Raw genomic sequence first — 92,352 nt, 5'->3', positions numbered from 1 at the left:
ATTTCAATTTCCTCCTCAAAATTGCGCGCTTTAGCTTAATTTTGGGGCGTTTTCTTTTGCATTTTCATGACATTCACTCAATTCCGGTGCTTTACTCGTGAAACTCGCTGCTTGTGCGGTTTTCTTTAAAAGTTGCTGGTTCCAAAAATAACTAGTGAGAATTCAAAATTGATACATCTTTCATTTTTTGCCGTGGAGAGCTTTTTCTTGGACAGGAATGAAGCAAGCGCGATCAGACGTGGTGGGAAAAAGGGGAATAAAAAAAAGGCGGAGAAGAATTATTCTCCGCCTTTGAAAAAAATCAATAATCGGATTCAGCCGTTAAGCCCTTTACGATGGAGACACCCGCACTCGCACCAATTCTTGTTGCACCAGCTTCAATCACTTTCTGGGCGTCACTCGTGTTGCGGACACCACCTGAAGCTTTGACACCGATATCGGGACCGACCGTTTTTCTCATAAGCGTGATATCTTCAACAGTAGCACCGCCGGTCGAAAAACCAGTTGATGTTTTAACATAATCCGTTCCCGCTTTTACTGCCAGTTCACAAGCACGGACTTTTTCTTCCTCAGTCAATAGAGAGGTTTCAATGATTACTTTCGATAGAGCCTTACCAGTGGATGCAGCTATCACAGCACGGATATCCCGCTCTACCAACTCATCATCCTTGTCCTTCAATGCGCCGATATTGATCACCATATCGACTTCGTGAGCACCATTGCTGATGGCATCTTTCGTTTCAAAAGCTTTAGTTTCCGGTGTGGTTGCACCTAGAGGGAACCCGATAACCGTACAAACTTTCACTTCTGAACCTTCCAAAAGTTCGCTTGCATACTTAACCCATGTCGGGTTTACGCATACGGAAGCAAAGTTATACTCTCTCGCTTCTTCGCATAATACCTTAATTTGCTCTTTGGTTGCATCTGCTTTTAATAACGTGTGGTCAATTAAACCTGCTACATTTTGTGACATTAATAATCCTCCTCAAAAACAATCTATAACTAGTTGTACGTACCTCTAATCATACCATAATTTATCCACTTTGACGATATATATAGTCTTTACCCGAACGTTCCAAGAAAACACATCAAACAGAGAATAAAAAAAAGACAGCGTAAAATCGCCGTCTTAAATATTTGATGCTTGTTGCAATGGTAAATCCTTTACGATCGTCACGAACTGTCCTTCACTAAATGGATAGCCAGACTTTGTAATTTTCACTTTTACGATTTCACCGACCATTTCATCTGAAGCCGGGAAAACGATTTTCATATAATTATCGGAGTAGCCTTCATAAAGGCCATTTTCCAACTTCGTTTCAGGAATGACTTCCAGAACTTCACCCTCGAATCGGGAGGCATACTCTTTTGCCAGCTGATCCGACAAAGCGATAAGCCGGTGGACACGTTCATTTTTAACATCTTCATCCACTTGATCCTCCATACGGGCAGCCGGAGTCCCTGTCCGTTTTGAATAAGGGAAAACATGAAGTTCGGAGAATTTATATTTTTCTATAAAGTTATATGTCTCCATGAATTCTTCTTCGGTTTCACCTGGGAAACCTACGATGACATCAGAGGTAACAGCAAGACCCGGAAGTGCAATTTTCAACTTTTCGATTCGATCACCGAAGAAATCCATCGTATATTTACGTCTCATCCGTTTTAGTACTGTATCGGAACCCGATTGGATTGGTATATGCAAATGACGTACGACTTTTTTCGAATTCGTCAGCACTTCAATGATCTCATCTGTAATTTGGCTGGCTTCAATGGATGAAATACGGATACGCTTCAGCCCATCGATTTTTTCCAAGTCCCGCAGCAGCATCGCCAAATTATAGTCCTTCAAATCGTCTCCGTACCCGCCAGTATGGATTCCGGTCAGGACTAACTCCTTATAGCCTGCCTCGACAAGCTGCTCAGCTTGGTGAACGACTTCCTTCGGATCGCGGGAACGCATCAAGCCACGAGCCCAAGGTATGATGCAGAAAGTGCAGAAATTATTGCAACCTTCCTGAATCTTTAGCGAAGCGCGTGTACGGTCTGTAAAAGCAGGTACATCCAACTCTTCATAGACACGGTTTTTCATGATATTTCCTACAGCATTGATTGGTTCACGTTCCACCTTGAATTGCTCGATATAATCAAGCAGTTTAACCCTGTCCTGTGTTCCTACAACAATATCCACACCTGGTATGGCCATGATTTCAGCTGGCGATGTCTGAGCGTAACATCCCGTTACCGCTATGACGGCATTCGGATTTTTACGAATGGCACGACGGATGACCTGACGGCTTTTCTTATCGCCAGTGTTTGTCACCGTGCATGTGTTGATGACATATACATCTGATGTATTTTCAAACTCAACACGATCATATCCCCCAGTTTTAAATAATTGCCAAATAGCCTCTGTTTCATAATGATTCACTTTACAGCCTAATGTATGGAAAGCGACCGTTGCCATTTTTCATCACCTCAAAAGTTCTACATGATAAGAAACAGCGGAAAGTGCATATAAAGGTGCTGTTTCAGTTCTTAATATTCTTGGTCCAAGACCGCAAGCTACAAAACCGGCATCAGACAGTTTTTCAATTTCCTTATCTGCTAAACCACCTTCAGGACCAAAGACAAATAAGATCGATTGCCCTCCGGTGATATCCTTCAGGACCGAAGCGAGTACAGAAGTTTCCCCCCGCTTTGCCTCTTCTTCAAAAGCGATTAATTTATGATCGAAACCGGAAGCATACCCAGCTAGCTGATCTGCCGTCATCGGCTCCTTGATGGCAGGGATAACCGTACGGTGAGATTGCTCGGCCGCCTCTTTTGAAATCTTCTGGAGCCTCTCCAATTTCTTACCTACCTTTTTGTGGTCCCATTTTACCACCGAACGAGCAGCAATAAAAGGGATAAACTCAACCGCACCCAGTTCCGTACCCTTTTGTACGATATATTCCAATTTATCCCCTTTAGGCAGACCGCTCGCTATCACAACCCTCACAGGAAGTTCCTTTTCTTCATTCTTCCATTCGATAACAGTCCCTATAACAACATCATCAGTTATTTCGGAAATTTCCGTGACAGCAGTCATACCATTAGCTTTCACCGTGATTATCCGCTCTCCCGGTCCCATTCTCATCACCCTGGAGATATGGTGAAAATCATCACCTGATATCGTCACCGTGTTTCCATTGATGTCTTCTTCGTTAAGAAAATACCGTTGCACACTGCCACCTACTTCATCTAGTCTAAAATACATACAGCGGCTAACAGTCAGGTTTCCCGAATGCAAGCCATGCAAGGATTCAAGCTAAAAAAAGGTACTCTGACTATCAAAATACCCGATAATCAGAGTAACTTTTTCAATTAATCATTTCTTTTCGCTATTATTGCTACCCAATCTTCCATCAAGATCGTTTCCTCAATGGTGAATCCAGATCCTATAATCGCATCCTTCACATCTTGTTTCTTTGGTTGAATGATCCCAGAAGCGATGAAATATCCGCCAGGTTTAACCACTTTCGCTACATCATCCGTAAATCGCATGATCACTTCGGCAAGAATATTAGCCACGACGACATCCGCTTGTTCATTCACACCATCCAGCAAGTTGCCTTGTGAAACGGACACTTTATTCTGAACGTTATTAAGTTCCACATTTTGAATAGCTGACTGTACAGCCACTTCATCCAAATCAAGGGACTGGATTCGTTCTGCATCCAATAACGCAGCAGCAATGCTTAGAACCCCAGAACCCGTTCCTACATCAACAACTAAATCCCCTGGACGAACTGTACGCTCCAGCGCTTGGATGCACATGACCGTTGTCGGATGTGTCCCTGTTCCGAAGGCCATGCCGGGATCAAGTTCAATGATCAATTCGTCACTGCTGACAGGAGTATAATCTTCCCATGTCGGTACGATGGTAAACCGTTCGGAAATCTTGACGGGATTATAATATTTTTTCCAAGCCGTCGCCCATTCTTCTTCATTCACTTCACTAATTGAAACAATATTCTTCCCAAGGTCTATATCAAATTGAAGGAGATTATTAATTGACTCCTTTATAGCATCAACAGTTTCACCAAGGAAGCTGTTAACTGGCAAATAAGCCTTAATCAATACACCTTCATCCGGATAATCATCTGGGTTTAAGTGGTAGATTTCGCCAAAAACATTTTCGCGTTCCTTGACTAATTCTAGAGGATCCTCAATGACAACACCGCTGGCACCTGCCTCATGAAGAATATTCGAAACAGGTTCAACCGCTTCATTCGTTGTTTGGATTGCAAATTCAGACCACTTCATAATCTACCAACTCCCAATTTGTTCTTTTACTTTAATTCACCTATCTTTAAAAGCACGCTTCACTTTTGAGAAAAAACCATCATGATGTTCATCAATACCTTGACCGCTGATATCGCTGAACTCACGAAGCAGGTCTTTTTGTTTTTCCGTTAATTTTTTAGGTGTGACCACTAATACGACCACATGTTGATCTCCTTGCCCATATCCTCTGACATTAGGAACACCTTTGCCTTTTAAACGGAAGCGCGTGCTCGTTTGTGTACCGGCAGGGATCTTCAGCTTCACTTTTCCATGAAGGGTCGGAACTTCTATTTCATCCCCTAGTGCGGCCTGAGCAAAAGTGACAGGCATTTCACAATAGATATCATCGCCATCCCGCTCAAAGAATTCATGACTGCGCACATGGAAGACTACATACAGATCTCCGGCCGGTCCGCCATTGATTCCTGGCTCGCCTTGTCCGGTTACACGCAATTGCTGGCCATCATCAATTCCTGCTGGCACCTTAACTTGGATCTTTTTACGTTTTTGGACTTTTCCGTCCCCGCCGCATGTTGAACATTTATTAGGAATGATTTTTCCTGTTCCTTGACAATGATGACATGCTCTCCGGTTCACAATCCTTCCGAACGCTGTATTTTGTTCTACATTCAATTGACCGGTCCCATGACAATGTGAACAGTTTTCCACTTTTGTACCTGGTTTTGCACCTGATCCTTTGCATGTATCACAATTCTCTTCACGCGGAATTTCAATTTCAGTCTCTTTTCCAAATGCAGCCTCTTCAAAAGAAAGCGTCATCGTATACTGTAAATCCGCCCCTTGACGTGGTGCATTCGGATCTCTCCTGCGTCCGCCGCCCCCAAAGAAACTGCTGAAAATATCTTCAAAACCGCCGAAACCACCAAAGTCCTGACCGCCAAAGCCCTGATTTGGATCTGTATGTCCGAATTGGTCATAATGGGCCTTTTTCTGTTCGTCGCTCAATACTTCGTAAGCTTCCTTGATTTCTTTAAATTTATCCGCAGCATCGTCCGCTTTATTAATATCAGGGTGATATTGTTTGGAGAGCTTACGATACGCTTTTTTGATTTCATCCTTCGAAGCACTCTTCGAAAGGCCTAACACCTCATAATAATCGCGTTTACTCATATCTAAAATCCACTCCCGATTCGATTCACATAAAGGTAATATTATCACTGAACGAAGATAATAATCAACTAGAAAAGTACAAACGGCTTTAACACTTTTTTGTAAATTGTAATGCCAGTCCCAATTTGCACACATTTCTCTCTAAATTTCCATGATTCCCCACCAGCGATTGTAAGAACAAAAGAAAATCAGATGCCAACACTTCCTGGCAATGATTCCATCCACTGTAAAAAAAGCCAAAGTCAAGATAACCTGACTTTGACTTTTCTACAATGGCAGGCAGAAATCAACTGCCCAATATATATCAGTGTCCCGATTGGGTCACTTTTTATTTTTTCTCTTCTTCGTTAACTTCCGTGTACTCTGCATCAACTACATTATCGTCCTGAGCAGATTCGCCAGCACCGGCTTCGCCAGCTTGCTGAGCTTTTGCCGCTTCTTCATAAAGCTTCATTGTCAAAGCTTGAACGATTTCATTAAGCGCATCTTTTTTCACGCGGATTTCTTCAAGCTCATTTTTCTCGATTGCAGCTTTCAGTTCGTCCTTCGCTTCATTCGCTTTAGTTACTTCCGCTTCGTCAACTTTACCTTCTAGATCTTTAAGCGTTTTTTCCGTTTGGAAAACTAATTGATCAGCTTCGTTACGAAGTTCGACTTCTTCTTTACGTTGTTTATCGCTATCGGCATTTTCTTCCGCCTCACGTACCATGCGGTCGATTTCTTCATCAGAAAGGCCTGAAGATGATTTGATGGTGATCGCTTGTTCTTTGTTTGTGCCAAGATCTTTCGCACGAACGTTCACGATACCATTTTTATCGATATCGAATGTCACTTCAACTTGTGGAATTCCACGCGGTGCCGGTGGAATGTCACTCAATTGGAAACGACCAAGAGTTTTGTTATCCGCTGACATTGGACGTTCACCTTGCAGAACATGGATATCAACTGCCGTTTGATTATCAGCCGCTGTCGAGAATACTTGTGATTTACTTGTCGGAATCGTAGTATTACGGTCAATCAGTTTCGTGAATACTCCGCCCATCGTTTCAATTCCAAGTGAAAGTGGAGTTACATCCAGAAGGACTACGTCTTTAACATCCCCTGTCAATACGCCACCTTGAATTGCAGCACCCATGGCCACTACTTCATCAGGGTTAACACCTTTGCTTGGTTCTTGACCGATTTCCTTTTTGATCGCTTCAACAACCGCAGGAATACGTGTAGATCCGCCAACAAGGATTACTTTGTCGATTTCAGATGCTGAAAGGCCAGCATCTTTCAATGCTTGACGAGTTGGTCCCATAGTGCGTTCCACAAGACCTGAAGAAAGCTCATCGAATTTAGCTCTAGTCATCGTTACGTCCAAGTGAAGCGGGCCAGCATCTCCAGCTGTGATGAATGGTAAAGAAATTTGAGTTGAAGTTACGCCGGAAAGATCTTTTTTCGCTTTTTCAGCTGCATCTTTCAAACGTTGAACCGCCATTTTGTCTTTTGAAAGGTCGATTCCGTTTTCTTTCTTGAATGCTTCTACTAGGTAATCGATGATGACTTGGTCGAAATCATCTCCACCTAGACGGTTGTCACCGGCTGTCGACTTAACTTCGAAAACGCCATCCCCAAGTTCCATGATCGATACGTCAAATGTACCGCCGCCAAGGTCGAATACAAGGATCGTTTGATCTTCTTCCGTTTTATCCAAACCGTATGCAAGTGCTGCAGCTGTAGGTTCGTTGATGATACGTTCCACTTCAAGTCCAGCAATTTGACCGGCATCCTTAGTCGCTTGACGTTCTGCATCATTGAAATAAGCAGGTACAGTGATAACAGCTTTTGTAACTTTTTCGCCAAGATACTCTTCAGCGTATGATTTTAAGTATTGAAGGATGATTGCAGACACTTCCTGAGGTGAGTATTCTTTTCCTTCAATTACTTCTTTATGGTCGGTACCCATATGGCGTTTAATGGAAATGATCGTGTTAGGGTTAGTAATCGCTTGGCGTTTTGCCACTTCCCCCACTTGTCTTTCTCCATTTTTGAATGCCACTACGGATGGTGTTGTACGGTTTCCTTCTGGATTCGGGATTACTTTTGGTTCCCCGCCTTCAAGTACAGATACACAAGAGTTTGTTGTACCTAAGTCAATACCAATAATCTTGCTCATAGTTTCACTACCTCCCAATTATTATATGTAAAAATCTTATTCGTTCACTTTTACCATTGCAGGTCGAATAACACGGTCTTTAAGAAGGTATCCTTTTTGGAATTCCTCGACGACGATGTTAGAACCGAAGTTTTCATCTTGAACTTGCATGACCGCTTGATGCAAACGCGGATCGAACTCTTCACCAACCGAACTGATCGGTTCGATGCCTTCTTTAGTCAATGCATCAGTAATCGCTTTGTAGACCATTTCCATGCCAGATAGCAGGGATTTCGTCTGTTCATTTTCCGCTTCGATTTTTGTAGCTCTTTCAAAATTATCAAGAGCCTCCACTAAATCAACGGCAATACTTTGAACTCTATATTTTTGAGCCGCCTCCATATCAAGCTTGGCACGGCGTCTTGAATTATCAAAATCGGCCTGCAGACGAAGATAACGGTTATCCATTTCTTCGATTTTTGCCTGAAGCTCAGCAATCTTTTCATGAGCCAATTGAAGTTCATCTTTTTCAACTGGAGTTTCCTCCTGGTTTTGTTCAGCTGGAATTTCATCTTCAGCGAAAACTGCATCTGCAGCGCTTTCCTCGATTGTTTCATTTTCCAATGTTTGTTCTTCGTTTTTATTTTCTGTCACAATCTCACCTCCCTAAAAGGGTTATACAATTTATGCTAAAGTAATACGTCAGGCTGCGGAGTATGACCTCCGCCACCTTAACAATATTACCTTTGCTCCTATTTTTGATACAGTTTTGTCATCAGGGCCGTTAAATCTTTCGAGAAAAACGAAAGCAAACTGATCACTCTCGAATATTCCATTCTCGTTGGACCCAATATGGCTAATGTGCCCACTTGCTCCTGCCCGATTGAGTAGGTTGCCGTAATCAAACTGCAGTCATCGAGCACTGTGTTTTGATTTTCACGGCCAATCTTGACGTGGATGCCCGATGGATTTTGGGTAATGAGTTCATAAAATCCCTGTTCCTGCTCAATCATTGATAAAAGCGTGCTTACTTTAGCAATATCATGGAACTCCGGCTGCCTCAGCATATTCGTTTTCCCGCCGAAAAATATCTTTTCGGGTTTTGTGTCCGTCAGGGTATCCGCCAGGACCGAGACCATCGATCCATAGTTATGGATGTGACGGCTCAAAAGAACAGCCACTTCCTTATAAATCTTATCCTTTAGATCAACCAGCGGAACATCGACCAAACGGGAATTTAATATGTTCACCATCTTTTCAATTTCGTTTATATCCAAAGAAGGCGGTAAGGAAATCATTCGATTTTCCACATGACCTGTATCAGTGATAATGATGGCTATTGCCGTTTCGGGGCTCAGAGGAATGATCTGGATTTTTTTCAGCTTATGCTCATTCACTTTTGGCCCCAGTACAATCGCCGTATAATTCGTCAGTTCCGAAAGTATTTTCGCTGACTTTTGAACGATCTTTTCCAATTCATAAATTCGCTCTACAAAAACGGATTTTAATATCTTCATTTCATTCTTTTTCGGAGCTTGAGGAGAAAGTAAATGATCCACATAATATCTATACCCTTTTTCAGAAGGAATCCTACCGGAAGAAGTATGGGTTTTTTCTAAAAATCCCATTTCTTCAAGATCAGACATTTCGTTTCGAATTGTGGCAGAGCTGAACGTAATTTCATCTTTCTTCGACAAGCTTCGTGACCCAACTGGCTGTGCAGAATGGATAAAATCCTCGATTATCACTTGTAGAATCAATAATTGACGATCAGTTAGCATGTATGATCACCTCTGTTAGCACTCTGTCTCTCCGAGTGCTAATATACTAATAAATTATCAAATGAAGCTTATGATGTCAACAATGAAAACCCCTAATTCATCGTTAAAATAACATAGATTTACTTCACTCGGAATCAATAACGCCTAAAAATGATTGGAACACTTCATTTCCAAGCAATTTTCCCCGTTCGGTCAAGCGCACGAACCCGCCTTCTATCTTAAGCAGACCCTTTGCCGATTCTTCTTCGAGCGGTTTCCTGAAAATCTCCGTCATTTCAACAAAAAATTTATTCTTGAAGATTTCCAATGAAACTCCTTCCGTTTTTCGGAGACCCAAAAACATCTCCTCTTCCATCCGTTCATGAAGCGGTACTGGGTGCTCCTCCAAAACAGGCAGCTGGTTCGCCATCAATGGTGCGATATATTTCTTCACCGGACCATGATTGGCCACTCTTGTTCCTCCAGTATAGCCATGTGCACCGGCACCAATCCCATAATACTCCGCATTATCCCAATATGTCAGATTGTGCCGGCTTTCAAACCCTTCACGAGCAAAATTACTGATTTCATATTGATGCAGGCCATGCTTCTCCATCTCTTCCATCAGCCTCTCATACATCGAAGCCTCGAGCTCCTGCGGCGGCAGGTTTAATTTACCCCTTCGCATCTGATTATAAAAAACCGTCTTCGGTTCAACGATCAATGAGTAGCTCGAATAATGCGGCAATTGAAGGGCAATCGCTTTATCCAGCGTATCATTGAAATCTTCCATCGTTTGGCCCGGCAATCCATAAATCAGATCGATGCTGATATTCGTAAAGCCAACCTCTTGAGCCAGATGAATCGTTTCATATACTTCTAGAGCCCGGTGGGTCCGGCCAATTCGTTTTAATAATTCATCATTGAAGCTTTGCACACCAAAGCTAAGTCTATTGACACCTGAATGATAAAGTATCTCGAGTTTTTCTCTCGAAAGATCCCCTGGATTGGCTTCAAATGTATATTCAGCCTTTTTGGGGTCAAATGGCAGGGTTTCATTGATTGCTTCACATAAGAATGCAAGCTGCTTTTCATCTAGAGAGGTCGGTGTCCCTCCACCGACAAAAACAGTATCCAATCCTGCAGTCGGGTATTTGGAAAGCTGCATCACCATTTCCCTTTTCATCATCTGTAAATAATCGTCGACCGGCTGTCCCTGCAAAAACACTTTATTAAAATCACAATAGTGACAAATATGTTCACAAAATGGTATATGGAGGTAGGCGCTTTTAATCATTGTGTTCACAACCTTTTAATCGAATGAGTCGATAGAAAAAGAGGCTAGATCTCCTCTACCCTCTTTTTTCTATCTATCGTTTATTTTATTTATTTTTTTGGTGTCGTATCATCCATTTTCAAAACAGCCATGAAAGCTTCTTGCGGCACTTCAACGGAACCTACCTGTTTCATCCGCTTTTTACCTTCTTTCTGTTTTTCGAGCAACTTACGTTTACGGGAAATATCGCCGCCGTAACATTTAGCCAATACGTTTTTGCGCATTGCACTAATCGAAGAACGGGCCACGATTTTTTGCCCGATTGCCGCTTGGATCGGCACTTCAAATTGTTGTCTTGGAATCAATTTCTTCAATTTTTCAACAATGACTTTACCGCGTTCATAGGCAAAATCCTTATGAACGATGAAACTTAAAGCATCGACAGTTTCAGCATTCAGTAAGATATCCATCTTCACAAGCTTGGACGGTTTGTAGCCAATCAACTCATAATCGAATGAAGCATAACCTCTTGTATTGGATTTCAATTGATCGAAGAAATCATACACGATTTCCGATAAAGGTATTTCATAATGAATGCTCACACGGGTCTCATCGATATATTCCATATCAATGAAGTTGCCGCGTTTATTTTGACAGATTTCCATGATCGTTCCGACGAACTCCGTCGGTGCCATCATCGTCGCTTTGACGTATGGCTCCTCGACCCGTTCAATCTTTTGAGCATCTGGCATATTAGACGGGTTATCTACTTTCAGGACCGTTCCGTCTGTTTGGATCACATCATAAATAACACTCGGCGCAGTTGTGATCAGATCAATTTTGAATTCACGTTCAATCCGTTCCTGGATAATTTCCATATGAAGGAGTCCAAGGAATCCGCAACGGAAACCGAAGCCCAATGCTTGCGATGATTCCGCTTCGAACTGCAGCGCTGAATCGTTCAATTCCAATTTCTCTAACGCATCCCGTAAATCATTGAATTTCGATGCGTCAATTGGGTAAAGACCGCAATATACCATCGGATTCATCTTCCGGTAGCCCGGCAATGGTTCTGTCGCACTATTCACGGCACTGGTAATCGTATCACCAACAGTCGTATCACCAACGTTTTTAATGGCTGCCGTAAGGAAACCTACATCACCGACGTTCAGTTCATCCAACAGCTGGGTCTTTGGATTGAAGACACCCAATTCGGTTACATCAAATTCCTTGCCCGTGGACATCATTTTGATTTTGTCGCCCACTTTAATGGAACCTTCAACAACACGGATATAAGCAACCACACCGCGGTACGCATCAAACAGTGAATCGAAAATAAGCGCCTTGAACGGGGCATCGGGATCTCCCTGTGGAGCTGGGACCAATTCAACGACCTGCTCCAAAATCTCCTCGATTCCGATTCCCGCTTTAGCTGAAGCCAAAACTGCATCGGAAGCATCCAACCCGATTACTTCCTCGATTTCTCCACGTACCCGTTCCGGATCGGCACTCGGCAAATCAATTTTATTGATGACCGGAATGATTTCCAGATTGTTGTCCAAAGCTAAATACACGTTTGCAAGCGTTTGGGCCTCAATCCCCTGTGCCGCATCGACAACAAGGACAGCCCCTTCACAAGCTGCAAGGCTTCGTGACACTTCATACGTAAAATCGACATGTCCCGGTGTATCAATAAGATGGAAAATATATTCTTCGCCATCTTTCGCATTATATTTCAATTGAATCGCATTCAATTTAATCGTAATTCCACGCTCACGCTCTAAATCCATGGAATCCAACAGTTGACTCTTCATTTCACGCTGAGTCATGGCGTTCGTTTTTTCAATGATACGATCCGCCAATGTAGATTTACCATGATCAATATGAGCGATGATGGAAAAGTTACGAATCTTTGATTGTCTTTTTAATTTTTCTTCTCTATTCATGACGTTCACTCCCACTAGTCGACACAATACACTATTTTTTATTATATCAATAGAAAATGCAAGATTCAACAGAATAGTTACAAAAGAAGCATCATTACAGGGCAAAGCATAAAAAAAGGCTGCATTCCGGATTCGGATGCAGCCTTTGGATAGGGCACACTCAACTTATTCCACACCTAAATCATATCGATAAGTGCTTGGAAGGCCCCTGATATGGTATCTCCAAGTGCTTTGCCGATCGAAGAGAAAAAGTTGAATGCTTTCATTTCTTCAAGCTTTTCTTTTTTCGTCTCCAAATCATGACTTGTTACTTTTTGTCCAAGGATATCCGCTTCCATCTCCCCTTTGTCCGATTGGTTAATGATGAATGCACTATTCAAAGAGGGATCCTCATACCCCTTCATTTTTTTCATCCCATCGTTCGCTTGCTGCATCCCAATAAGGACACCTAAAAATAATACGAGTACAATCCCTGTACATTTCAACCAAAATCGAACCATGATAGAGAACTCCTTTCAATTACTTCGCTTCCGATTCCCCAGTCGTTTTATCCACTGCTTTGGCATCCCAATAAAATTCGCTGAAAGCATCGCTGAAGGCATCAACGGTTAAGTACATTTCCTCGAATGTATTATCAACACCGCCAATTTCAATGAGCATGGCATTGCCTGACAAATCCTGATTATATATACCATTATGGCTAGTTCCGCCCTGTTTCATAAGCCCGCGTGAAATCCCTGGGTATTTTTTCTCCAAAGCTATATGAAGCTTATTGGCAAGTGCGGCATTTTTTTCATAGTTCGGATTATTGCCCCCGATCACGAAGGCGATTTTGGCATACTCTTTACCTTTGATCGTAATTGTCGTATCTTTTTTCCGCTTTGCATCGCGATGGATATCAATCAGATATTCCAAATCTTTGTTAGTGGCCAATGCCGTCTGGACTGACTTTCGGGATTCTTGATAGGATTTGGTATAATTCAATCCTTTATTATTGAGATTTCCCATGATATCCGTTTTATCGAGCGAGGAACCAATCCCCTTCTCAGCCAGATCTTCAACCATCCTTTTCCCGAGCTTCGTAATATTGATTTTAGAATGGTAGGCCAGATCCGGATTGGTCACGCCTTTTAAATAAGGAAGGTACGATTCCCGGTTATGGCTATGATAAATCTCGACCACTTTCCGGCCATTGGTCGTTTGATTCGGCTGATTGGCCACTCCTTTTTCCGGTTCTTCAATCTCATCCAGGTTTTGCAGGGATGCATCCCTTTCTTCATTCAGGACGTCTACTGGCGGTGAGGATTCATACGGCATATTCGTATAATTCGTCCCCTCCCCAGCCACGAGGATTTCATTATCAAAAATCGAGAAGCCAGGAAGTTCCCGGCCAAGTAAACTTCGCGGGTCCTCAAATGAAATGTTAGTCGAGACTTTTATCAATTGATTCGTGATCACCGATTCCTGCTTACCTTCTGGCAGGGCATTAAAAAAATAATGATTTTCATTTGCCAGCATCGCGAACAGCATTTTTCCTGAAAATTGGTTCGCAACGGTATGTACGGAATTCGACGATATCCGATATTCCGGTCTTAGGGAAGTCATGACCCCGCTGACTGAAAAAACAAAAAGAAGCAAGGCGAGAATACCTAGAAAAGTTTTTATTATTGTTGATCCGTGAATAGCTGTTATGATTCCTGGCGAATTTCTTCTTTTCATTCTTCCACCCTCTCTATAGCTTGTCTATTAATACCTATGACTTTGCTAGAAAGGGTAGAACACCATTTTTGGGCACTTAAAATGATTTAACGGGTATAGTAACCGGTATTTTCTTGATTTATTGAATGATGCAGCGCTGCATTTAACCCATTGGCTATCAAATTGGCCATATCCTCAATGAAAACATCCACTTCCTTCGGTGTAACCATTAAATTTTGGCCAAGCGGTGACAGCACCTCATATATCAATTTCCGTTTCTCTTCATCAGGGAGGACACCTATCATCCCCAAGAAGGTTTGGCGTTCCTTTTCGCCTGGCATATCCTCTTCGGTCAGCTTTGTACGTTTTCCAAAACTGAATCCAGCGGGTGCCAATGAACGTGATGGTCTGTCCCCTTCATTCAATTCCTTGCCAAAATGCTTCAATATATAATCAATCGTATCACTGGCAATTGATACGGCATCTACTACGGTTGGTATTCCAATAGCTATAACAGGAACTCCCAGTGTTTCCTGACTCAATTCTTTTCGTTTATTTCCCACACCAGAACCTGGATGGATGCCTGTATCCGTAATTTGAATCGTTGAATTCACACGGTCGATCGAACGGGCAGCCAAGGCATCAACGACGATCAGGAAATCAGGGTTACTTTTTTCGATGACCCCTTTTATGATGTCACTCGTCTCGATTCCCGTAATCCCCATCACACCAGGGGAAATCGCACTGACCGGGCGATAGCCTTCCTTGACGGACTCCGGCTGCAATTCGAACAAATGCCTCGTGACTACAAGATTCTCAACGACAGCAGGCCCTAGAGCATCGGGAGTAACATTCCAATTACCAAGTCCGACAACTAAACAACTGCTTTCTTTGGTGATTTTATTCCGTTGCAAGAAGTAAGCCAGTTCGTTGGCAAACACCTTTTCCACCCGCTGCTGGGTATCCGTATCCTGCTGGCGGATCCCCTGGACTTCGATGGTCAAGTAGCTGCCCTTTTTTTTACCGATTTCTTTTTCCCCCTCAGCCGTGACCTCGACTAAGGATACCTTCAGATCATCCACTTCTTTTTCCTTAATAATGACCCCTTCGATTCGGGATACATCCACTTCCTCAACAACACCTTTATGTTCAAGGGCAATTTCCTTTGCTTCAATCGCCAAATCTGTTCGAATTCCGTATTCACTAAGGTCCAAATTATTTTCCATAACGGCCTCCTGATGTTTGAATTGATATCTAATCTAGTAATTTCCATAGTCTCTCTTAAACATTCTGTCGTTTTTGCTTTTTTATTATTCATTTTTTTGGTACAATGAACCATGACGAGATGAATTTATTCCTGAAATTATAATTCCTTTTCGATTCTCAATCTGAAGTATTGCATATTTATGAGCAGTCTGATAGAATATCACTTGTGCTATTTGATATGGATTTGAAAAGTCGAGTTCATATAATCTCGATTTCTTTGTAGGAGGTGAACGGAATGCCAAACATTAAATCTGCTATTAAACGTGTAAAAATTAACGACAAAAAACGCGTTCATAACATTACTGTTAGATCAACTATGCGTACTACAGTGAAAAATGCTGAAGTTGCATTAGCTGGTGAAAACGTTGAAGCTGCTAAAGAAGCTCTATTAACAGCTGCTGTGAAATTAGACAAAGCTGCATCTAAAGGATTAATCCATAAAAATGCGGCAGCCCGTAAAAAATCTCGTTTAGCGAAAAGACTTAACGCTCTTAACGCATAATGACAAAAAATTAAACGATCCAATTGGATCGTTTTTTTTGTGCGTGTTTTTTTGTTCAAAAAAGGTGACAGGGTTTCTGCCACCTTTTTTATCATCTAATTTTCAAGAGCAGCAATTCAAGTGTTATCGCCTTATCTGCCTGTCCAGTCTTCATTTTATAATCCGCCTCCGCTAAGTCGTTCATGATGCTCAACAGCTCGCGTTCCTGGAATTTTCCCGTCTTTTCAAGTGCCAGCTTTACCCTGTAAGGGTGCACCTTCAGTTGTCCGGCAATTTTTTGCTGGCTATAGCCTTGACGTGAAAGCTCTTTCACCTGATACATTAACCTGACCTGTCCCGCCATAACACTCAATATCTTGATCGGCTCTTCATTCTGCCTGAGAAGATCGTGTAAAATCGTCATGGCACTCTCCATCTTCCGCTGCAAAACATGGTCAACAAGCGTGAAGATATTCTGCTCAAGGGATTTAGCGACCAGCTTTTCCACTACCTCGACCGTAATGTGTTTATCAGCTTCAGCATAAAGCACCATTTTATCCAATTCATTTGTCAGCATCATCAGATTCGTTCCTGCAAGTTCAAGTAAAAGCTCTGTAGCTTGTTCATCTATTTGGACGGAAGAGGCTGCGACCCGCTCCTTCACCCACCCCTTTAATTCATGGTCACCAAGCTTCTTTGCCTCAACGAGAACCGCCTTACGCTTCAGTTCCTTGGTGATTTTTTTCCGTTCATCCAGTTTCTCATAAGGTGCGGTCAACACGACAATAGAATAAGGAACGGGATCAGCCAAATAGGCTTCAAGCCTTTTCACATTATGTTCAACTCTTGACTTCGTTTTTTCAGCTGTCAGAAAAAATGGGTTTTGCATGAAAACAAGACGCCTTTCCCCGATAAACGGGAGGGTTTCAACATCTTCAAGCGCTGTTTCAACAGGCGTCTCTTCCAAATCAAATTGAGAAAAGTTAAAATCCATCTCATCTTCGTGAAGGACATTCTCGATCAATAGCTGCTTCGTTTCATTAATTAGATAGGCCTCCGTTCCATATAACATGTATACTGGCGCGAATTGCCCTTTTTTTATACTTTTCCATACGTCTAATACCAATAGAATCCGCCTCTTTTTTATGTATTCTTCTCTAATGGTATAGGTGGATGGACCATTTGACAAGCTATAAAGGGAACTAGCCCTCTAAAGGGCTAATTCCGGATCTATATGAACACTTTCAAGAAAGGCCCGGGTAATCTCCCTTGAAAGCGGGTAAAGTATTCATGTAGAATTCAAAAATCGAGCTTTGCTTTTTCGCTTGCTTTGTTTGTACTTTTATTTTGACCTCAAAATCCCAAACTATTTGTGACAACTCTTGTCAGTAAAGGAAATGAAGAAGTGTAGCCTGTAGATTTTTTTTTGGTAATGTTTTATACTATTAGCAGAAATAGGAGGGGTAAACAATGAACGAATTCGAAAAGAATGTCCAATCAAAAACAGATGACGTCGCTGATTCCGCTATGGGATTCATCGGTTCTTTTGTATTTTTCGCCGCCATGTTCACCATAGCTGTCGTCATTAAAGCTGTCGGATCCTGATTTCATTTACTACATGCACTTATTTTTCCTGAAGGAGGCTGCCGTTGCAGTCTCTTTCTTATTGATTTTCTACATACTATGGAAGAGTCTTCCGAAAGGTTCCTTTACTTTTATAATACTTGTAAATAATAGCTCCATCCTCATCCGTCCTGAACACTTTAATGCCATTTCCCTCCAGATTTCCAATTACGTCTCCACGAGGGTGACCGTAGCGATTATCCTTTCCAACTGAAATAAGCGCAGCTTTCGACTGTAGCTGTTCAAGGAAGGGCGTGGAAGAAGATGTTTTACTGCCATGGTGACCAACCTTCAAGATATCCGCCTGCAGCTGCGGAAATGTGCTTAACAGTTCCCTTTCCCCCTCTTCTCCCATATCTCCAGTCAATAGCCATGACAATCCCCCAAGCTTTGCTAATAGAACTATCGAGGAATCATTCTTATCCTCTTTTTTTTCATATGGACTTAGCACGGAAAACGCAGCTTCGCCCACTGCCCAATGATCCCCCCTCTTCGTAACCGTCATTTTAATCTTTTTATCTCTTGCAATGGCCACAAAATCCAAATCCCGATAATGCTCTTCACTCCAGCCTCCAATAACAATCTCCCTCACCTTGAAATTTTCAATTAATTCCTTTGCACTTCCCATATGATCTGAATCTGCATGAGTTAAAATCAGTTTGTCCAAGTGCTGGATTCCCTTACTTTTCAATAATGGAATAATGATATCATCCGCCGTATTGAATTTCTTTCTCCTTTTTGCCCATGTTTCGATTGGAAATGTAATTTGCCCTCCCGTATCAATCAGATAATTACCGCGATTGAACGGCAGGATAATTAAAATGGAGTCACCTTGTCCAACATCGATTATCTGTACTTCACCAAAAGGTGAGAACCTTTGTAAATTATATTGAAAAAGCAAAAGAACAATCATGATTCCGCACCAGATTTTACATTTTTCAAAAGATTCATCCCAAGTCAGGTATAACCCTAAAAGGGAAATAACAAGTAATGTCATCATGATGAAAGGCGGTTTTCCAAACGTAATGGATGCAAGGGGCAAATCCGATACCGCATCCGCGGCTTTATTAGAGAGTATGAAAGTGAAGTTCAAAATTGATATGAGGGGTTGCCCCAGGGAAGGTAGCAATAAATGAATGAAGAGGGTAATCAGTGAAAATGGCAGCAAGATGATGGAATAAAGAGGAATATACAATACGTTCAAGAACACGCCAAGAAAAGATACTTCAAAAAAGTGAAAAAGTAAAATGGGAAGGGCAGCCAATTGGGATATGGAACTGATGATAAATAGCTGCATCGTTTTTTGCGGGTATTGTAAGAAAATGCTTGAGGACATGATAATGGAGAAAGTGACTGCGAATGAAAGCTGAAAGCCTATATCATAGAGCATATTAGGCTTAAAAATCAACAGTGCCATGTAAACCGATGCAATTGTGGCACCCGCCGAGATTCGCTTTTTGAACAGCAGGAGTAAAAAGAAAAGCATAGCCATTAAACACGATCTAACCACTGATGGGCTAGCACCTGAAAGTATCATGTAAATTGGAAGGAAAATCAGAATGGCTACCATCATATTTTCCCTTGTAATTCCAACCCTGATGCCAAGATAAAATAACATTCCCGTTAAAAAACTTACATGAAGACCGGAAATCGCCAGTAAATGAACCAGACCCAACCGCTGATAATTAGTAAGGTCGACTTCATCTATATCTGTCTGGTCGCCGAATATGAGAGCTTGGACAAAACCGCTCGATTCTTCCGGAAAGTGTTCACTAATATACGTAATTCCCTTCATTCGCAAATTACGAATCGAAACGACAATCGAGTTTCCAACCTCTTGGCATTCTCGAAATGAAATGGAATCTGCTTTAAATATCCAATGGGTGCCTTGGCGCAAAAGATAACGCTGGTAATCGAAACTGTTTTCATTCCTGTTTTTGTCGGGAACTTGCAAATTCCCTTTGGCCGGACATGATAAACCGATTCGCAGAAGCTGGCTAAGCTTTGCTTTTTCTTGTTCGGTGGTGATGTTATAACGAAGCATTAGCCGCTCGCCTTTCTCACTGCCAACGAATCCTTTTAATGAATTTCCATCAATATTCGGTGGATCGGTAAATGTGATGATGAATCGACTTTCCGTTCCATGATATACAGAGTTGTTCCGTTGATCGGAGAAAGAGGCAGCCCCTAAGAAAATCCCCATGATCACTAAATGAAGGCTAAGGGCCTTTACGCTCAACCCGACTGATAAATAAAGGAAACAGAGAAAAATAAGGATAATGATCAGCTGCCCTACATGTAAAAATGAATGGGCCGAAACCCCAAATGTGGCCGAAACGGCTAATAAGATAAGGTGTCTAGCCATGCCTGCCCCCCCGTCCTATTTAATTGTCAAATATCTGTTTGGCCTGCTTTTCCAGCTCCAATACAGCTTCTTTTCCCAGACCTGTTCGTTCAAGTTGAGCTAGCAACGAGAACACAAAGTCCTTTTTCTCTTTTCCATTAACATCTATGGCCCCTTTCGCTTCGACCTTTTCTGTCTTGACACCAGCCTGTTTAAATAACTCCAGGGCATATGGATGGTTTTTGTAATCCTCCGCATAATAAACAGCTTTGATTCCAGCTTGGATGAGTGATTTACAGCACTGAAGACATGGAAAATGCGTCACATATATTTCTGCCCCATCAGCTGGCACTCCAAATTTCGCACATTGTAAAAGTGCATTCATTTCAGCATGTATCGTTCTGACACAATGATTATCAATTACATAACAGCCATCATCAATACAGTGCGTCCCTCCTGCAATGGACCCATTATATCCTCCCGCAATGATCCGGTTATCCCGGACGATCGTCGCTCCTACAGCGAGGCGTGTACATGTGCTTCTTAAAGCTAATAAATGGCTTTGCGCCATGAAATATTGATCCCAACTAATCCTGTTCATGTTGTAACCCCTTACTCCCTAGAATGATTTTCTTCAATTTTACCCTCTTCCTGTCCATTTGTGTAGCAAATTCAATCATTCATTGCACCGAAATGGAATCCTGTAACTTTTCAAACGTTTTATCGCCGATTCCCGATACCTTCTTCAATTCATCTACCTGCTTGAATTTCCCCACTTTTTCCCTGTATTCCAGGATCGCAATCGCTTTGGATGGTCCAATTCCCGTCAGTGTTTCCAAATCTTCCTGCGTAGCTGTATTCAAGTTCACCTGTCTCCCTGACGGCCCCTTAGCGGCGGCATTACCAGGCGGACCGACTTGTATATCCTCCAAGATTCCCTTGTCTTCTTCACCTATTTCCGGTACATAGATGACCATTTGGTCTTCAACGATTTGGGCAAAGTTCACTTTATCCTTATCGGCCTTGTCCGTAAAACTGCCCGCATCTGTGATCAAATCGATTACCCGGTCACCTGCCTGGGCCGTAAATAAGCCTGGGGCCTGCACCGCTCCTTTAACATCCACTTTAATGATTACTGGTTCGGCAGGCGTTTCATTTTCACTTTGTTCGATTTTATCTTCATTTGCCGTAACAGCAAATATATCTTCCGTATCAACCGGACCTTTCCCTTGTTGCAAAAAAAAGTAAATTCCTGCTGCCCCAGATACCAACGCAACGGTAATCATCGCCATTTTCTTTTTTAAAATTTTTTCCATTCATTTTCCTCCTTGCTAGTTTTCGCACAATACATTGTCATAGGACAGATTAAAAATACATAGGGTTTCTAGGAGAATCAATCGCTTAAGTGAGAGGAGTTGATCGGCATTGAAGAAAATCGGTGTAATTGGAACCGGCAATATGGGGACCATTTTAATCGAGGCGTGGCTGGAGGCAAAAATATTGAATCCGGCTGATCTAATCATTACAAATCGAACAATTTCCAAAGCATTGACGCTGAAAGAAAAACACCCTGGTATCAGGGTTGCGGAGAGCGCTGCCGAAATCGTCCAGCAAGCGGACTTTATTTTTATCTGTGTAAAACCATTACAAATAGATAGCCTGTTGCAGGGAATCAAACATCATATAAAAAGGGATCAGCTGGTTATTTCCATCACAAGTCCTGTTTCAGTCTCCCAGCTTGAATCGGCAGTGAATGCCCCCTGTGCCCGTTTTATACCGAGCATAACGAACCGTGTGGGTTCAGGAGTATCGTTACTGAGTTTCAGCGAGAGCTGCAGTAAGGAGAAAATGTCAGCTTTATTTGATTTGGCCTCCGCCATATCGGCACCGGTCATTATTGAAAATGATATTACACGGGTAGCTTCCGATATCGTCAGCTGCGGTCCTGCCTTCTTCAGCTATTTAGCACAAGCTTTTATTGACGCGGCTTGCCAAACGACGAAGATAGATAAGGAAACCGCTACAACTTTGACTGAAAACATGCTGGTTGGCTTAGGGGAACTGCTTGGTAAAGGAGTTTATACATTGCCGACCTTGCAGGAAAAGGTTTGTGTAAAGGGTGGAATAACGGGTGAGGGGATCAAGGTTTTAGAAGCTGAAACCGGGGAAATGTTCCATCATCTTTTTCAAGCGACACATGAAAAGTTTGCAGAGGATCTTCACGAAGTTGAAAAGCAGTTCGGCCATCCTTATTAATATTCGTAACATATATCTCATTTCCTTCTAAAAATAAAAAAAAGAAGAGGTCAGACCTTCACTCGTACAGGGATGTACGAACGGGGATCTTGACCTCTTCTTTCATTTACTGGCTACAAACAAGATTCTTTCGGTTTCCGTTACAAGCGGTGCTTCTTCAAGATCCGCCAGTATTTCAGAAACCGTAAAACCTGCTTCCTTCAACCACTTTTTGTATTGTTCAACCGGATAGGTCCGTTGATAATGCAACTCATCAAAACGGTCGTACAGACCACTTTCATCGTCCCTCACGAAAAAACTTAAATCATGTTCCACACTGTAAGGTTCTTCCCCCGGGAAACAGTCCCATATATAGGATACTTCCTCATCATTGACAGCAAACGTATTATCATGAAAGATTTTTTCCATTTTATAAATCGAATGGATATCGAACAAGAATAATCCGCCATCCTTTAAATGCTCATGAACCCTGCTGAACGTTTTTACTATGTCCGCCTCGTCGCGAAGGTAGTTCAGCGAATCACAAAAAATCGTGACACAGTCAAATTGACCAAGTCCCTCGAGTTCTGCCATATTCTGTTGGAAAAGTGGAATCGATAATCCAAGCCTCACCGCTTTTTCATTGGCAACAAGAAGCATTTCATCAGATAAATCCACGCCGGTGACTTCAAATCCGTGTTGTGCCAATTCAACGGTCATTTCCCCGGTTCCACAAGCTAAATCCAGGACTTTCCTTCCACCAATTCCGTACTGTTCCAGCTTCGCCGTAAGGATCAACAGCCATTTTTCATAGGGTGCATCCTTCATCAATTCATCGTATACATAGGCAAAGCGTTCATAAGTCATGGAGTCAGTTCACTCTCTAGATCTTCAAAAGGTGCATCTCCCCATAAACGTTCAAGGTTATAATAGTTTCTTTCATCCTTATGGAAAATGTGGGCCACTACATCGCCAAGATCCACAAGCACCCATTTCGCTTCGTCAAAACCTTCAAGACGTTTTACATTGATTCCTGATTCATCAGCTTTGCTCTTCATTTCACGAGCTATTGCTTGTACTTGTTTTTCAGAATTACCGTGGCAGATCAAAAAGTAATCCGCTACAAGGGAAATACCTTGCATATTCAATGCTACGATATCCTCCGCTCTTTTATCATCTGCCGCTTTTGCTGCAATTACAAGAAGTTCACGTTCAGTCATTACATCTTCTCCTTCAAATTCATGATCAAATCATTATATGTCTTAAATGTGTCAGGGTAAATTGCCTGATTTCTTTTCATTAAAAAAACAACTGTATTCCTTAAAGCCTGAATGACAGCATGATCCAAATTTCGCTTTGCTGTCAGCCTGACTTCGTCGACTCCAGGGAAAGAACGTCCCGGCTCAATATAGTCAGCAAGGTATATGACCTTATCCAAAAGGCTCATGCCAACCCTGCCAGACGTGTGATAGGCAATCGCATCCAATATTTCTACGTCAGTGATACCCGCTTCCTTTTTCACGAGAAAAGCCCCGACTGGAGCATGCCACAGCTCCATATCATAATCAAGTAACTCCGGCGCCATTTTTTCAGCGATTATTATTTGCTTCATTTCCTCTTTTGGACGAAATTTTGCATAATCATGAAAAATTGCTGCCAATTCTGCCTTTTTGACGTCGGCACCATACAGTTCAGCAAGTTCAATCGCTGATCCGACCACGCCCAAGGTATGAATGTACCGGCGCTCGGTAATTTGTTCTTTGACCAGCGCCAATGCTTTCTCACGATTCATATAAACCATTCCCTTTAATATACTTCACCACTGGATCTGCTATTAAATATTTCACGGTTTTCCCCGTTCTTAGCTTCCTCCGTATCATGGAAGAGGAAATGAACATCTGAGGGACTTTCACCATCGTGATTGGGTATACGGTCTTTTCATTATAACCGGGGCGCTTCACCCCAACGAAATTGACCATGTCCACCAGCTCGTCAATACGGTGCCAATTCGGTAAATACTCAATCATATCTGCGCCAATTATGAAATAGAACTCATTGGTTGGCTCAAGTTCTTTCAGCAATTTTATCGTATCATACGTATAAGATGTGCCTTTTCTTTCTATTTCAATACCTTCAATATAAAAAGATGGGTTTCCGGCTATCGCGTTTTCCAACATAGCCAGCCTGTCCATATCGGTTACTTCCTCCGATTTTTCTTTATGGGGAGGAACATGATTTGGCATGAATCTAATTTCATCTAGCTCAAGGGCATCCAACACTTCATTCGCTATTATTAAATGCCCAATATGTGGAGGATTGAATGTACCGCCAAGAATTCCAATTTTTTTCATAGATAGGTTCCTTAAGGTAATTTAAGTTGTTTGTTTTCTCTTGATTCTTTATACAGCACAATTGTGTTGCCGATAATCTGAACCAATTCCGCTCTTGCACCTTTTGATAAAGAACGTCCCACATCATTGCGGTCCTCTTCACAGTTTTGCAGGATGCTGACCTTTATTAATTCACGTACTTCAAGCGCCTCACCAATTTGCTTGATGAGATTATCATTGACCCCGCCTTTACCAACTTGAAAAATTGGATTGAGGTGATGGGCCTTTGATCGTAAAAATCTTTTCTGTTTTCCTGTTAACATGTGTTACCTCCTAGTTTGTTCAAGACAATCTCTGTCATTCTTGCTGTATCCGGCATAACGCCTGTCCATATCTCAAATGCAAGCGCAGCCTGGTTGATGAACATCCCCAGACCATTTTGCGTTTCCGCCCCTTTTTCCCGCGCTTCAAGCAGCAGCTTGGTTTGCAGAGGGTTATAGATGATATCACAGACGATTGCACCGGTTTTAAGCTGGTCGACCTTCAACGGTGAATGGTCCAATTCCGGACTCATTCCAGAAGAAGTCGTTTGGATGATTAAATCATATTGTGATAAGCTTTCTTCCGCTTCGATAATCGAGAGTGCCTTCGATACTTTATCATATGGGCAATCAGAAACAAGCTGGGCCGCTCTTTCCTTTGTCCGGTTTGCAATATCAACTTGTTTTACCCCTTCTTTAACAAGAGTAAAATAAATCGCACGCGCAGCACCGCCCGCTCCGATCACTAACGTTTTTTTAGCCTTAATGTCACCTGATATTTCATCGCATAAAGATTTGAAAAATCCTTTTCCGTCTGTATTATACCCTATAAACCGACCATTTTTGTTAACAACCGTATTTACAGCCCCGATTGCCAGGGCCAGTTCATCCACTTCATCAAGGAAAGGGATGATTGACGTCTTATGAGGAATCGTGATGTTAAACCCTTCTATACCAAGGGCTTTCATGCCTTTCACGGCATCGTTCAAACCTTCTTTCGTCACATGAAAATGATGATAAACCGCTTCTATATTTTCTTTTTCAAATGCATCATTATGAATGTCCGGGGACATCGAATGTGCAATTGGATCTCCCATTACCCCATATATCTTTTTCATAGACTAGACGACCCCTATATTAGATTAATGATTTACGAACGATCACATTGACACCCTTAGGGACATGTGCAACGATTTTCGCTCCTGGCTCATTGACCGTAACCCAGCCAAGTCCAGAAAACACAATATCCATTTTACCATCTTTCAAGGAAAATTCATGTGGAATCAGCTTCGGAAACTCCTCGATTTGTTCAGGGCGTGGGGGCGTCAATAATTCCCCGGCATGGTTTTTATACAATTCATCGGCATTTTCCAATTTCGTACGGTGGATATTCAATTCATTCGAAAGGTAGCAAGTGAGTGAACGCCTTCCGCCTGAGACATAGTCCAACCGGGCCAATCCACCGAAAAATAGTGTCTGCCCTTCATTCAGTTGGTACACTCTCGGCTTGATTTCCTTCTTCGGCATAATCACCTTGAAGTCCCGTTTGTCCACATAATGAGCCATTTGATGATGATTAATGATACCTGGTGTATCGATCAAAGCCTGTCCATCATCCAAAGGAATTTCGATCATATCCAGGGTTGTGCCTGGGAAGTGGGATGTCGTGATGATATCACCTTCACCACTCACTTCTTTTATAAGACGGTTGATGAACGTCGATTTACCTACATTCGTACAGCCCACGACATAGACATCCTTACCTTTGCGATACCGCTCAATCGCATCAGCCGCTTCAAGGATGTGTTTTCCCTTTTCCGCACTGACAAGCAGGACATCAATCGGGTTAAGCCCCAATTCCTTGGACGATTGCTTCATCCAATTGATCAACTTGTTCGGTTTTACTGATTTAGGCAATAAGTCGACCTTATTACCGATCAAAAGAACATCATTTCTTCCGACAAATCGATGCAGGCCCGGAAGCCAGCTTCCATTGAAATCAAAAATATCGACGATTTTGACGATTAAAGAATCGGTTTCGCCTACTTTATTCAAGATTTTCAAGAAGTCATCGTCAGTTAAGGACACATCCTGAACTTCGTTATAATGTTTCAATTTAAAGCAGCGCTGACAGACGATGCTCTCTTTTTCCAGGGCTGATTTAGGGGCATAGCCCAACTCCTTCGGATCTTCCGTCTGGACCTTCACACCACAGCCGATGCACACTAATTCTTGATGATTGTTCAATTGTGATCCTCCCATTCTATCATTCCTTTTCGTTTAAAAAACGCCATGATCTTTCTTTCAAAATAACGATTGATCTTCGTTCTGAATTCATCGGTCTGCGCAACAGGGACCACTAAGATCGTATGGAACCCGCCTCTGTTCCCTCCCAATACATCCGTCAATAATTGATCGCCGATTACCACCGTTTCTTCTAACTTCAATCCCATCGTCTTACGGGCTTTATGGAAGGCTCTTGCCATCGGTTTTCTGGCCTGGAAGATAAACGGAATGTGAAGCGGATCGGAAAAAGACCGAACCCGTTTTTCATTATTATTGGACACAATCGTCACTAAAATCCCATGATCCCGCATATTGTCGAACCATTTGATTAAATCGGGGGTGGCTGTTGGCCTGTCCCATTCAACGAGAGTATTATCCAAATCGGTGATAACTCCCTTTATCCCTCTTTTTTTCAATTCTTGAGGATCTATATTAAAAATGCTTTTAACATGTTCACTCGGCAAAAATAATTTAAGCATATTGCACCTCTATATTTTCATTAAAATTTACCGTCTCCATCATATCGAATTTTCGGCTCACTTTCAAAAAAAATTAGGAAAGAAGGTCTGACGGTAAAAAAACATCATAATGTATGTTTTCTGATATGGAAAGGCATTTTTTATTAAAGAATGGGAAATTAGCAGGTAAACCAGACCCAAAGAACTAATTATTCCTAAAAGATTTCGACAAAAATTTCATTTATCCAACCTGTGGATAACTTTACTAACATTATCCATACTGATGTGCATCATTTCGTTCACCTTGTAAACAACTTAACCACAGGTTATCCACTTTTAACTGTGGATAACAGAACGATTGTTCTCCAAGTTTATTTCTGATACAGTAGGGGTACATCAAGGAAGACTTATCAATATATGCAAGTAAACACCAAATTATTCCTCGCAATCCCTACTGGAGGTGAGCAGCCGTATATGGCGTTCTGATGCAAAAACTATCTGATGACCTGTTGCTGGAATCCTATTTTAAAGCGCAGAATTTAAAGTTAAGTACCGATTTCATCCGCCTCATAGAAACGGAAATTCATCGAAGATCCTTAACACATAAAATCCGATCAATATTCTAATATGAAATACATAGGCTGACATCAAATGTCAGCCTTCTTATTTTTCATTTGAAGTTAGACGGGTCTCATGAATCCGATTGTTTCACCGACACGGACATCAGCGGGGATGGTTATGTTTCCTTCAAGTTCAAAACTGCCTTTTTCAAAAAGAAGGACCACTGTCGACCCAAAGCTGAAATAAGAAAATTCCTGTCCTTTTTCCAATTCATCCGATTCATCAGTAATGACGATCGAATTTATGAACATGGCTCCGACTTTCACCATTGCCAGACTTCCCGCTTCATTTTTAAGTTCAGTTATTGTACGATAATTTTTTGCCAAAGGCTCTTTTCCATATTTCATTCCCCATTTATTAACGGGGTACGATTTCCTTCCAAGAGTCCAGCGTTTGACCACGGAGCCCTTGATTGGTGCATGGATCCTGTGGTAATGACTCGGGCTTAAGTATAACACGAGATATTTGCCGCCTAAGTACTTTTCCAAAAAAAGCTCATCCCCGAGCATCTCCTCCATTGAATACACCTTTCCCTTAACGACGATCTTTTTATCAGCGCGTATCTCCCCTGAATCCTCGAGTACACCGTCGACGGGAGAAGCCACTGCAGAAGGAGCTGCCGTAATAGGCCTGGCGTCCGCCTTTAACCGCCTTGTAAATAGCTCATGAAGATTCGTATACCCTTTTAAATCCTTACCAAATTCTTGTTGATTAAGGTTGAAAGTTTTTACATATAGTAAAATCAAGGGCCTGCTCCAACGAGATTGGCTAAAATGCTTTAATAAACCTGATGAATACCGACCATTCGTCAGTTCAATAAGAATGCGATACAAAGACTGATACAAATAAAACCACTCCAAATTGTAAAATTATTCAAAAATCACTTGCATAAATTGTGTTAAATAAAATATTATTATATAATAAATACTTATGTTTATTATATTTTGTTTTATTTTGTTTCATTTGAAAGGAGTGAAAAGATGTTTTTATTACACGCCCTAGATCAAACCATTAAAAAAGTGAAAGCACAAACAGCAAATATACTTACTTTAATTAATTTATCCCTTGGTGGATTTGCGATAATTGCCGTGATGCATGGCCAATTGAATTTAAGCCTGCTTTTAATCTTCTTGGCTGCCCTTGCAGATCGCTTTGACGGTATGGTTGCACGAAAGTTTAACATTGAATCGGAATTGGGTAAGCAACTTGATTCCATGTGTGACATCATTTCTTTTGGCGTCGCACCAGCCCTATTATTATACCAAGGAATATTAATAGAATTCGGGGCACCTGGCACACTATTCACGGTTTTCTATATTGGCTGTGGTGCATTTCGCCTCGCCCGCTTCAATATAAGTGAAAGCAATGGATATTTTACAGGAGTTCCCATTACGGTTGCAGGCTGTATCGCTACCTTAAGTTTTCTCGCTATCCCGTATTTTCATCCGGTCTTTTTCTTATCCCTCATGATTATATTATCATTACTCATGGTCAGTCCATTTAAACTAAAGAAAGTTTAAATAAGAAAGCGGATGTCCTTAACTCGGACATCCGCTTTTTTTGTTCATATTCACCCTAAACTAATTTTATGCCTTTCGGACAAGCGGATCGGTCAAACGCATGAATTCTTCTACATCCTTCATACAGGCATTAACTGCTTCTTCCCAAAAATCCCGGGTCGTCAAATCGACGCCTAAATGTTTGTCCGCCAAATCCTCGACCTTCATCGAACCAGTATCCTTTAATAGGGCGATATATTTTTCTTCGAATCCTGCCGGCTCTTTCAGGGCATTCGCGTAAATGCCTAAAGAGAATAAGTAGCCGAATGTATACGGAAAATTATAAAATGGTACACCTGTAATATAGAAATGAAGCTTTGAAGCCCAGAACGTTGGATTATAATCACTTAACGCATCACCATAAGCTTCTTTTTGTGCATCAACCATCAGTTCATTCAATCGTTCGGCACTGACATATCCTTGTTTCCTCTCATCATAAAATCTTGTCTCGAATAAGAAACGGGCATGGACATTCATCAATAATGTTACGGAACGCTGAATTTTATCTTCTAAAAGAACCAGCTTTTCTTCCTCACTGGCCGCTTCCTTCACAGCTGCATCCGCTACGACCATTTCAGCAAAAGTAGAGGCAGTTTCAGCCACGTTCATTGCATATGACCGGTTCAATGGATGGATTTCCCTCATCGCATAAGAATGGAACGCATGCCCCAATTCATGGGCCAATGTCGATACATTTGAAGGGGTACCCGAGTACGTCATGAAAATTCTTGACTGCTTATTTAATGGAAAGCCCGTGCAAAAACCGCCTGGCCTCTTACCTGGTCTGTCCTCCGCTTCAATCCAGCTGTCCTCAAAAGCTTTTTGGGCGAAATGTGCTAATTGAGAGCCGAATTTAGAGAATTGCTGAACGATGAAGTCTGCACCTTCTTGATAATCCATTACTTTGGATTCTGCTGTAACAGCGAGCGGTGCATCCAAATCCGCCCAACTTAATTTATCCAAATCAAGTAACTCTGCCTTCCTTTGCAAAAATCGCACAAGCGGCTCCTTATGATCGGCAATTACATTCCACATGCTTTCGAGGGTTTCCTTTTTCATCCTCCCTATTTCCAGAGGCTCCTTCAAAATATCATCCCAGCCCCTTTTATCATTCACACTGAGACGAAATCCTGCTAAGTGGTTCAAAGTCCGGGCAAAAAGGTCACTTTTCCCCCCCCAAGCTTGTTCCCAAGCAGTAAATAATTCTTTCCGGGCCTTTCCATCAGGATCCGAAAATTTATTCGCCGCTTGGCCTACAGAAAGATTTTCACCCTTATGAGGGATAGTCATTGAACCAACGATCGTATCATACATTTGGCTCCAGCCTTCGAAACCGTCCATGGACAATTGAGTGATTAATGATTCTTCCTTAACTGAAAGCTTTTCCTTTGCCCGTTCCCGACGTTCGTTCAATACGAATTTCAATTCATTCAAAGGTTCTTTTTCAAGGATTTTTTTAAAAAACGCATCATCAAGCTGTATCAACTTTTCATCCAGCTTGCTTAACACCATTTTTAGTGAAGCGACTATCTTCATTTGTTTGATCCGCAGCTGACCTGCCTTTTTATCCTGCGCATTTTGAGCTTCCAGGCATCCGATGAAAGCACCTGCCTGAGACGATTTCATATTTGTATTTTTTAAAAAATCAAATGCCTGGATTAAACTTCCACCATCGTTTCCTTCTGGATTGATTTTGCTAACAAGCCGGTCCAATTCCCCTACCTCTTCGTTAATTTCATTTAAGAAAAGCAGGAACTCCTTAGAGGAGCTTCCCCCTTTAAAAAAGATATCCAAATCCCACGTCAAAGAATATCCCATACTGCATTGCCCCCTTTTTATCAATAATCCTATTATAGAGCTTCATTCAATATTTTTCTAATTTAAAAGAATTTTCAGTATACTTCAGAACATTTTTGTTTATCCCGCAATAAAAGCATGATATGATGAATATATTCTTCGGAAAGGGGTGGTTGATTATATGAAATTCTTTATCCACTTGTCTGCTATCGTCCTAATTCTATGGACACTGCCGATACAGTTCCATCATCACGGACAGCAGCTAACCCTTGAAGAGCACATTGATGTTCATCACTGGGAAAAGGCCGACAAGAAACTGCCTTTCGTCCCTTTCCTTAGTTCCTGGCAGTCCATTATCATTATTATCATTTTTGAATTTTCCATTTTAAGTTTCCTTTATTTTCATTCAAATCTTCGCCGACGATATCTCAGTCCAGTTTTTTTTCAGGCGAATTACGTTGCCACACACTCTGACATTTTATAAAAAAAATAAAATCGAGGAGTGATTAATATGTGGTTCAGACTTATTATGATAGGGGTATTTTCTTTAACCGCTTCACGTATGTTCCTTTTTCAGGGGATCGAGATTTATCATGCATTTGCAGATATGATCAGAAATAAATATTAAAAAAATAGAGTGCGGGGGAATTCCCCCGCACTCTTTTGAATTTTAGCATTCCTATCCTTTTGCTTTCTTTTCCTTCTCTTTTTCTGCCCTGTAAAATTCGTGAAACATCTTCATCAAGGCACGCTTTTCGATCCTTGATACATAACTGCGGGAAATGCCAAGCTCTTTAGCGATTTCACGCTGGGTTTTTTCCTTTTTTAAATCCAGTCCGAACCTGCCGACAATGACTTCCTTTTCCCGTTCATCCAAAATATCAATATACTTTTTCACTTTTTCAATTTCCATATTAAGCTGAATCGTATCGATGACATCTTCCGATTCCGATTTCAGTACATCGATTAAACTGATTTCATTTCCTTCTTTATCCTGACCGATTGGATCATGCAGGGAAATATCTTTTTTCGTTTTCTTAGTCGCTCGTAAATGCATCAAGATCTCATTCTCAATGCATCGCGCCGCATATGTGGCCAGCTTCGTACCCTTCCCATCCGAATAACTCTCAATGGCCTTTATCAAACCAATTGTTCCTATTGAAATCAAATCCTCTGTATCTTCGCCCGTATTCTCGAATTTCTTGACGATATGGGCAACAAGCCTGAGATTATGCTCGATCAGGATGTTACGGGCATCACCATCTCCCTCACTCATAAGCTTTAGATATTTCTTTTCATCCTGAGATGACAAGGGCTGGGGAAAAGCGTTGTTTTTCACATAGGAAACTAATAAGTAAAATTCTTTGATAATATAGCCGACAGCTGTAAGTATTCCGGGCATTGGTTTCATCCCCCGTTTCTTTGCTTCCCTATTCATACCTATGCAACTGTGGGCTTGTACGTGTCTGTCCCACTGAAAGAAATCATGAAAGTATTAAATGTTCAAACCAGAATGGATGAATTCCCAAACGGACGAATACAAACGTACATATAATGAAAGTGAATTTTTAAGGAAAGGAGGGGTTTTAGGATGGGATATAACTTTGGACCATACGGGTGCAGCTATGGTTATCCGCCTCCTGCACCTTGTTGTGAAGGATCCGGTTACTTGTTTAGTTATGGCCTGTTTATTGTCCTCTTGATTTTATTGCTCATTTTCGGGTTTTGGTGGTTCCCGGGATGTGGGTTTGGTTATGGCGGACCAGGTCCGTGCTGCTGATGCAAACAAAGAAAAAAACTCGGCCAGAGTGCCGAGTTTCCCCTTTTACATATTCATTTCAGCGGATGATAGGCTCAACGGAAACATTTACGGATATCTCAGTTCCGATGACCTCAGTGTTAATTAGCGTCATCTACATTGAGAACATGATGGATCACTCCTCACCGCGATTCATCATGTTTCCAACATCCTTTTCCGCTGTTTAGGTGAACATTTTTTTATACAAACCATGTCTATACTGTGAAACGTCGGCAAAACCGTTAGCCGGTATCCTTCTCCTGCCAATAGCAACGCTTCTCTCCTTTTACATATACCAATTTATCCAAATTACCCTCCCACCTTTCTTAAAAATCATTTATGGAATACCAACCTCATATCTCTTTAGAAAAAAGGACGATGCTTCAGCGCTTTATCTAGATGTTCTTCTCGGATCTTGTGGATTCTCTCCTGTTGCAAACATTCCTCGGCAGTCATTTTTTTCAATTTAATCGTGATGGTGAAGAAAAGCATATTCAGTGTCATAATATCACCTCCTTTAAGGGAGCGGCCCAACAAAAAGGCATAAAAAGGCCGCAGAAAGTTACGTCCTCCTGCGGGATTTTTTGAATATAAAAAGGCCGCAGGATAAAACACTTCTCCCTGCGGCCGCTATGTCTGAATGATTAATAAAGCCAAATTGCTTTAGAAATATTCCGCTTGGCACAGGTCGAATGGTATGTGATTGTTATTTGAAACGGACCGGCTGATCTGATTTGTGACGATTCCATATAAATACAATTTCATTTTCCTCGACCTCCCTTTGGAATATTTTATATTACCTGGTAAGTATATCCACAAATTCGATATTTGTAAACGGCTTTTGCCCATTTTTTTGAAATCTCTTTCTTTCTTCCTATTTCCACTTAGCCATTATCACTTAAATGAGGCAATGGGTAGGATATATCTGCCCATATAACGGGCAATAAGATAAACAAAAAAACCTGATTCTTGAAAGAATCAGGTTTTTTTCTATTGTTGTAAAGAGTCCTGGTCATCCATTTCCGCCAGGGTCTTTTTATATTTTTTGGATAATCGGAAAAATACTATGGATATGCCAAGGAACATGATTGTCGCTCCCATATAGACATATGTGTCAATCATTGCTTTGTCGCCAGTGGGAAGGATGGTTCCTAAATAGAAGAACGAGCCGACACATAGCAAGGTGATCGCAAATTGTTTAAAATCGACCATTTTCGAACGCAGCATTGCAGCCGTTTGTTTTTTTCGGTTTTTCATGCCATTCCACCTTCTTTCAAGCTAATAAGATATCGATATCTCATTTTACCATATTCATTCCAAATGACAGGGTGTAAATAATGGCAGCAAGCTATGAAGCGGTCCCTCTTCCGATTTATCCTTTTAGCGCTTGTTCCAAGTCTTCCAATAAGTCTTCAACGTCTTCCAGACCAACTGAAATACGAATCAACCCATCTGTTATTCCTAGCTCTGCACGGCGCTCTGCCGGAATCGAGGCATGCGTCATCAAGGCCGGAATCGAAATTAAGCTTTCCACTGCCCCTAGACTTTCAGCAAGTGTGAAGAATTTCACTTTACTCAAAACCGATTCGGCTTTTTCGGCACTGCCGACATCGAATGAAACCATACCGCCGAAGCCACGCGATTGTTTTTTTGCAATATCATGGTTTGGATGGTTTTCAAGACCTGGGTAATAGATTTTCGAAACGCCTTCATGCCCGGATAGGAAACGGACGATACGAGATGTATTTTTTTCATGTTCTTCCATTCGAATTCCCAGCGTTTTAATTCCACGCATTAGCAACCATGAATCTTGGGGCCCTAGCACGCCCCCTGTAGAGTTCTGGATGAAATGAAGGTCATTGCCAAGTTTTTCATCATTCACCACGACAAGGCCCGCTACAACATCGCTGTGTCCCCCCAGGTACTTCGTAGCGCTATGAAGCACGATATCGGCTCCAAGTGTAAGTGGATTTTGCCAATATGGCGTACTGAAGGTATTATCCACAATGGTGAGGATGCCGTTTTCTTTAGCTATTTTTGATACCGCCTCTAGATCAGTGATCTTCAATAATGGGTTCGTCGGGGTTTCAATGAAAAGTGCCTTCGTATTATCCCTGATCTCTTTTTCGATCGAGTGTATGTCACTCGTATTGATGAACGTAGCTTCCACCCCGAAGCGGTTAAGAACTTTCGTGATGACCCGGAAGGACCCTCCATAAACGTCATCTGTCATCAATACATGATCACCTTGACTGAACAGCATCATGACCGCCGTCATCGCTGCCATTCCTGACCCGAAGGCGAATCCTCTTTCTCCTTCTTCGAGGTCCTTGATCAATTCCTCGAGGGCATGGCGGGTTGGGTTGCCCGTACGGGAATATTCATATCCCCGATGATTCCCCGGACCATCCTGCTTATAGGTGCTCACTTGATAAATCGGCACCGAAACCGCGCCTGTTTTTTCATCACCAAAAATGCCGCCATGGATCAATTGTGTTTTTTTTCTCATTTTATATACCTCCCTGATAAATTTTTTTGCTTAAGTATCGTTCACTGGAATCCGGAAATACGACGACGATATTCGTCCCCCGGTCAGCCTTGGCCGCTTCTTTCATGGCCGCTGCAAATGCCGCGCCGGAAGAACTGCCGACAAGCAAGCCTTCTTTCATCGCCAATTCCTTCACCATATGGAAAGCGTCACGATCACTTATCGTATGAATCTGATCAAAATACGTCTCATCCATATAAGCAGGTAAAAATTCCATCCCTATCCCCTCGGTTTTATGGGGTCCTGCTTTGCCTCCGTTTAAAATCGATCCTTCTGGTTCGACTATGACCGTTTTGACAGAAGCTTCATTCTTTTCTTTTAAATATCGCGATGTTCCCATGAATGTCCCTCCCGTTCCTGCTCCGGCAACAAACACATCTACATCGCCATCCATCTGTTCCCATATTTCAGGTCCCAGCGTTTTATAATAGGCATCAGGATTGGATGGGTTGGCAAACTGTTGAGGACAATAAGATCCTGGAATTTCAGCCAGCAGTTCCTTAGCCTTCGCAATCGCTCCTGTCATTCCTTCCTCTGTCGGGGTCTGGATCACTTTGGCCCCAAGGGCACGCATCAATTCCTGTTTCTCGGCACTGAATTTCTCCGGAACACAAAATATCACGTCCACTCCACTGTTTATTGCCGCCAACGCCAAGCCAATCCCAGTATTTCCGGCAGTCGGTTCAATGATTGTCCCACCCTTTTTCACCTTCCCTGTCTGTAACGCTTGGGCTAAAAGTTCTTGACCAAGCCGGTCCTTCACACTGCCTCCCGGATTAAAGTATTCCAGTTTGGCAAAGATACGGACTTCATCTGGAAGCGGGAAATGGGTTATTTCCATCATCGGCGTTTCCCCGATCAACTCATGAATGTTTTTAAAGACTTTCATATTCGGACATCCTTTCAAAGTTATCCTACCAATTTAATAAGAATTATGCAATAAAGAATAATCAGCGGAAAGACTTCCGCTGATCACTAATCATTCATTTCATTTTTTCAACCATTTTCAAAATCAGTGCCGCTGAATGTAGAGCCGCCGTTTCCAGGAATTTATCAAAGGAAATATTGGACTCCTTACCTGCGATATCCGAAAGGGAACGAATGATGACAAATGGTGTTTTGAATTGGAAGGCTACCTGTGCAATGGCTGCCGCTTCCATTTCCACCGCGTATAAATCGGAAAATTTCCCTCTGACGAATTCAACCCTGTCAGGATCATTCATGAAAGAATCCCCCGTCACGATCAGCCCTTTCGCCACTTGCATATTCTCTATTTCTTTAGCTGCTTCTTCTGCGATTGCAAGAAGTTTTTCATCAGGGATGAAAGCTGCAGGCAGCTGAGGGACTTGACCGTACTCATATCCAAAAATCGTCACGTCCACATCATGATGGCGAACTTCCGAGGATATGACCACATCCCCGACATTCAGTGCTGTATGATAACCGCCGGCAGAGCCAGTATTGATGACCGCATCCGGTTTGAATTTTTCTAAAAGGATCGTAGTGGACATTGCCGCATTCACTTTACCTATTCCCGATTTAAGCAAAATGACCTCGATACCATTCAGTGTGCCTGTATTGAACTCGGAACCGGCAATGGTCACCTGCTCCAAACCTTCCAATTTATCACGTAAAATTGTAACTTCTTCTTCCATTGCTCCGATTATGGCTACTTTCATTAGTAAAAACCTCTTCCTATAATTTTTCCGCCTCCATAATCCAGACAAATTGATTGCAGCGCTCGAAGTTCACTTTATATCCATTTGCTTCAAGTGCTTTTTCCAAAAAAGGAATCGTCGTATAATATTCCGTTTGCAAATCGTTCGCCAAATTATGAAAGCCCGCCTGCCTTGCATCAGAAATCGCTTGTTCATGCGCTTCCCTGGATTGATACATCGTATCCGCAAACACTATTTTACCACCAGTATTCAGTAACTTTCCATAGCTGGCTATCGCTTTTTCTTTTTCTTCATCGGTTAAATGATGAAACGCGTACGTACTCACGATCGAATCAACCTGTTCCGGCTTCGGAAAATCGATAAAATCGCCATCTACAATTTCTGTTTTCCCTTGCAACTTGCTTACCGCTATTTCCCTCATGGCAGGTGATGGCTCGATTCCCGATACCTTCAGGCCTTTCTTCAAAAGCCTTTCCGTCAAATTCCCGGTACCTACGCCAAACTCAAGCACATGGCCATGAACCCGATTGGTGACGCTGTCCAATATCCTATCATAATGTTTAAAAACCTCTTGATACTCAATATCGTGTCCACCAACCGTATCATCATACGATTTCGACCATTCCTCGAATAATTCTATAAATTCTCTGCCCATTTTATATACCACCCTGATAAATTTTTTTCTAAAGTATCGTTCACTGGAATCCGGGAATATCACAACGATATTCGCCCCCACTTGAAGCCTTGGCTGCCTCCTTCATGGCCGCTGCAAATGCCGCGCCAAAAGAATTGCCGACAAACAGGCCTTCTTTAATCGTCAATTCACGATCGCTTATCGAATGGATCTTATCAAAATTCGTTTCATCCATATAGATAGGTAAAAATGCCATCCATATCCCCTTGGTTTCCTCCCGGATTAAAGTATTCCAGTTAGCCAAAGATACGGACTTCATTCAGTAACCGGAAATGCGTGATTTCAAATCACCGTCTTCTCCCCAATCAACTCATGGATGTTAGGAAGGACTGTCATATCAGGACACCTTTCTAAGTTATCCTACCAGTTTAATGAGGTTTATGCAATATAGAATAATCGGCGGAAAGGCTTCCGCTGTTCAATAGATTCCTTGTACCTACGCAGGCCTTGTAGCACGTGACCATAAGCCTAATTGGTGAACTTTCCAATAGCCTATCAAAATGTTTAATAACGTCTTGATACTCAATATCGTGTCCACCACCGTATCATCATACGATTTCGACCATTCTTCAAATAAATCTATAAATTTCTCTGCCCCTATGATTAGATAATAAAACCTATCAGCATAATATGAAATAAACACAAAAACAGTTCTTGTTTTTTAGGCAAATCCATTCATTCAGTTCAGATTGGTGTTAAACTAACAGTATCTAAATGTTGGAGGGGAACAGTCATGAGTTTTCAACTAGACTTAAACTTATTCGAAGATAAAATAGAATTTTTCGAGGCAGAAAGCATTAAAAACCTCGAGGAAAAAATTCAATCACAAATTGAAATCAATAAAGCGATCATGCTTCAGGTTCAATCCGTATCACACCAAATGTATGTAAGCGAGGAAGGCAGACGTTTTTACAGTGCAGTCGTACACTTTAAAGCAAAAAAGTGACCACAATGAAAAACCCCCGAAAAGTGGAATTCCTTTCGGGGGTTTTTCGTTAATATTTTTTTATCCATTACCTTTTATCGTTTGTTTTCAGCTCTTCGACTTTTACAGGCTTCCAACCTGATCCGTCCACCCATTCGATATGGACCCGGAAGGTTTTTGGACTGTTCCCCTCAGAAACGGTACCGATCGCCGTATTAGGCGAACCGCCGTTTTGAAGCCACCAAAGTCTCATGCTTCCTTCATCGATTCCGGCTCCAAGAGCAATGGCCTTACTCATTTCATTCCAATCGACTGAGCCTTTTTGGAAGCTTGTAGTGTGTTCCCCGGTTTGCTCAGTTCCAACTGGTTTCCAGCCCTCACTCGTATATGTAGCCGCGACGTTGCCATCTCCGCTGCCTTCCACTTCCACAAGTTTGGCATCCCCTGCTTTTTCTGGGTCTGTTCCATCTTCAGACTTCTCTTCGGTATCTTCCTCCGTTGCTTTGCCATCTTCTTCTGTTGCTTTACTATCTTCTTCTGCCACTTCCTTCCCTGAATCGGTTTCTTCCTCTTTCCCAGCAGGTTTGTCCACTACTTTCCCCTGTTTATCGGCGATTTGCTTTTGTTCAGTCGTGGCTTTTTTTGATTCAGTGCCACCATCACTTAAGAAAATGGTGACAGCAACAATGACGATTAAAATGGAAACGATGGTGATTGCAATATTATATATTTTATTTACTTTTCTTTTTTGATCTCTCTGATTAAAACGTGAGCCCAAGGTCCATTCCTCCCTTACCATTTCTTACTGCCTCATTTTAACATGATTTAGCTAGAGATAGAAGGGAAGGGTTTCCTACACTTTTCGTCAATTCTCGCTATTGTCCTGGTCCTTGGAGTACAAGACTTTTACAATATCTGAAAAAAGAGGCGTCATGCTGGAACTGTTTTCCTTCGTTTCAAAACTTACGGTAACTAGAGCATATTTGGGATTTTTATATGGAAAGTAGCCTGCAAACCATTTATTGAGCTCCCCTTTTTCAATATTCGTCTGAGCTGTACCAGACTTGCCAGCTACCTCCACAGGCAAATCTCTCAAGGAAGCACCCGTCCCTTTTTCTTCCGTTACGACCTTTCTCAGAAGGTGCTGCATTTTCATCGTTGTATATGGGGAAAGTGTCTCACCGCCAATACTTTGATCGGGGAAATCGACTACGGTCGTACTATTGTTAAATTCGACCCTAGAAACGGCTTTGACCTGTTCCTTCTTGCCACCGCGGGCAATCGTTGCCATCATATTCGCTATAGCGAGCGGTGTCGTCTGGACATCCTGCTGGCCAATTGCTGTTTTGGCAATCATTTTGGGGTCCTTTTTTAAGCCGTCATCATGCCAGACCTTCCCGGTTTGTTCATGATGCAACTGGGTAACTTTCGTGTGATAAACATCCCCTTGCCAGCCCGTTTCGCCAATCAACCCTAGCATTTTTGCGTATTTATCCAAAAAGTCAGGATTCTTCTTAGAAATTTCCTGTGACAATTCGGCAAACGTCCTGTTACAGCTTTGGGCAAAGCTATTTTCAAAATTAAGCATGCCCAGTTCCCTCTGTTTATCCGTTTTCCCGTCAATCGTTAAATTACAATTAAATGTCCTGGTAGGACTAGCCGCTTCATAATCGATGGCCGCTGCTGCCGTGACCGTTTTAAAGACGGAACCTGGCGTTTTTTGAGTCAGCATCATATTGACGGCCCCTTCGCCATTCGGATCTTTTATATTAAGCGCAGGGCGTGATACCATTGCAACGATTTCACTTTTTTCGATATCGATCAGCACGAGACCGCCTTTTTTTATCCCGCGTTCATCGACGAGCTTCTCCGCTTTTTCCTGAATCTCTTTATCAATGGTCGTTACGACCTTGACTGGGTAGAGGGGATTCGCTGGTTCCACATATTTAACATCGACACCGAACATTGGGCCTCCGCTGGCATCCACGTGAAAAACGAGCTTCGATTCCCCAGCGGAAAGCAAGAACTCATCAAAGGTCCTTTGCAGTCCCGTATTGCCGATTTTCGTTTCAGGAGATAAATTCATGTCGGGATAACGTTTTTTCTTTTCCGCATCTGATATATTCGTCGTGCCGATCAATTGCGCTGCAGGGGTTTGATCGTGATATAATTTCTCGTTCACGGCAAAGACCCCGGGAATCTTCAATTGATTGATTGCCTTCGATTGGCTGGGCGTCAACTCTATCGGTTCATCTCCGCCAAATACAAATGGTTCATCCGCTTGTTCAATTGCCCGTTTCAACTCCGTTTCCGATCTGCCTATTATCGAGGCAATTTCATCTATAGGCCATGTCATTTTTTTCAAAAATGGAAATAGGACGAGCGTCGGGATCTCTTCATGTGCAAGTGGTTCCCCATTTCTGTCATAAAACTTTCCACGCCCATCATCAATCTTTAATATCTGTGAACGCTGATTCACACTTGCTTCTATTAGGTTCACATCATGCTTTGAAAAAGATTCTGTCGATACAAGTTGGATGTAGGCGAGCCTTCCTATGAGCATCAGCATGAAAGTGGTCAATAAAATAGCCAGCAACCTCATTCGTTTCTTTTTCATAAAATACACCTCGTAACCATTGTTGACGAGGTGCGAATTTTTAAACAATTATGAACAAATTTATCAATTCATTTTTCCGATAAAAAAGAGGATGCCCCTATGGACACCCTCTTAAGCCGTATTTAGCTGATGGAAACAATCTTGACGCTCATTTCGCCGCCAGGTGTCATGATCGATACCTTGTCGCCGACCCTTTTCCCTATTAGGCTTTTCGCGATTGGAGAATCATTGGAAATTTTCCCTTCGAATGGGTCCGCTTCAACACTCCCTACGATGGAGTATGTTTCTTCGTCACCATTTGGAAGTTCTACGAATGTTACCGACTTCCCAAGTGAAACTGTATCTGTATTCGAATCATTGCCTTCAATGATTTTAGCATTACGGATCATGTTTTCGATTGTAGTAATTCGTCCTTCAACGAATGCCTGCTCTTCTTTTGCGGAATCGTACTCCGAGTTCTCGGAAAGATCCCCAAAACTGCGGGCGATTTTAATTCTCTCCACCACTTCTTTACGTTTAACCGTTTTTAATTGTTCCAGTTCCTGTTCAAGCTTTAACTTTCCTTCTTTAGTCATTGGATACTCTTTTTCAATTGCCAAAACCCTTCACTCCTTCTAATTCTTTACAGCAAGCATTCGCTGTGACAAGTTTATGTACTATAAGTGCTTAACCCTAATACTCGAGTCAAAATATATAATTGCGCGAATAAAAAAGTACGCGCATTGGTACTAAGAAACATCCGTTCCTTAGTATATAAACCGACTGCGGTGAGCAGCCGGTTCGTTCTGTATCAAGAATAGAGTATTGCGTTTTCCAACATTTGTCCAGTCTTTCCCAATAAATAAATGGGATTATTTTAAAAAACGGAGGAAAATGGCACATATCATTATTTATGCTATGTTATTACAAAAAAGACTTTTGTTCAAGGATTGTTTGAATTTTTGTCACCATAAGGTCAAACGTTATATGGGATAAGGGGTAGTATTCCATCTAAATCAAGATGCAATACATCAAAGTTTCATGAACACCAATTACCTCTTCTTTTCAGACGATTATAGATATGAATTGATAATCGGTGGGCAATAGGTGGGCAGACCATTCCCCCAAATACAAAAGAGCACAGCGTGCATAAGTGATGGTTTGCCATGATTTATTATGGTGAACGTTGCTTTTTTGTTTCCAAGCAAGAGACATTATATTAATGAAGAAACGGATCGATGTAATATCCAATGAAGAATCAAATAAAAACCTATCACCTTTCACAGAAAGAGAGGTAATGAATAAAGCAGTACGTGCTTACTTATAGAGACACTATACGTGCGTCTTAAGCGTGCGGACGTACAGGATAGACTAATTGGCTTCGCCGGAGGTTTTAACACTCCACAGCTGCAAGCAAATCGGTGTGAGCTACATGTGTAAAAATACGATTGCTTTTAACCTGGGAGTTTCATATAAAACAGGCACTCGTTTAATGAAAAAACTTGAAGACCTTGGCATGATCCGAAAAGTACCAAAGAAGAGAAAAAGGATATGATGCTGACAGCCAATGCCATCATTATTCAACCTTTGAAAGATGAAATGTCCCGCAAGACCCCTGTGAAAGTGTCCAGCCTTAAAACAAAATATTAAAAAAATAAACGTAAAGCCATTGCTCAATTCTCTCATGTGGATAATTCTCGAGAAAATTCTTTATTACACAGCCCATTGGGTTCTAGATGTATTTATAGAACCTGTAAGTTCCTTCTGCGGAAAAGCTGAAACCATACAGGAATTCTGGAAGATTATTAAACAGTGTAATAAGGTATTGATTATCCTGCCTACAAAATAGCATTCACATGTATACAGGGAATAGGCATCGGCAACAAAGCGCTCATAGAAATTGCGATGAAGGTGAAAAGCGGGGTTAACCATGCATGAACCTTAATGGAATTGTGAATAAACTGATGGACAAGTTCGCATTTTGATGTGGATTTCATGGGCCATGAATATAATCACCTTTTTTATACCACCTAATTCACTTTAACCGGCGGGCGTATGTTGTGCTGACAAAAAAGAGAGAAAATCGATTTTCTAACAGGTCTAATTATTTACCAACATTACTTTTATATTGAACCATTTTATTTACTTTCACATACATTATTTAAGTAATAAGCCCAAAGTCTTTCGGTTAATCAAGGGGGATTCTAATGAGAAAAAGTTTCAAGCAATACGGTCAAACTCTCCATCTCGTTGGAGGGAATTTAGTATATGTATCTAATATGATTTATCCTATTTATTCGAATGGAATCATTTCTGATCATAATCAATATTGTTTAGATATAAAAAATGCGATAAGTGTAAGTCAAAGCAGTTTACAATCTCTTGAGACCATTTCCCCTCCATATATCTTAGTAACGGAACATGAATTATTAATCAAAACATTCAATGATATATTAGATTGTCTAAATAGTTTAATATCCAGGGTAGAAAATGTTGTACCCACAGAATTAAAAGAAAATGATATTAAAGAGGAAATTTCCAAATTTTTAGTGATTCAGGACTCATTAACTGACATTACAATGTGTTTAATTGAAAAAATAAATTTACAACCAAGAGGGTGAGAAGCTTTGGACCAAAGACCTGAGGAAAATAATATATTGTATTCCTTACCTGCTCATGCTGGGGATAAGATTAGTTTTTTTGGTTCGATGATTGTAAACATAGGAAACATTCTCACTATTTTGGGAATTGCATTAGAAGCCCAAGAAGTTGAACAAGTTGAACAAATTGAAGAAGTTGAAAAGGGATTAACTAACAACTCAAAAAATACAACATCAGAAGCAGAATCTGAGTCTAATGCTGGATTTATATTAGCATTGGTCGGAGCTATAATCGTTACCATTGGAGATTTGGTTGCATCAGGAGGTGTTGCACTTGAAATTGAACAATCCGCTTTAGTAGAGAAACAAGCAGAAAAAGAAGCAAAGGAACAAAGTAGAAAAATAAGAAAAATGGAAAAACAAATCAATTCATTACAGCAGGATATGGAGTCTTTAATTTCTATTACAGAATCACTAAAAAGAGAAGTGATTTTCTTACAAAACTACGTTTATCCCAATTTTCATCAACAGTAAATCTTGCCTGTATAATCATATTTAAGTCTAAGTTGGAGGCAATAATATAACGACATTTCGCAAATTGAATAGGGAGGTTGTTTACACTAGGAGGCACTGCTTTATTGGTTCATTTATTGCATCGGGAGTAGCCTTTCAATCATATAATAAACTTATAAAATGAGTTGATACCTGTTTTTAATGAATAATTTCCCAATTACTATTCATTTATTCTCCTTTCAAAAAGAAATTTACCTTTCAATCCTTAAACACGAATTAAGAAAAACTCCCCTCCGGTCTTGTACTATCCTCGAATAATGGACACGTAAAAAAAGTCCCCTTATTATTCGGGTTTTTTCTATATCCTTATAAGAAAGCCTTTATAAACAAAATCCAGAAGTAAGTAAATTTAATTAATGTAAATGAAGATATTCGAAGGGACCCTCGTCGATTAATCCACAATATAAGCATAAAAGTGATCAAGCAAAGAGTAGGAAATGTTCAGTTGAAAAATTAAATAGTGGAGGCAAAATTACCAAGAGAGAAATACATTGAAACTGGAGAAGGAAATAAAGGGTATTGGGCAAAGAAGAGCTTAATTTGAAAATCAACAAAAAGAATTAACTTTATTTCTTGTATTGGTCTTTTCTGGATTAAGGATTGGTGAGGCTGTTGGTTAAAGTGGGATGATATTGATTTTGAAAGTGCGATTCTTAATGTTACTAAGACATTATTTCAAAAAAACGACTTAAGAAATGAGTATATATCAGCTCTAAAACGTAAGATGCCTATTCCGCCGCTAGTAATTAAACAATTGAAATCGTGGCATCATAGTCAAAATCAAATTAGGATGAAAAGTGGAAATGTTTATAAGGATTTTAATTTTATCTTTTCCGATAAACCGGACAAACCTGACCCAGCTCGAATTTCGGGTATCAACTAAATACTATTTAAAAAAGCAGGAGTTCCCAAAATCACTCCACACGGCCTCAGGCACACTCATACGGCCTTATTATTAGAAAACGAAGAAAACAGTTCCAGGAATACAATTAAGGGTCGGACACGAATCTATAAAGGCTACATTAAACGTATACGCTCATATAAGTAAAGAGATAAATAAACAAATAAAATTAATTATGCAAGTTAATGATTTTGCAGCCCACATCCTTTACTTGGTGGGCAAAGAGTGGGCTGCTATTCAATTTTCAGGTAATATTTTTGTTAAAACGTTGTTACAGCAATGATGTTTCAAGTATGTCCCTTATTTTTGTCACCATAAGGTCAATCGCCACATGGTTTTGACCGCCTTCTGGAATGATGATATCGGCATAACGCTTCGTCGGTTCTATGAATTGATTATGCATCGGGCGAACGACACTGATGTATTGATCGATGACGGAATCTATGGAACGGCCGCGTTCTTTAATATCACGGGTCATCCGACGGAGTATCCGCAAGTCTGCGTCAGTATCAACATACAGTTTCATATCCATCAGATCCCGGAGGCGCTCATCCTCCAGCACAAGAATCCCTTCAAGGATGATGACATCCTGGGGCTCAACTGTGATGACTTCTTCTGAACGTGTATGGATCGAATAATCATAAACTGGTTTTTCTATCGTTTCATAGCGCAGCAATGCGTTAATGTGATCGATTAACAAATCATTATCAAATGCCAGAGGGTGATCATAATTCGTTTTCAACCGTTCTTCAAAAGGCAAATGACTTTGATCTTTATAGTAATAATCTTGTTCGATCATCAAGATCGAATGTCCTTGAAAGAATTCAAAAATGGAACGGGTAACACTTGTTTTACCTGATCCTGACCCTCCGGTAACTCCGATGACCACTGGTTTTTTCCTTGTCATGTCAATTCTCCTTCCGCATCATATTGTTCACATATACTCGATTATCTACTTGAATGCGGACAATTTGAAGCGGATGGCGAGCTGCCTCCAGCTCCTTACCTGACTCATCCCAGATCGTACCGATTTTTTGAGTGAAGTTTTCGATTTCCGGTCCAAAAAACTCCACTTCATCTCCAGGCTTGAAGAAGTTACGTTGCTGCATGGTGGCGATTTGAGTTTCCTCGTTATATTCAAGCACCAATCCCGCGAAGTCGAAGCGAGTCTTTACGGTATGATTCCCGAACATTTGCTGTTTATACCCAGGAATTTCCCCTTCCATGAACGAAGATGCCGTCTCACGGTTCGCACACTTATCAAGCTCCTCGAGCCATTCTTTTTTAATCTTGAAATTGTCCGGATCGGCACAATACGCATCAATCACTTTACGATAGACACTGACAACTGTAGCAATATAATGAATGGACTTCATTCTTCCTTCGACTTTCAAGCTATCAATGCCAATTTCAATCATGCCTGGCAAGGATTCAATAAGCTTCAGGTCTTTTGGACTCATTGCGAATGGAGCATCTTCTTTATCGAATAGAGCCTTTTCCCCATCTTGATCCAACTCATATAAATCGTAATCCCAACGGCATGACTGACAGCAGCCGCCACGGTTCGAATCACGCGCCGTCATATGGTTCGAAAGGGTGCAGCGTCCAGAATAGGCAATGCACATGGCCCCGTGAACGAAAGCCTCGATTTCGATATCGACCTTCTCCTTCATTTCACGGATTTCATCAGCACTCGTCTCACGTGCCAAAACAACCCGCTCCAGGCCTTCCTCTTTCCAGTACTGAACAGCCTTCCAGTTCGACAGCGATTGCTGTGTGCTTAAATGGATTTCTACGTTAGGAGCGACCCGTTTACAAGTTTCGATAATTAATGGATCGGCGACGATGATTCCATGAACACCAGCCTCCTGAAGACCTTCCAGGTATTCATCAAGACCATCGATATTTTCATTATGTGCGAAGATATTTGTTGTTACATATACTTTAGCACCATACTTTTTAGCGAATTCGACGCCTTCCTTCATTTCCTCAAACGTGAAGTTGCCTGCATTGGAACGAAGACCATATTCCTGCCCGCCAATGAATACGGCATCCGCGCCGTAATGGACGGCGATTTTTAATTTTTCCAGGTTGCCAGCCGGAGCCAGCAATTCCGGTTTTTTTACAATGACTCTCTTTCCATCAACGATCTTGGAAATTTTATCAGCAATAGCATTCAAGGCTATTCCTCCTCTTTCTCTTACCCTTTTCTTTAATAAACCGATTCTTTAAAGAAGAATCCTGTATCCAACTCACGACTATCCGGCTGAACCGCTTTGACCTTTTCAAATAGTTCCGATTTCATATCATCATAACGGTCAGGGTCATCTGCACATACGTCAATCGCTTCCCGATATAACTTTGTCATCTCGATGATATATTCCGGTGTTTGTAATAACCCTTCGATTTTCAAGGAATCAATTTCCGCTTCAATCAATTCCTGAAGTTCATCAATCATGCACATATCATTCGGACTCATGATATGTGTACCATTTTCATCTTCATAAATCGGGTATTTATTTTCACGTTCCTTATCATGCAAGAACATATTTCTATGTTCCTTCCGATTTTCCACTTCCAATGCCTTGCCTTGATATTCAAAGTAATTCCCCAGAAGCGTACGCTTGGATTGGAACATACACGTCATGCCGTGCACTTGCACTTCAATCTCCACTTCGGCATTTTCTTTCATTTCCACTATCTCGTCCAGGCTTATTTCACGGGCAGCCACGGCACGGACAGCACCGCGTTTTCCCCAATAATTACATGTGTACCAGTTCGTTACCGTCATCTCTGTATTCCAGTGCAGGGGCATATCAGGTGCCGCTGCACGGACAGCCATTAAGATTGCCGGATCACCGAATATGATCCGGTCAGCACCAGTCTCTTTAAGGAATGTGACATACTCTTCAAGCTCGTCCACTTTTTCATTATGGAATATGGCGTTCATTGACACGTACACTTTCTTGCCAGCGGCATGTGCAAGCTCAATCGCCTTCTTGACATCCTCACGTTTGAACTCCCCTGCCAGCCTAAGGGCATAACGTTGTTCGCCAATGACGAAGGCGTCTGCTCCTGCATCGATGAGTTCTGTTATATGACTGACACTTGTTGGAGTCACGAGTAATTCAGGTTTTTTCATTTTTGTCACCTCTATGTTTACTTATGGCCACACCATCACCAATCGGCAATATTACGGTATCGAAATGAGGATGGTCATGTAACCAGATGTTAAAGTCTCTGATTTTTTTGATGAGAGCTCGCTTTCGTCTCGTCATTTCCATTTCTTCAATATTTTCGGCAACCAATCCTTTAAATAAAACATTATCCGTAATGATAATGCCAGCATCTGCAAGCATTGGTTCAAATAGTTCAAAGAATCGCTTGTACTGCCCTTTAGCTGCATCAACGAAGATGATATCAAACGGACCATGTTCCATGACTTTCGGTCCCGCTTCAAGGGCATCACCTTCAATGAGGGTAATCCTTTTGGACAGTCCAGCCTTCTCGAAGTTAGTTCTTGCCTGCTCAATACGGGCTTCATTTCGTTCAAGTGTAACGATTTGAGCCTCCGGAAGGGTCTCAGCCATCCTTATGGCCGAATAGCCAATGGCCGAACCTACCTCCAGAATCGCCTTAGGCTGATGAAGCCTTAAAATCTGAAGCAGCACCTCAATACCTTCCGGCTCCATGATCGGCACACTATTTTCAATTGCAAAGTCTTCCAACTCCTTAATCAAACCCGTACGCTCCGGAATTAAGGAATGAAGATATTGTTCTATTTTTCCGTTCAAAACGTTTCCTCCAATTATAAGAAAAACGAAAGCGCTTGGTCAGTACATGAAGAAATTGATCGGTCAAAAAAGATTTCATCTTCAAATGCCTACAATTTTTCACAAGGAGCTGAAACAAGTATGCTTGACGATCTACATTTCCTTATCTTTCAAAATAAAACCCGGCCTTCGCCGAGTTACGTCACCGATAAAAATCGGATCTAAAATTCACTTGTACTATTCTATCATAAAAACAAGGGGAAAGTAATATCTCTCCCCCCTCAGTCGCTTTGCCATTTTTTTATTTATTTATTGGAAATATGCTCTGCCTTTTTGTTATTATGGTCATCCAAAGTTTTGGAGTAAAGGACTTCCCCTTCAGGTGTTGCCAAAAAGTATAGGAAATCCGTTTTCTGAGGTTTCAAAACCGCATCAATCGAGGTCTTTCCGGCATTGGCAATCGGTCCTGGCGGCAGCCCCTTGTTCTTATACGTATTATACGGGGACTTCACCTCAAGGTCTTTGTAGTACACCTTACTCTTATGTGAACCTTTTGCATACAGAACGGTCGGATCCGTTTGAAGCGGCATACCTTCCTTCATCCGATTATAAAAGACGGAAGCTATCTTTCCGCGATCAACTTTTGCCGTGGCTTCTTCTTCGACAAGCGAAGCGAAAGTCAGCATCTGGTGTACGGAATAACCGCTTTTGTCCATCTGGGGCTCGTATGCCTGCAATGTCTCTTCCGTTTTCTTCAGCATCTCGGTGACTATGGATTCCAATGTCGGCTTTTTCTCATAAAAGTCATATGTAGCTGGGAAAAGGTACCCTTCAAGCGGATATAAAACCTTTTTATTTTCAATTTCCGACGTCAAGAGCTCCGGAAATTTCTTTTCCATGGACTTAACGAATTTCTTATCATTCAATTCCTTAAACACCTTTTTCGGATCTTCATCCGTCTTCACTGCAATGATATCGGCAATCTGGATAAGCTGCTTTCCTTCAGGAATCGTTATCTTCAATACAGCCTCTTTCATGAGTTTCCCGGTTTTGATGCTTGTGACAATATCTTCAATTGGCATGGAAGGTGACAATTTATACTCACCTGCCTGAAAACCGGATTCATTCCGAAATTTAATATAATATTTGAATACGCGTGCGTCCTTGATTATTCCTTGCTCTTCAAGCAGTGTTGAAATTTCGTTCACGGAAGATCCGATTGGGATTTTCACTTTTTTGATGGTGTCATCATCAGGATCGACTGGTTTCATGGCTGAGTTGATATATAAAAAGCCCACAAGACCAACTATCCCAATTAATAAAATAAGCGAAGCTATCGTAATCATGATGATTTTACGTACCAGCTTGGCTTCTCCTTGCCGTTCTAACAATTTCATTCGGATATGTTCCTTTTTAGATAGATTTTTATCTTTTTCATCCATTTTCATTCCCCCTGCAAACTCACACCAACTACAGAATGGTTTCTAGGTGATGCTTTCTTTAATTAAACTTTGCTTCGAACATTATACTAAAATCAACAAATAATTACATGGTTTTTGCAAAACTACATTCATTTCTACTCTATTTATGGCAAAAATGCACTAGTTTTGTCAATATACAGATGTAATTCACCAGGAAAATAGTGACATCTTTTCTCTTTAGCTTAAAAAACGCCCCCAATTTTCCCCCCTGCATGTGTAAGGAATTTTCAGGCAATGACTGGAATACGCATGAAGGAATGCTATTATTAATTATAAGCTGAAGAAAGGTGTGAAGGAGTTGGATAATTCTTATTTTGTAGGGTGGGGGACATTGGCACTCATAAACGCCGGACTTGCTCAAGGTAAAAATAGAACGGCGTTGAATTGGTTCTTGCTATCAGTATTTTTGGGTCCGCTCGCTACTTTTATTCTTTTATTCGTAGAGAAAAGATAAATTGCTGGTACATAAATGAAAAAAACCGACCTGATCGAGGTCGGTTTTTTCTAATCTTATTCTTCTTCAGCTTCTTCTTGGTCAAGGAATGTATTTAACATTTCTTCGACCAGATCCCATTCTTCTTCGGTTTCGATCGGTGTAAGTTCACCATCTTTATTATCTTCGCTTGGTACGAATGATGAAGCGTGGATTTCAATTTCTTCCTCTTCATCTTCTGCAGACATCGGATAATAAAGTACATAAGATTTGTTGAATTTATCTGAGTCGAATGTGAAAAGGATTTCGCAAAGCTGCTCGTTTCCGTTTTCATCTACTACTGTAATGTTGTTTTCGCCGTGTTCCATTTGTATTCCACCTCATATTGAATTTGTTTGTCTGTCCAAGAAACCTTGCAGAATCATGACAGCTGCCATTTTATCAATGACTTTCTTGCGTTTGCTTCGGCTCACGTCCGCCTCAAGAAGGACACGTTCAGCCGCCATAGTTGTCAACCGTTCATCCCAGAGAAACACAGGCAGCTTGAATTTTTTTTCTAATCGTTTGGCGAAATCTTGACTGATCTCGCCTCGCGGTCCAACGGTTCCATTCATATTTTTAGGTAAACCTAGGACAATTTTAGAAATTTCATGCTCTTTTATTATTTCATTGAGACGTTTAAAGCCGAAGTCATTACCAGCTTCGTTAATTTTGATCGTTTCCAATCCTTGTGCAGTCCACCCCATCGCGTCACTCACGGCAACGCCGATGGTTTTTGAACCTAAATCAAGTCCCATTGTGCGCATTAGTATTCCTCTCGATGGTTCTTAAGATACGACTTAACCAATTCTTCGATGATTTCATCGCGTTCAAGCTTACGAATAATGTTTCGAGCATCCATATGGCGCGGGATATAGGCCGGGTCACCAGATAATAGATAACCGACAATCTGGTTGATCGGGTTATAACCTTTTTCCTGAAGTGCAACATACACTTGAGACAATACTTCTTGTACATCTCTTTCGAATGGTTCTTCGGGAAAATTAAATTTCATCGTTTTATCAAAGGAACTCATTAACATGCACCTCTCCTCAGCGTCCAGAATCCACTAATATCTACATTGTACAACACTTTCCATTGATTATGAAATCGATAAGACCCATTCTTCAACAAAATTAAGTGCTGCATCCAATTTTTCTGGGTCTTTTCCGCCGGCTTGGGCCATATCTGGACGTCCGCCACCGCCTCCGCCGCAACGGGAAGCAACTTCTTTGATCAATTTACCTGCATGGAAACCGCGATCGATATAATCCTTCGTAACTCCGGCAATCAAATTGACTTTATCACCTTGAGCCGATCCTAATACGATAATGACAGAATCGAGCTTTTGTTTCAAATCATCCGCCATGGCACGAAGATTATTCATGTCGGTAGCTTGAACCTTTGCCACCAATACTTGAACCCCATTTATGTCTTTTACGTTAGAAACAAGGCTTCCTGCTTCAATATTACTTAATTTTGCAGTCAGGCTTTCATTCTCACGATGAAGATCCTTCACTTCAGCCAAGACCGTTTCAATTCTTGACGGTACATCTTTCAAGTTCGTTTTCAATTTAGCAGCCGCGTCTTTCAAGACACCAATTTGATCAGTCATCAATTTGTATGCTCCTGCACCCGTTACCGCTTCTATCCGGCGAGTTCCCGCACCGATGCCGCTTTCTGAAACGATTTTGAACAAGCCGATTACCGCGGTATTCGGGACGTGAACGCCACCGCAAAGTTCAAGACTATAATCGCCTATTTGCACGACACGGACAATCTTGCCGTATTTTTCGCCGAACAGGGCCATTGCGCCCATCGCTTTGGCTTCTTCAATGTTTTTATAATCAGTGTTCACTTGAAGGCTTTGCCAAATCTTTTCATTTACAATCGTTTCGATCCGCTCAATCTCTTCCGCCGTTATCTGGCCAAAATGAGAGAAATCGAAGCGAAGGCGCTCAGCTTGTACGAGTGAACCTGCCTGATTGACATGTGTACCTAGCACATCTTTCAACGCCTGATGCAGAAGATGTGTCACTGTATGATTTTTCGTGATATGGATGCGATTTTCATGATTTACCGAAGCAACGATATCGGAACCTGACATTAAAGTGCCGGCAGCCACAGTTACACGGTGCAGATTTTGGCCATTTGGAGCTTTTTGAACATCATGGACATCCAACTTAACGGATTCATTAGCCACCGTTCCTTTATCAGCTATTTGACCCCCGCTTTCCGCGTAGAAAGGAGTCTTGTTCAATATTACCTGAACTTCCTCACCTTCTTGTGCGTCCGTTACAAGCTCGCCATTTTTAATGATGGCAGAAACTTTGGCTTCGACCGCAATTTGATCATAGCCGACAAACTCACTTTCAACTTTAATATCTCCTAATACCCCGCCTTGGATTTGCATGGAATCAACATCTTGACGCGCTGAACGGGCACGTTCGCGCTGTGCATCCATTTCTTTTTCAAATCCAGCTTGATCGACCGTCATGCCTTCTTCTTCTGCATATTCCTCCGTTAACTCGATCGGGAAACCATATGTGTCATATAAACGGAATGCATCACTGCCCGGAATGGTCGTACCGCCTTTTTCCTTTTCCTTTTTTATGACTTCAGAAAGGATGGACAGTCCATCATTTAGAGTTTCATGGAAGCGTTCCTCTTCATTCTTGATAACTTTTGCAATGAACTCTTTATTCTTGAGGACTTCAGGGTAGAAGTCTTTCATGATTTCGCCAACGACCGTCACAAGCTCGAACATGAATGGACGATTGATGTTGATTTGCTTAGCATAACGAACCGCTCTTCGAAGCAAACGGCGTAATACATAACCGCGCCCTTCGTTGGATGGAAGAGCCCCGTCACCTACCGCAAAGGCTACCGTACGAATATGGTCGGCAATGACTTTGAATGCAACATCTTTTTCTGCATCGACACCATATTTCACATCGGAGATTTCTTCGACTGCCCGGATGATTGGCATGAATAAATCCGTATCATAGTTCGTCGCCACATCTTGAACGACGGAAGCCATACGTTCAAGTCCCATGCCCGTATCGATATTTTTCTTTGGAAGAGGTGTGTAAGAGCCGTCAGGATTATGGTTGAATTGAGAAAACACAAGATTCCAGACTTCTAGATGACGTTCATTTTCCCCGCCTGGATATAGTTCCGGGTCATTCGGATCATCGCCGTATGCTGGTCCGCGGTCATAGAAAATCTCTGTATTCGGGCCACTTGGACCCTCACCGATATCCCAGAAGTTTTCTTCCAGACGAATGATTCTTTCAGCAGGAACACCGATTTTTTTATTCCAGAGTTCGAATGCTTCATCATCTTCTGGATGGATTGTCACAGCCAATTTCTCTTTGTCGAACCCAATCCATTTTTCATCCGTCAAAAACTCCCATGCCCATGTGATGGCTTCTTCTTTGAAGTATTCACCAATGGAAAAGTTACCGAGCATTTCGAAAAACGTATGATGACGTGCAGTTTTCCCCACGTTTTCAATATCGTTTGTACGGATTGCCTTCTGTGCATTTGTAATCCTTGGATTTTCAGGAATCACCCGTCCATCAAAATATTTCTTTAAAGTAGCGACACCTGAATTTATCCAAAGCAGTGATGGATCTTCATGAGGAACCAATGACGCACTTGGTTCGATGTTATGGCCTTTTTCACTAAAAAAATCTAAATACATTTGGCGGATTTGAGCACCAGTTAAATACTTCATATATATATCCTCCTTTTAAAATTATGTAATTTTGAGCACACAAAAAACTCCCATCCCAAAAACAGGGACGAGAGTTGACTCGCGGTACCACCCTGATTATGGACGCAGGGAAATCCCATGTCCATCACCTTCATAAAAGCCTTAACGCGGCATGACGGCAGGTATTAGCTGCTCTCAGGACTAGCTTTCTGCTGCTCTTCACCTTGCAGTCCCTTTCAGCCTAGGGGACCCCTCTCTTTTAGATGGACTTCAGCATACTTCATCCTTCAACGAATTATCTTATGTAATGGATTATATTCACAAGACTTTTATTTGTCAACAAGGGACGGCTTCTTTCTAAAGTGAACGCGGGCGTGCAGAACAAAAACTTTCAACACTGCCAAAATGGGAATCGAAAGGACCATGCCCGCGATCCCGCCTATTTCACCACCGGCCAATAATGCAAGCATGATGAACAGCGGATGCATATGGAGGCTTTTACCGACTATTAGCGGCGACAGGATATTCCCCTCAAGGAATTGAAGTGCAAGCACGATGACCGCAATGATCAATACCATTTTCACTGACATTGTCGCGGCGATAATCACTGCAGGAATGGCCCCGATTATGGGACCGAAATAGGGAATGACATTCGTTATTCCGATTATCGCCCCCAAAAGCAGCGGATATTGCATTCCGACTATCCAGAAAAGCAGCGAGGAAATTAAACCGATCACGGCACAGACGATGATTTGACCGCGGATATAGCCTCCAAGTGACGCATCCACATCACGAACGAATGCCCGTCCCTGCTTTCGCCATTTTTTCGGTGTCATATACCATGCCATTTTTTTTAATGCCGTGAAATCTTTCAGGATATAAAAAGCAATGAATGGAATCAACGCAATCAGTAAGATGAAATCAATCATCTTCATTGCATACTCCATTGCCTTTTCGGGCATACGCTTCAGCCAGGCTTCAAAAAGGATGACACCTTCTTCGAATCTTTCATGAATTCCGAACGGCCAGGCCGCCGTTTGATGATTAAGCTTATCTATCCGGCTCCTGTACTGTTCAACCAGTTCCGGTACGCTTTCCGACAGCTCTCGAACCTGACTGACCATTACAGGAATGCCTTTATAAACAGCAAAACCAGCCCCTCCGAAAAACAGCAAATAGATGATCGTAATCGAAAGCCAGCGACGCATCCCTTTCTCATTTAAATATTCCACTACCGGGTGCAGCAAATAACTGATGAACGCACCAACCAAAAAAGGCAGCAGTACCGTCACACAAACAGTAACGACAGGTCCCCACATGGGCTTAAGTTTCATAAAAATATAGATAACGAAAAATAAGAGCAATAAAAAACCCAGGCGATAAAACCACTTTAGACGAATACTCACAATTAAACACCTCCCGCTCATTTATTCTTCGAAAGGCGGAAGGTTTTCATACATAAAAAAGAGTGCCCTCATTATCAGGACACCCATTCCGATTATAATAATGATTTTAATCTTTTGCGTATTTTCTTCATATTCCGTTTGATCATCTTCGAGTTCATCAAGTCCGAACCCATATTCATTAGATTATTGCGTGAACGTCTAGCCATTGCAAACACCTCTTCCGTTAATTACATACTGAAGCGGCGGTCATTTTCATCAAACAAGTCGTCCAAAGAGCTTAAACTTCCATCTTCCTCGACTTGGTGCGTATTAATGATCCCTTCGGATAAGGTCATTTCAATAAAGCAATTCCAACAATAATATTGGTTAACGCCAATCTTCCCAACATCTTTACTGCGGCAATTCGGACATTTCATTTCCAAAATGGACACCTCACTGTTCATAAACTGAAACAATGATGGTATCCTTCCCAAATGCAGGCGGCTGTTTTGATTCTATCACTGTCGACTCCGAGAAAAACCCATCCGTTGTTTCATACGCTATAATCGTGCCCATTTTTTCCCTGAAATATACATCCTGCAGTAAACCAAGCTCCTCACCCATTTCTGAAAAAAGCATGCGTCCCAATAATTCGTCCTTCGTTAAGCATATGGAATCCGCAGGCACTTTCCCTAGGGCTGAATCCTGATGGACGATGAAGATCCCATCTGGACCGAAAGAAGATATTTCGTTTAGTTTTAAATGAAAAGCTCTTTTGAACAATGCCTGTTGATGAATGACCAAGCCTGTTACCTGACCCGATTCAGATATCGATAAATCGTGGACCGTGCCGATTCTTTCTCCTTTGGTTGTAAAAACCGGCATCCCTTTCAATAAAGAAAACGTCCGCAAGGTCATCCCGCCTTTCCGAACATTTTTATTATCTCTTTTATCATGAAAATAGATGTGCTGAAAGGTTTTCCATTGTTGCTCGACCTTACCGATATCCAGTGAGCGGGCATAAAAAAAGACCGGTTTCCCGGTCAGATCCACCTTACCATCCTCTGCTGGAACCTCCGCCGCCGGAACTTCCGCCGCCGCCGTCCCGTGGACCGCTGCCGCCTCCACGGCCACGGCCACCGCCACCTCCGCGACTGATGAACATCAAGAGGATATTGAGTAATATTTGAAGGAAAAACCCTTTAAAGAACTTGGCATCGATGATGAATACGATGATGACAACGATGATAATGAGAAAAATTTGTAAACCTGATGGCCGAAAAGTTTCTGACTCGGGCTGAACGGATAAATCTTGATGAAACGAGTCACCTAAGTTATATTCTTCCTTGACATCATTATATACAGCCTTATAGGTTTCAGTCAGGGCAAGGTCGGGTTTACCCGCCTTTAGCTCGGGGATAGCCACATTGTCCAAAATCTGTCCAGATCTTATGTCGGTAATGGCACCTTCCAAACCGTACCCCACTTCAATACGGATTTTCCGTTCATCCTTGGCCAAGACGATGAGGACTCCATTGTTCAGTTTTGCATCACCAAGCTTGAATGACCTAAATGCCTGGACCGAGTACTCCTCAATATCAGATCCTTCCAACGAATCAACCGTCAAAACGGAAATTTGTGCTTTTGTGGCATCATCCAACCGTTTCCCAAGCTCGATGAGTTCGGATTTTTCCTGATCATCCAGGACTCCGGCAAAGTCCTGGACATATATATCCCCAACTGGTTCAGGAATTTTAGGTTGTGCTGCGACTACGTTTGCTAAACTGAACGTGAGAATGAAAAATAGCGCAAACACAGCGAGTCTTTTCATTATTTATCGCTCCCGAAATCAACCTTTGGCGTTTCTTTTTCTTGATCGGTCACTTCAAAATATGGTTTGGTATCGAACCCGAACGCGCCTGCCATCATATTCTTTGGAAAACGTTTAATCGTCTTATTATAGTTGGTAACTTCATCATTATAGTCTTTCCGTGCTACCGTCAAGCGATTTTCCGTCCCCTCCAAGCTATCCATGAGACCCTTGAAGTTTTCATTGGCCTTTAGATCCGGATAGTTCTCGACAACCACCAAAAGACGGCTTAAAGCCCCACTCAATTCTTGGTTCGCATCAATAGCATCTTTAGTCGAATTGGCACCTGCCAACTTCGAGCGTGCATCACTCACCGCTTTAATGGCTTCCGTTTCATGCGAAGCATAACCCTTCACCGTTTCGACAAGATTCGGAATCAAATCCGCTCTGCGTTTTAATTGGTTATCCACCTGTGACCACTTATTGTCTACGTCTTCATTGGCGCTTACAAGACCGTTGTAAGAAGATGCCCCATAAATGACAAGTAAAACGACAACGACTATTCCTATTATCCAACCTTTTTTCATCCAAATACCCCCTGCTCTTTCACATTCATATAAGTTATATTCTATATTAGTTCCACCAAAACTATGAATTTCAAACAAAATTTATCAAAATGAAGAACCAAACATTGATCATCAGCTACATAAAATCATAAGGTGTGACATCCTCCATCCCGATCATCGGGTCAGCATTCGTGAAGATTTCAAGATAACTTGCCTCACGCTCTTGCACCTCTCCCTTTTCCACCGGCATATCTTCTTCACTCAAAATCTCCCGCAGCTTTCCACGCAAAGTCGTTTTCCGGCGCATCTCATCATTACGCTCGATCCCTAGACGGAATGCATCTTCTTCACCGCAAAGGATCAAGAAATTTTTACTGCGGGTAATCGCCGTATACAATAAATTACGGCGGAGCATCCGATAATAACTTCTCACTACAGGTAAAATGACAATGGGGAACTCGCTTCCCTGCGACTTATGGATGGAGCAGCAATACGCATGTGTAATCTGGTTCAAGTCCTGTTTCGTGTATGTCACTTCGATTCCCTCGAACGATATGATTACTTTATCGACATGATCGGTATTTTCCTTAGCGAACAATATGGACACGATTTCACCCATATCGCCGTTAAAGACACCCTCCTCTGGCTGGTTCACCAGTTGAAGCACCTTATCTCCCGTTCTGTATATCACGTCTCCGAATTTAATTTCCCGCCGCTTTTCATCCGCATTGCTATTGAACACTTCCTGAAGCATTTTATTCAGTGCATCAATCCCGGCAGGGCCTCTATACATGGGAGCCAGCACCTGTATATCCCTGGCCGTGAAACCCTTCGTCCTCGCATTCGCAACCACTTTCTCGATTACTTGAGCGATTTGCCCTGTCTGGCAGCGAATGAACGATCGATCTTCTTGCTGCTTCGTCACATCATCCGGAAGCTTTCCTTTTTTGATACCATGGGCTAATTCAATGATCGATGAGCCATCAGCTTGACGATAAATATGTTCCAGACTGACAGTAGGCACACAATTCGATGCAAGCAAATCCTTTAAAACCTGCCCAGGGCCAACCGATGGCAGTTGATCTTCATCACCTACCAATATCACTTGGACATTTTCCGGCAAAGCCTTAAACAGTTGATTGGCCAGCCATGTATCCACCATGGAAACCTCATCGATGATCACGATCCGGCCATCCAACTGATTATCCTCATCATGGGAAAAGCCTTCACTCCCGTTCCACCCCAGCAAACGGTGGATCGTAACAGCGGGGAGTCCAGTCGATTCGGCCATTCGTTTCGCTGCACGGCCAGTAGGAGCCGCAAGAACGAATGGAAATGGATCGCTTCCCTCTTTTTTATAATCATTAATGTCCATGGATACACCATGCAGCTCTGCATATAGCTCAACAATCCCTTTGATTACCGTCGTCTTACCAGTACCAGGTCCCCCCGTCAAGATCAACATGGGCGACTGCAGGGCTGTTTGTATCGCCTCTTTTTGAGCTGAGGCATAAGAAACATTTAGACGCTCTTCCAGCTTCCCAAGGGCCAGTAAAAATTCCGATTCCGGGAACTGGTCTTCATACTCGGTTTGTGCGAGTATCCGCTTGATGTTCGTAACAATTCCCTTTTCAGAATAGTAAAGTGAAGGCGGATAAATTCGTTGATCCTCGACAACGATTTTTCCCTCTTCCGTCAATTCGATTATTTCCGAGGAAATGTTCGTGAACTCTATGCGATCCCGTTTATTTTCCTCAAGCAATCGCTTGACCGCTTCCAATAGCTGCTCGGCTTCTATGTAGATATTTCCATCCTGAAGGCATTGTGATTCAAGTGTATACAAGCACGCAGCCTTGATTCGGTCGGGATGGCTGCCGGAAATGCCAAGCTGATGCCCAAGCTCATCCGCCCGTCCAAAACCGATCCCTTCAATATCCTCTACGAGCTTATATGGATTTCCCTGAACCATCGTGATCGTATCCTGTTTATACAATTGATAAATCTTCATCGACAGCTGCGGACCGAAGCCATATTGATTCAGGGCGATCATTACCTGCTCCAGACCTTGATGCTCGACTAATGTATCATAGAGGCCCTTTGCCTTTTCCCCGGATAGCTTCGGGATATCATCAAGTAACGAAGGCTGAGCCAGAATTTTGGAAATTGCCTTTTCCCCTAGTGTATCAACAATGCTCTCGGCTGTTTTTTTCCCAATGCCTTTGAACAGGTCACCGGATAAATAACTGACGATGCCTTCCTTTGATTGGGGCAAATCCTTGCGAAAATGCTCTACATGAAATTGAAGGCCAAAACGCGGATGTTCCTTCATCGCCCCATAAAAAATATAGATCTCATCCTCATGCATCCTTGGAAAGTAACCTGTCACGACAGCTTCCTTCTCTTCATAATTCAGATTCGTTTCATGCACACGAATTCTTACAACCGAGTACATATTTTCTTCATTATGAAAGATCGTCACTAAATGACTTCCTTTCATGAACATTTTCTCTTCTGAAAACAAATCCAATGAATCTTGCTGGCTCAACGCTTCTCCCCACCTTTCCATGCATATGCAGACTATTTACTCAGCATTCATTTCTTCCATCAGTTTCTTACCGTGTGCAGCAAGCATATGGTCAGGCTGTGCTTCCAAAGCTTTATCAAAATAAGCCATCGCCGCCTGCGCATCCTCACGATACCCGGCAAACGCAACACCTAAATTATAATAAGCATCGGCATGGCCTGGATCCTGTTCCACGACTAAATTCAGTTGATTGATCAATTCATCATATAATTCCGCATTGGCAAGACATAGCGCATATTGGAATCTCGCATCAACGTCATCAGGGCTCAGCTCCACCGTTCTCTGTAAATAAGGCATCGCCAATTTGGGTTGATCTAACGCCATCAATGTCAATCCAAGCATAAAGTAAGCATCGCTGTTCTCCAGTCCCAAACGAATAGCCTTTTCAAACATATCCTTCGCTTCGATTAATTTAGTATCGGTTTCATAGTATAAGTTTCCTAATGAATAGTAAGCCGCCGCTGCATTTTCATCCAGCTCAATCGCCTTTTTGTAAAACTTGACCGCTTTATCCGTTTCACCCACGGCAGTCAGTACATTCCCAAAGTTTATGTAGGCAACAGGCTCATTTGGGTTTTCCTCGATCGCCTCATTAAAAACTTTCGCCGCTTCTTCGTATTTTCCTTGCTGCATAAACTCAATTCCTTGTTGATTCTTATCCATGATCATTTCACACTCCATTTTTCATATTAAAAAGTATAGCATAAGCCATCGGTCGAATTCAGACAGCACACCCTTAATCCAAAAGAAGTCCCCAACCGCAAACACAGCTGGGGACATGCTTATTTTACCCTACGTAAGTCAGTTTTTCACCTTTTTTAAATACTTCATCAATCGTACCGCCACCCAGGCACACTTCTCCATCATAGAATACGACTGCCTGTCCAGGTGTGATTGCGCGGACTGGCTCGTCAAAGATGACTTCGACATCACCATTTTCCAGAACCTTCACCTTAACACCGCTATCCTCTTGACGGTACCTGAACTTTGCCGTACATGTAAATTCACCAGCAGGTATATGTTCCGCTACCCAGCTGACATTCACTGCACGAAGGGAATTGGAATACAGCACATCATTATCAAAGCCTTGACACACATATAACAGATTGCGCTTCAAGTCTTTTCCCGCAACAAACCAAGGTTCGCCGCTGCCGCCAATCCCTAGACCGTGACGCTGACCAATCGTGTAATACATCAATCCGTCATGCTTGCCCATGACCTTTCCATCCATCGTGACCATATCACCGGGCTGTGCTGGTAGGTAATTGCTTAAAAACTCTTTGAAATTGCGTTCACCGATAAAACAGATGCCTGTTGAATCTTTTTTCGTTGCCGTAGCAAGACCCGCTTCTTTCGCAATCTCACGGACTTCCTTCTTATCAATGTGCCCAAGCGGAAACATGACTTTTTCCAATTGTTCTTGAGTAAGCTGGTTCAAGAAGTAGGTTTGATCCTTATTATTATCAATACCGCGAAGCATCTTGTATTCGCCATCCCGGTATTCAACCTGTGCGTAATGGCCTGTAGCCACATAATCAGCACCAAGGCTTACCGCATGTTCTAAAAATGCCTTGAATTTGATTTCCTTATTGCACATTACATCCGGATTCGGGGTGCGGCCCGCTTTATACTCATCCAAGAAATAAGTGAATACTTTATCCCAATATTGCTTTTCGAAATTGACCGCATAATAAGGGATGCCGATTTGATTACAAACGGCAATTACATCATTGTAATCCTCCGTTGCCGTACAGACTCCGTTTTCATCTGTATCATCCCAGTTCTTCATGAATATCCCGACCACATCATAGCCTTGATTCTTCAATAGCAGGGCTGACACAGAAGAATCCACGCCTCCTGACATACCCACGACGACGCGTGTATCTTGTGGTGCTTTATTCATTCTGTCACCTCATTTATTTAAAGAAGGAATTATCTTCCAACTAATCTTTTAACGATTTTCACGGTGGTTTCAGCAGCATGCCTGACTTCCTCTTCCGTGTTGTTCAAACCGAAGCTGAAACGAATCGAATTCTTCGTCCGCTCCGAATCTTTCCCGAACATCGCCACAAGCACATGCGACGGATCGATTGACCCTGCTGTACAAGCGGATCCGCTCGATACCGCAACACCTGCCAAGTCCATATTAACGAGCATCGATTCCACATTCGTACCCGGGAAACTAATATTCAGCACATGTGGCAGCGACTGTTCCATTGATCCGTTAATTTCATATTGTACATCCGCCCCATCAAGGACGGCAAGCAATACGTCTTTATATTGCTTGTATTGCTCCGTTTTCTTTTCCATCATGCTCTGTGCAATTAAAACAGCTTCTGAAAAACCGGCAATGGCCGGCACACTCTCCGTACCCGCTCGGCGTTTGCGTTCTTGTTCCCCGCCATATAAATGCGGATTCAGCTTCAAGCCTTCACGTATATATAGAAAGCCGATTCCTTTGGGACCGTTGATTTTATGCGCTGTTACACTCAGCAAATCCACACCCAATTCACGAACATCGATAGAGATCAAACCATATGCCTGAACGGCGTCCGTGTGGAAAATGGCTTGATGACCTTTGAGCAATTGTCCAATTTCAGCAATCGGCTGGATCGTTCCGACCTCATTATTGCCGAACATGACCGAAACCAAAATCGTATCGTCCCGCAATGCCGCCTTTAAATCGGCAATGGAAATAAGCCCCGCTTCATTCACAGGTAAATATGTGATTTCAAAGCCAGACTTCTCAAGGAATTGGCATGTATGCAAAACCGCATGATGCTCGATCTCCGTCGTTATGATGTGCTTTCCTTTTTCTTCATAAGCATTCGCAACACCAATGATCGCCGTATTATCCGCCTCGGTTCCGCCGCTCGTGAAAATGATTTCATTCCGCCCGGCACCGATGCTTTTTGCAATACTCGAACGCGCCTCATCTAAAACATGGCGAGCCTCCCGCCCGAAAGCATGAATGCTCGACGGATTACCAAAGTCATGGCTCATGACTGTCATCATTCTATCGATCACATTCGGATGCATCGGTGAAGTCGCAGCATGATCTAAATATATTCTGTCCACTTTATTGTCGCCTCCATTAAAAAACGCAAGCGCCCACATAATAGGCGCATTGCTGATCACTTAAATATAGTACATATAAGAGTTGATTTCACCCGTATCCTTATAGTTCGCCAAATCCATAAGCGTCGTATTATCCAATACATCCTTCACAGCATCGCGGATCCGGATCCAAAGCTGGCGCTTCACCGGCTCTTCATCCTCAATGCCTTCAACAGGGGTAATCGGCCCTTCCAATACGCGAATGACATCACCCGAAGTAATCTCCTGAGGATCTTTAGACAAGACATACCCGCCATACGCACCACGGACACTCTTCACCAACCCTGCATTACGTAGCGGCGCAATCAACTGCTCCAAATAATGCTCCGACAGATTATGCGTCTGGGCAATCGATTTCAAACTTTTCGGGCCTTCTCCATAGTGTTTAGCAAGCTCGATCATAATCGTTAAACCATAACGGCCTTTAGTAGATATCTTCATACATATACACCTCAAATTATTTATCCGTTTCTAAATTCTTTTGAAATTATAGCATATTCCCGCCAGAAATGCATTCAACCTCCCTTCATTTGTCAAATTATCCTAATTGGAGAGGTAGGGAATATATTGTTAAAAGACGGATTATCCAGTGCCAAGGACGAATTATTATCTATCAAGGACGAATTATCTACGCCAAGGACGAATTATCCCGCATTTTGGACGAATTAACTTCTTTGTAAGACAACGTACATTTTTCAAATGAAAGTTCTGTTCTTTGACACATTTACTTTTACTAAAAGAACAGGAAACCTATCATTAATAGAGAATATTTCTATTATTAAGGAGTGGTTACTATGATGATAAAAGAATGTGAGATACCTTTAAAAGTACATATGATAGAAGCTCTAATGAGACGCTTACCACCTGATCATGCTAAGCAACCGATATTAAACTAAAGACATCAAAAAAATCAAAGCTGGATATAGTGGGGAATATAGAGTCTTATCCTCTCTAAATGCCCTTCCTGAAAAAGAGTATCTATTTTTTCATGACCTCCGTCTAATTGGATCACCCTTCCCCTTCCAAATCGACATCCTCATTGTCACTTCTTATTTTTTATTAAGGCTGTTTTCACATACTTTGTTGCTATTTACCAGGTAGTGAGTTGTGGTTGATTTCCCCTCCAGATGCTCGCTTTCCGCGGGGCGGGCGGTGAGCCTCCTCGGCGTAAACGCCTGTGGGGTCTCACCTGTCCCGCTGCTCCCGCAGGAGTCTCGCACTTCCGCTCCAATCAACCTTAAATAGTTTCGTTTTAAAAACAACAATCTTTACGAAAAGAGCCTTTATTAATTATTGAAGTGAAAAACATGGCTGGTGAAATCTATTACGACAACACATTCAATCAACATATCCGCACAAATCCAGATGGAAAAACAGAAGCTTTTGATGATCCAATTCTGCAAGTGAACCGGCAGCGCCAACAGCTAGTTGAATGGTTGAAATTTTAAAAAATCATCAATCTCCCAGTAGAAATATTAGTCGTCAGCGCCAATTCATCAACGATAATACGAGCTGAGAACAGAGATATTCATAGAAAAGTGATACGTAAAGATAGTATTCTTATAAAAATTGCAGAATTCAAAGAAAAATTTGAAAAAGAATATCTACTATATTGCTCGACGAACATACACCATATATCCCAAATATTTTGGAAAGTTATGGAATACCCCTTACCACCCTTCAAACTGGAGTATACTGCCATATGGAGAGAAGATTAAGAAAGTGGATTTGCCGTACATGTTTGCATTCTTCCCATGATGCCCGCATCTCCGCTCTTCAGGATTATGTATTCCTCGTTAAACCTACCATTACCAAAGCGAATTCCGGCAATTCCTCCAACTCAAATCTCCATCAAGTGCAAAAAAGTTATTAACTTCATTAAAATTACATCATTCCGGCAACACCAAAGGAAGAGTTTCTTTTTACGTTCGATTATTGAGGAAAGGACGAATTAATTGGTGTGAAGGACGAATTATTTCCCTGTAGGACGAATTAGCTGCCTGAAGGGCGCATTAAATACTAATTCAACTGCATTCACAGCATAATCAGCGCATTTTCCCCATAAGTTGTGATACCTTTATATTAAAAGGAGAGGTGCGCAATGAATATTAAACCGCTTGCTTTCCGGATGCGGCCTCGATCGATTGATGAGATCATCGGGCAGGAGCATCTGGTCGGTGAAGGGAAAATTATCGCAAGGATGGTGAAGGCCAAGCAGCTTTCTTCCATGATTCTGTATGGTCCGCCGGGAATTGGCAAGACATCGATTGCAAGTGCGATTGCCGGAAGCACGAAGTTTGCTTTCCGGACGCTGAATGCGGTGACCAATAATAAAAAGGATATGGAAATCGTGGCAGCCGAGGCTAAGATGTCCGGTAAAGTGATTCTGCTGCTTGATGAGGTACATCGACTCGATAAGGCAAAACAGGATTTTCTATTGCCATACCTTGAAAACGGGATGATTACCTTGATCGGTGCAACGACCAGCAATCCCTATCATGCAATCAATCCGGCTATCCGAAGCCGGTGCCAGATTTTCGAGCTCAAATCCTTGGAAACCAATGATATAACTACAGCTCTGGAACGGGCACTTCATGATGAAGAACGGGGGCTTGGTGCGTATGAAACGGATGTCAGCCTTGATGCCCTTACCCATTTCGCGACTGCTTCAAACGGAGATGTCCGCAGTGCCCTTAACGCTCTTGAGCTCGCCGTCATTTCCACTGAACCCTATGAGTCCGGAACGATTCATATAGATCTGCAAATTGCCGAAGAATGCATGCAGAAAAAAAGCTTCTCACATGATAAGGATGGAGATGCCCATTATGATGTTCTGTCGGCTTTCCAAAAATCAATTCGCGGAAGTGATGTGAATGCAGCCCTTCATTATTTGGGGCGCTTGGTCGAAGCCGGCGATCTTGTCAGCATTGCCCGCCGCATGGTGGTCATTGCCTACGAAGATATAGGTCTTGCCAATCCTCAGGCTGGTCCCAGGGCCCTCGCTGCAGTCGAAGCCGCTGAACGGCTCGGTTTTCCTGAAGCCCGGATTCCACTTGCCAACTCAGTGGTCGAGTTATGCCTATCACCCAAATCAAACACGGCCATTGTCGCAATTGATGCAGCGCTTTCCGACATTCGCAGCGGCCATAGCGGAGATGTACCGGACCATCTTAAGGATGCCCATTACAAAGGAGCCACAGATCTCGGACGCGGCATCGGTTACCTTTATCCGCATGACTACGAGAATGGCTGGGTGAAGCAGCAATACTTACCGGATAAACTGCGCAGCAAAAAATATTACAAACCGAAAAAGAGCGGGAAATTTGAACAAGCCCTGGCATCGGTCTATGAAAATATCGAGAAAAAGAAATAACTCCGGATCGCTTTAGACCGGAGTTTTTTTATTGTGGGAAATGAAAGCTTTTGACATGTCTCATATTGACAATGACCGCCTCCCCATGTGCATTCACCATCTCAATGATGCCATCTTTCACCGTACTGACCTTACCAATATTCTTCGGATGCATCCCTAAGTCGAGCACCACCAGTTTATTGGTCAGCTTTTTCATCTGTTCCTCCAATGTCCTGGCCCAGCTTAAAGATGAGACCTGTGCCAGTTGCTCTGTTTTATTCAAACCGTAAGGGCCTTTTTCATCATTTGTAACCGAAAGCCACTTCAAATGATCCATCGAGATGAACATCGTTTTAAATACGGGCGAATAAAAGACGAAATAGTTATTCATGATTCCCACGATATAGCCATGAACCGAGTGTTTTTTCGTGAGCAGGATTTCAACGAACCTCCCCTTCGCATTCATCAACAATTTTCGGAACGATGTCTCTTCGATCTCCGGCTCTCCTCCCGACCCAAACTCCTCTTCGATCATTGGAAAGGAAAAATTCTTAATGTGCCTGAATGGAATGTAACGGTACACTTTTCCAGTATACAAGACGATGATGTCCGAGCTTTCTTCAATTAAAATCCCCGCTTCATGTATATTCCCTGCAAGCTCAAGTTCCATATACTGACCTATATGTTTTGATAACAAGCGTTGCTTCCTCCTTTCTATTGAAATCAATCAAACCAAACAGTATGCTTTGTTCCAACTTGAAACCAGGTTACCTGTCATAATGGTTGCTTGGCCATTTTTTTGTCAGTTCCAAATAGCATTTGAACTGATAAAATCGTCATTAAAAAAGTTTATAGAATGAAACATCTTCCATCATGGGCAAAAGCGGCATGTCCACTTTCCATAAGAAGGCACAACAACTCCATATTGGTTGCTGTACCTGTTTGGTATTTCTTTTACCGTGGGTTTTGAGATGTTGCTTTGATTAAGTTCTCAATCCATATTTGCTTGAACGTATTTTCTCGAGGACCCCGAAGTCTCCCTAAACCTCCATTTGATGAACTGCTTGAAGAGCTTTCATATGATGAACTGCTTTCAATGAATGAACTGCTGCTTTCAACAGAAGAACTGCTGCTTTCGACTGATGAACCTTTTCTTCTGTCTGATGAACCTCTTCTTCTGTATGATGAACCTTTTCTTTTGTCTGATGAACTGCTGCTTTCATCTGATGAACTGCTCCTTTCGTCTGATGAACTGCTGCTTTCATCTGATGAACTGCTGCTTTCGTCTGATGAACTGCTGCTTTCGTCTGATGAACTGCTGCTTTCGTCTGATGAACTGCTGCTTTCGTCTGATGAACCACTTGAACTGCTTCCTTTTGACGAACCTCCAGCTGAAGAGCCTCCATTTGCAGAGTTTTCACCTTCTGCTTCTTCTTCGCAATTTTCATTTACCTGCACAGTTATAACTACGAATTGGACATGATCCGTTGTCACATAAAATAATTCTTCATGATGAACAACGATAAGGTGGCTGTCAGTAACTTCCATCAGGATGCCCTCAACTTTATTAGGTCCTCCAGCACTGATGGATACCCAATTGTGGACTAACCGCGATAGTAAGCCGTTAATTGTTTCTGTACCGTCACCAAATTGAGGCAATAACTCATTGTCCGCCAGCTCCAGCACTGTTACACTTTTAATATGGGAAATCGGGTATAGAACAAGCCCGTCTTTCTCAGTGGATATAACTAAAAACTCCTCTTTTACATCTACAACCCGGCCAACTTTGGATGCCGGACCGCCGCCATTCACTTGAATGCTGCTAGTTTGAAGTGATTCCAGCACACCTAAAAAATTTGCTGGATATACTGTTTCTTCTTCGTTGATCGAACTTAAATCAAGTTGAGTTTTTTTCGCATTCCCAACAACAATTTTCAAATGCTCGATGGCGAAATATACGAGTTGATTTTGTTCTGTTTGAATCACGATATAATCGCTCTGCACTGTTAAAAGCTTGCCTTCTCTAGAATCAGGCCCGCCTTTAAACACCCTCACAAATTTCCCTGTTAAAGCTTCAAGGTACGGTAAACCAACAGTCTCTTCCATTTTTCCTTTAGCCTCCAATAGTTATTTATACTTTAGTGATATCCGTACTGCATATATATGCGCCTTCTTTCTAATACGGACTCTGCTAATCACCCATTTTGTAGTAAATCGTCGTACGCCTAGAAAAATGTTATGAAAAAAACTCTTTCCATTCTATTCAACTTATTAAAAAAGGGCCTTCCTTTTTAATAAAAAAACTCCGGAATTTCCCCGGAGTTACTTCATCATTTACCTTATTGAACGAAATGGCCTTTCTTCCAAGTTACTTAATGGACAATTCCGTCATTTCCCCTATACTACCGCTTTAGCCAAACGCTTCCTTTGACACTGGATGGCAAATTCATCTCGATCAGCAGAATTGAAAAGGATCCTTGGAAGCAGCCAATAGAACTTTATCCTACCTCCATTTGCAACACAGACTTGCACTCCATCAAAACCTGAAAGTCTATCAGGAAAAAAAGAATACTCCAAATGGAAATTTGGAGCATGACATTACCTATGTTTTTCCTTTAGCCACCCGATTACCGATTTCCCACCGTTTTCGCGGAGATCCTCAGCTTCTTCCTTTCCAATGGCCTTACCATCCTTGATCACGATCACCTCATCAAGGATTTTCTCGATTTCCTCGATTTCATGAGTGGCCATGATAACCATTTGCCTTTCAAAATCGATATAAGACAGCAAGCTCCGTACTATCGACTCCCTAACCATAACGTCCAACCCTGAGAATGGTTCATCCAATAGCACGACCGGTGCCTCCCGAGACAGGGCCAGCACTAATTTAAGCCGTCCCCGATTACCTTTCGACATCGTACGGACCTTCTTCAGGACATCCAATTTCATGAATGCCAGCATTTCAATTGCCTTTTCCAGGTTAAAATCAGCAAATTGCGATGCATGAAAATCAATATACTGACCTGCGGTAAAATTGGAATAGAAAAAATCAAGCTCTGACAGATAAGAAACAACAGAAGCCGTACTCCTTCTTACCGGCACCCTATCGACCGTCACCTCTCCATGATCCGGTTTCGCGAGACCGGCAATCAGTTTGAGCAATGTTGACTTACCGCTGCCATTGGCCCCCAACACCCCATATATCTTCCCCACTTCAAACGTGAGTGAAACACCATCAAGGGCAGTAATGCTTCCATACTTTTTCGTAACATCATGCAGCTCAACCGTCATTTTGCATCCCCCTGCTTCTTCAGAAATTGCTGTACCGCTGTCAGCATTTCTTCTCTCGACAAGCCGATTTCTTTCATATTTTCAACGAATGTCTCGATAACTTCCGTTTGAATCCGGGTACGCAATGATGCAATCAGCACCGGATCATTTTTAACGAATGTACCCTGCCCCCTTCTCGTCTCCACAATTCCATCCCTCTCAATCTCGGTATAAGTACGCTGGATCGTATTCGGATTGACACCCATCTCGACTGCCATTTCGCGGACCGATGGCAGCTTATCCCCACTCTTTACCTCACCCCGTACAATTGAATAACAAATTCGATCGGCAACCTGTAAATAAATCGGTTTTGAAGCATGAAAATCCTCTGACATCCTTTACACCTCAATCTTTCGGTCCAAGAGCCAACATGAAGCGAGGAACAATATCACTAATGCGATAACATCCAACCCGCTTGTCAAAAGCGAAATATTCCCTCTACCTTCTAGATAAAACTCCAACTTGGCTTGAGACAAGCTAAACGACGAACCGTTAAAAGCAGGTACAGCCCATAGATCATCCAGTTTCTTATATATCTCGGTATTTCCAACCCAATTTTTCACCAAAACCATTCCTATAAACAGAAGGGACACAATCAGCCAACGAATATTTTTAATAAGCTGAATCCTTGCGAGTGCATGATACACTACCCATAAAAACATCATTAGCACGGCAATGACAATACTGACCGCCGTCATAACCCCGCCTATCTGTAACAAGCCTACTAATCCCGAAAAACTTTCCACCTGAAAGTCTGGCTGAAAATAACCGGTCGGAACCCTAAAAGCCACAAATACTAAACAGCAGGCAAATAAAATTGAAACCACCTGAAACAGCACACTTGACAATAATTTACTTCCAAGCAGCATCGCCGCAGACTGGGGATTATGAATCCACAACTGCGTCTTCCCCTCATAATTCAAACATCCAAAAATCAAAGAGAACATAATAAATGGTTGTAAGAACATGATTATCCATGTGCACATATAAAAAAGACCTGCAACTTCCAAATACCTGGATGCCAATAAAGCAATAAACACTAAGCCAACCTGTGCAACCAATAGCCAGAGAAGTGTGGATTTCCCGATCAGCCACTCCTTTATCATTAAACCTTTAAACGAATTCAACTTCCCAACCCCTTCATTATTGTTCTAGTTACATAGTACACAGTTACACCGATATATGTCAAAAGTATTATAAAATAACAAAATATACTATTCTTTTATAGTGAATTTAAATATAATAGATGAAGTGGTTACTATAAGAGGAAGGAAGTAAGATATGAGACATGAAAAAAAGACGAAAAAGAAACGGACATGGCTGAAGGTAGTCGGTATAATTGTCCTACTTTTCATATTAGCAGGGGGAGCGTTTGCCTACTCCGTATGGAATGCTCTAACTAAAACCGTTGACTCAATGCATACACCCATAGACCGTAACACGGATAAACGTACAAAAGACCTGGCACTATCGAATTAGGAGCCCTTCTCGATGCTCATGCTCGGTGTCGATGAACGTGATGGCGACAAAGGCCGTTCAGATACAATGATCGTCTTGACGGTCAATCCACAAAAGAAGTCAGTCAAAATGCTAAGCATTCCGCGTGATACACGGACCGAGATCGTCGGTCATGGTACACAGGATAAAATCAACCATGCGTTTGCTTTCGGCGGCGCAAAGATGTCCATGGATACTGTTGAGAACTTCCTCGATATCCCGATCGACTATTATATGAAGATCAATATGGTAGGATTTAAGGATATCGTTGACGCAGTCGGCGGAGTGACTGTTCAAAACGATTTGGACTTCACCTCCGATGGCATTCATTTTGCGAAAGGTTCGCATACTCTTAATGGGAAAGAAGCCTTAGCCTATTCACGAATGAGGCATGATGATCCTAATGGTGATTTTGGCCGTCAGTCCAGGCAACGTTCCATCATCGAGGCTGTCATCAGGGAGGGTGCGAGTGTTTCCTCTCTGACGAAATACAATGATGTCTTCGACGCACTAGGCAATAATATCCAGACGAATTTGACGTTTGATGACATGATGGACATCCAAAAGAACTACAGGGACGCTAGCAAAAGCATTACCCAATCATCCATAAATGGCAAAGGAACGAAAATCGACGGAATCTACTACTATATTGTGTCGGATGAGGAAAAAGAAAAGGTTCAATCCGAATTAAAAGAACAATTATCCATCAAATAAGAAAAAATGAAAAAGCTGTCCGGGCCTGCATCCCGACAGCTTTTTCATTTTCACCGTCCAATAATCTGACAAAAAACGAACACCAATTGTAGAGATTTGTTGGAATTTTTGTTGTTTATTAGGCATGAAAAAACGGTATAATCTAGTATGAGCTGATACTTACATTTCCCCTTGCCCCTTTCATCACTTGACACTATTATTCTTTGGACCCGGAATTCCATCAACCATCATTCATCAACCATAATAAATAATCCTAAACAAAAGGAGTGGATTTAATTGAAAATCAAAGCAGGCAGCTGGGCTATGCTAAGCACACAGGACAAAATGTTTATTCTGAAAGCCATCAGTGATCGCTCAAGAATGAAATATGTTTCATGATAAGTAGACCTATTGGATCATTATACGAGAGCATCGCCTCTCCCTTTTCACTAAAACGAACTTGTGCCTGAAAAAGGAGAGGAATCTATTCAAACTGATAATTCCATAACAAACGCCATTCGCCTTTTTCTTTAACGACATAGCAATCCTGTTCCAATGTAAACACCCCAAAACGAGAATTGAAGACCTGTGTAACTGGAATTTTAAAGGCCGTTTTATGCACCCTTCCATCCTTATCCAGACTCCAGTTCTTCACTTTCTTAACACGGCCTACATCATACTGAAAGGTCTCCACATCCATATGCTGTAAAAACACATGGGAGCGGTTTTGCACATAATCTGCCCGATTCGGAAACCGCAGCTTCATTTCAGAACTTAACAAATCCCAGGACTTCCCGAACTCCGCTTCGCTTTCATACTCATAAAAATCTTCCACCACGCTTTTTGAGCCGCTCGGCCAAAGAAAAATGATCCAAGCCCCTGCAGCCAATGCCAGGAGAATAATCGCCAATGCTCCCAGTGGAACCTTATTCTGTCTCCTCACTCATCAATCACCCTCACAGGTTATCATTCATTTATATATATAGGGGAAAACGATAAAAAAGAAGCATGTTATTAGACAAAGCCGTTCTCTTTTGAGGTACCGCATGCTAGTTTAATAAATAATTGTTGTATTCCCTTTATGCAGTCGCAATCCCTCTAACTTCGGCATGTTAATAAAACAAGCTGTAATGAGTGGTTTAGGCTTTTCCGTATTGCCTTACATCACGGTAAAAAACGAGATTGAAAAGGGATCCTTAAATATTATTGAACATAATGAAAGATTTGAGCCGATTTACTCACATCTACTCGTCAAGCCGAAAAAATGGCAATCCCCAGCGGTTGAAAAATTTATTGAGTTAACATTGGAATCTGTATAGCCATCGACTTATGGAATTAAAAGATTTCCATCCTAAAAAACACTAAAAGCAGTGCGATTTCACTTGCGAAATCCACTGCTTTTACTTGTTTTCATTCAATTTTTCCTGTGCGGACACTCCAAAAGAAAGCATATTGTTAGTAGTTTATGTGAAAGGATCTCTCAGATTCTAGGACTTCTCCATCGATAAAAGAAAAGAAAAAAGAAAATTCCCAGCAAACCGCCAAACGTGTCCAGCATGACATCCTGCCACAAGGGAGTTCGGCCACCCGTTAGTTTTTGATGCAGCTCGTCAGCACTCGCATAAAAAAGGATGCATAAAAAAGCGCCTGGAAACGAAAGAACAGGATTCTTCACAAAACGGCGCCAAACACCATATGTCAATAATCCAAACACAAAAAAGATAAAAAGATGGGCACCCTTCCGAAGGAAAAACTCCAGAAAACCATTCACCCCTGCTGTTTGGGCACTCACTTCAACGCCACCATACATGAATGAAATGCCGCTTAATCTATCATACCAATACGGCGTATTGAACTGCGTTAATAAAGGGGAAATGCTTTGCTCCTCATACGTTTGCGAGGAAAAAAAGAAGATGACCATCGCCCATAAAACGAGCAAACCCGGGACGTAGTATCTACGGATCATATACTATCAGGTTCTTCCATGATCCCGCTTAATTTTTCCTTAATCTCGTCCACAAGTTCATTTACAGTAACATCCTGCCCAGACTCTCCTTTGGCAAAAGTGTCTTTTAAAATATCAAAAAAATCCATTCGAATGTTCTCCACTCCAATATCATTGAGCCACCACTTCATACTGTTGTCCTAATCCTTTTTTTCAAAAATAAGGAATATAGCTCTTTTTATTTGATAATCACATAAAAAGTGGTGATTGGCAAGCGGAATTAATCTACAAAAGGGTAAAATCTGAATTTTTAAAGAAATGATCACAAAAAGTTCATAACTGACGGAATATGAAAATCAGCAGTTGAATACATGCAGTTCATTTGGTGTAAGATCCAAATGAAAAAAAACCAAAAAAAGGGGCGATTCCTCAGCCCCTTCGATACCCTCTATGATTGCCCCATTAAATAAGTCATCAATGAAATCAATACTAAAGTAATGGTGATATAAGTCCCGATAAAAATTTTCTTGCTTCTCTGTTTCTTTTCATAAACTTCCTCGAACGTAATGAATTTGTTTTTTGTCATCAAATAATCTCCTTTTATTTTGATGGCAGCTATCTGACATCGCCTTCCGCGAAGTCCCTTTGCTTGATCTTTATAGTTATATCGGCATACAACCGAAAACGTTTAGGTATTATTCACTATTTTCTCATGGCTGCAATTTTAAATCCATATCCATTTACCTATTAGTAAATAAAAAGGATAGAAATTCACCCTTTGCCAAAAATAACAAAAAGGACATCAACGAGAGGAAGAGAAAAATGGATGCAGAAATGCAGGAGAAATGCGGGGTATTTGGAGTGTTTAATCACCCCAAAGCAGCCGAATTAACTTATTACGGACTTCATTCACTTCAACACCGTGGTCAGGAGAGTGCAGGAATTGTGGCTAGTGATGGGAAATCATTCAGGAATCACAGGGGAATGGGATTAGTTACCCAAGTATTTTCACGGGACATCCTTGATGGGTTAAGCGGAAATATGGCCATTGGTCATGTACGATATTCAACTTCTGGTGAAAGTTTACTGCAAAACGCACAGCCCCTCGTTTTTAAATATAGCGAGGGGGACTTGGCTGTTGCTCATAATGGCAACCTCGTAAATGCAAGGATAGAACGGGATGTGTTACAACAGCAGGGAAGCATATTTCAAACAACAACCGATACTGAAATTATTGCCCACTTAATAGCTCGTTCAAGTAAAAAGCATTTCGCAGAAAGCGCACCTGATATGCTTAAACGTATCGACGGTTCATTTGCCTTGATTATAATGACTGAAAAACAAATGCTAATTGCCTTGGATCGTCATGGGTTACGACCGCTTAGCCTTGGGAAAATTGGCGAATCAATCATCGCCTCCTCAGAAACATGCGCTTTAAATGCGGTTGATGCTAAGTTCTGGCGGGAAGTTGAACCGGGTGAATGGCTTCTTATAGATGAAAATGGAATTCAAACTGGAAGATTTGCGGAAAAAGGTAAGGTTTCCCTTTGCTCCTTTGAATTTGTCTATTTTGCCCGTCCAGATAGCGTCATTCAAGGAAGAAGTGTCTTAGCAATCCGAAAGCAATTAGGTCAAATTCTGGCAAAAGAACATCCGACACAGGCTGATGTTGTCGTTGCAGTTCCCGAATCAAGCGTCCCTGCCGCCATTGGTTTCTCCCAACAATCAGGAATTCCATATGAAATGGGGATTATTAAAAACCCTTATGCTGGTCGTTCATTCATTGAGCCCACGCAAGAATTGCGCGAATTAGCTGTTCGACTGAAATTAAGCGCTGTGCAAGAAATCTTGGAAGGAAAAAGGGTGGTATTAGTCGATGATTCGATTGTTAGGGGAACGACAAGCAAGCGCATTGTCCAATTGATTCGGCAAGCAGGTGCCATGGAGGTCCATGTAAGAATTAGTTCACCTATGGTTAGAAACCCTTGTTTTTATGGAGTGGATATGCCAACTAAGGAAGAACTATTTGCCAACAAACACGAACACGAACGAGCGATGGGACAGGTTATCGGGGCAGATTCATTAGCCTTTTTAAGCACCGAAGGGTTATTAGAGGCAGTAGATGTAGATCTTGGAGAAACTAGCAGTCGCTGTATAGCCTGTTTTAGTGGGGCTTACCCAACTGATATTTGAAGGATATGGCAGGCACCACACAAAAACAACTGTCTTTGTGTGATGCCTAAAACCCCATTTTCCTAATATTAAACCCACGCTGTATTTCTCCTCCTGACAGCCGAACTCCTCGATCACCAATGAGTGTATCTTTTTATTCCGAGTCTTTAATTTCTTATCTTATAAGTTCATTATAATTTTGATCCAACCGAAAAATGACAACCATAAGGGCAGACTGAATAAAGTTCCCCATATGATTCCCTTCATAATATTTGCAGGTCCATCCATAATAAAAATCCCTCTCATATAAGTTGATTTTATTATTGTGTCCATGATTCATTGTTCAGGATACCCTTTCATATGTTTTTGGTAAAAAAGTCCATAAAAAAAAGACTGAATATCAGTCTTCCATAAAGTAAATATTTATTAACTCATTATGAACTTTTTATCTCTATTACCTACAATGAACTCCCGCACATCTTCAATGGATAATCCTAAATTTTTAGCCTCTAAAATTAAATAAACCCATTCTTCTAATTCATTTTTTGCTTTCATGACAAATTCCGCCCCATTTGTGGTAACTCAGCCGCCATAGCATTTAGCCTTAGACCTGTAATTTTGCGTCCCTACTTTTCAATAGGTTTGCTTTTCTCAAAATATTTAACATTTTATTTTCCCATTTAGTTTCATAGCGCTAAATTTGCGCTTTTACCTTTTTAAGAAGTCAACATCCCAAGATATTTTTTCTAAGCCTTTAATACTATATTCATGTTAATTATACTTTAAAACTAAAGTATTAATCATTAATACTTTTCGTTAATTTCTGCCAACATTCTACAAAATTCTTCAAAAAAATCGTCTTAAAACTAGGCAAATAGGGAATTTTTTATCAATCACAAACAACCTGAACTACCATTATAGAAATGCATTAATTTAACTTTCTTCGACGTTTATTAAAAACTTTCATAAAAATACTTCCTTCATCATGTTTTAAAAAACTTTACTCCAACTAATTTTAAAGGTGTCCATATTTCTCTCATTTGGTATAAAGGCATTAAAATTCATCCTTTCTTCTATTACTCATTAATTGAGATTTTGCTTTTAATAAATGATAAGTATATAAAAAGTAGAATTTATTATTTTACATTTTTCAATACTTTATTTAATCCTTCAATAGAATTGACAGGTTACTTCTAATCTAACGAACACGTCGTTCTTTATAACGAATATCCAAATTGAACTTACCATCTTTACATTATTATGTAAATCAGCATTATTGGTCTATTTGATAAACTAATTTGTATCCCTCTTAAGACTAATTAGCATCAGTAGCTTGAATGTTTCCTCTTTAAATCCATTACTGCTGGATGATCCGCAAAATCCAGACCTTAAGTGAATTAAGGGTAGAAACAATATCTACCCTCCTCGACAAAAGCCCGAAATCCCTTTTTCATAATCTGAAACTTCGATTTAACTTTTCAAATATTCTCCTTATTATTAAATACTAATAGTACTCCAATTAAACATTTAATAATGGGGAATTAGGATAATTTTGTTGAATTTTAACTTTTTTTGTCTAAATTTGTCTGTTTCAAAGAACTATATATACTTTATTAAGAACAAGTGCTATATTATAAAAAAATGATTCGGAGGAGGATATGACTAGAAGATATGAGGAATTGGACTCACTAAGGGGTTTAGCCGCTCTCATTGTGTTAATTGGGCATTATTTGATGGTTTACCCATCCTATTCAAATTATCAATACGATTCAAACAGTCCCTATATGATTTATTTGTTCAAGGAAACTCCTCTACGCCTTATTTTCAGTAGTGGAAATGAATCTGTCATTCTATTTTTTGTATTGAGTGGTTTTGTTTTGTATTTATCAGTTAATAGTGCTAAGTTCCACTATTCTACATATTTAATAAAACGAGTGTTTCGCATTTATATACCATATCTAGTGGCAATAAGCGTGGCTATATTGGCGAAAAGGCTTTTAAGCCATATTGATTTGCCTTTTATCACTGACTGGTTTAGTAAATCTTGGACAACTTTGGACACTCCTGCCTTATTATTAGAACATCTTTTGTTTATTGGTCAGTTCAATACAGACGCATATAACAATGTAATATGGTCACTTGTCCACGAAATGAGAATTTCAATTATATTCCCTGTACTGGTACTTTTATTTATACGAAGAAAGCTCAAATATTCATTATTATGGCTTTTTGTTTTAATTTTTTCTTCGACAGTGTGTTTATATTTATTTGGTTCTAATGTGGATATAACCAGCATTATTCTAAGTTTCCATTATAGTACTCTTTTTTTAATGGGAGCTATATTAGCAAAATATCGACATCCACTCTTTGCCTATACCTTTAAAATGAAAAAGATTGTAAAAACCTCATTGCTGATGTGGGCGATTATCTGTTTTATGTACGAAGGAATTATTGGCGAAGTGGATTTTTTAAACAATTATATTTTCAGGGATTATGTGGTCTCGTCCGGTGTTTGCATATTTATCACCATGAGCGTATCTTCCCAAAAAGTTTCAAGTCTCTTAAGGTCTAGAATGCTAACGTTTCTAGGGAAAATTTCATATAGCTTATATTTGTATCATCTCATATCCTTATTCTCATTCATGTACCTATTCTATAACAAGCTTCCTACCGGTTTAATATTGTTCTTTTCATTTTTCTTTTCTTTTTTACTCTCTTATGTTGCTTACCTATTCGTGGAAAAACCATGCATGAACCTCGGATCGTATTTCACGAGAAACAAACAAGGTACAGAAATATCCAATGTTCCGATAGCTCTAAAACGCAAATTAGGATAATTGCTTACTATTCTATTCCTGCCGTATTGCAAAGTTTAGAAACGTATTCTTTTTCTTACTTATCTCTAAAAAAAGTGGTGAAATCGATGAATGAAAAAGTAAAAATAAAAGATTTTATACGAATCTTAAAAAAGCGAATATTTATCATTATACTTTCTGCAGTTTGCATTACTGGTTTCATTATTTTTTCGTCCATGTATCTTATAAAGCCAACTTATCAGTACTCAACTCAAGTTCTGGCAGGATCTTTAAGCATAGACGAAAAGGACGCTTCGATAAACAAAGTTCAAGAGAACAGACAACTTGCCCTTTCCTATATGGACATCATTAAAAGTCCTCAAATCATGATAGGGGTTAAAGAGGAATTGAACCTTAAGACTTCAAGTTATGACCTACTTAAGCAAGTTTCCATTACCAATAGAGATAATTCACAAATTATTACGATCACCGTCAAGGATTCGAACCCTGATTCCGCTAAAGATATCGCCCAGACTGTCGCGAGGCATTCCATCTCTACATTTAAGAACATTACCGACGTTAAACAGATTAGCATTCTCACTGATAATGAAATGGGACAAGCAGAACTGCTTTTCCCAAAGCCTAAATTCATTATAGCCATTTCAATCGTTTTAGGCTTTTTCGCTGGAATAGGCTTAGCACTTCTTAGAGAACACTTTGATGATTCGACCTACTCCGATCGGGAACTTGAACTACTCGGCATCCCATTATTAGGAAGGTTGGATTTGAATACAAAATGGAAAAACAGAAAGCGTAAAACAACTTATAAAACCTTACCTTCCACAAAGCGGGGTGAATATAGTGAGTATTAAATTCACAAGGAAACAATCCTTTTACCTAAATGAAATCAATAAAGAGCAATTTTACTCGATATGTAACAATATCGAGTCAAACCTTCAAAAAGACGATTCAATATTAATGATTACATCCATTTCACAATCACAGAATATTGCAAATGCCACCGCGTACTTAGCACTTGCCTTTTCTGAGCAACGTAAACGGGTGCTGGTAGTGGATGCCAATCTACGTCAGCCTTCGCTGCATCAAGTGTTTAATATCGATAATTCATTCGGTTTGACCAACTTGCTTTTAAATGAGAAGCCCAATATTAACGATCATGCTATACATATAAAGGGTCATCTATTCTGTATACCTACAAGCGAAGTCATTTATGAACCAGCAACTTTATTAACATTAGAGACCCTCCCCACCCTGATTGAAGAGTGGAAAAAGAGTTTTGATATCATTTTATTTCATACATCAGATAGTTTAAATAAACCTGATGCAAATATCGTTGCTAAATATTGTGATGGCATAATTTTAGCGATACAAGAGGGAAGAGATAAGTTAGAGAAAATTGCAAGTGTGAAAATGCAATTTGAAAGGGCAAACCTTGAAATTTCAGGTTCAATGATCATTTCGTAAAATCAAGGAGGACAACCAGTGGATTCGAAGGCCAGAGTCGATAGACAGGAAGAAATCCTGATAAAACCATTATCGACATCATCTTATTTTAATCTAAAGCGCACTATGGATTTTATCATCTCGTTTTTTATGCTGATTCTTTCAGCACCTATTTTATTCTTATTCTGCATTCTTATCCCTATTGATTCAACAGGCTCCCCTTTTTTTTATCAACAAAGATTGGGCCTGGATGGGAAGCCTTTCAATATGATTAAACTGCGTTCCATGGGCATCGATGCCGAAAAAAATGGACCAAAGTGGGCAAGTGAAAATGATTCTAGAGTTACCAGAATAGGAGCCTTTATCCGAAAAACACGCATTGATGAAATCCCTCAGCTCATTAATGTTTTAAAAGGGGATATGTCGCTCATCGGTCCAAGACCTGAGAGAGAATATTTCTATAAAGAATTCGAAACGTTTTTGCCTGGCTTTAAAAGCCGTTTATATGTGAAACCTGGAATTACTGGGTGGGCACAAGTAAATGGGGGGTATGATTTAACACCAAAGGAAAAGCTGTATTTCGACCTATATTATATTCAACACCGCTCATTTGCTATGGAAATAAAGATTTTGTTCCGAACATTGACCATAGTCTTTACTGGTAACGGAGCTAGATAATATAAAAAAGGGGTAGTGAAAAATGAATAAAGTGCTAGTAACTGGGGGCTTTGGATTTATTGGCTCTCATATTGTCGATACATTAATCCGTAATAATTATGAAGTGGCTATATATGATAACCTATCTACCGGAACTATGGGGAATGTCCATGCCAATGTCACTCCCTTCTTTGGAAATGTTGAAGATGAAGCCCTGCTCGATAATGCGATGGAGACATTTAGACCTGACTATGTCATTCATCAAGCTGCACAAGTTAGTGTACAAAAATCCATTTCGGACATTACGAATGATGCACGGATCAATATCTTGGGAACGATAAACATCGCTAAGCTCTCTCACAAGTATGCCGTAAAAAAGATCGTGTTTGCCTCATCTGCGGCTGTATATGGAAATGCTGATGTCATGCCAATTACCGTATCACATCTTACTTCTCCATTATCACCCTATGGTGCATCAAAAAAAACGGCAGAGGATTATCTAAAGCTTGCAAAAGAATTATACGATTTAAATTATGTGAATCTTCGATATAGTAATGTATATGGACCAAGACAGACAGCAAGCGGCGAAGGCGGTGTCGTATCGATCTTCACTAATCTTGTCATAAATAATGAGCGGCCCGTTATTTATGGGGACGGCACTCAAACGAGGGATTTCATCTATGTTAAAGATGTAGCTGATGCCAACCTGAAAGCTTTGGAATCAGAAGGAAGCGGCACCTACAATATCTCATCAACCACTAGTACAAGCATCAATCAATTATTCTCGATTATCCAATCATTTGGCACCCATGATTTATCTCCTATTTATCAGCCCGCGAAAAATGGGGACATCAAAGAAAGCTTACTCTGTAATAAAACGACTATTCAAAAATTGGGTTGGCACCCCGCCCATTCACTTGAAAAGGGTCTTGAGAGCACATATGAATATTATTTAAATCAAAATCACCCTTCTTTAACCGCAAAGGCACTGCATTCACCTGCACCACTACTCAAGCCAACGACTTTATCGTCATAAAATCGGGAGCGAAAAAAGTGAACACAAAGAAGAACTCTATTTTAAAAAATATTGTCCATTTATTTTACAGTACAATTCTATCTAATGTCCTTAATGCGGCCACTCTCATTCTATTAGCTAATTATTTTAACTCAAAGAACTATGGGATTTTTAGTGTGGCACTTGCTCTTGCCATGGTCATGAACTTTTTTACGGACCTAGGGGTAAGTAATACTTTCCTAAGGGAAGGATCGAAGAAGGAACACTTAGGGAAGGCATTTTCTTCTTATATTAAAATTCGGATTGTTTGCTCCCTTTTAACCTTTTTTGTTTTCTTTGCCGGCATACAGATTCTTTATAAAGAACAACAGATTCTTTATATGATCTACAGCCTAATGATCCCCATGGTCATTGGCCTGGCGATGCAGAGTATCGGAATAACCTATTTTCAATTAACTGAAAGGATGCAATACATCGCGTCGATAAAAATCTTCTCATCCGTTGCTTTAATCATCTCAACCACGGTGAGTATGGGCTTAAAAGTGGATGTCCATTCAGCAGCCTTCTTATATGGATTTTCTTATTTGGCCGGTGGGCTTTACAGCCTTTATCTACTACTGAAAAAAGCGGAAATAAAATGGAAATCCCCTTTCGAAAAACAATTATTAACAAATCTTGGTCCGTTTTTAATCAGTGGGTTATTTATCATGCTAACCCCACAATTGGGACCATTGGTGTTAGAGAAAACACTGCCTTTAGCGCTTGTTGGTCTCTTTGCTGTAGCCTACCGGATTCCTTCTGCTTTATACCAAATACCAGGGGTCATTGCAGGCGCTTTTTTTCCGCTTTTATTTAAGCGATACAACCAAGGCGAGCTTGCAGAACACACTAGATTAAATATCCTGCAAATGAAAATCATGTCCTACATCGGCATGTGCATGACGATATCCCTATTCTACTTGGCTAAATATCTCGTCACGCTTTTATTCGGAGTCGAGTGGGGATCTGCGGTTCAGCCTTTAAAAATACTGGCCTTTATAATCGTTCTGCAAGGCTTCAACATTGCGATTGCTGACGGTCTCACAACAAGGGGATTACAGAACAGGCGTACAATGGTCCAGTTTATGACCATTACCGTCGGTTTGGTTTCCTTCTACTTTCTTAGTGTCAACTATGCAGTTGCTGGTTCAGCTTTTGCCGTCCTAACGATGGAAATCGTATCATTCATTGGCTATGTCGCTGCGAATCCAGAAAAAAGAACGGTATTTTTCAAGGTCATCCTGCCGTATGGTTCTTTCTTTTCCGTTAGTTTCATCCTAATGCACGATTCATTATCCAAGTATCCTTTCATAGCCATGATTTCTACCATCATTTTAGTCACTGGCCTAATGTTGATACTCGATAAGGACATCAAACAACTAATCGCAGGATTCCTTAAAAAGAAAAATGACACCAAACATTTACAAGATGGGAGACAAAAAGAGAATGGAAAGATTGCTAATTAATAAGAACACCTCCATGTGGTCAGTCTTTCTCTTGTTATTTTTTATTACACTCAGTAAATATAATATATCCATCGGTTTTTCATTAAAAATTTACATGATTTTTCTAGCCATATTCTTCTGCATTCATTTTCGGGATTTTTATTTCCATACCCTTTACCATTATGAAATCCTATTGCTTTTATTTTATTTTACCTATTGTCTGAGCGGTGCTTTTTCCCAATACCCTGAATCGAGCATTCGGGTCATCCTAGGCGTGATACTCGTACTTGGCTGTTATTTCATCATGAGATATGTACTGGAGCTAACAACGGTAAGTGCCATTGAGAATTCGATTGCAAATGTCGGGATCATCTTTAACGTTAGCAGCCTATTATTATACATCATTGGAATACAGGTGACGGGAAGATTTCCAACAGGTGTTGAGATTACATCATATGGATTATTATTGGACAGGGATTATCCACGATTAATCGGTTTGCTGGATGACCCGAACATCTTCATTTTTTTCAACACATTATTTTTTTCCTTTTATTTAACCCATTTAAAGGGATTCAAGCACTCAATTGGATTCATCCTATGTATGATTACTTCCCTTCTGACTTTTTCAAGAGGTGGTATTTTAGCGCTCGTACTGGTGGTCTTTTTGTATATGCTCTTAGCCAATTTCTCAAAAAAAATCAAAATGATTACTGTTTCTTTGTTATGTCTAACTGTGATGTATATTGCTGGAACTATTATCAAAATAGATTTCAATGAAATTATCACTAGCCGCATTACTGACTTTTCAACAGATGGCGGCAGCGGCAGGTTTGGATTATGGGGACAGGCGATCAACTACTTTATGTCCAATCCCCTTTTTGGCATTGGTGCTTTCAATTTTTCCGATTATTACGCTTTCGAGCATAATGAAAAGCTATATGTTCATAATACGTATCTTGAGGTTTTAGTAGAGTCTGGAATCATAGGCTTTCTGTTTTACATTTCCTTTTTATTGATGCTCATCATCACATTATTCAAGACTAAATTACATAAAGAAAAACCATTCATCGTGCTTACTCTTTTTGCTTTCTTAATACAGATGATGTCCCTTTCCCTCATGATTAATGAAGCATTTTTTTCCTTTTTAGCATTAACTTTAAAATATATTTCCTTATATGAGAGAAAAGAGGTGGAAAGTAATGATCTACAGCAAAAAGGATGACAGACCTTTAGTTTCCGTGATAACTCCCTCGTATAACAGCTCGCCTTTTATAACGGAAACGATAAAAGCCGTCCAAGATCAAACCTACTTTAACTGGGAGATGATCATTGTTGACGATCAATCAAAGGATGACTCGGTTCATGTCATTAAATCCTATTCGGATAACGATTCACGGATCAGACTTATCCCTTTATCTAAGAATGTCGGGGCTGCCCGCGCTAGAAATATAGCGATTAAAGAAGCCCATGGAGATTATATCGCATTTCTTGATAGTGATGATCTATGGCTCCCAACTAAATTGGAAGAACAAGTCACATTTATGCAAAAGGGAAATCTTGCTTTTTCTTTCACCTCCTATTCTTTAATAGATGAAGAAGGAAATTCTCTTGATGTTGAAGTAAGCGCACCTAGTACGGTGGATTATAAGCAACTGATTGGAAATACAACGATTGGCTGTTTGACCGTGATGTTGGATAGACTGCAAATCAAGCATATTGAAATGCCCGATATTCAGCCTGAGGATACCGCATTATGGCTGTTGCTGTTACGCCAAGGATATAAAGCGCATGGCCTACCTAAAGTCTTATCCAGATATCGCATTGTCAGTAACTCTACCTCAAGAAATAAATGGAAGGCTGCTTACCGATATTGGAAACTGTTACGAAGTCAGGAAAAATTGAATTTTGTACAAGCTAACTTTTATTTTAGCAAATACGCCTATAACGCATACAACAAAAACAGAGGTTCGCTGCCTGCCTCTATACCAACTGGAGGGAAATAAGGTATATGAACAATGTCCTGCTACTTACCGATAAACTCATAATAGGCGGAGCTGAGATGTATTTTTGTAAATTGGAAAACCATCTCCAAGATGAAAACATGACGTTTTACTCTGCTGCTGCAACGGGTGAATTGTACAAGCAAATCCATAACAAACAACAATTCATTCCTTTACGTTTAAATAATCACCTTGCCAATCTTAAACTACTATGCAAACAAGTCAGCCAAAAACGGATTGATGTCATTCATGCCAATAGTTTACGAATGCTGCTATATTCGATCGCCATCAAGAAACTGACCAGAAGAAATATCAAACTGGTGTATACCAAGCATAACGTAACGATCCTAGAAAAAAAGATGCCCTTACTATTTAAAAGGCTGCTGAATAAGCATGTAGAACAAATCATCGCGATCAGTAATTTTGAAAAGGATAACCTACTTCAGCTGGGTGTAAGGCAGGATCTAATACGGACGATATACAACGGTGTGGATGTGGAACACTTTTCTTTTAAACAACTACAGCCTAAAGAAACTTTCAATGTGGGGATTTTAGCCCGCCTATCAAAAGAGAAAAATCATGAGCTTTTCTTGAAAATTGTTAATGAGTTGAAAGATGTACCTAACGTGATGTTCTATATTGCCGGAGATGGACCAGAGCGGGAATTTGTAGAAAAAATGATTAAAAACTTAAATTTGCGCCATAAAGTGAAGCTCCTAGGCAATGCCTCCAATCCGTATGAATTCATATGCAATATGGACGTACTACTATTAACTTCACTTAGGGAAGTGTTCCCAATGGTCGTCCTGGAAGCAATGGCTGCTGGAACGCCCATCATGTCAGTGGATGTTGGCGGCATTAAAGAAGCGGTTGTGGACCATGAAACCGGGATTCTCATTTCACATCATTCGGAACAAGAATTTGCCAAACAGATTAAATCACTTCAAGGTAATGATGATTTAAGACAACGCTTGGGAAGCAAAGCAAGACAAAAGGTAGAAGATTCTTTCTCCCTCTCTAATATGATTCATTCTACACTGAAAACTTATCAATGATTAAAAAACAAACGATGGCCTCGTTTGTTTTTTTTGTTTTTTTACCTATACATAGTTTTTGGACAATCATATGCTATATAACATCACTTTAAAAGGAGTGTTATAGATGACAGACCCACTCAGCCTCCCTGAAGATTGCCAGAACAGGGATGTTGCCAATATTGATTGTTTTGGCGCTAATCCGGATTTAGCGGATAATTCACCAGCCATTCAAGCAGCGATTGATTATTGTGTAGTTAATAACTACTCTAAAGTTATCATTACAGGGAAGAAACAATATACCCTCTCCTCCCCCATTGTCATTAAGTCGAAAGTGCAACTGGAAATTGATCCAACGATAACATTAATCGTTAACGGTAATTTCCAGGTTTTTGAGCTGCAGAAGGATGCTTCCATCTCCGGCGGGACGATTGAAGTCGTGGATCCTAGCTTCAATTCATCCGTCATTTTTCTTTCCGGGGAGCAGCAAATAGAAATCCATAACCATACAGCTATATCCAATATCAATATTATCAACCGTACAACAACGTATCAGGGTATAGCCATCCATTTATATTGTAAACAAGCATGGGATTTCATCAGTTTCTTTAAGGTAAGCTCCCTCCAAATCACAAACTTCCATACAGCCATCTATTTAAAAACCGAAAAACTTTTAAATATAGACACCCCGTGTTGGATTAATGCCAACTCCTTCGAATCCATTTTTATAGATGGCTGTCAGTACGGTATCGAGATTGTAGGAAACAGTGATTTACCTTACGAAATTTCCGGGAACACCTTTACTGGAATTCAAGTTCAATGCCGAAAACAAACGAAAAAAGTCATTCGATGCTCAGGTGCTTATAATATATTTGAAGGCATCATATGGGATATCTACCGAATGGACGCTCCCCCGCTGGTCATTGAATTCTCCTCAACTTCCCATCACAACTACCTCTTTTCGAACCAGCTAGCAACATCCATTCTAGACCAAGGCCAATACAATCGATGCACATCTCCTCATGAAGAATCTCTCCAAGTATATCCACCTCTTGCCTTAGGCAAAGCCCAACTGGTCGGGAATCAGGACGATTTCTTAGTAAATGCAAACGTCCGCTATGCTGTACGTCAGCTTTCTGGAAAAGCCCCTTATGGAGGAAATATCAATAACTGTTTCAATTTACTCGATGAGCAAAGTGTAAATTACCTGGATGTTCCTAGTTCCCAACCTGTTGTAATCGAATTGGACTTTTCCAAACAACCTATTAATATGCTAAATTGCTTTGGTATTTATTTTGGCTGGAATGAAAGTCCCAGCCGGGTGTTGATTGAATATCAACAAAGCTTAAATGGACCATGGACAGTTGCAAAAAACCTCCCATTTAATGCCGGTAACACCGTCATCTCAGAAGCAAGAGCAGAGGTGCTGTATAAAGTGAAACTGACGTTAAGCGGCTATACACAAGAGCATAAACGATTCCGGATTAACCGGATCTTCGCAAGATCATCCTTACAGCCTGGTACAGCTTGGCTGCCGACTACAGGCGGAACATTATATGGAGATTTAGAACTTCAAAAAGGGAAAGCTGTGACAATGGCTTCACCAAACGGAACAAGGTGGAAAGTGACTATTAATGATCAAGGACAAATTATCACTTCAAAGCTATAACCTTTAAAATTCAAAAAACTGGTATATATACTCGTTATCCAAAGTTGAAAGGGTTTTCCCCCTAATATGGATAACGATCAATAGTACCAGTTAATCATTTTGAAATATAATAGATGAGTGCATTTATATTAGCTAATCACCCTTTTTGGATTTTATTTACTGATTCAAGATATTGGCTTGACCCCTGTCAGTGATTCGGCTCATAGGCAAGGATGGGATATCAATGCTAGTGCCCATGCTATTTTCCGTAAGTTCAATAACATTGTTTTGAAGTGTGATTTTGTCCAAATCCCAGAACATTCCCTCAAACTTATTATATTGACCGCTTACCTTCAAAATGCTCTTTGTTTTGCCTGAAGGCTGTATCTGCAAATTCGTAAATTGATTGCCACTCGCCTCATTCGGAATGGTAGAACCACTATTTATGGAAATCATGTTCACACAATCTTCTAAAGATAGATTCAAAAACCGATTAGCATTGATCCATGCCTTTCCAGAAGACGGTTTTTCAGCCACTAACTTTACCCCAGTCTTCATGCCTGCAACCTTGACATTTTCAAAGTTCACGAAAGAAATCTCATGACCTTTACCGCCAGCATATAAAGAAATCCCAGTACCCTGATTACTTTCAGACCAATTAATAATATTTACATCCTTCACTTGTGTTTTGTTCCAGGTATTATAATATTTATACTTACCATCTAAGTAAATGACCTCTGAATTAAATTGAGCATCATTTATCACTACATAAGCACCTTCAATCGAAGCATTCTGTCCAAGCTCAAGCACCCTGAAGTTCCCCTCCACAATGAACTTCGTTCCATAACCGAATAGCAGCTTAACACCCTTCCTAACGATGATCGGTGATGAAATCGTATACTCCCTATCATCGAGCATAACGGTCTTTAATTTATCCTTGTGTGCTTTATCAATAGCAGCCTGAATCTTCGCAGAATCATTGGCACCTTTAAAATCTTCAACGTATATCTTCTCTTTGTGATTCGACATAGAATGTTTCTGCTGAAAAATGAAGAAAACAATTAGCACTAAACATAAGAAAAAAATGATTATTTTTTTCATGAAACACATCCCTTTTTAGTTTTTTTATTTACTATTGTTCGAATGCTAATTGAAGGTTCCATCAATGATGAATTCCCTTCCAGACGATACACTATTTTGAAAAGGACAGCTATCTATCGTTGCATTTTTAAAAAAATTATGACTGAAATGTTTGTGGATTTCAATATAGAAGAAAGAATAGGTCAACAAGAGGTATTTATATAATAGAAGGATTTCTTATCCAAGTTATTAAAAAAGACAAAGAGCTTTCAAGGACTCTCTGTCTCTATAATAAGAAGTTCCTATATAAAATCAATAATTACTGAAATTCAGATGGAGCTTTATCAACTTTACCAAAACGATATAAGATTTCTTGAACAATTCGAGTAGAAGCCTTTCCATCTCCATAAGGGTTTGCTGCCTTAGCCATGGCATTATATTGTTCTTCATTATTTAATAACTCATGTGCTGTATGAAAAATAATATCTTCATCAGTTCCTACCAATCTTAAGGTTCCTGCTTTTACTCCCTCTGGTCTTTCCGTTGTATCTCTAAGTACAAGGACTGGAACACCCAAAGACGGTGCCTCTTCTTGAACTCCACCAGAATCTGTTAAAATAAGATGGGAACGTGACGCAAAGTTATGGAAATCGATAACCCCTAATGGTTCTATAAGATGGATTCTATCATCATTACCTAGTATTTCATCAGCAATTTCTCTAACAGCTGGGTTAAGATGAACAGGATAAACAACCTGTATATCACTATTTTCTGCTAAAAGTCGTTTTATTGCCCTAAACATATTTCTCATAGGCTCTCCAAGATTTTCTCGCCTGTGAGCAGTCAACAAAATCATTTTGTCAGAGCCTATTTCATCTATAAGATCATGCTTATAGGAATCTGATATGGTCGTTTTTAAAGCATCTATGGCTGTATTACCTGTTATAACAATTGATTCTTGCTTTTTATTTTCTTGTATAAGATTTTCTTTGGATTGAACTGTTGGGGAAAAATGCAAATCGGCTATAACTCCAGTTAATTGCCTATTTACTTCTTCAGGGAATGGAGAGTACTTATTCCATGTTCTTAAACCTGCCTCAACATGTCCCACTAAAATTTGATTATAAAAGGCAGAAAGGCTTGCAACAAATGTTGTAGAAGTATCACCGTGAACTAGAACTAAATCTGGTTGCACTTCTTTCATAATATTATCTAACCCTGATAATGCATTTATAGTAACTCCTGTCAAAGACTGCCGGTCTTTCATAATATCCAAGTCATAATCCGGATTAATTTGAAAAACCTCTAAAACCTGATCTAACATTTCTCTATGTTGAGCTGTAACCGTAACCATAGATTTAATACTTTCGGGATACCTTTCTAATTCTAATACTAAAGGAGCCATTTTTATCGCTTCTGGCCTGGTGCCAAAAATAGTCATAATTTTTATTTTTTTATTCATAATTTCAACTCCTTGTATAATTTAGTTTATGTTATTAATTCTGATACCATTAAATATTTTATATAATTCCAAAAAAAATCACTTATATATCTTTTCAACCTTTTTATTGTACGATTACGCAGCTTGAATACTCTTTCAAACATTTTTTTAGATAAAGAATTAGTTACAAAACCCGGAAGAAGC

Annotated in this window: 94 protein-coding genes, 2 pseudogenes and 1 riboswitch; of the genes and pseudogenes, 27 read left to right on the top strand and 69 right to left on the bottom strand. The window is 41.0% G+C overall.

Annotated elements, in window-relative coordinates; genetic code table 11:
* Positions 1 to 301 precede the first annotated feature (301 nt).
* The 13 genes from deoC to gpr form a co-directional block, all read right to left on the bottom strand.
* Positions 302 to 973, bottom strand: coding sequence for a deoxyribose-phosphate aldolase (gene deoC, locus N9I19_RS07760; protein WP_061464109.1), 672 nt, complete (start codon positions 971 to 973; stop codon positions 302 to 304).
* Positions 974 to 1,129: 156 nt separating this feature from the next.
* On the bottom strand, positions 1,130 to 2,467 hold the full coding sequence (gene mtaB, locus N9I19_RS07755; protein WP_289337326.1) for a tRNA (N(6)-L-threonylcarbamoyladenosine(37)-C(2))-methylthiotransferase MtaB: 1,338 nt from the start codon (positions 2,465 to 2,467) through the stop codon (positions 1,130 to 1,132).
* A gap of 6 nt (positions 2,468 to 2,473) precedes the next feature.
* A complete protein-coding gene (locus tag N9I19_RS07750; RefSeq protein WP_317777407.1) occupies positions 2,474 to 3,226 on the bottom strand; it encodes a 16S rRNA (uracil(1498)-N(3))-methyltransferase in 753 nt (250 codons plus the stop codon).
* Positions 3,227 to 3,366: 140 nt separating this feature from the next.
* On the bottom strand, positions 3,367 to 4,308 hold the full coding sequence (prmA, locus tag N9I19_RS07745) for a 50S ribosomal protein L11 methyltransferase (RefSeq protein WP_061464112.1): 942 nt from the start codon (positions 4,306 to 4,308) through the stop codon (positions 3,367 to 3,369).
* A gap of 36 nt (positions 4,309 to 4,344) precedes the next feature.
* On the bottom strand, positions 4,345 to 5,460 hold the full coding sequence (dnaJ, locus tag N9I19_RS07740) for a molecular chaperone DnaJ (RefSeq protein ID WP_061464113.1): 1,116 nt from the start codon (positions 5,458 to 5,460) through the stop codon (positions 4,345 to 4,347).
* Positions 5,461 to 5,788: 328 nt separating this feature from the next.
* A complete protein-coding gene (dnaK, locus tag N9I19_RS07735; RefSeq protein ID WP_061464114.1) occupies positions 5,789 to 7,621 on the bottom strand; it encodes a molecular chaperone DnaK in 1,833 nt (610 codons plus the stop codon).
* 36 nt (positions 7,622 to 7,657) lie between these two features.
* Complete coding sequence (gene grpE, locus N9I19_RS07730) at positions 7,658 to 8,254, bottom strand: nucleotide exchange factor GrpE (RefSeq protein ID WP_375166214.1); 597 nt, start codon at positions 8,252 to 8,254, stop codon at positions 7,658 to 7,660.
* 98 nt (positions 8,255 to 8,352) lie between these two features.
* On the bottom strand, positions 8,353 to 9,381 hold the full coding sequence (gene hrcA / locus N9I19_RS07725) for a heat-inducible transcriptional repressor HrcA (RefSeq protein WP_061464116.1): 1,029 nt from the start codon (positions 9,379 to 9,381) through the stop codon (positions 8,353 to 8,355).
* 124 nt (positions 9,382 to 9,505) lie between these two features.
* The gene (gene hemW / locus N9I19_RS07720; protein ID WP_089361553.1) at positions 9,506 to 10,657 is read right to left on the bottom strand and encodes a radical SAM family heme chaperone HemW; all 1,152 of its coding nucleotides are present in this window, start codon (positions 10,655 to 10,657) and stop codon (positions 9,506 to 9,508) included.
* 89 nt (positions 10,658 to 10,746) lie between these two features.
* Entirely contained in the window at positions 10,747 to 12,582 is a 1,836-nt protein-coding gene (gene lepA / locus N9I19_RS07715; protein ID WP_061464119.1) for a translation elongation factor 4, read from the bottom strand.
* Positions 12,583 to 12,758: 176 nt separating this feature from the next.
* On the bottom strand, positions 12,759 to 13,082 hold the full coding sequence (locus tag N9I19_RS07710; protein ID WP_061464120.1) for a YqxA family protein: 324 nt from the start codon (positions 13,080 to 13,082) through the stop codon (positions 12,759 to 12,761).
* 19 nt (positions 13,083 to 13,101) lie between these two features.
* Positions 13,102 to 14,301, bottom strand: a complete 1,200-nt coding sequence (gene spoIIP, locus N9I19_RS07705; protein ID WP_317777406.1) for a stage II sporulation protein P — start codon at positions 14,299 to 14,301, stop codon at positions 13,102 to 13,104.
* 86 nt (positions 14,302 to 14,387) lie between these two features.
* Positions 14,388 to 15,506, bottom strand: a complete 1,119-nt coding sequence (gpr, locus tag N9I19_RS07700; protein WP_061464122.1) for a GPR endopeptidase — start codon at positions 15,504 to 15,506, stop codon at positions 14,388 to 14,390.
* 275 nt (positions 15,507 to 15,781) lie between these two features.
* Between gpr and rpsT the strand changes: the two genes are divergently transcribed.
* Positions 15,782 to 16,048, top strand: a complete 267-nt coding sequence (gene rpsT, locus N9I19_RS07695) for a 30S ribosomal protein S20 (protein WP_034308554.1) — start codon at positions 15,782 to 15,784, stop codon at positions 16,046 to 16,048.
* A 91-nt stretch (positions 16,049 to 16,139) separates the two neighbouring features.
* On the opposite strand, the gene holA is transcribed toward rpsT, so the two are convergent.
* Positions 16,140 to 17,153 carry a DNA polymerase III subunit delta gene (gene holA, locus N9I19_RS07690; RefSeq protein WP_089361555.1) on the bottom strand — a complete coding sequence of 338 codons (1,014 nt, stop codon included), beginning with the start codon at positions 17,151 to 17,153 and terminating at the stop codon, positions 16,140 to 16,142.
* A 344-nt stretch (positions 17,154 to 17,497) separates the two neighbouring features.
* Here holA and N9I19_RS07685 point away from each other — a divergent pair, with 344 nt between their 5' ends.
* A complete protein-coding gene (locus N9I19_RS07685) occupies positions 17,498 to 17,632 on the top strand; it encodes a YqzM family protein (protein ID WP_081108861.1) in 135 nt (44 codons plus the stop codon).
* Between the two features lie 76 nt (positions 17,633 to 17,708).
* Here N9I19_RS07685 and N9I19_RS07680 read toward each other — a convergent pair whose 3' ends face one another.
* From N9I19_RS07680 to N9I19_RS07670, 3 genes are all read right to left on the bottom strand, one after another.
* Complete coding sequence (locus tag N9I19_RS07680; protein ID WP_317777405.1) at positions 17,709 to 20,015, bottom strand: DNA internalization-related competence protein ComEC/Rec2; 2,307 nt, start codon at positions 20,013 to 20,015, stop codon at positions 17,709 to 17,711.
* Positions 20,016 to 20,034: 19 nt separating this feature from the next.
* Entirely contained in the window at positions 20,035 to 20,595 is a 561-nt protein-coding gene (locus tag N9I19_RS07675; protein WP_089361557.1) for a ComE operon protein 2, read from the bottom strand.
* Positions 20,596 to 20,674: 79 nt separating this feature from the next.
* On the bottom strand, positions 20,675 to 21,310 hold the full coding sequence (locus N9I19_RS07670; RefSeq protein ID WP_089361558.1) for a helix-hairpin-helix domain-containing protein: 636 nt from the start codon (positions 21,308 to 21,310) through the stop codon (positions 20,675 to 20,677).
* Between the two features lie 109 nt (positions 21,311 to 21,419).
* Here N9I19_RS07670 and comER point away from each other — a divergent pair, with 109 nt between their 5' ends.
* Positions 21,420 to 22,250, top strand: coding sequence for a late competence protein ComER (gene comER, locus N9I19_RS07665; protein WP_286140732.1), 831 nt, complete (start codon positions 21,420 to 21,422; stop codon positions 22,248 to 22,250).
* Between the two features lie 102 nt (positions 22,251 to 22,352).
* On the opposite strand, the gene N9I19_RS07660 is transcribed toward comER, so the two are convergent.
* The 8 genes from N9I19_RS07660 to N9I19_RS07625 are packed head-to-tail and all read right to left on the bottom strand — an operon-like array spanning position 22,353 to position 27,365.
* Positions 22,353 to 23,096 (bottom strand): class I SAM-dependent DNA methyltransferase, encoded by a 744-nt coding sequence (locus tag N9I19_RS07660; RefSeq protein ID WP_125160706.1) that lies wholly within the window; start codon positions 23,094 to 23,096, stop codon positions 22,353 to 22,355.
* Complete coding sequence (gene rsfS, locus N9I19_RS07655) at positions 23,093 to 23,449, bottom strand: ribosome silencing factor (RefSeq protein ID WP_057218744.1); 357 nt, start codon at positions 23,447 to 23,449, stop codon at positions 23,093 to 23,095. Before rsfS ends, N9I19_RS07660 begins: the two co-directional genes overlap by 4 nt.
* Positions 23,449 to 24,021, bottom strand: a complete 573-nt coding sequence (gene yqeK / locus N9I19_RS07650) for a bis(5'-nucleosyl)-tetraphosphatase (symmetrical) YqeK (RefSeq protein WP_317777404.1) — start codon at positions 24,019 to 24,021, stop codon at positions 23,449 to 23,451. The genes rsfS and yqeK overlap by 1 nt, the downstream gene beginning before the upstream one ends.
* On the bottom strand, positions 24,011 to 24,580 hold the full coding sequence (locus N9I19_RS07645; protein WP_061464129.1) for a nicotinate-nucleotide adenylyltransferase: 570 nt from the start codon (positions 24,578 to 24,580) through the stop codon (positions 24,011 to 24,013). Before N9I19_RS07645 ends, yqeK begins: the two co-directional genes overlap by 11 nt.
* Positions 24,581 to 24,591: 11 nt before the next feature.
* On the bottom strand, positions 24,592 to 24,882 hold the full coding sequence (yhbY, locus tag N9I19_RS07640; RefSeq protein ID WP_061464130.1) for a ribosome assembly RNA-binding protein YhbY: 291 nt from the start codon (positions 24,880 to 24,882) through the stop codon (positions 24,592 to 24,594).
* Positions 24,876 to 25,718 (bottom strand): shikimate dehydrogenase, encoded by an 843-nt coding sequence (aroE, locus tag N9I19_RS07635; RefSeq protein ID WP_317777403.1) that lies wholly within the window; start codon positions 25,716 to 25,718, stop codon positions 24,876 to 24,878. The genes yhbY and aroE overlap by 7 nt, the downstream gene beginning before the upstream one ends.
* A gap of 19 nt (positions 25,719 to 25,737) precedes the next feature.
* Positions 25,738 to 26,847, bottom strand: coding sequence for a ribosome biogenesis GTPase YqeH (gene yqeH / locus N9I19_RS07630; protein ID WP_411730416.1), 1,110 nt, complete (start codon positions 26,845 to 26,847; stop codon positions 25,738 to 25,740).
* Positions 26,844 to 27,365 carry a YqeG family HAD IIIA-type phosphatase gene (locus tag N9I19_RS07625; RefSeq protein ID WP_061464133.1) on the bottom strand — a complete coding sequence of 174 codons (522 nt, stop codon included), beginning with the start codon at positions 27,363 to 27,365 and terminating at the stop codon, positions 26,844 to 26,846. The genes yqeH and N9I19_RS07625 overlap by 4 nt, the downstream gene beginning before the upstream one ends.
* A gap of 464 nt (positions 27,366 to 27,829) precedes the next feature.
* Here N9I19_RS07625 and N9I19_RS07620 point away from each other — a divergent pair, with 464 nt between their 5' ends.
* Complete coding sequence (locus tag N9I19_RS07620; protein ID WP_034311351.1) at positions 27,830 to 27,970, top strand: sporulation histidine kinase inhibitor Sda; 141 nt, start codon at positions 27,830 to 27,832, stop codon at positions 27,968 to 27,970.
* Between the two features lie 54 nt (positions 27,971 to 28,024).
* Here N9I19_RS07620 and N9I19_RS07615 read toward each other — a convergent pair whose 3' ends face one another.
* Positions 28,025 to 28,810, bottom strand: a complete 786-nt coding sequence (locus tag N9I19_RS07615) for a phosphatidylserine decarboxylase (RefSeq protein ID WP_089361563.1) — start codon at positions 28,808 to 28,810, stop codon at positions 28,025 to 28,027.
* Positions 28,811 to 28,945: 135 nt separating this feature from the next.
* Between N9I19_RS07615 and pssA the strand changes: the two genes are divergently transcribed.
* On the top strand, positions 28,946 to 29,485 hold the full coding sequence (gene pssA / locus N9I19_RS07610) for a CDP-diacylglycerol--serine O-phosphatidyltransferase (protein WP_061464135.1): 540 nt from the start codon (positions 28,946 to 28,948) through the stop codon (positions 29,483 to 29,485).
* A gap of 66 nt (positions 29,486 to 29,551) precedes the next feature.
* Here the strand turns inward: pssA and N9I19_RS07605 are convergent, their stop codons facing one another.
* Positions 29,552 to 31,342, bottom strand: coding sequence for a M3 family oligoendopeptidase (locus N9I19_RS07605; RefSeq protein WP_317777401.1), 1,791 nt, complete (start codon positions 31,340 to 31,342; stop codon positions 29,552 to 29,554).
* Positions 31,343 to 31,502: 160 nt separating this feature from the next.
* On the opposite strand from N9I19_RS07605, the gene N9I19_RS07600 reads away from it, so the two are divergent.
* Entirely contained in the window at positions 31,503 to 31,805 is a 303-nt protein-coding gene (locus tag N9I19_RS07600; RefSeq protein WP_061464137.1) for a hypothetical protein, read from the top strand.
* Positions 31,806 to 32,000: 195 nt separating this feature from the next.
* Here N9I19_RS07600 and sigK read toward each other — a convergent pair whose 3' ends face one another.
* Complete coding sequence (sigK, locus tag N9I19_RS07595) at positions 32,001 to 32,723, bottom strand: RNA polymerase sporulation sigma factor SigK (protein ID WP_061464138.1); 723 nt, start codon at positions 32,721 to 32,723, stop codon at positions 32,001 to 32,003.
* Positions 32,724 to 32,912: 189 nt separating this feature from the next.
* Between sigK and N9I19_RS07590 the strand changes: the two genes are divergently transcribed.
* On the top strand, positions 32,913 to 33,101 hold the full coding sequence (locus tag N9I19_RS07590) for a hypothetical protein (protein WP_141133596.1): 189 nt from the start codon (positions 32,913 to 32,915) through the stop codon (positions 33,099 to 33,101).
* 381 nt (positions 33,102 to 33,482) lie between these two features.
* On the opposite strand, the gene N9I19_RS07585 is transcribed toward N9I19_RS07590, so the two are convergent.
* The 7 genes from N9I19_RS07585 to N9I19_RS07555 form a co-directional block, all read right to left on the bottom strand.
* Positions 33,483 to 33,623, bottom strand: a complete 141-nt coding sequence (locus N9I19_RS07585) for a YrzI family small protein (protein WP_081108862.1) — start codon at positions 33,621 to 33,623, stop codon at positions 33,483 to 33,485.
* A gap of 486 nt (positions 33,624 to 34,109) precedes the next feature.
* Positions 34,110 to 34,376 (bottom strand): YrhC family protein, encoded by a 267-nt coding sequence (locus N9I19_RS07580; protein ID WP_284470189.1) that lies wholly within the window; start codon positions 34,374 to 34,376, stop codon positions 34,110 to 34,112.
* A 115-nt stretch (positions 34,377 to 34,491) separates the two neighbouring features.
* Positions 34,492 to 35,628, bottom strand: coding sequence for a bifunctional cystathionine gamma-lyase/homocysteine desulfhydrase (locus tag N9I19_RS07575; protein WP_089361565.1), 1,137 nt, complete (start codon positions 35,626 to 35,628; stop codon positions 34,492 to 34,494).
* Between the two features lies 1 nt (position 35,629).
* On the bottom strand, positions 35,630 to 36,556 hold the full coding sequence (locus N9I19_RS07570) for a PLP-dependent cysteine synthase family protein (protein WP_317777400.1): 927 nt from the start codon (positions 36,554 to 36,556) through the stop codon (positions 35,630 to 35,632).
* Between the two features lie 94 nt (positions 36,557 to 36,650).
* Positions 36,651 to 37,346, bottom strand: coding sequence for a 5'-methylthioadenosine/S-adenosylhomocysteine nucleosidase (gene mtnN, locus N9I19_RS07565; protein WP_061464142.1), 696 nt, complete (start codon positions 37,344 to 37,346; stop codon positions 36,651 to 36,653).
* A gap of 16 nt (positions 37,347 to 37,362) precedes the next feature.
* Positions 37,363 to 38,001 carry a class I SAM-dependent DNA methyltransferase gene (locus N9I19_RS07560; RefSeq protein WP_317777399.1) on the bottom strand — a complete coding sequence of 213 codons (639 nt, stop codon included), beginning with the start codon at positions 37,999 to 38,001 and terminating at the stop codon, positions 37,363 to 37,365.
* A gap of 40 nt (positions 38,002 to 38,041) precedes the next feature.
* Positions 38,042 to 38,236: a hypothetical protein gene (locus tag N9I19_RS07555; RefSeq protein WP_317777398.1), complete on the bottom strand. Its 195-nt coding sequence runs from the start codon at positions 38,234 to 38,236 to the stop codon at positions 38,042 to 38,044.
* Positions 38,237 to 38,773: 537 nt separating this feature from the next.
* Here N9I19_RS07555 and N9I19_RS07550 point away from each other — a divergent pair.
* Positions 38,774 to 38,986, top strand: coding sequence for a DUF2536 family protein (locus tag N9I19_RS07550; RefSeq protein WP_061464144.1), 213 nt, complete (start codon positions 38,774 to 38,776; stop codon positions 38,984 to 38,986).
* A gap of 67 nt (positions 38,987 to 39,053) precedes the next feature.
* Here N9I19_RS07550 and N9I19_RS07545 read toward each other — a convergent pair whose 3' ends face one another.
* The 3 genes from N9I19_RS07545 to greA form a co-directional block, all read right to left on the bottom strand.
* Positions 39,054 to 39,743 carry a YrrS family protein gene (locus tag N9I19_RS07545; protein ID WP_317777397.1) on the bottom strand — a complete coding sequence of 230 codons (690 nt, stop codon included), beginning with the start codon at positions 39,741 to 39,743 and terminating at the stop codon, positions 39,054 to 39,056.
* An 87-nt stretch (positions 39,744 to 39,830) separates the two neighbouring features.
* The gene (locus tag N9I19_RS07540) at positions 39,831 to 41,582 is read right to left on the bottom strand and encodes a peptidoglycan D,D-transpeptidase FtsI family protein (RefSeq protein ID WP_317777396.1); all 1,752 of its coding nucleotides are present in this window, start codon (positions 41,580 to 41,582) and stop codon (positions 39,831 to 39,833) included.
* A gap of 122 nt (positions 41,583 to 41,704) precedes the next feature.
* Positions 41,705 to 42,181, bottom strand: a complete 477-nt coding sequence (gene greA, locus N9I19_RS07535; protein WP_056528546.1) for a transcription elongation factor GreA — start codon at positions 42,179 to 42,181, stop codon at positions 41,705 to 41,707.
* A gap of 1,587 nt (positions 42,182 to 43,768) precedes the next feature.
* Here greA and N9I19_RS07530 point away from each other — a divergent pair.
* Both N9I19_RS07530 and N9I19_RS07525 read left to right on the top strand, forming a co-directional pair.
* Complete coding sequence (locus tag N9I19_RS07530) at positions 43,769 to 44,182, top strand: hypothetical protein (protein ID WP_317777395.1); 414 nt, start codon at positions 43,769 to 43,771, stop codon at positions 44,180 to 44,182.
* 6 nt (positions 44,183 to 44,188) lie between these two features.
* Positions 44,189 to 44,695: a hypothetical protein gene (locus tag N9I19_RS07525; protein WP_317777394.1), complete on the top strand. Its 507-nt coding sequence runs from the start codon at positions 44,189 to 44,191 to the stop codon at positions 44,693 to 44,695.
* A 1,211-nt stretch (positions 44,696 to 45,906) separates the two neighbouring features.
* On the opposite strand, the gene udk is transcribed toward N9I19_RS07525, so the two are convergent.
* The 5 genes from udk to mltG all read right to left on the bottom strand — a co-directional run bounded on the left by udk (position 45,907) and on the right by mltG (position 50,850).
* Positions 45,907 to 46,542, bottom strand: a complete 636-nt coding sequence (gene udk, locus N9I19_RS07520) for a uridine kinase (RefSeq protein WP_061464150.1) — start codon at positions 46,540 to 46,542, stop codon at positions 45,907 to 45,909.
* 1 nt (position 46,543) lies between these two features.
* Positions 46,544 to 47,815 carry a peptidase U32 family protein gene (locus N9I19_RS07515; protein WP_061464151.1) on the bottom strand — a complete coding sequence of 424 codons (1,272 nt, stop codon included), beginning with the start codon at positions 47,813 to 47,815 and terminating at the stop codon, positions 46,544 to 46,546.
* A 32-nt stretch (positions 47,816 to 47,847) separates the two neighbouring features.
* Entirely contained in the window at positions 47,848 to 48,777 is a 930-nt protein-coding gene (locus N9I19_RS07510; RefSeq protein WP_317777393.1) for a peptidase U32 family protein, read from the bottom strand.
* A complete protein-coding gene (locus tag N9I19_RS07505) occupies positions 48,764 to 49,429 on the bottom strand; it encodes an O-methyltransferase (RefSeq protein WP_176431778.1) in 666 nt (221 codons plus the stop codon). The genes N9I19_RS07510 and N9I19_RS07505 overlap by 14 nt, the downstream gene beginning before the upstream one ends.
* A gap of 284 nt (positions 49,430 to 49,713) precedes the next feature.
* Entirely contained in the window at positions 49,714 to 50,850 is a 1,137-nt protein-coding gene (gene mltG / locus N9I19_RS07500; RefSeq protein ID WP_317777391.1) for an endolytic transglycosylase MltG, read from the bottom strand.
* A gap of 337 nt (positions 50,851 to 51,187) precedes the next feature.
* Here mltG and N9I19_RS07495 point away from each other — a divergent pair, with 337 nt between their 5' ends.
* A complete protein-coding gene (locus N9I19_RS07495) occupies positions 51,188 to 51,343 on the top strand; it encodes a hypothetical protein (RefSeq protein WP_317777390.1) in 156 nt (51 codons plus the stop codon).
* A gap of 56 nt (positions 51,344 to 51,399) precedes the next feature.
* On the opposite strand, the gene N9I19_RS07490 is transcribed toward N9I19_RS07495, so the two are convergent.
* From N9I19_RS07490 to cymR, 14 genes are all read right to left on the bottom strand, one after another.
* A complete protein-coding gene (locus N9I19_RS07490) occupies positions 51,400 to 51,690 on the bottom strand; it encodes a DUF1292 domain-containing protein (RefSeq protein ID WP_034308630.1) in 291 nt (96 codons plus the stop codon).
* Positions 51,691 to 51,702: 12 nt separating this feature from the next.
* Positions 51,703 to 52,128 (bottom strand): Holliday junction resolvase RuvX, encoded by a 426-nt coding sequence (gene ruvX, locus N9I19_RS07485; protein ID WP_061464156.1) that lies wholly within the window; start codon positions 52,126 to 52,128, stop codon positions 51,703 to 51,705.
* Complete coding sequence (locus N9I19_RS07480) at positions 52,128 to 52,397, bottom strand: IreB family regulatory phosphoprotein (protein ID WP_034311358.1); 270 nt, start codon at positions 52,395 to 52,397, stop codon at positions 52,128 to 52,130. Before N9I19_RS07480 ends, ruvX begins: the two co-directional genes overlap by 1 nt.
* A gap of 66 nt (positions 52,398 to 52,463) precedes the next feature.
* Positions 52,464 to 55,100: an alanine--tRNA ligase gene (gene alaS, locus N9I19_RS07475; RefSeq protein WP_317777389.1), complete on the bottom strand. Its 2,637-nt coding sequence runs from the start codon at positions 55,098 to 55,100 to the stop codon at positions 52,464 to 52,466.
* Positions 55,101 to 55,408: 308 nt separating this feature from the next.
* A complete protein-coding gene (locus tag N9I19_RS07470; RefSeq protein WP_317777388.1) occupies positions 55,409 to 56,485 on the bottom strand; it encodes an AI-2E family transporter in 1,077 nt (358 codons plus the stop codon).
* Positions 56,486 to 56,712: 227 nt separating this feature from the next.
* Entirely contained in the window at positions 56,713 to 56,901 is a 189-nt protein-coding gene (locus N9I19_RS07465; protein ID WP_089361771.1) for a hypothetical protein, read from the bottom strand.
* A 16-nt stretch (positions 56,902 to 56,917) separates the two neighbouring features.
* A complete protein-coding gene (locus N9I19_RS07460) occupies positions 56,918 to 57,598 on the bottom strand; it encodes a PRC-barrel domain-containing protein (protein ID WP_317777387.1) in 681 nt (226 codons plus the stop codon).
* Positions 57,519 to 58,295, bottom strand: coding sequence for a TPM domain-containing protein (locus N9I19_RS07455; protein ID WP_317777386.1), 777 nt, complete (start codon positions 58,293 to 58,295; stop codon positions 57,519 to 57,521). The genes N9I19_RS07460 and N9I19_RS07455 overlap by 80 nt, the downstream gene beginning before the upstream one ends.
* The gene (locus N9I19_RS07450) at positions 58,295 to 58,861 is read right to left on the bottom strand and encodes a LemA family protein (RefSeq protein ID WP_089361579.1); all 567 of its coding nucleotides are present in this window, start codon (positions 58,859 to 58,861) and stop codon (positions 58,295 to 58,297) included. Before N9I19_RS07450 ends, N9I19_RS07455 begins: the two co-directional genes overlap by 1 nt.
* 115 nt (positions 58,862 to 58,976) lie before the next feature.
* Positions 58,977 to 61,385, bottom strand: a complete 2,409-nt coding sequence (gene recD2, locus N9I19_RS07445; protein ID WP_317777385.1) for an SF1B family DNA helicase RecD2 — start codon at positions 61,383 to 61,385, stop codon at positions 58,977 to 58,979.
* 36 nt (positions 61,386 to 61,421) lie between these two features.
* Entirely contained in the window at positions 61,422 to 62,087 is a 666-nt protein-coding gene (locus N9I19_RS07440) for a tetratricopeptide repeat protein (protein ID WP_317777384.1), read from the bottom strand.
* A 124-nt stretch (positions 62,088 to 62,211) separates the two neighbouring features.
* Entirely contained in the window at positions 62,212 to 63,327 is a 1,116-nt protein-coding gene (gene mnmA, locus N9I19_RS07435) for a tRNA 2-thiouridine(34) synthase MnmA (RefSeq protein WP_317777383.1), read from the bottom strand.
* A gap of 29 nt (positions 63,328 to 63,356) precedes the next feature.
* Positions 63,357 to 64,502, bottom strand: a complete 1,146-nt coding sequence (locus tag N9I19_RS07430; protein WP_061464164.1) for a cysteine desulfurase family protein — start codon at positions 64,500 to 64,502, stop codon at positions 63,357 to 63,359.
* Positions 64,503 to 64,562: 60 nt separating this feature from the next.
* Entirely contained in the window at positions 64,563 to 64,982 is a 420-nt protein-coding gene (gene cymR, locus N9I19_RS07425; RefSeq protein WP_089361582.1) for a cysteine metabolism transcriptional regulator CymR, read from the bottom strand.
* Between the two features lie 459 nt (positions 64,983 to 65,441).
* Here cymR and N9I19_RS25200 point away from each other — a divergent pair, with 459 nt between their 5' ends.
* From N9I19_RS25200 to N9I19_RS07415, 3 genes are all read left to right on the top strand, one after another.
* On the top strand, positions 65,442 to 65,642 hold the full coding sequence (locus N9I19_RS25200) for a nuclease-related domain-containing protein (RefSeq protein ID WP_089361773.1): 201 nt from the start codon (positions 65,442 to 65,444) through the stop codon (positions 65,640 to 65,642).
* 188 nt (positions 65,643 to 65,830) lie between these two features.
* Entirely contained in the window at positions 65,831 to 65,989 is a 159-nt protein-coding gene (locus N9I19_RS07420) for a nuclease-related domain-containing protein (RefSeq protein WP_317777409.1), read from the top strand.
* A gap of 653 nt (positions 65,990 to 66,642) precedes the next feature.
* Entirely contained in the window at positions 66,643 to 67,914 is a 1,272-nt protein-coding gene (locus tag N9I19_RS07415; protein ID WP_317777382.1) for a replication-associated recombination protein A, read from the top strand.
* A gap of 28 nt (positions 67,915 to 67,942) precedes the next feature.
* Here the strand turns inward: N9I19_RS07415 and N9I19_RS07410 are convergent, their stop codons facing one another.
* The 5 genes from N9I19_RS07410 to N9I19_RS07390 form a co-directional block, all read right to left on the bottom strand.
* On the bottom strand, positions 67,943 to 68,590 hold the full coding sequence (locus tag N9I19_RS07410; RefSeq protein WP_317777381.1) for a DUF2642 domain-containing protein: 648 nt from the start codon (positions 68,588 to 68,590) through the stop codon (positions 67,943 to 67,945).
* A 257-nt stretch (positions 68,591 to 68,847) separates the two neighbouring features.
* On the bottom strand, positions 68,848 to 69,999 hold the full coding sequence (locus N9I19_RS07405) for a hypothetical protein (protein ID WP_317777380.1): 1,152 nt from the start codon (positions 69,997 to 69,999) through the stop codon (positions 68,848 to 68,850).
* A gap of 492 nt (positions 70,000 to 70,491) precedes the next feature.
* Positions 70,492 to 71,184, bottom strand: coding sequence for an ABC transporter ATP-binding protein (locus N9I19_RS07400; RefSeq protein WP_317777379.1), 693 nt, complete (start codon positions 71,182 to 71,184; stop codon positions 70,492 to 70,494).
* The gene (locus tag N9I19_RS07395) at positions 71,181 to 71,558 is read right to left on the bottom strand and encodes a GntR family transcriptional regulator (protein ID WP_317777378.1); all 378 of its coding nucleotides are present in this window, start codon (positions 71,556 to 71,558) and stop codon (positions 71,181 to 71,183) included. The genes N9I19_RS07400 and N9I19_RS07395 overlap by 4 nt, the downstream gene beginning before the upstream one ends.
* 3 nt (positions 71,559 to 71,561) lie before the next feature.
* On the bottom strand, positions 71,562 to 72,350 hold the full coding sequence (locus N9I19_RS07390) for a hypothetical protein (RefSeq protein WP_089361590.1): 789 nt from the start codon (positions 72,348 to 72,350) through the stop codon (positions 71,562 to 71,564).
* Positions 72,351 to 72,504: 154 nt separating this feature from the next.
* On the opposite strand from N9I19_RS07390, the pseudogene tagU reads away from it, so the two are divergent.
* Positions 72,505 to 73,434, top strand: a pseudogene (gene tagU / locus N9I19_RS07385) (polyisoprenyl-teichoic acid--peptidoglycan teichoic acid transferase TagU).
* 463 nt (positions 73,435 to 73,897) lie between these two features.
* Here the strand turns inward: tagU and N9I19_RS07380 are convergent.
* A complete protein-coding gene (locus tag N9I19_RS07380; RefSeq protein WP_317777377.1) occupies positions 73,898 to 74,356 on the bottom strand; it encodes a hypothetical protein in 459 nt (152 codons plus the stop codon).
* Between the two features lie 172 nt (positions 74,357 to 74,528).
* On the opposite strand from N9I19_RS07380, the pseudogene N9I19_RS07375 reads away from it, so the two are divergent.
* Positions 74,529 to 74,732, top strand: a pseudogene (locus N9I19_RS07375) (LysR substrate-binding domain-containing protein); the annotation flags it as partial.
* 161 nt (positions 74,733 to 74,893) lie between these two features.
* On the opposite strand, the gene N9I19_RS07370 reads toward N9I19_RS07375, so the two are convergent.
* The 3 genes from N9I19_RS07370 to N9I19_RS07360 form a co-directional block, all read right to left on the bottom strand.
* Positions 74,894 to 75,379: a VanZ family protein gene (locus N9I19_RS07370; protein WP_061464175.1), complete on the bottom strand. Its 486-nt coding sequence runs from the start codon at positions 75,377 to 75,379 to the stop codon at positions 74,894 to 74,896.
* Complete coding sequence (locus N9I19_RS07365; RefSeq protein ID WP_260398957.1) at positions 75,376 to 75,507, bottom strand: YwzD family small protein; 132 nt, start codon at positions 75,505 to 75,507, stop codon at positions 75,376 to 75,378. The genes N9I19_RS07370 and N9I19_RS07365 overlap by 4 nt, the downstream gene beginning before the upstream one ends.
* A gap of 299 nt (positions 75,508 to 75,806) precedes the next feature.
* On the bottom strand, positions 75,807 to 75,944 hold the full coding sequence (locus N9I19_RS07360; protein WP_289337304.1) for a hypothetical protein: 138 nt from the start codon (positions 75,942 to 75,944) through the stop codon (positions 75,807 to 75,809).
* A gap of 236 nt (positions 75,945 to 76,180) precedes the next feature.
* On the opposite strand from N9I19_RS07360, the gene purF reads away from it, so the two are divergent.
* On the top strand, positions 76,181 to 77,551 hold the full coding sequence (gene purF, locus N9I19_RS07355) for an amidophosphoribosyltransferase (protein ID WP_317777376.1): 1,371 nt from the start codon (positions 76,181 to 76,183) through the stop codon (positions 77,549 to 77,551).
* Between the two features lie 405 nt (positions 77,552 to 77,956).
* On the opposite strand, the gene N9I19_RS07350 is transcribed toward purF, so the two are convergent.
* The gene (locus N9I19_RS07350) at positions 77,957 to 78,085 is read right to left on the bottom strand and encodes an anti-repressor SinI family protein (RefSeq protein ID WP_317777375.1); all 129 of its coding nucleotides are present in this window, start codon (positions 78,083 to 78,085) and stop codon (positions 77,957 to 77,959) included.
* A gap of 18 nt (positions 78,086 to 78,103) precedes the next feature.
* A riboswitch (cyclic di-GMP riboswitch) is annotated at positions 78,104 to 78,187 on the bottom strand.
* Positions 78,188 to 79,188: 1,001 nt separating this feature from the next.
* Here N9I19_RS07350 and N9I19_RS07345 point away from each other — a divergent pair.
* From N9I19_RS07345 to N9I19_RS07300, 10 genes are all read left to right on the top strand, one after another.
* Positions 79,189 to 80,367 carry an acyltransferase family protein gene (locus tag N9I19_RS07345; RefSeq protein ID WP_317777374.1) on the top strand — a complete coding sequence of 393 codons (1,179 nt, stop codon included), beginning with the start codon at positions 79,189 to 79,191 and terminating at the stop codon, positions 80,365 to 80,367.
* Positions 80,368 to 80,453: 86 nt separating this feature from the next.
* The gene (locus N9I19_RS07340; protein ID WP_317777373.1) at positions 80,454 to 81,197 is read left to right on the top strand and encodes a YveK family protein; all 744 of its coding nucleotides are present in this window, start codon (positions 80,454 to 80,456) and stop codon (positions 81,195 to 81,197) included.
* The gene (locus tag N9I19_RS07335) at positions 81,187 to 81,810 is read left to right on the top strand and encodes a CpsD/CapB family tyrosine-protein kinase (RefSeq protein WP_317777372.1); all 624 of its coding nucleotides are present in this window, start codon (positions 81,187 to 81,189) and stop codon (positions 81,808 to 81,810) included. The genes N9I19_RS07340 and N9I19_RS07335 overlap by 11 nt, the downstream gene beginning before the upstream one ends.
* 105 nt (positions 81,811 to 81,915) lie before the next feature.
* Entirely contained in the window at positions 81,916 to 82,467 is a 552-nt protein-coding gene (locus tag N9I19_RS07330) for a sugar transferase (RefSeq protein ID WP_317777408.1), read from the top strand.
* A 22-nt stretch (positions 82,468 to 82,489) separates the two neighbouring features.
* Positions 82,490 to 83,482 carry an NAD-dependent epimerase/dehydratase family protein gene (locus N9I19_RS07325; protein ID WP_317777371.1) on the top strand — a complete coding sequence of 331 codons (993 nt, stop codon included), beginning with the start codon at positions 82,490 to 82,492 and terminating at the stop codon, positions 83,480 to 83,482.
* A 17-nt stretch (positions 83,483 to 83,499) separates the two neighbouring features.
* Entirely contained in the window at positions 83,500 to 84,966 is a 1,467-nt protein-coding gene (locus N9I19_RS07320; RefSeq protein ID WP_317777370.1) for a lipopolysaccharide biosynthesis protein, read from the top strand.
* Positions 84,947 to 86,167 (top strand): O-antigen ligase family protein, encoded by a 1,221-nt coding sequence (locus N9I19_RS07315; RefSeq protein WP_317777369.1) that lies wholly within the window; start codon positions 84,947 to 84,949, stop codon positions 86,165 to 86,167. Before N9I19_RS07320 ends, N9I19_RS07315 begins: the two co-directional genes overlap by 20 nt.
* Positions 86,145 to 86,948: a glycosyltransferase family 2 protein gene (locus tag N9I19_RS07310; protein WP_317777368.1), complete on the top strand. Its 804-nt coding sequence runs from the start codon at positions 86,145 to 86,147 to the stop codon at positions 86,946 to 86,948. Before N9I19_RS07315 ends, N9I19_RS07310 begins: the two co-directional genes overlap by 23 nt.
* A 5-nt stretch (positions 86,949 to 86,953) precedes the next feature.
* A complete protein-coding gene (locus N9I19_RS07305; protein WP_317777367.1) occupies positions 86,954 to 88,000 on the top strand; it encodes a glycosyltransferase family 4 protein in 1,047 nt (348 codons plus the stop codon).
* 106 nt (positions 88,001 to 88,106) lie between these two features.
* Positions 88,107 to 89,648, top strand: coding sequence for a glycoside hydrolase family protein (locus N9I19_RS07300; RefSeq protein WP_317777366.1), 1,542 nt, complete (start codon positions 88,107 to 88,109; stop codon positions 89,646 to 89,648).
* A gap of 156 nt (positions 89,649 to 89,804) precedes the next feature.
* On the opposite strand, the gene N9I19_RS07295 is transcribed toward N9I19_RS07300, so the two are convergent.
* Both N9I19_RS07295 and wecB read right to left on the bottom strand, forming a co-directional pair.
* Positions 89,805 to 90,728 (bottom strand): hypothetical protein, encoded by a 924-nt coding sequence (locus N9I19_RS07295; RefSeq protein ID WP_317777365.1) that lies wholly within the window; start codon positions 90,726 to 90,728, stop codon positions 89,805 to 89,807.
* Positions 90,729 to 91,026: 298 nt separating this feature from the next.
* On the bottom strand, positions 91,027 to 92,169 hold the full coding sequence (gene wecB / locus N9I19_RS07290) for a non-hydrolyzing UDP-N-acetylglucosamine 2-epimerase (RefSeq protein ID WP_317777364.1): 1,143 nt from the start codon (positions 92,167 to 92,169) through the stop codon (positions 91,027 to 91,029).
* Positions 92,170 to 92,352: the final 183 nt, after the last annotated feature.

The organism is Peribacillus sp. CSMR9 (assembly GCF_033141925.1).
GTDB classification, from domain to species: domain Bacteria; phylum Bacillota; class Bacilli; order Bacillales; family DSM-1321; genus Peribacillus; species Peribacillus simplex_A.
This window is presented reverse-complemented; position numbering and strand designations above follow the sequence as displayed.

Excerpts from the sequence above, each read along its gene's own strand:
- mltG (WP_317777391.1), bottom strand. The coding sequence starts at position 50,850 with ATGGATGAAAAAGATAAAAATCTATCTAAAAAGGAACATATCCGAATG.
- alaS (WP_317777389.1), bottom strand. The coding sequence starts at position 55,100 with ATGAAGTATTTAACTGGTGCTCAAATCCGCCAAATGTATTTAGATTTT.
- N9I19_RS07540 (WP_317777396.1), bottom strand. The coding sequence starts at position 41,582 with ATGAAAAAGAAACGAATGAGGTTGCTGGCTATTTTATTGACCACTTTC.
- mnmA (WP_317777383.1), bottom strand. The coding sequence starts at position 63,327 with ATGAATAAAGCACCACAAGATACACGCGTCGTCGTGGGTATGTCAGGA.
- N9I19_RS07465 (WP_089361771.1), bottom strand. The coding sequence starts at position 56,901 with ATGAAATGTCCGAATTGCCGCAGTAAAGATGTTGGGAAGATTGGCGTT.
- spoIIP (WP_317777406.1), bottom strand. The coding sequence starts at position 14,301 with ATGAAAAGAAGAAATTCGCCAGGAATCATAACAGCTATTCACGGATCA.
- N9I19_RS07300 (WP_317777366.1), top strand. The coding sequence starts at position 88,107 with ATGACAGACCCACTCAGCCTCCCTGAAGATTGCCAGAACAGGGATGTT.
- rsfS (WP_057218744.1), bottom strand. The coding sequence starts at position 23,449 with ATGACTGAACGTGAACTTCTTGTAATTGCAGCAAAAGCGGCAGATGAT.
- N9I19_RS07605 (WP_317777401.1), bottom strand. The coding sequence starts at position 31,342 with ATGGGATATTCTTTGACGTGGGATTTGGATATCTTTTTTAAAGGGGGA.
- N9I19_RS07350 (WP_317777375.1), bottom strand. The coding sequence starts at position 78,085 with ATGAAAGCAAAAAATGAATTAGAAGAATGGGTTTATTTAATTTTAGAG.
- N9I19_RS07455 (WP_317777386.1), bottom strand. The coding sequence starts at position 58,295 with ATGAAAAGACTCGCTGTGTTTGCGCTATTTTTCATTCTCACGTTCAGT.
- N9I19_RS07680 (WP_317777405.1), bottom strand. The coding sequence starts at position 20,015 with ATGGCTAGACACCTTATCTTATTAGCCGTTTCGGCCACATTTGGGGTT.
- N9I19_RS07555 (WP_317777398.1), bottom strand. The coding sequence starts at position 38,236 with ATGGCATTTTTACCTATCTATATGGATGAAACGAATTTTGATAAGATC.
- prmA (WP_061464112.1), bottom strand. The coding sequence starts at position 4,308 with ATGAAGTGGTCTGAATTTGCAATCCAAACAACGAATGAAGCGGTTGAA.
- wecB (WP_317777364.1), bottom strand. The coding sequence starts at position 92,169 with ATGAATAAAAAAATAAAAATTATGACTATTTTTGGCACCAGGCCAGAA.
- lepA (WP_061464119.1), bottom strand. The coding sequence starts at position 12,582 with ATGAATAGAGAAGAAAAATTAAAAAGACAATCAAAGATTCGTAACTTT.
- N9I19_RS07625 (WP_061464133.1), bottom strand. The coding sequence starts at position 27,365 with ATGCTTAAATTATTTTTGCCGAGTGAACATGTTAAAAGCATTTTTAAT.
- N9I19_RS07580 (WP_284470189.1), bottom strand. The coding sequence starts at position 34,376 with ATGAAAAACCGAAAAAAACAAACGGCTGCAATGCTGCGTTCGAAAATG.
- N9I19_RS07310 (WP_317777368.1), top strand. The coding sequence starts at position 86,145 with ATGATCTACAGCAAAAAGGATGACAGACCTTTAGTTTCCGTGATAACT.
- hrcA (WP_061464116.1), bottom strand. The coding sequence starts at position 9,381 with ATGCTAACTGATCGTCAATTATTGATTCTACAAGTGATAATCGAGGAT.
- N9I19_RS07295 (WP_317777365.1), bottom strand. The coding sequence starts at position 90,728 with ATGAAAAAAATAATCATTTTTTTCTTATGTTTAGTGCTAATTGTTTTC.
- pssA (WP_061464135.1), top strand. The coding sequence starts at position 28,946 with ATGTTTTTATTACACGCCCTAGATCAAACCATTAAAAAAGTGAAAGCA.
- yqeK (WP_317777404.1), bottom strand. The coding sequence starts at position 24,021 with ATGAATCGTGAGAAAGCATTGGCGCTGGTCAAAGAACAAATTACCGAG.
- N9I19_RS07315 (WP_317777369.1), top strand. The coding sequence starts at position 84,947 with ATGGAAAGATTGCTAATTAATAAGAACACCTCCATGTGGTCAGTCTTT.
- N9I19_RS07590 (WP_141133596.1), top strand. The coding sequence starts at position 32,913 with ATGGGATATAACTTTGGACCATACGGGTGCAGCTATGGTTATCCGCCT.
- N9I19_RS07480 (WP_034311358.1), bottom strand. The coding sequence starts at position 52,397 with ATGAGTTCCTTTGATAAAACGATGAAATTTAATTTTCCCGAAGAACCA.
- N9I19_RS07345 (WP_317777374.1), top strand. The coding sequence starts at position 79,189 with ATGACTAGAAGATATGAGGAATTGGACTCACTAAGGGGTTTAGCCGCT.
- purF (WP_317777376.1), top strand. The coding sequence starts at position 76,181 with ATGGATGCAGAAATGCAGGAGAAATGCGGGGTATTTGGAGTGTTTAAT.
- N9I19_RS07560 (WP_317777399.1), bottom strand. The coding sequence starts at position 38,001 with ATGGGCAGAGAATTTATAGAATTATTCGAGGAATGGTCGAAATCGTAT.
- N9I19_RS07530 (WP_317777395.1), top strand. The coding sequence starts at position 43,769 with ATGAGAAAAAGTTTCAAGCAATACGGTCAAACTCTCCATCTCGTTGGA.
- N9I19_RS07570 (WP_317777400.1), bottom strand. The coding sequence starts at position 36,556 with ATGAAAGTCTTTAAAAACATTCATGAGTTGATCGGGGAAACGCCGATG.
- ruvX (WP_061464156.1), bottom strand. The coding sequence starts at position 52,128 with ATGCGCACAATGGGACTTGATTTAGGTTCAAAAACCATCGGCGTTGCC.
- N9I19_RS07360 (WP_289337304.1), bottom strand. The coding sequence starts at position 75,944 with ATGACAAAAAACAAATTCATTACGTTCGAGGAAGTTTATGAAAAGAAA.
- N9I19_RS07325 (WP_317777371.1), top strand. The coding sequence starts at position 82,490 with ATGAATAAAGTGCTAGTAACTGGGGGCTTTGGATTTATTGGCTCTCAT.
- N9I19_RS07685 (WP_081108861.1), top strand. The coding sequence starts at position 17,498 with ATGAACGAATTCGAAAAGAATGTCCAATCAAAAACAGATGACGTCGCT.
- N9I19_RS07670 (WP_089361558.1), bottom strand. The coding sequence starts at position 21,310 with ATGGAAAAAATTTTAAAAAAGAAAATGGCGATGATTACCGTTGCGTTG.
- N9I19_RS07340 (WP_317777373.1), top strand. The coding sequence starts at position 80,454 with ATGAATGAAAAAGTAAAAATAAAAGATTTTATACGAATCTTAAAAAAG.
- N9I19_RS07370 (WP_061464175.1), bottom strand. The coding sequence starts at position 75,379 with ATGATCCGTAGATACTACGTCCCGGGTTTGCTCGTTTTATGGGCGATG.
- N9I19_RS07305 (WP_317777367.1), top strand. The coding sequence starts at position 86,954 with ATGAACAATGTCCTGCTACTTACCGATAAACTCATAATAGGCGGAGCT.
- yhbY (WP_061464130.1), bottom strand. The coding sequence starts at position 24,882 with ATGTTAACAGGAAAACAGAAAAGATTTTTACGATCAAAGGCCCATCAC.
- deoC (WP_061464109.1), bottom strand. The coding sequence starts at position 973 with ATGTCACAAAATGTAGCAGGTTTAATTGACCACACGTTATTAAAAGCA.
- aroE (WP_317777403.1), bottom strand. The coding sequence starts at position 25,718 with ATGAAAAAGATATATGGGGTAATGGGAGATCCAATTGCACATTCGATG.
- mtnN (WP_061464142.1), bottom strand. The coding sequence starts at position 37,346 with ATGAAAGTAGCCATAATCGGAGCAATGGAAGAAGAAGTTACAATTTTA.
- mtaB (WP_289337326.1), bottom strand. The coding sequence starts at position 2,467 with ATGGCAACGGTCGCTTTCCATACATTAGGCTGTAAAGTGAATCATTAT.
- gpr (WP_061464122.1), bottom strand. The coding sequence starts at position 15,506 with ATGGAAAATAATTTGGACCTTAGTGAATACGGAATTCGAACAGATTTG.
- sigK (WP_061464138.1), bottom strand. The coding sequence starts at position 32,723 with ATGCCCGGAATACTTACAGCTGTCGGCTATATTATCAAAGAATTTTAC.
- N9I19_RS07710 (WP_061464120.1), bottom strand. The coding sequence starts at position 13,082 with ATGGTTCGATTTTGGTTGAAATGTACAGGGATTGTACTCGTATTATTT.
- N9I19_RS07365 (WP_260398957.1), bottom strand. The coding sequence starts at position 75,507 with ATGGATTTTTTTGATATTTTAAAAGACACTTTTGCCAAAGGAGAGTCT.
- N9I19_RS07660 (WP_125160706.1), bottom strand. The coding sequence starts at position 23,096 with ATGACTTATGAACGCTTTGCCTATGTATACGATGAATTGATGAAGGAT.
- dnaJ (WP_061464113.1), bottom strand. The coding sequence starts at position 5,460 with ATGAGTAAACGCGATTATTATGAGGTGTTAGGCCTTTCGAAGAGTGCT.
- N9I19_RS07330 (WP_317777408.1), top strand. The coding sequence starts at position 81,916 with ATGGATTTTATCATCTCGTTTTTTATGCTGATTCTTTCAGCACCTATT.
- N9I19_RS07645 (WP_061464129.1), bottom strand. The coding sequence starts at position 24,580 with ATGAAAAAAATTGGAATTCTTGGCGGTACATTCAATCCTCCACATATT.
- N9I19_RS07585 (WP_081108862.1), bottom strand. The coding sequence starts at position 33,623 with ATGACACTGAATATGCTTTTCTTCACCATCACGATTAAATTGAAAAAA.
- N9I19_RS07490 (WP_034308630.1), bottom strand. The coding sequence starts at position 51,690 with ATGGAACACGGCGAAAACAACATTACAGTAGTAGATGAAAACGGAAAC.
- hemW (WP_089361553.1), bottom strand. The coding sequence starts at position 10,657 with ATGATTAAAAGCGCCTACCTCCATATACCATTTTGTGAACATATTTGT.
- udk (WP_061464150.1), bottom strand. The coding sequence starts at position 46,542 with ATGACAAGGAAAAAACCAGTGGTCATCGGAGTTACCGGAGGGTCAGGA.
- N9I19_RS07620 (WP_034311351.1), top strand. The coding sequence starts at position 27,830 with ATGCAAAAACTATCTGATGACCTGTTGCTGGAATCCTATTTTAAAGCG.
- N9I19_RS07400 (WP_317777379.1), bottom strand. The coding sequence starts at position 71,184 with ATGACGGTTGAGCTGCATGATGTTACGAAAAAGTATGGAAGCATTACT.
- dnaK (WP_061464114.1), bottom strand. The coding sequence starts at position 7,621 with ATGAGCAAGATTATTGGTATTGACTTAGGTACAACAAACTCTTGTGTA.
- N9I19_RS07440 (WP_317777384.1), bottom strand. The coding sequence starts at position 62,087 with ATGGATAAGAATCAACAAGGAATTGAGTTTATGCAGCAAGGAAAATAC.
- N9I19_RS07550 (WP_061464144.1), top strand. The coding sequence starts at position 38,774 with ATGAGTTTTCAACTAGACTTAAACTTATTCGAAGATAAAATAGAATTT.
- N9I19_RS07600 (WP_061464137.1), top strand. The coding sequence starts at position 31,503 with ATGAAATTCTTTATCCACTTGTCTGCTATCGTCCTAATTCTATGGACA.
- rpsT (WP_034308554.1), top strand. The coding sequence starts at position 15,782 with ATGCCAAACATTAAATCTGCTATTAAACGTGTAAAAATTAACGACAAA.
- N9I19_RS07675 (WP_089361557.1), bottom strand. The coding sequence starts at position 20,595 with ATGAACAGGATTAGTTGGGATCAATATTTCATGGCGCAAAGCCATTTA.
- cymR (WP_089361582.1), bottom strand. The coding sequence starts at position 64,982 with ATGAAGATATCTACTAAAGGCCGTTATGGTTTAACGATTATGATCGAG.
- N9I19_RS07415 (WP_317777382.1), top strand. The coding sequence starts at position 66,643 with ATGAATATTAAACCGCTTGCTTTCCGGATGCGGCCTCGATCGATTGAT.
- N9I19_RS07405 (WP_317777380.1), bottom strand. The coding sequence starts at position 69,999 with ATGGAAGAGACTGTTGGTTTACCGTACCTTGAAGCTTTAACAGGGAAA.
- N9I19_RS07575 (WP_089361565.1), bottom strand. The coding sequence starts at position 35,628 with ATGAGAAAAAAAACACAATTGATCCATGGCGGCATTTTTGGTGATGAA.
- N9I19_RS07395 (WP_317777378.1), bottom strand. The coding sequence starts at position 71,558 with ATGTCAGAGGATTTTCATGCTTCAAAACCGATTTATTTACAGGTTGCC.
- N9I19_RS07510 (WP_317777393.1), bottom strand. The coding sequence starts at position 48,777 with ATGAAAAAACCTGAATTACTCGTGACTCCAACAAGTGTCAGTCATATA.
- N9I19_RS07450 (WP_089361579.1), bottom strand. The coding sequence starts at position 58,861 with ATGAAAAAAGGTTGGATAATAGGAATAGTCGTTGTCGTTTTACTTGTC.